Genomic DNA, 113,915 nt, shown 5'->3' with positions numbered 1-113,915 from the left:
CGCCATTGGCTGTCCGTCGGCGCCCAGCCGACCGACCGTGTCGCCCTGTTCCTGGGCCGCGCCAACATCATCGACCTGCCCAAGGTGGTCGAGAGCCCCAAGAAGTCCGCCCCCAAGGCGAAGGCCCAGGAGCGCGCCAAGCTGGCCGCCGCCGCCGCCGCCAGCGCCGAGGGCTGATCCAGGCCCTGAACCGGTTCCCCGTGTCAAACGGGCCGGGTACAGGCTGACAGGATGCGACGGGGGCGGGCGACCGCCCCCGTCGAGCTTTTCGGCCCCATGCAGTCTTCGAGAGAGTACGTTTGATGGATACCGCCACGCGCATCTGCGTCGGGCAGTTCGTGGGCAGCCACGGGGTGCGCGGCCGCGTCAAGGTGAAGAGCTACACGGCCGTGCCGGAGTCGCTGTTCGCCTATGGCGCGCTGACCGACGAGTCGGGTGCCCGCACCTTCGCCCTGACCATGACCGGCATGGGCAAGGATCATTTCCTGGCGGAATTGCAGGGGGTACGCGACCGCGACGCCGCCGACGCCCTGAAGGGCACGCGGCTGTTCATCAATCGCGACCAGTTGCCGGCGACCGATGACGCGGATGAGTTCTACCATGCCGATCTGATCGGCCTGGTGGCGACCACCGCCGACGGCGAGCCCTTCGGCGAGATCAAGGCCATCTATGATTTTGGTGGCGGCGACATGCTGGAGATCGCGCACGCGGGCAGCGGCAAGGCCGTCACCATCCCCTTCAGCCGTGCCGCCGTTCCGGTGGTTGACGTGAAGGCCGGGTTGGTGACCGTCGAACCGCCGGCCGGCCTGTTTGACAAGGTGAAGCCGACGCCCGAGGAACTGGCCGAGATGGAAGGCGGCCCCGCCGCCGACGAGGCAGTCGCCACGGATGAAGACGCGCCCGAGGCCGAGGGCCCCGAAACCGAAGGGCCCAAGGGCGACGAGGCCTGATTCCATGACGTCCGGATGGCATGTGACGGTGCTGACCCTGTTCCCGGAAATGTTTCCGGGGCCGCTGGGCATGAGCCTTGCGGGGAAAGCGCTTGAAAATGGCACCTGGTCTCTGGAATCAGTGGACATCCGGTCGTTCGCGAGCGATAAGCATCGCTCCGTGGACGACACCCCGTTCGGCGGCGGACCAGGCATGGTCATGCGGCCCGACGTTCTGGATACAGCGCTGACCGCCAGCCGGTCGCGCTTGAGCCAGGACCAGCGGGAACGGGGCCGGGCGATCTACCTCTCGCCGCGTGGACGTGTGCTGGACCAGGCGTTGGTACGGGAATTCGTATCGGCGCCCAGCCTCACCATCCTGTGCGGCCGGTACGAGGGGGTGGATGAGCGGGTCCTGGAAGCGCAGGGCCTCGAGGAAGTGAGCCTCGGGGATTTCGTGCTTTCCGGGGGTGAGCCCGCGGCGCTGTGCCTGATCGACGCCTGTGTCCGGCTGCTGCCGGGCGTCATGGGCAACGTCGAGACGGCGGGTGAAGAGAGTTTCGAGCGGGGACTGCTGGAATATCCCCACTATACGCGGCCCGCCGTCTGGCAGGACCGCGCGGTGCCCGAGGTTCTACTCTCCGGGCACCACGAGAAGGTGAAAGCCTGGCGGTTGGCCGAGGCGGAGCGCATCACCAGGGACCGGCGACCGGACCTGTGGCGGCGCTACGAGGAGAGCCGGCCCAAGGTCGAGAGCAAGAACCGCCGCCGGCGCCGCCGGAGCGGTTCGACCGTAGAGGATGGTGTTTCCCCCCTGGACCCCATGGTGGAGACGGCGCCTGTGTCGAACGTGGATTGACCGCCGTGAGGCTGGCCATTGTCATCATTTGGAGTGTTGAGTCATGAACATCATTCAGAAGCTCGAACAAGAGCAGATCGAAAAGCTGACCGCCGTCCGTGCGGTGCCGGAATTCTCCCCGGGCGACACCGTGAAGGTGAACGTGAAGGTCATCGAAGGCTCGCGTGAACGCGTGCAGGCCTACGAGGGCGTGGTCATCGCCCGCCGCAACGCCGGCGTGAGCTCCAGCTTCACCGTCCGCAAGATCAGCTACGGCGAAGGCGTGGAACGCGTGTTCCCGCTGTACAGCCCCCGCATCGACAGCATCGAGCTGATCCGCAAGGGCGACGTCCGCCGCGCCAAGCTGTACTACCTGCGCGATCGCCGCGGCAAGTCGGCCCGCATCACCGAGCGCACCACCGGTCGCGGTATGAACAAGGAAGCCAAGTAAGGCTTTCTTGGGGACGCGACTGGCGCCCGCGCCGTCGCTTGCCCCCGATTGCAAATGCCAGACGCCTGCCGAACACCCCGTTCGGCGGGCGTTTTGCATTGGGCTTTCATGCCGTCATCGGCGCATCCGCATCCCGCCCAGAAAACGCCACGCTTCCGCCCCACGGCCGCCGCCGTGGGCACGCATCCCTCGATCGCGATGGGAACGCGTATAAGCTGCGGAAGGGGGCGCCATGGCACAGCGATGGTGGTGGATGGCGGTATTGACGATGGGGCTGTCGGCCTGCGCCGAGCCGGGGCTGATCCCGCCGCCCCTCTCGCCCCTGACGCCCCCGCCCCTGACGCCGCAAACTTTCGCGGGCGAGGCCGGCAGCGTGCGGGGCAACTACCCCGGCTTCCAGATCGACGAGACCTATACCCCGCACCCGCCCCTCACCGGCCCCTGCGCCGTGTTCGTCTGGGACAGGCCCCTGCCGGGCGGCTGGGCCCTGCGCGCCAAGTCCGCCTCCTGCCCCGTGCCGGGCCTGTCCGGCTTCCAGATGCCGGTGGACCTGGGCCAGGGTTATATCCCCATGGCCGACAGCACATTGGCCCACGGATGGGACATGCCGCCGGAACCCGACCGGCCACCCACCGCCCCCAACGCCCGCCGACCGACGGTCGACACGGGGCGATAGGCGATTACGGCACCACGTCCAGGAAACGGCTGGGGATGACGTCCAGGGGATTGGGGGTCCAGCCAATGACACGGGGCGACACCAGCCGCCGCATGGTCTTGTGGAACAGCGGAATGACCGGCGTGTCGTCCATCATCAGCCGTTCGGCGCGGCGCAACAGGCCGGCGCGGCGGTCGGCGTCAGCCTCGCCGTTCGCCTCCTCCATCAGGGCGTCGAACAGCGGGTTGCGATAGCTGGCGTAGTTTTCCTGACCCGCATCGCTGCGCATCAGGGCCAGGAAGCTGTTGGCGTCCGCGTAGTCGCCGATCCAGGACGCGAAGACGATGTCCTTGAACCTCTTCTCGTTCGCCTGGGTGGACACGGCGCTGAAATCCTGGCCGTCGAGCCGCACATCCACGCCCAACGTGGCCTTCCATCGCGCCGCAACGGCCGCCGCCGCCGCCTGCCAGTTCCCGCCCAGCGGATACAGCAGGGAGATGGAGGGCACAGGGGCACCCGGGCCGTAGCCCGCCTCGGCCAGCAGGGCTTTCGCCCGCCGGTCACGGTCCGCCTGGGTCAGCGTCCGCCAAGCGGGCCAGCCCGGCTCATAGCCGGCCGCCCCCACGCCGGCGGCTTGCGGGGGCACATAGCTGTAGGCAGGCTGCTCCCCCTGTAGGACCTGGGAAGCCAGCCCCTCGCGATCCACCGCCAGGCTCAACGCCTCACGCAGCTTGGGCTGCGACTTCCAGGGCTCGTTGCGCAGGTTGAAGCTGAGGAAATAGGTGTCATAGGCGTCCGACCGGACGAAAGCCTCCTTCAGCGCAGACCGCGCCCAGGCCACCTGGTCGATGGGCAGCTCATAGGTGGTCATCAGTCCGCCCCCCTGGAACAGTCGCGTCTCCACATCGCGCTCCTCCAGCGGCAGGTCCCGCACGGTGTCGATGCGGACTTTCGCCTGATCGTAATAGGCCGGGTTGCGCACCAGCGTCAGGTGATCCCGCGGCACGTTCTCCGCCAGCACATAGGCGCCACTGGAAACATAATGGCCGGGCTGGGTGAACGCGTCGCCATAGGCCTCGACGCTGGCTCTTTGCACGGCGAACAGGGCCTGATGCTGAAGCATGGCCAGGAAATAGGCCGTGGGACGCACGAGCTCGACCTGGAAGGTGCGGGCATCCAAGGCCATGACGCCCAGACGGGCGACGTCCTTGATGGCACCCTTGGCGATGGCCTCGCCGTTCACCACGACCCACATGTAAAAGGCGAAGGGCGCGACCGTCCGGGGATCGGCCAGACGCCGCCAGGAGAAGACGAAATCATCGGCTGTGATCGGTGTGCCGTCCGACCATTTGGCGTCCGGCCGCAGCTTGAAGGTGTAGATGCGGCCATCGGGGGAGATGGTCCAGCTTTCAGCCAAGGCCGGGCGGGCGCCTCCCTTGCCGTCGGGCGCCAGCAGCCCTTCCAGCAGGTCATTGATCACCCCGCTTTCCGAGGCCAAGTCGGCGTGCTGGGGATCCAGCGTAACGGGCACACCACCGATGGCCCGCACCAGGGTCTTGCCCGGCGCCTGACCCCGGGGGGCGGGGTCCGCCGCCGCCGCAGCGGGCTGGGCGAAACCGGCAAGCCAGGCCAGCAGCACCAGGCAGGGCGCCCATGCCCGGCAACGCGACGTTTCCCCCATGCGCACGGCCCCCAAGCCCAGTGTCCCGCCCCTTGCCTGCCCCCCCTGCCCTGCCGGCGCGGGTTGCCAGGACCACGCCACGGTAGTGGGGCGGCCGTGCGGGAGCAAGCGTCAGCTGGCGGGGGAAGGTTGGGCGGGGGAGGCTGGCGGTTGAGGTGCCACCTTGGGCAGACGCAGGAAGAAGCGGGTGCCACGGCCGGGCGTGCTGTCCACCTCGATGCGGCCGCCCAGGGTGCGGGTCACCAGATTGAAGACGATATTGAGGCCCAGGCCCGTGCTGCCCGCCCCACGCCGGGTGGTGAAGAAGGGGTCGAAGATGCGGGGCAAGGCCTCTGGCGCGATACCCTTGCCGTCGTCGGCGAACAGGATCTCCACATGTTCCGCCGCCGGCCGCCCCGTCCCCCCGCCCGCCGCCAGCGGCAGCGGCGACGCCGTGATGGTCAGCCGCCCGGCTTGCCCGGGGGCGTAGCCGTGCAGCGTGGCGTTGACGATCAAGTTGGTCAGGACCTGGCTCAAGGCCCCCGGATACGTGTCCAGGACCAGCCCCGTCGGGCAATCGATCGTCAGCGTGTGCCCCGGACGCTTCCACTGCGGGCTCAGGCTGATGGCGATCTCCTCCAGATAGGACTTCAACGACAACAGGCGCCGCTCATCGTTGGTCTGATCCACGGCGATGTTCTTGAAGCTCTGCACCAGGCGGGCCGCCCGGCCGGCATTGACGGTCATCAGGTCCGCCGTTTCCCCCACCAAATCCAGGAACTCCATCATGGTGGCGCGCCGGGGCGTCCGCTCCAGCTCAACCCTGAATTCACGCAGGCGGTCGCTGAGGAAGGTGGCGGCGGTGTAGCTGATGCCGACGGGGGTGTTCAACTCATGCGCCACACCGGCCACCAGCTCCCCCAGCGACGCCAGTTTCTCCGCCTGGACCAGGCTTTCCTGGGTGTCGCGCAGTTCCTGCAGGGCGCGGGCGGTCTCGGCATGGGCGCGCGCCGTCTCCTCCTCGCGGCGGTAGCGCTCGGTCACGTCGTTGTAGATCGACACCCAGCCCAGACCGGGCATCCGACTCCGGCGGAATTCCACGATGCGGCCGTCGTCGCCACCGATATGGATGGTGCCGCTGCCCTCCGCCCGTTCGCCATCGGGCCGGCCCTCGGGGCGGTAGCGCAGCAGCTGCCACTGGACCAGCAGTTCCCGCTCCTCATCCGTGGGGATGAGTTGGGGGGGACGGGCGGCCTGCAAGGCAAGCAATCGGCCCAACCAGGGAATGGAGGCGATGGTTTCGGTATCGAATTGATTTGCCTCCAGGCGAATGGCGTCATAGTCGCCGCGACGCGACTGCCAGCGGGCGAGATCGGGCATGTTGGGGTAGGCCCGGACGATCTCATCCGTCGCCCCGCCGATGGCGGGCCAGTTGCGGCTCCACACCACGAAATTGAACCGCTCGTCCATCACCATGAAGCCGCCCGGGACCGCCTCCATGGCGGCGCTGAGGATGGCGGACTTGCGCCGCAGCTCCTCCTCCGCCACCCGGCGGTCGGTGATGTCGTGGTAGCTCAGCACGATGCCGCCGCCGGGGATGCGTTCCTCCACCGCGCGGTACCAGCGATCGCCGATCATTCCCTCGCGCGCGATCCCCCGCTGCGCCATGCGTCGGGCGATGTAGGCCTCGGGGTCCCCGTCCGCCTGCGGAACCTGCCCCGCGGCGATGGATTGGCGCAACAGGTCCTCGAAGCTCCAGCCCAGGATGGCGCCGGGCGCCGGGGACCGGGGGAACATCTCATGGTAGCGGTCGTTGGCGAACACCACCCGGTCGTCGGGACCGAAGACGACGATGGCTTGGGAAAACAGCTGCAGCACCCCATACAGCTGGGCCGCCATGTCCGGGGTCGGCCTTGGTTGGGCATCCGTCGCCGTGGGGCCGTTCTTGCCGTCCGCTATCATCCCGTCCCGTCGCCCTTCTTGTTGGCCGCCCTCATGCCGCCGTGATCGTGGAGGTAGACTATCTGCTATTTTCGGGTGTTTGCAACATGACTTGCCCCTTTTGCGTGTATATGCCCGCCAACGCGGCGCCGTCGGCGCGGCATTGCGCATTCAACGCTGTTGCGCGGGCCCCGCGCATGTTTTACCTCTCCCGCTGTCATCCGGCCCGCTATCCGGACGACGTAGGTTTTGCCGATGGTCGCGGGCGCTATACCCCTGGACGATATCGGGCTATACGTGCCCGGTGCCGCCGCTGGAATGCAGGCCGCCCCGGAGGGGGCGCCCCGGGGCCCCGGGTTTTTAAGGAGAGTGCGAGCAATGCCGTATGTCGTGACCGAGCAATGCATCAAGTGCAAGTACACCGACTGCGTGGAAGTCTGCCCCGTGGACTGCTTCTACGAGGGTGACAACATGCTGGTCATCCATCCCGACGAGTGCATCGACTGCGGCGTCTGCGAACCGGAGTGCCCGGCGGAGGCCATCCTGCCGGACACCGACGGCCGCGCCGAGGAATGGCTGGAAATGAACCGCCAGTACGCCGCCGCTTGGCCGAACCTGAACCGAAAGAAGCCGGCGCCGGCCGACGCCGACGCCTTCAAGGGCGTGCCGGACAAGTTCAAGACCTATTTCAGCGACAAAGCCGGCAGCGGCAACTGAGACGGGTGCAGGCGCCGCCATCCACCGGGATGAGCGGCGCTTTTCTTATCTTTCGGCTGGCCTGCCCAAATCTTTGGCGGCCATTGCCCAAGACATGCGCGATTCGCATGTCCGACATCCTGGCCCACACCAGGAACTTAAGTCGAACACGGTCTTGTCGACCTGTCATCGCACGGTCATATCGGATATAGTCCTGGACGCGAGGATCGGCACGCCGTTCGCGAACGCCTAGTGCGTGCCCTGTTCCCCCAGCGCCTTCGTGCTGTTGTCCCTTGTCGCGGCCCCTATGGGGCCGACAGCGACGTTCGCATGCCGTTCCCGGCGCCCAGCCCCGCCCTCTGGCGGGACTTCAAAGCCGAATTGTGAGAGCCGATCCAAATGACCGATAAGCTCGATTTCGTCACTGGTGATTACGTCGTTTACCCAGCCCATGGGGTTGGGCAAATCGTGGCGATCGAAAAGCACGCCATCGCCGATATGGAGGTGGTGCTGTACGCCATCACCTTCGAGAAGGAGCGGATGACGCTGAAGGTCCCGGTGACCAAGGCCCGGAACGCCGGCCTGCGCCGCCTGTCGACCAAGGACCGGATCAAGGACGCGATGGAGACCCTGCAAGGTCCGTCCAAGATCAAGCGCATCATGTGGAGCCGCCGGGCCCAGGAGTATGAGGCCAAGATCAACTCCGGCGACCCCGTGTCCATCGCCGAGGTGGTGCGCGACCTGCATCGCGGCACCGACCAGTCGGACCAGTCCTACAGCGAGCGGCAGATTTATCATGCCGCGCTGGAGCGTTTGGCCCGTGAGCTGGCCGCCGTCGAGAAGATCGATGAGCGCAAGGCCACCGAGCGGCTGGAAGCGGTGCTGGCCAAGGCCGCCTGACCACTGCCGCCAGGACGCCTTCCGTATCCGCCCATTGGGGGTACGGTTCGGCCGCATCACTATACTTAGTGCAAAAAGGGGTGGTCGGGCTCGATCGCCCCTTTTTTCATGCGCCGGTGGCGCATACACTGTCCGACATCTTCTTCTGCCGGTCTGACCCAACGCATGAACGAACAAGAGCGCTTTGTCGTGCTGGGCCGTCCACGGCGCATCTGGGCCGTGGGTGCCATCCATGGTGACGTGGATCGGCTGGCGGCCCTGCACGATGACATCGGCGCCCGGTTCCAAGCGGGTGACCGGCTGATCTATCTGGGCAACCTGATCGGCCGCGGCCCCCGGGTGCGCGATACGATGGACGAGCTGCTGTCCTTCCGCCGGGCGATCCTGTCGGTGCGCGGCGTCATTGTCAGCGATCTTGTCTATCTGCGCGGCGGGCAGGAGGAGATGTGGCAGAAACTGCTGCAGCTGCAGTTCGCCCCCAACCCCATCGAAGTCCTGCAGTGGATGATGACCCAGGGGGTCGACGCCACCCTGGCCGCCTATGGCGGCAGCGCCTACCAGGGCGTGGCCGCCGCCCGAGACGGCGCCGTCTCACTGGCGCGTTGGACCGGACAGTTGCGCACCGCCCAGCGGGCGTCCCCCGGCCATGACACCCTGTTCGCGGCCTTGCGCCGCGCCGCCTATACGGAACGACGGCAGGAGGGCCTGCCCGAACTGCTGTTCGTCAACGCCGGCATCGACACCTCACGTCCCTTGGCGGCCCAGGGCGACAGTTTTTGGTGGGGGGGGACGGCCTTCCCCCGTATCGACACCCCTTATGCCGGTTTTGGCCGGGTGGTGCGGGGCTATGACCCGGCCCACGGCGGGCTGGCGGGCACCGCCCACGCCGTGACGCTGGACGGGGGCTGTGGCTTCAACGGCGCGCTGGCCTGCGGCTGCTTCGGCACCGATGGTGAGCTTCTGGAAGTGGTCGAGGTCTGACGGCACCGGGGGCCCCGGGCTGTTGACGGCTGGCGTCCGCCCCCTCACTTAAAGCGCAGCATTGCCACAGGGAACACAGCCCCATGTCCCGCATCGACGAAACCCGCCCCTTCCTGCCCGTGCAGATCGCCGTGATGACGGTGTCCGACACCCGCGACCCCACCACCGACAAGTCTGGTGACACGCTGGTGGAACGGCTGACCGCCGCCGGCCATGTCCTGGCGGGCCGCGCCATCGTGAAGGATGACCAGACGGCCATCTCCGACCAGTTGCGCGCCTGGATCGCCGACCCCGCGGTGGACGTGGTCATCTCCACCGGCGGCACCGGACTGACCGGGCGGGACGTGACGCCCGAAGCCTTCGACAGCGTCTATGAGAAGCGAATCGACGGCTTCGGCGAAATGTTCCGCACCCTGTCCTATGAGAAGATCGGCACGTCGGCCCTGCAAAGCCGGGCCACGGCCGGCGTGGCCGGGGGCACCTATCTGTTCGCCCTGCCCGGCAGCCCCAGCGCCTGCCGCGACGGCTGGGATCTGATCCTGCGGTACCAGTTGGACAACCGTTTCCGCCCCTGCAATCTGGTCGAGATCATGCCCCGCCTGCGGGAGCATCACCCCTGATGGCGGAGGCCCACGGGCGACCTCCGCGCGATTTCGGTTAAGGGCGGCCCCCGCAGTTGAAGCGCGGGGGGAAAACCTGTATCGATTCAAGGCCCGGCTGGACGCGCCGTTTCATGATGTCCAGCCCGTGGCCAGACGCGTTCCGGGGCTTCAGTCCCCGAGGGGTTTCGCCGCGCGGCGGCGGACGGGAATGCGGGTGGCCCGGAAAGGGGCGGCCGGGGACGCCGGCACCAAGAATGCGGGACCAGGAGAACGACCCCATGACGCGAACCTATATCTCGATGGCCAAGACCGGCGGCCAGGGCAAGACGCTGGTGGCCCAGATGCTGGTCCTGCAGCACGAGCAGAAGGGTGCGCCGGTGAAGCTGGCCGCCGCCGACAGCGACCCGCTGAACCACCGGTCCAAGTTCGGCCGCCTGTTCGCGGGCGTGAAGGAACTGGGCATCGGCGAGCAGCTGACCAACATCAAGACCTCGACCGACCCCAACCTGGCCATCAAGTACTGGGACGAGTTCGGCCGCACCCTGCTGGAGGGTGGCTATGTGGTGGACGTGGGCGCCAATGTGGCCGCCGACCTGTTCGCCTGGGCCGAGGCGCGCAACGCCGGTGCCCTGCTGCGCCGCCGCAACAGCAACCCCATCGACCTGATCGTCACCACCAAGGCCGAGGCCCAGGCCATCGAGGACGCGCGCGCCCTGATCCAATACTCCTTCGACAAGAACGAGTGGCTGCCCTTCGGCCGCCGTTTCATCGTGTTGAACGAAGTGGCCGGCGGCTTCGCCCCCTATGAGAACGACCAGTCCTTCCGCCGCCTGAGGAGCTTCCAGAGCCAGGGCGTCGGTGTGATCACCATCAAGCGCTGCGAAAGCGACATCTGGAAGCTGTTGGAGAAGGAGTTCATCTCCGTCCGCGACGCGCTGAAGATGACCGACGCCGACCTGGAGAAGCGCTACGGCATTGACGTGTGGACCGGCCACAGCGGCCTGACCGATCTGCGCGCCTGGGCGCAGGAAACCCTGACGGCGTTCGAGAAGGCGGGCCTGTTCCCCACCACCGAGCGCGCGGGCGGCGAGGCGGCCACGGCCGAATAAGCCCCCGTCGCAGATTCCGGACCGGGCCCGGTTCCCCATGCCCCTACGGGCGGCCGGGCCGGGCCCGTTCCATTTTCGCCCCCTCTATTTCCGCGCCACTCCCTTTCCGCCCCCTCCCCTTCCGCCAGGACGAGACTCCCGTGGTTCGTTTCGAAAATGTCGGCCTCCGCTACGGCACCGGTCCGGAGGTGCTGCGCGACATAAGCTTCGAACTGGCGCCGGGGTCCTTCCACTTCCTCACCGGCCCCACCGGCGCTGGCAAGTCCAGCCTGCTGAAGCTGCTGTATCTGGCGGAACGGCCGTCGCGTGGCCTGATCACCCTGCTGGGCCATCCCCTGTCCAAAACCCCGCGCAAGGCCCTGCCGGCCATCCGCCGCCAAATCGGGGTGGTGTTCCAGGACTTCCGCCTGATGAACCACCTGACCGTGTTCGACAACGTGGCCCTGCCCCTGCGCCTGGCCGGCCAGGACGAGGCCCACGTGCGGGAGAGCGTCACGGAACTGCTGTCCTGGGTGGGGCTGAAGGCCAAGCTGGATGAGCGGCCCCTGCGCCTGTCGGGTGGGCAGAAGCAGTTGGTGGCCATTGCCCGCGCCGTCGTCACCCGGCCCAAGCTGATCATCGCCGACGAGCCCACGGGTAACATCGACCGGGAGATGAGCCTGCGCATCATGCGGCTGTTCATCGAGCTGAACAAACTGGGGACCACCTGCCTGGTGGCGACCCATGACATGGTGCTGGTCGACCGGCTGCAGAAGCCGGTGATGGAGCTGTATGAGGGGAAGCTGGCCGATTCCGGCTGGTGGATGGACGGCGGCGCCAGCGGCGCCGTGGGCGTCAACCGGCCCGTCGCGTCCGCGCCCGAGGACCTCTCGCCGGATTTTTGACCCAACACAATTCGCGGTTCCACCGGTCGGTGTTAAGCTGCCCTTCAGGGTTATCCCTTTACCCTGGGAAACAGGACCAACGCCTCAAACACGGAGTCGGCTTCGATGCCGATTCCTGCTATCCAGACGCCATAGAAATCACCCCTACCGGCCCCCGCCGCCGGCCCCTGACGGAGTGCACACCCCGGTGACCAACCCCGCCCGCGACACCGCCCCCACGCAAAGCGCCCAAGGCACGGCGAAAGACTATCTGGACGATATCCAGGCCGCCGGCGCCATTCCGTTCATCATCGTGCACCTGGTCTGCCTGGCGGCCATCTGGACCGGCGTCTACTGGCAGGATGTGGCGTTGGCGGTGGGGCTGTATGGCCTGCGCATGTTCGGCATCACCGGCGGCTATCACCGCTATTTCTCACACCGCGCCTACAAGACCAGCCGCTGGTTCCAGTTCGTGCTGGCCTTCATCGCCCAGACATCGGCGCAGCGCGGCATCCTGTGGTGGGCGGCCAAGCACCGCCACCATCATCGCTATTCCGACACGCCGGCGGACGTGCACTCCCCGCTGCAACGCGGCTTCTGGTACGCGCACATGGGCTGGATCTTCACAGCCCGCCATGACAAGACCGAACTGACGGCCGTGCCGGATCTGGCCAAGTTCCCCGAGCTGCGCTTCCTCGACCGGTTCCACTACCTGCCGGCCTTCCTGCTGGCCGTGGGCGTCTGGGCCGTGGCCGGCTGGTCCGGCCTGGTGGTGGGCTTTTTCTGGAGCACGGTGGCGACCTACCACGGCACCTTCTGCATCAACTCCCTGGCCCATGTGTACGGCCGCCGCCGCTATCTGACCGGCGACGATAGCCGCAACAACTGGTGGTTCGCCCTGCTGACCATGGGCGAGGGCTGGCACAACAACCACCACGCCTATCAGAGCGCCGCCTGCCAGGGCTTCCGCTGGTGGGAGGTGGACACCACCTACTACATCCTGAAGGCGCTCTCCTGGGTGGGGATCACCTGGGACCTGCACCGCCCGCCCGTCGCCGTGGTGCGCGGCGAGCAGCGCCTGGGCAAGGCCATCATCGAAAAGGCGGCGGGCCAGTTGGCCGCGACCTTCCATGTCGAGCAGATCGCCGCCCGCCTGCAGGCCACCCTGGCCGACAGCCCGTCGCTGGCCGATGTGAAGGCCGAGTTGCAGCACAAGCTGCAGACCGCGCGCGCCCAGGCGGAGGCCATGCTGGCCTCGCTGCACATGCCGGACCTGCACATGCCCAGCCTGCCCTCCATGCCGACCATGCCCCCCCTGCCCACGCGCGAGGACCTGAGGGAACGCGCGGCCGCGATGTTCGTGCGCACGCCCTCCATGGATGACATCGTCGACCGCGCCCGCCAGATGCTGATCGAGGCCGTCTGCGCCCGGCTGGCGGTCTCCGCCGCCTGATCGGTGCCAATCACACGACGATGAAAAAGTGGGCCGCCCCCAACGGGGCGGCCCTTTTTCATGGCCTACTCAGGTCATGTTCTTGTTGTGTTCTCATTTGTCCGGATCTACGCTCTCCCCTCGCCGCTGCTGAGGAGGGGTGCCATGGTCGATGTTCTGGACGATCGCCCGTTGAAGGGGCGGGGAACCGCCTCCAACCGCGTGGGCCGCTTCGAGACGCATACGCGCCTGCGCACCGATGACGGCTGGGCCCGGCCAGGGCAGGACGGGTGGGATGAGGAGGCCGACCTGGGCGTCCCGCCCGCCACCCAGATCCGGCTGGACACCTCGCGCAGCGTGATCAGCTACAACGACAGCCCGGACGTGAATTTCGACCGCTCCATCAATCCCTACCGGGGGTGTGAGCATGGCTGCGTCTATTGTTTCGCCCGGCCCAGCCACGCCTACCTGGGCCATTCCCCAGGGCTGGATTTCGAAACCATCCTCTACGCCAAGCGCGACGCGCCCGCCTTGCTGGCCAAGGAATTGCGCGCCCGGGGCTATGCCCCCAAGCCCATCGCGCTGGGCGCCAACACCGATCCCTACCAGCCCATCGAGCGAACGGAGCGCATCACCCGCGGCGTGCTGGAGGTGCTGCGCGATTTCCGTCATCCGGTGGGCATCATCACCAAGTCGCCGCTGGTGCTGCGGGACATGGACATCCTGGCGCCCATGGCGGCGGCGGGGCTGGCCCGGGTCTCCATCTCCATCACCACCCTGGATCGCGATCTGGCCCGGCGGCTGGAGCCACGCGCCGGCACGCCGCAGCGGCGCCTGGACGCGATACGCCAGCTGGCGGACGCGGGCATTCCCGTCAGCGTCCTGGCGTCGCCCATGATCCCGGCGCTGAACGACGCCGAGCTGGAGAGCATCCTGGCCGCCGCGAAGGAGGCCGGCGCCTCCCAGGGCCACTACATCCTGTTGCGGCTGCCGCGCGAGCTGGCCGACCTGATGGAGGAATGGCTGCGCCACCATGTGCCGGACCGGGCCGACCACGTGCTGAGCCTGATCCGCCAGTGCCGGGATGGTGGCCGCAACCATGCCCAGTTCGGCACCCGTATGCGCGGCACCGGCGTCTATGCCGAGTTGCTGGCCGCGCGCTACAAACTGGCGGCCCGGCGCCTGGGGCTGGATCAGCGGCGGTGGAGCATGCGCTGCGACCTGTTCCAGCCCCCGCCCAAGGCGGGGGATCAGTTGGCGCTGCTCTGAGCCCGCAAACGACGAAGGCCGGCCCCTTCAGGGACCGGCCTTCGCCATTTCCGTACCGGCGCCGAGGCGCCGCAACGATCACGCGAACGGGTTGACGCCCGCCTGGATCAGGTAAAGACGGGCGACGTCGGCGGTGCCGTCGGTGCCCTTGATGCTCTTCGCGATTTCCAGGGCCTTGGGCTTCTGGCCGGCGGCCAGGTAAGCCTGGACCAGCCGCAGCTTGGCCTCTTCCGGATACTTCAGCTGGTCCTTCTTGATGCCAGCCTGAATGATGTCGATCGCCTTGGCGGTGTTGCCCAGGGCCAGGTACTGCGTGCCGATGCGAACCAGCTGCTTGCCGTCCGGCTGGGCGGCCGCTTCCTTCTCGTCATCCGGCAGCTTGCGCTGATCGTCCTCGACCTGCTTGCCGGCCATGTCGGCCAGGCGCTTCTCACGGTCGCCCTGGGCCTTGCCCAGGATGCCGGCCTTGAAGCCCTTGTCCATGGCGGCCTTGGCCTCGGCGCCCAGACCATCGCTCATCGCCAGCTGCGAGAATTCCAGGTAAGGGCCGGCTTCCTTGGCGACACCGGTGGCGATCTGCAGGCGCAACACGTCGATCTGCAGGCGGTTGGAGTTGAAGCCAGGCAGCTTCTGCACGGCCCGGATCACGCCATCCCAGCTGTCCGCGTCGGGGTAGTAGACCAGCAGACGTTCCATCGCCTCGGTGAAGGCCGGCTTGTGGTCCATATTATATTCGGCGTTGGCCACCGTCTGCAGCAGCGTCTTGGACGGCTTGCCGCCCTGGGCCTGGATCATGGCGCGCGCGGCCTTGGCGGCGTTCGCGTAGTCCTTCTGATCCATGTAGATCTGGACCGAGAGCTCTTTCAGCTTCTGGTCGGTCCCGCCGTCCTTGTAGTACTTGTCGGCGGCGGCGGAGAACTTCGGATAGTTCTTCGCGGTGAAGTAGGATTCGGCGATCATCTGATCGCGCTTCACCACTTCGCCGTCCGGCAGCTGGCAGCTGGAGAGGGTCGCTTCCAAAGCCTTGGCCAAGTTGCCCGAATCCCGCAGGCCGCTGTAGGCGGAACCACGCAGGGTCTCGATGGTGCAGGTCTCAAAGGCGGACTTGCCGCTCTTCTTCTCCGCCTCGTCGATCTTGTCCAGGGCGTCCTTGTACTTGCCGGCCTTCAGCGCCTCTTGGGCCGCCTTCAGCGCGTTGCCGACTTCCGGGCTGAACTTCTTGGCTTCGGCGGCGTTGGCCGGCGTGGGCGCGCTGACAACAACGGCGCCGCCCATGGTGAGCGCCGAGGCGAGGAGTGCGGCACGAAGGAAGTGCTTGGCGATCATTCCGAGGACTCTACCTGCTTTGTGGAAGGGGCTGGACCGACGAGCGGCCCCTCGTTTGAAGACGTCTAACCGGCGTTTGGGGTGAAATCGGGACAGGCGCCCCGAACAGACCCTCCGTCCCCAAAAGATCACGGGAGGGTCTCTGAAAACAGAAGCGGCGGCCCCGCTTCCCAAGACCAGCTTGGTGACGAGGCCGCCGCGTGCACGGACTTAATCCATGAACTGTTCCGCACCCACCAGGCCCAGCTTGGTCACACCCAGGCGCTGAGCCTCGGCCATGACCATCGCGACGGTGTCATATTTGGCCAGCTTGTTCGGCCACAGATGAACCTCGGGCTGGGGAACCTTGGCCGCGGCATCGCGCAGATGCAGCTCCAGGGTCTGGCGGTCAGGGATCGTAACGCCGTTCCACTGAACGGTGTTATCGAAGTCCACCATAATGTTGATCACCTCAGGCGGCGGGCCGTTCGGCGGCGGGGGATTTCCCACCGGCATGTCCAGCTTCACCGCGTGGGTCTGGATCGGAATGGTGATGATCAGCATGATGATCAGCACCAACATCACGTCGATAAGCGGCGTGGTGTTGATGTCCATCATGGCTTCGTCTTCACCACCTCCGCCAACGTTCATAGCCATGGCTCTAACTCCTTACCGGCGGACCGTCATTGCGCGGCGGCGACGCCCGCCGGCGGCTCGGTGATGAAGCCGATCTTCACGATGCCGGCACGCTGGGCCGCGACGACCACCCGGCCCACATATTCGTAGCGGGCGTTACGGTCGCCACGGATGTGGACTTCCGGCTGGGGCTGTTCCACGGCGCGCGTCTTGAGCTTTTCAAGCAGCGCGGTGTAGTCCGGCATCTTGGCCTCGTTCCAGAAAATGTCGCCATCCCGATTGACCGCGATGATGATGTTTTCCGGCTTCGTCTTCGTGGGCTGATTCTTCTCCCTCGGCAGATCCACCGGCACCGTGTGGGTGACGACGGGAACCGTGATCAGGAAGATGATCAGCAACACCAGCATGATGTCGACGAGGGGGGTCGTATTGATCGCCGATACGACCTCGCCATCATCATCACCGTCGCCGGCAGGCCCGACGTTCATCCCCATGGCTTAGGCGCTCCGAGCGGACTTGCCGGCGCCGAGACGACCACCGCTGACCAGCAGGGCGTGCAGGTCGGCGGAGAAGTTGCGGACGCGATCCATGGCGGTCTTGTTGCGGCTCAGCAGCCAGTTGTAACCCAGCACGGCGGGAACGGCGACCATCAGACCGATGGCGGTCATGATCAGGGCTTCACCGACGGGGCCGGCGACCTTGTCGATCGAGGCCTGACCGGCGATGCCGATGGCGGTCAGGGCGTGATAGATACCCCACACCGTACCGAACAGACCGACGAACGGACCGGTCGAGCCCACGGTGGCCAGGAAGGCCAGGCCGGACTTCATACGGTTGCTGATGCTGTCAACCGAGCGCTGCAGCTGCATGGTCACCCAGGTGTGCAGGTCGATCTGGTCGACCAGGGTGCCTTCATGGTGCTCGGTGGCGCGCAGGCCGTCTTCGACCAGCATGCGGAACACGCTGCTCTTGTTCAGCTTGGAGGCGCCATCGGCCAGCGACGGGGCGGTCCAGAAGGACTTGTCGGCCTGGCTGGCGGAGCGCAGCAGCAGGCTCTGCTCGATCAGCTTGGTGATGATGATGTACCAGGTGCCGGTCATCATGATGGCCATGATGATCAGGACGCCACGGGCGACGAAGTCACCACCCTTCCACAGGGCGCTCAGGCCGTAGGGGTTCTCGACGGTCTCGGTGGCGGCAACCGGAGCGGCGACTTCGCTGCCGGCAGCCGGGGCCGGGGCGGCCGTGTCAGCGGCCGGGGCGGCGGCGGCCGGAGCGGCGCTGTCGGTGGACGGGGTCGTGGTCTGGGCGACCGCGACCGAGGCGAAGGTACCGACGACCAGGGCAACCATGGCGAAACGCACCATGGAACCGGCGGTCGACTTGAAACGCTCCCTAATGCTCATGACAATTCCAACACATTTGGGTTGATGGGATGAGGAACCCTCGCGCAGCAGCGTCTAAGAGGCCCCGGTTTTCTTAAACTCTATTAACGCGCGTCCTTGAGCTGGAACCGGTAGGCCATCTTGGTGGACGACCAGGTCGCCAGGGCCTTGCCGTCCTGCGTCTCGGCGGTGCACTTCCACACGCCACGCTGGGCCTGACGAACCACAGCCTCGTCGAGGCGATCATGACCGCTGCCCTCGACAACCTTGGCATCGGTGACCTTGCCGTTGGAGTCGCAGTAGACCACGAACACGACACGACCCTCTTCACCCAGGCGCGACGACGCCGACGGGTATTCCGGCTGATAGCGGCTGAAACTGGCCGGGTCGAGCTTCACCGGGCTGGACGCCGGGGCGGGCGGGGCCTGCGGGGCAACCGGAGCGGTCGGGGGGATCACCACCGGCGGCTTCGTGGACGTCGTCTGGGCGACCACGGGCGGCGGCGGATTCTCGATGTTGATTTCCACCGGCGGCACAAAGGGCGGCGGCTGGATATCAACATGCGGCGGCGGCGGCGGCGGCGGCGGCGGCGGCGTGTCCGGCTTGATCTCTTCGATGATCTTGGTCTCCACAGGACCCTTGACCACCTCCACGACCTTGTTCGCAAGGCCGGTGAAGAGCGCGTAGACGATACCGGCCTGGATCAGGACCGTGGCGGCCAGCCCGATCAACCGGCTGTTTGACGATTGTTTTGCGGTGTAAGGCATTTTCCTGCGGTCACATCACGAAGGAAGACACCGCATCGGAAAACGCCTGGGCGTATCCGAGCGGAAGGGATTTACGGGAGACGGCGCGGGGGCAATCCACGACATCCGGAACCTGAGGTTCGCCTGGACATCGCTCAGCAACCCTGGGGTCGCGTAACATCGACCTTCCCACATCTGCCTCCAATTTCATGTGCGAAGCAGTATCCGGCGCCCGTGGCATCCATTCGGTTATTTCATAACCTGATGGACACCGCCCCCAAGCACCGCAGCCCGTTTTTTTGACGGACCTGAACACCGCTCGCGATCATTGTCGACCTACACAGTCGAGCCTTGTTGGTTTTCGTATGCCCGATTTCTAAGACGCACGCAAGCGGCAGCTATGCAGGAAATGACTCTCTCGGTCACTGCCTGTCATAAACCGGCCGGCCTTCGTAATTTCATGCAACTTTCGCGGGGCACTATCGCCATTTTGCTGCGCTGCAGCAGCGGCGTGGGGCTTTCCTCCGTTAACCAGGGGGACTGTTTTTTTTCAGTCTTCTAAGGCCGTTTGTGAAAGCAGGCAGGAAACAGCGGGCGTTTCGCGGGCGCGTCAAACCGCCCCATCTTGAAAACTTCTGAAAAAAATCTACACGGCATAGCTGTGGCGCCCGGAGCCCGGATCGAAATAGGCATCGAACAGAACCGCGACACTACGGACCAGGGGCCGGGCCTCCTCCCGCACCTCGACCCTGGTTTTGTCACAGATGATCATATCATCACTGGACAGCGCGGCCAAGGCGCGCTCCGTCGCAGGGGTCAGGATTTCAGCCAGCGGACGGCCATGCCGGCGGCAGGTTTCTTCAAGATCAACGGAGAAGCAGCACATCAGTTGCTCGATGATGTCGGCGCGCAACCTGTCGTCGTCGGACAGCGCCAGGCCCTTGGCCACGGCCCACCCCTCCCCGCCATCTTCCCAGGCCTTGAGATAGGCGGGGACGGCCACCTGGTTCTGGATATAGCCGCCGCGGGTGCGCCCGATGGCCGAGGCCCCGAAGCCCAGCAGCGCCGTGGCCGTGTCCACGGTGTAGCCCTGGAAATTGCGTTTCAGCCGGCCGGCGTTGTAGGCCAGCGCCATGACGTCGTCGGCCCGGGCGTAATGATCCAGCCCGATGGCGACATAGCCCGCCGCCTCCAGCGCCGCCGCCATGGCGGCGGCCTGCTCGGTCCGTTCGGCGGCGCCGGGCAGCGCGGCGGCCTCGATACGACCCTGGTGGGCCTTCAGCGACGGCATGTGGGCATAGCCGAAGACGCTGAGCCGGTCCGGGGCCAGTTGCAGCGCCTGGGTCACGGATTGAACACAGCTGTCGACCGTCTGGTGGGGCAGGCCGTAGATCAGGTCCAGGTTGATGCCGCCGATGCCGGATTGGCGTAGACGGGCGACCGCCTCGGCCGTGGCGGCATAGGGCTGGACCCGGTTGATGGCGCGCTGCACCCGGTCGTCAAAGCTTTGCACGCCCAGGCTGGCGCGGGTGACGCCGCCCTGACCGAGAGCGGCGGCCATGGCCGGGGTCAGCGTGCGCGGGTCGATCTCCACCGCGATCTCGGCCGTGGCGGCCGGCCGGCCGAAGCGGCGGGCCAGACGGTCCATCAACGAGAGGAAGGCGTCGGGTGGCAACAGGGTGGGCGTGCCGCCCCCGAAATGGATATGGGTGACGGGGGGCAGGCCGCCGCCCCTAGACAGCGTAGAGTCCGGAACCAGCGCGCCGGCCACCGCGTCGATCTCCGCCTCCAGCGCCGCCTGGTAGCGGCGGATGGGGGCCTCATGCGTCACCACGGTGGTGTGGCAGCCGCAGTACCAGCACATGCTGCGACAGAAGGGGACGTGCAGATACAGGGACAGGGTGTCGGCGGCCGTCAGTTGCCCCAGCCAGCGGCGATAGTCCCCGGCGGTCACCGCGGCGCTGAACTGCGGTGAGGGTGGATAGCTGGTGTAGCGGGGGACGCGCTGGTTGCGGTACTTGGCGACAAGATCGGGACGCATGGGACGGGCCTGCCGGGCGGGTGATGAGACGGACGCATGCTGCGCCCGATGCGTCGGTGGCAAAATGATCTGCCTCAAGCGATGTCCTCCTGCCCACCCCCGATCTTGCGGCGCGAGGGGACGATCGCCATCATGGCCCCCTTCCCCCCATGTAAGCTGTGACCGATGCCGCGCCCTCGTAAGTCCGTTCCCGGAATCTCCGCCTCCAACATCAATCTTCGCCTGGGGCCGCCGACGCTGCGACCGGAACTGGACGCCGGCCACGGGCACGACAGCCTGGTGTGTGGCGTGGACGAGGCGGGCCGCGGCCCGCTGGCCGGCCCGGTCGTGGCCGCCGCCGTCATCCTGCCCGTTTGCCAGGAGCCGCCGCCCTGGTGCGGGGGCATCAATGACAGCAAGAAGCTGACGCCCGCCGCCCGCGAGGCCCTGTTCGACGCCATTCGCGCCCATGCGCGGGTGGGGGTCGGCATCAGCGACGTGGAGGAGATCGACACCGTCAACATCCTGCAGGCGACCTTCCTGGCCATGAGCCGGGCGGTGGCCGCCCTGACCGCCGACGGCGGCCCCGCGCCGGCGACGGCCCTGGTGGACGGCAACCAACGACCGGCGGGCCTGTCCTGCCGCATCACCACTCTGGTCAGCGGTGACGCGCTGAGCCTTTCCATCGCCGCCGCGTCGATCATCGCCAAGGTCACCCGCGACCGTCTGATGGCCGATTTGGCCCTCTCGCACCCCGGTTACGGGTGGGAGCGCAACGCCGGTTACGGAACGGCTGAACATCGTGACGCAATCAAGATGTTGGGGGTCACGCCCGTCCACCGCCGTACATTTGCTCCAATTTCAGAACAACTCGCCCTAAACCTTTGACTCTACTGACTCTTGACAAAAAATATACATTGACGGCGACTCGGGGCCGACTCATTGTCGGCCGAAATCACCAACCGATTCGGCGAAATACTCCCCATGTTGAAGACCCCGGAAACCCGTACTGACTCCAAGACCAAATCCAAGGTGCGCGAGGCCGCGCCCGCCAACCGGATACTTGTGGGCGACTGCGTTTCCCTGATGCGGGATCTGCCGGCCGGATCGGTCGACATGGTGTTCGCCGACCCGCCCTATAACCTGCAGCTGTCGGGCGACCTGATGCGCCCCAACCACACCCGCGTCGACGGGGTGGATGAGGAATGGGACCGCTTCGCCGACTTCGCCACCTACGACCGCTTCACCCGCGACTGGCTGGGTGCCGCCCGCCACGCGCTGAAGGATGACGGCACGCTGTGGGTCATCGGCAGCTATCACAACATCTTCCGTGTGGGCGCCATCCTGCAGGACCTGGGCTACTGGATCCTGAACGACATCATCTGGCGCAAGACCAACCCCATGCCCAACTTCCGGGGCAAGCGCTTCACCAACGCGCACGAGACCATGATCTGGGCGGCCAAGTCGCAGGACGCCAAGTACTTCTTCGCCTATGAGGCAATGAAGAACCTGAATGAGGAGCTGCAGATGCGCAGCGACTGGCTGTTCCCGCTGTGCACGGGATCGGAGCGGCTGCGCGACGCCGACGGCAACAAGGCCCACCCGACCCAGAAGCCGGAGGCCCTGCTGTACCGCGTGCTGTCCAGCTCCACCCGCGTGGGCGACACCGTGCTGGACCCGTTCTTCGGCACCGGGACCACCGGCGCGGTGGCCAAGCGCCTGCGCCGCAACTGGATCGGCATCGAGCGGGAGAAGACCTACGCCGAGGTGGCCCTGTCACGCATCGGCCAGGTCGAGCCCGCGGCCGAGGCCGAATTGCTGGAGCCGCCGACCAAGCGCAGCCAGCCGCGCGTGCCCTTCGGCTGGCTGGTGGAGCGCGGCCTGCTGCAGCCCGGCACCACCCTGTACGACACCCGCCGCCGCCACAGCGCCCGCATCAAGGCCGACGGCACCCTGGTGGGCGCCAACCATCTGGGGGAACACAACGGCTCCATCCATAAGGTGGGTGCCGCCATGCAGGGCCTGCCGGCCTGCAACGGCTGGACCTTCTGGCACTATGTCGAGGGCGGACAGCTCGCCCCCATCGACATGCTGCGCCAGCGCGTCATCGCCGAGATGCACTGAGGGCCCCTTCCCGGCGGCGGGCCGGGATGGTAGAGGAGCCGCCCATGAACAAGCTCTTCTCCCAAGTGACCGGGATGCACGGCATGGGAACGGCCGCCAAGGCCGCGCCCGTTCAGACCGTTGCCCCGGCCCTGGCCCGCATCTTCGTGCGCGACCTCGTGGTCATGGCCACCATCGGCATCTATGACCATGAGAAGCGCCAGGCCCAGCGCCTGCGCGTCAACCTGGACATGATGGTGGCGGATCGATTGGGATCGCGCCGCGATGACATCGCCGACGTGGTGTCCTACGAGGACGGCGTGACCATCGTCCGCGAACTGGCCGCCCAGGGCCATCTGAACCTGGTGGAAACCTTCGCCGAAACGGTGGCCCAGCGCCTGCTGGCCGACGCCCGGGTGCACAGCGTCACCGTGCGGGTGGAAAAGCTGGACGTCTTCCCCGACGCCGGGTCCGCCGGCATCGAGATCACCCGCCAGCGGCGGTGACTTTTCGCCCCCCATCACCGGCTGGACACGTTTAGTCCCCGTTCAGCGACTTGACCTGGAATCCGTTACCCCGAAGCGCCTCCACCACCCGGCCGGCATGGTTGGCGGAGCGGCATTCGACGGTGATGTCGATGTCGGTGGCCTTGACGTTGGCGGTGCTGAACAGGCGCTGGTGCACGGCCTCGATGATGTTGCCGCCGGCCTCGCCGATCAGGGTGGTGATGCGGCCGAGCGCGCCCGGCCGGTCGGGGATGACCACGCGCAGGGTGACGATGCGGCCTTCGCGCACCAGCTGGCGCAGGATGACGCTGGCCAGCACGCGGCTGTCGATGTTGCCGCCCGACAGCACCAGCCCGACCTTGCGCCCGGCGAAGCGCTCCGGATGCTTCAGGGCGGCGGCCAGTCCCGCCGCGCCAGCGCCTTCGGACACCGTCTTCTCGATGTTGAGGAACAGGGCGACCGCCCGCTCCACCTCCCAATCCTCCACGAGGATGATGTCGTCGACGTGTCGGCGGACGATCTCCAGCGTGGTGACGCCCACGTTCTTGACGGCGATGCCCTCGGCGATGGTGTCACCGCCCACGCTGAGCGGCAGGCCCTTCAGCGCCTGGTACATGGGCGGGTAGGCCGTGACCTCCACACCGATGACCTCGATATCGGGCTTGCGCGCCTTGGCCGCCACCGCCATGCCGGAGATGAGGCCACCGCCGCCCACCGGTATCAGCAGCACGTCCAGGTCGGGTGCGGCGTTCAGCATCTCCAGCGCCACGGTGCCCTGGCCGGCGATGACCAGCGGATCATCATAGGGATGGACGAAGACGTAGCCGTGTTCCCGCTGCAGCCGCTCGGCCTCCGCCGCCGCTTCCGCCAGAACCGCCCCCTTCAGCACCACCTTTGCGCCGAAATTCTCCGTATGCTCGACCTTGATGAAGGGGGTGCCCTCGGGCATCACGATGGTGGCGGGGATGCCCAGCCGCCCGGCGTGAAAGGCCACACCCTGGGCGTGGTTGCCGGCCGACATGGCGATGACGCCGCGTCGCCGCTCCTCCTCCGTCAGGGACAGGAGGCGGTTCAACGCGCCGCGCTCCTTGAAACTGGCGGTGAACTGCAGGTTCTCGAACTTCACCCAGATTTCACAGCCGGCGATGCGCGACAGGGTGCGTGACGGAATGCAGGGGGTGTCGATCACCTGGCCGCTGATCGCCAGGGCCGCCGCCCGCACATCATTCAGGGTGACCGCTTCCGCGCCGACCTTGCTGTCCATCACATCCTCTGTCCGTGATAAAGGCGCCCCTGACAACGGCGGCCTTGAGAAAGGCGCCAACCATAGACCCCGAGCGGCGGCCCGCGACAGGGATTTGTCGCGGGCCGCCGTTTCGCCTACTCCGCCGCCAGCGGGGAGGAACGCCCCGGTGCGCCGGGGGTCCGCCAGTCGCGCAGCCGGGCCTCTTCCTTGGCCTTCACCTCGGCATAGGCGCGGTCCTTGACGTGGCCGTAGCCGCGGATTTTCTGCGGCAGCTCCGCGATCTCCACCGCCAACGCGTGCTTATCCTCGGTCAGGCCGGCCAGCAGTTCGTCCACCGTGGCGCGGAAATCATTGATCAGCTGGCGTTCCAGGCGCCGCTCGGCCGTGCGGCCGAAGATGTCGAAGGCCGTGCCGCGCAGGCCCTTCAGCCGCGCCAGGACGCGGAAGGCGGTCAGCATCCACGGCCCGAAGGCGCGCTTGCGCATCTCCCCCGTGGCGGGGTCGGTGTGGGCCGTGGTGGGCGGGGCCAGGTGGAAGACCAGCTTGTAGTCGCCCTGGAACTGCTGGCGCACCTGGTCGAGGAAGCCGCTCTGGGTATAGAGGCGCGCCACCTCATACTCATCCTTGTAGGCCATCAGCTTGAACAGGGTGCGGGCCACCGCCTCGGTCAGTTGCTCGGCACCGGGAACCTTGGCGGCCTCGACGCTCCGCACCCGCGCCACCACCTGGCGGTAGGTGTCGGCATAGGCCGCGTCCTGATAGCCGGTGAGGAAGGTGACACGGCGCGCGATCACCTCGTCCAGCGTCTCCGACAGGCGGCGGTGCGGGGCCTCGGCGGCTGGACCCTTGGGCGTGGCGATCTTTTCCACCGCCGCCTGGTCCAGGGCGGCGCGGCGGCCCCAGCGGAAGGCGTCGGTGTTCATCTTGACCGCCGCGCCGTTCATCTCGATGGCCTTCTCGATGGCCTCGCCGCTGACCGGCACCAGGCCCAGCTGATAGGCGTAGCCCAGCATGAACAGGTTGGTGGCGATGCTGTCGCCCAGCAGGCCCGTGGCGATGCGGGTGGCATCGACGGCGTTCACCGCCTCCGCGCCGCAGGCCTTGGCCACCGTCGCCACCATGGACGCCCCATGCATCTGGAAATCCGGGTTGGTTACGAAGGCGGCGGTGACCGCCTCATGGGTGTTCAGGATGGCGCGGGTGCGGCCCTTCGCCATCTTGGTCAGGGCGTCGGCGTTGGCCGCCACCACGATGTCGCAGCCCAGCACCACGTCGGCGCCGCCGGCGGCGATGCGGGTGGCGTGGATGTCCTCCGGCCGCTCGGCGATGCGCAGATGGCTGGTGACCGCCCCGCCCTTCTGCGCCAGGCCCGCCATGTCCAGCACGGTGCAGCCTCGGCTTTCCAGGTGGGCCGCCATGGCGACCAGGGCGCCGATGGTGACGACACCGGTGCCGCCCACGCCGGTCACCAGGATGTTCCAGGGACGGTCCAGCGTGCGGCGTGCCGGTTCCGGCAGCGCCTCCATGCCCTCGGCCTTGCCACCGGCCGGCCCCGTGGCCCGTTGGGGCTTGCGCAGGCTACCACCCTCCACCGTCACGAAGCTGGGGCAGAATCCCTTGAGGCAGGAGAAATCCTTGTTGCAGCTGGACTGGTCGATCTGGCGCTTGCGGCCGAACTCCGTCTCCACCGGCACCACCGACAGGCAGGAGGACTTGGCGGAGCAATCGCCGCAGCCTTCGCACACCAGCTCGTTCACCACCACCCGCTTGGCCGGGTCGGGAAAGGTGCCGCGCTTGCGGCGGCGGCGCTTCTCGGCGGCGCAGGTCTGTTCATAGATCAGGACGCTGACGCCCTTGATCTCCCGCAGCTCGCGCTGCACCCGGTCCAAATCGTCGCGGTGCTCGATGGTGGTGAAGGGCGGCAGGCCCTGGCCCAGCCCATAATTCTCCGGCGTGTCGCTGACCACCACGATGCGCTCGACGCCTTCGGCCTCCAGCTGGCGGGCGATCTGGTGCACGGACAGGCTGCCGTCCACCTTCTGTCCGCCGGTCATGGCGACGGCGTCGTTGTAGAGGATCTTGTAGGTGATGTTGACCTTGGCGGCCACGGAGGCGCGCACCGCCAGGATGCCGGAATGGAAGTAGGTGCCGTCGCCCAAATTGGCGAAGACATGCTCCTCCCCCGCGAACGGCGCCTGGCCGATCCAGTGCACGCCCTCGCCGCCCATCTGGCTAAAGACGTCGGTATTGCGGCCCATCCAAGTCACCATGTAGTGGCAGCCGATGCCGGCCAGGCCACGGCTGCCCTCGGGCAGATGGGTGGAGGTGTTGTGCGGGCAGCCGGAGCAATAGAAGGGCGCCCGCACCACCGTGCTGGCCGAGGCCGACGGCCGCAGCTGGGCCTCCAGCGCCCGCACCCGTTCCGCCACCCGGTCGACCATCAGGCCCAGCTTGGCCATGCGGCCGGCCAGCGCCAGGGCGATGGTGGTGGGCGACAGCTCCGCCTTTTCCGACAGCAGGGGCCGGCCATCCTCGTCACTCTTGCCCAGGATGCGGGGACGGCGGTCCCAATTGTACAGCTGCTCCTTCAGCTGCGCCTCGATCAGCGAGCGCTTCTCCTCCACCACCAGCAGCTCTTCAGCACGCTCGGCGAAGGCGCGGATGCCGTGGGGCTCCAACGGCCAGGTCATGGCGACCTTGAAGACGGCGATCCCCAGGTCGGCCGCCATCTCGGCGCTGATGCCCAGCTCGTCCAGGGCCTGGCGCACGTCCAGATAGGACTTGCCCACGGTGACGATGCCCAGGCGGGGCTTGTCGGCGCCCAGGATCACCTTGTCCAGGCGGTTGGCCCGGGCGAAGGCGCGCGCCGCGTCCAGCTTCCACTGGATCATGCGGTCTTCCTGGATCAGCGGCGTGTCGTGCAGGCGGATGTTCAGCCGGCCCGGCGGCATCTCGAAATCGGTGGGCAGCACCACGTCGCTGACAACGGACGGCACGCGCACGATGGCGGAGGTGTCGATGGTGTCGGCCAGGGCGGTGAACCCAACCCAGCAGCCGGAATAGCGCGACATCTCCCAGCCGACCAGGCCGTAATCCAGGAACTCCTGCACGCCGGCTGGGCTCATCACCGGCATGAAGGCATGGATGAAGGCATGGTCGGACTGGTGCGGCAGGGTGGAGGATTTGGAGGCGTGGTCGTCGCCGGCGATGGCCAGCACGCCGCCATGGCGGCTGGTCCCGGCGAAGTTGGCGTGCTTCAGCGCATCCAGCGAGCGGTCGACGCCCGGGCCCTTGCCGTACCAGATGCCGAACACGCCATCGACCTTGGCGCCCTTGAACAGGTTGACCTGCTGGCTGCCCCAGACGGCGGTGGCGCCCAGTTCCTCATTCACACCCGGCTGGAAATGGATGTCGTGACGGGCCAGATGCTTGCGCGCCTGCCACAGCGCCTGGTCGTACGCGCCCAGGGGGGAGCCGCGATAGCCCGAGATGAAGCCGGCGGTGTTCAGGCCCGCCGCGCGGTCGCGGTCACGCATCAGCATGGGCAGGCGCACCAGCGCCTGGGTGCCGGTCATATAGACCCGGCCGTCCCGCAGGACGTACTTGTCATCAAGGGTAACGGCGGCCAGCGACATAACGCATCCTCCCACGCGGTGGAACCTGCCCCAGTCAACGCCCTTCCCGCACATCCTACGCGAAGGGAACGGAGCCGTCCGGAATAGGGTTCCGACGGGCCCGGCGCCGATGTTTCCCGGCTTGCCCGACCATCTAACCCGAGGAAGCGTAGTCGCGGAAATAGGTCATGTATACTGACATATTTCCTGTCGGAAGCACCGCAGCAATCGCACCGACTCGTTCGCGCGCGCCCTCCGCCGCGACCGTTCCTTGCGTTCGCCCCCCTGGGTCGAATCGTTGGACGAGGACAGGGGCCGAAAGCCGATTTTTCACGGTCGCGACTCGGGCACGGCGCTGGCGCCCGCGCGGACCTGCGTTTAGGCTGCCGCCGATCTTCCCCGCTGACGAGCCCGGCCCCCATGTCCCCCAAACCCGTCGACCCCACCACCCTGCCCTATCGCCCCTGCGTCGGCATCTGCCTGCTGAACGCCCAGGGCCTGGTCTTCGTCGGCCAGCGGCAGGACACGCCCGGCGCCTGGCAGATGCCCCAGGGCGGCATCGACAAGGGGGAGACCCCGGCGGAGGCGGGCCTGCGCGAACTGATGGAGGAGATTGGCACCAACAAGGCCACCCTGCTGGAGGAAACGACGGAGTGGCTGCGCTATGACCTGCCGCCGGAACTGCTGGGCAAGGTATGGAAGGGCAGGTACCGGGGCCAGAAGCAGAAATGGCTGGCCTGCCGCTATACCGGCCAGGATAGCGACATCAACCTGGAGACCGAGCACCCGGAGTTCGACGCCTGGCAGTGGGTGCCGCTGGAGCGCACGGTGGACCTGATCGTCCCCTTCAAGCGGGATATCTACGCGCAGGTGGTGGCGGCCTTCCGGCATCTTGTTTGATTTTTCCCTCAGGCGCCGGGCGCGGCCATCCGGCCGCTTGGCTGTCCTCCCTTTCCAGTCCACTTCGTTCCCCGGAAAGGTCCGGCGGATGCGGTCGCATCCTACAGCGGCACGAGATCCCGCTGCTTCAATTCAAAAAACAAAACACCGCCCTGGACAACCGGGGCGGCGTTCTTGCTTGCGATTGTGCGAGACGTCAGGCTGGTAGCGGCTCGCCGGCCTTCTTTTTCATGCGCTTGTAGGCGTAGCGGGCGGCGAAGTCGTGCAGCCAGCCCTGGGGCTTCAGCCCACTGGCCTTCAACACCATGGCGACCATGCGGTCCAGATGGTGGGGCCGGTAATAGCTGTAGGCCCGGCGCACGTAATTCTCGAACGCCGTCTCGCGGTGATAGGGGGCGTCGCCGTTGTTGGCGGCGTGGTAGGCGAAGGACAGCTCATCATCCTCCGTCTCGTTGATGCGCGACAGCGAGACACGCAGGCGGCCGAATTTGCCCAGCCGTTCCTTCACCAGGTACTCGCCCAGATAGTCGTAGAACAGCTTGTAGTGCCGGAACTCGTCGGCCGCGATATGGCGGCAGATCTGCTTCAGCACCGGCTCTTCCGTGGCGTCGGCCAGGGCGGTGTAATAGCTGCTGGTGCCGGTCTCGACGATGCAGCGGGCCACCAGCTCGCCAGCGCGGGAACCGCGCACCGACTGGCTGACGTCGATGTTGATCTTGTAGCCTTCGCGGAAGCGGGCCACCGCCGCCTGGAAGTTCCAGCTGGGGTCGACGCGTTCCGCCCAGGCGCCAAGCGCCTCGCCGTGCTGCACCTCCTCCACCGCCCACTGGCGCGCGGTCTGGCAGAATTCGGCATTGTCGGCGAACACATTGCACAGATAGTCGGCGTAGCTGTCGCCGTTGTACTCGACCAGGGCGGCGGCCTTGATGAGCTTCAGAATGTCGGGATTGACCTTGGCCGGGTCCAGCTTGTCCCAGGGCAAGCCTGCAACCGTCCAGTGACCAGTCCGAGAGTCCGTACCGTTGACGTCTGCCATGCGCGTTCCGTTCTTAATGCCCCAGGGCCGGCACCGTCCGATGGGCGCGCCGGCGTCCGATGACCATTATACGAACCCAACGCCGCCGCCGTGCCCCACCGCGGTGATTGGGTCCCCTCAAGATCCCGCCCAAACAAAAAAGCCGGCGGGCCTTCCATGATGCCCCACCGGCCGGTATGCCACAAATCCGTAACACCCGCCAAGCCCGGCACCAAGGCCAAAGCTAGCACGATGCCGCCGACCGGCAAAATCCCCGCCCGTTAAGTGGCGGAAACTATTGTGCTAAATCAAGGAATTGGCTTTTAGGCGCGGGGGCCGCGCCGAAGGTTAAAGGGGGCTAGGCACGATGTCCTAACCCCCTTTTCTTCCTTGCGATTCGCTCTCAGCTGGTCTTAGTGCGCGGCCGCGCCGGCGCCCAGCGCCTCCAGCTTGGCCTGGGCCACCAGCAGCTTGGCCTCGACGGCGCGCTTGTCCGCGTCGCCAGCGGCGTCCGCCAGATCCTCGGCCAGGTCCTTCACCTGCTGCTCGACCGCCGCGCGGTCCAGGGCCGACAGCTCAATCGCCTCTTCCGCCAGCACGGTGCAGCGGGTCTCCGTCACCTCGGCGAAGCCGCCGGCGACGAAGATGCGGTTGCTGATGGTGGTGATGCCGTCGAGGTAGATGTCGATGACGCCCGGCTTCAGCGTGGTGATCAGGGGGGCGTGGCCCGGCAGGGCGCCCAGGTAACCTTCGGTGCCCGGGACGACCACCATGTCCACCGGCTGGGAAACCAGCAGCTTTTCCGGCGACACCAGCTCGAATTCAACCTTATCGGCCATGATGGGGCTTCCGTTCGGCGACTTGTTTGGTCGTGTGTTTCACGGCCAGGTGGCCGGTCACACTCCTACGATAAAGGACGGAAGGGGGATCACCCCTTCCGTCCCGGTACTACTCAGGCGATCAGGCGGCCTCGGCGGCCATCTTGCGGGCCTTCTCGACGGCTTCCTCGATGGTGCCGACCATGTAGAAGGCCGCTTCCGGCAGGTGGTCGTACTGGCCGGCCACGATACCCTTGAACGCGCGGATGGTGTCTTCCAGGCTGACCAGCACGCCGGGCGTGCCGGTGAACACTTCGGCCACATGGAAGGGCTGGGACAGGAAGCGCTGGATCTTGCGGGCCCGGGCGACCGTCAGCTTGTCCTCTTCCGACAGTTCGTCCATGCCCAGGATGGCGATGATGTCCTGCAGCGACTTGTAGGTCTGCAGCACCTTCTGCACCGAGCGGGCCGTCTGGTAGTGCTCTTCACCCACCACGCGCGGGTCGAGCGCGCGGGAGGTGCTGTCCAGCGGGTCCACGGCCGGGAAGATGGCCTGTTCGGCGATGGCGCGGCTCAGCACCGTCGTGGCGTCCAGATGGGCGAACGAGGTGGCGGGGGCCGGGTCGGTCAGGTCGTCGGCGGGCACGTACACGGCCTGCACCGAGGTGATCGAGCCCTTCTTGGTCGAGGTGATGCGCTCCTGCAGGGCGCCCATGTCGGTGGCCAGCGTCGGCTGGTAACCCACCGCGGAGGGGATGCGGCCCAGCAGCGCCGACACTTCGGCACCGGCCTGGGTGAAGCGGAAGATGTTGTCGATGAACAGCAGCACGTCCTGGCCTTCCTCGTCGCGGAAGTATTCCGCGATGGTCAGGCCGGACAGGGCGACGCGGGCGCGGGCCCCCGGCGGCTCGTTCATCTGACCGTACACCAGCGCCACCTTGGAGCCGGGGCCGTCGAGCTTGATGACGCCCGACTCGATCATCTCGTGGTACAGGTCGTTACCCTCGCGGGTACGCTCGCCCACACCGGCGAAGACCGACACACCACCGTGCGCCTTGGCGACGTTGTTGATCAGCTCCATGATGGTGACGGTCTTGCCCACGCCGGCGCCGCCGAACAGGCCGATCTTGCCACCCTTCAGGTACGGGGCCAGCAGGTCGATGACCTTAATGCCCGTGACCAGGATCTGCGCGTCGGTCGCCTGTTCCTCGAAGGTCGGGGCGGAGCGATGGATGGGGTAGGTCTTCTCGGAAGCGACATCGCCGCGCTCGTCGATCGGCTCGCCGATGACGTTCAGGATGCGGCCCAGGGTGTTGGCGCCGACCGGCATCTGGATGGGCGCGCCGGTATCGGTCACGGCGGTGCCGCGCACCAGGCCGTCCGTGCTGTCCATGGCGATGCAGCGCACGGTGTTCTCACCCAGGTGCTGGGCCACTTCGAACACAAGGGCCTTGCCCTCGTTCTGCGCGTGCAGGGCGTTCAGGATGGCGGGCAGTTCGGCGTCGAACTGCACGTCCACCACGGCACCCAGCACCTGCGTGATACGGCCGACGGCGTTGGTCGCCTGATTAGTCGTAGCCATGGGGTAAGCTCCCTCGGACCCTTGCGAATGTTGTCGTGGCGCTATCAGACCGCTTCAGCACCGGAGATGATCTCGATCAGCTCCTTGGTGATGAAAGCCTGGCGCGTGCGGTTGTAGTTAAGCGTCAGCTTCTTGATCGTGTCGCCGGCGTTGCGCGTGGCGTTGTCCATGGCGGTCATCTGCGCGCCGAAGAACGAGGCCGAGCTTTCCAGCAGCGAGGTGTAGACCTGGATGGAAACGTTGCGCGGCAGCAGATCGTTGAGGATGTCCTCCTCCGACGGCTCGAACTCGTAGATGGCCTTGGGCTCGGACGAGGCCGGGGCCTCCTCCGTCACGGCCGTCACGGCGAACGGGACGATCTGCTGGACGGTGACGATCTGAGTCATCGCCGACTTGAACTTGTTGAAGATGATGGACGCGACGTCGAACTCGCCGGCATCGAACAGCTCCAGCACCTTGTTGGCAACCTGGGCCGCGTCGGCGAAGCCCAGGCGCTTGCCGCCCAGGTTCTCGTAGCTGTGCACCATCAGGCCGCTGAACTCGCGGCGCAGCAGGTCGCGGCCCTTGCGGCCCACGGTCAGCAGCTTCACCGTCTTGCCCTCGCCCTGCAGGCGGGCGATCTGGCGCTTGGCCTCGCGGACGATGGTGGCGTTGAAGCCGCCGCACAGGCCACGGTCACCCGTCAGCACCACCAGCAGGTGCACCTGGTCGGAACCGGTGCCGGCCATCAGCTTCGGCCCCTGCGCGCCCGCCGGCACGTTGGCGGCGAGGGAGGAGAGCATGCGGCCCATGCGCTCGGCATAGGGACGCCCGGCTTCGGCCTGTTCCTGGGCGCGGCGCAGCTTGCTGGCCGCGACCATCTTCAGGGCCGAGGTGATCTTTTGCGTCGACTTGACGCTGTCGATCCGGATCTTGAGGTCCTTAAGGCTGGGCATGCCGTGCCTTCACTTCCTAGGGAAACTGGGGCGGACGGCCCCGGATGGGACCGTCCGCCATTTGACGGATCAGGCGAAGACCTTGGAGAAGCTCTCCAGGAAAGCCTTCAGCTTTTCCTCAGTGTCCTTGCTGATCTGCTTGTCGGTGCGGATCGCGGTCAGGATGTCCTGGCCCTTGCTGCGGATCTCGTCCAGGAAGCGCGCCTCGAAGCGGTTCACGTCCTCGACCTTCACCTTGTCCAGGAAGCCACGGACGCCGGCGAAGATCGACACCACCTGCTCTTCCACCGGCAGCGGGCTGTACTGCGGCTGCTTCAGCAGTTCGGTCAGGCGGGCGCCACGGTTCAGCAGGCGCTGGGTCGAGGCGTCCAGGTCGGAGGCGAACTGGGCGAAGGCGGCCATTTCGCGGTACTGGGCCAGTTCCAGCTTAATGGTGCCGGCGACCTGCTTCATCGCCTTGATCTGGGCGGCGGAACCGACGCGGCTGACCGACAGGCCGACGTTAATGGCCGGGCGGATACCGCGGTAGAACAGGCCCGTTTCCAGGAAGATCTGGCCGTCGGTGATGGAGATGACGTTCGTCGGGATGTAGGCCGACACGTCACCCGCCTGGGTTTCGATGATGGGCAGGGCCGTCAGCGAGCCGGCGCCGTAGGCGTCCGACATCTTGCAGGCGCGTTCCAGCAGGCGGCTGTGCAGGTAGAACACGTCGCCGGGGTAGGCTTCGCGGCCCGGCGGACGGCGCAGCAGCAGGGACATCTGGCGGTAGGCGACGGCCTGCTTGGACAGGTCGTCGTACACGATCAGGGCATGCATGCCGTTGTCGCGGAAGAACTCGCCCATGGCGCAGCCGGTGTAGGGCGCCAGGTACTGCAGGGGCGCCGGCTCGGACGCGGTGGCGGCCACGACGATGGAGTATTCCATCGCGCCGGCTTCCTCCAGCGTCTTCACGATCTGGGCGACCGTGGAGCGCTTCTGGCCGATGGCCACGTAGATGCAATAGAGCTTCTTGGACTCGTCGCCGGAGGCGTTGACGCCCTTCTGGTTGATGAAGGCGTCGATGGCGACGGCGGTCTTGCCGGTCTGACGGTCGCCGATGATCAGCTCACGCTGGCCACGGCCGACGGGCACCAGGGCGTCCACGGCCTTCAGGCCGGTCTGCATGGGCTCGTGCACCGACTTGCGCGGGATGATGCCGGGGGCCTTGACCTCGACGCGCTTGCGCTCGACGTCGACCAGGGGGCCCTTGCCATCGATGGGGTTGCCCAGGCCATCCACGACGCGGCCCAGCAGGCCACGGCCCACCGGAACCTCGACGATGGCGCCCGTGCGCTTCACCGTGTCGCCTTCCTTGATGGCGCGGTCGTCACCGAAGATCACGGCGCCGACATTGTCGGCTTCCAGGTTCAGGGCCAGGCCCTTGATCCCGCCCGGGAACTCGATCATCTCACCGGCCTGGACCTTGTCCAGACCATGGATGCGGGCGACACCGTCGCCGACCGAGAGCACCTGGCCCACTTCAGCAACGTCGGCCTCAGTGCCGAAATTCGCGATCTGCTGTTTCAGGATCGCGGAAATCTCTGCGGCGCGGATTTCCATCAGCCCACCCCTTTCATGGCGATTTTCAGCTTGGTCAGTTTTGTGCGCACGGAACTGTCGATCATGCGCGATCCGACCTTAACGATCATGCCGCCCAGCAGCGTCGGGTCGACGCTGGCGGCGACGGAAACTTTGGAGCCCAGGGCCTTCTTCAGCGCGTCGGTCACGGCCGAGAGCTGATCATCCGTCAGCGGACGGGCCGAGATGACGGTCGCCGTCTCCTCGCCGCGGCGCGTGGCCAATTCGGCAAGGAAGGCGACGATCATGCCGTCGAGGGCGAAGAGCCGACGGTTCTGGGCCACCAGACCAATAAACTTGCGCACAAGCTCGGACGTGCCCGCCTGTGACAGCACCGCCTCCATGGCGCGGGCCTGATCGGCACGCGACAGGACGGGGCTGCGCACAACGCGACGCAGATCCGCGCTTTCGGCGAGAATCTGCTTGAGCGACGTCAGGTCCTGCGCGGTCTGGTCCAGCGCCTTCTGCTCGTCGGCAAGGTCGAACAGCGCCGCCGCATAGCGGGCCGCCAGTCCGGATACGACTGTCCCTTGGGATGCCACCTGGAAACCTCGGTTAATCCGCAGACCTGAAGGATTTCAGGGCCTTAGCAATGTGGGTCCGAACCAGGTGTAAACCACCCCGGCGTCGGGCGTCGTGCACTTAACACAGGATGCCGCAGGGCGCAACTGCATCACTCTATCGAAGGCATACTATCCCACGGGTGAGCGTCCCCCTTTAAGGCGCCATTAACAGTTGGAGCCGCATAGTCCCCTCAACGCGCCAAAGCCACCCGGCGCAGCGAAAGAAAAAGTCCGGAACCGTCCGGACCCCTCCGATCCAGGGTGGCAGAGTGCTGGTGAGTCATGACCGTCGTCCCCTTCTCCTCCGCCCGTTTCACCCCCTTCGATCTGACCGAGTGGAACAGTGTCGCCCTGCCCAAGCTGGAGCGTGGCCTGTGGGAAACGGTCAGCCGCCATACCGCGCCGGATCATGACCAGCTGATCGTGCGCTTCCCCAATCTGGACCGCCCGGTCTTCCGTTTCGAGCGTGACCGCCGCGGCACCTACCGTCTGTTCTTCAACGACCGCCGCGGCTGGTACTGCATCGGTACCGGCGAAAGCGCCGAGGAATGCCTGTCCGTCTGGCGGGGCCGCGTGCCGCGCGCCTCGACCGAGGCCGGCGCCCAGGCGGGTCGCTGATACTAAAGAACGAGGGGGCTTCCCTGCACGGGGGGCCCCATCGGAGGGCGCGTTGCCTGGTTAGGACCTGATTTATAGGTGGCCTTCGGTTTATCGAGCCTTGGTGTTGTCTTGAGTCGCGGACCAGTTCAGTCGCGTTGCCTTGCCTGAAGCAGCATTGCCTGGAGTTAACGTCCGGGGACGGGTTCCGCCCCCGACGACAGTCGGGACACGGAGCGGAGCGGCGGCGCCAGCACACGGAACGGCGCCGCCGTTTCCATATCCACCGGCAGGCGGGCGATGGTATCGCCGTCCCCCTGCACCGGATCGCCCACCGGCCCCTCGATATGAACCCGCACCGCCGGCACCACGCGGTAGCCCAATCCGCTTGGGCCATTCCCCCGCTTGTCCTGCCATCGGGCCAGCCGCCCCGTGACCAGGGCCGCGCCGTACCCCAGCGCCGCCAGCCGCCCGCCCTCCTGGAACAAGCAGACCTGGAACCCGCCCTCATCCAGCCGGGCCTGGGGGGCGCAGACGAAGCGCCCGCCGTAGAAATGGCCCTTGGCCACGATGCAGGACGCCGCCTCGTGCTCGTCACGCCGGCCCGCCGCATCCTCCGTCACCACGCGAAAGCGGGGGCTGGGCCAGCGGGCGATCTGCGCCAGGCTTTCCAGGACATAGGCGCCCTTGCCCAGGCGGCGCTTCACCGCCGGGTCCACACCCTCCACCACATGGGCGTCCAAGCCCACCCCGGCCATCATGGTGAACAGCCGGCCGTTGGCGCGGCCGGCATGGATGGTCAGGGGTGCTGCGCCGGCCAGCGTGCGGGCCAAATCGGCCACACCGCAGGGCAGGTCCAGCTCCGCCGCCAGCACGTTGGCCGTGCCCAGGGGAATGAGGCCCAGGGCCGGGGGATGGGAGGTGGGCGCGCTCAGCAAGCCGTTCACCACCTCGTTGATGGTTCCGTCGCCCCCGGCCGCCACCACGGCGTCGGGGATGCGCCCGTCCGTCAGGGCGCCGGTGGCGGCCAGCGTCGCCAACCGTTCGGCATCCCGCGGGCCGGTGGTTTCCACCACCGCCACCTCGGCCCCGCCCAGGCGCAGGGCATCGACCACCCGGCCCATCAACCCCCGGCGACGGCGCCCCGCCACCGGATTGTGGATGACCAGAAGTCGACGGGCGGGCGCGGCAACAGAATCCATGACAGCCAAGTGAAAGGCGGAAGACATATTTATGAATGCCCCGTGAATATATGGTGAAGTCCTTCACCACGCCGTCATCACCATTTGTCTTGCCCTACATGCTGCGGTATAGCCCTGTCAACATTACTATTGATTGTCTGTGTAGATCATCTCGGGGGCGTAGGATGGAGACGGACATGGATACGGAACACGAGGCCCCGCGGCGCTATCGCAGCATCTGGCTCTCCGACCTGCATTTGGGCACCCGTGGCTGCCAAGCCGACATGCTGTTGGATTTCCTGAAGCATACCGAGTCGGAGTATCTGTACCTGGTGGGCGACATCGTCGACGGCTGGCGCCTGAAAAAGGGTTGGTACTGGCCCCAGGCGCACAACGACGTGGTGCAGAAGGTGCTGCGCCGGGTGCGCAAGGGCGCCAAGGTCTTCATGATCCCCGGCAACCATGACGAGGTCTTCCGCGACTTCATCGGGCTGCAGTTCGGCGGCGTCACCATCCTGGAAGACACGGTGCACACCACGGCTGATGGCCGCCGCTTCCTGATCCTGCACGGCGACCAGTTCGACGCCGTGGTGAAGTACGCCAAGTGGCTGGCCTATGTCGGGGACAGCGCCTACACGGTGCTGCTGACCCTGAACACCTGGCTGAACGCCGCCCGCCGCCGCTTCGGCTTCCAATACTGGTCCCTGTCCGCCTACCTGAAGAACCGCACCAAGAAAGCGGTGGAATTCATCGGCAACTATGAGCAGGCGCTGGCCGACGAGGCCAAGCGCCGCCAAGTGGACGGCATCATCTGCGGCCACATCCACCACGCGGAGATGCGTGACATGGACGGCATCCTCTACTGCAACGATGGGGACTGGGTGGAATCATGCACCGCCTTGGTCGAACACGCCGACGGCACCCTGGAGATCATTCATTGGGCGGACGAAGTGCGAAAGCGCGCCGCGGCGCGGGCGCCTGGACAATCGGGCGGACAGCCGGGGACGACACAGAAGGCTGCAGCGTGAAAATCCTCATCGTCACGGACGCCTGGCACCCCCAGGTCAACGGCGTGGTCCGCACCCTGACCACGACGCGGGACGAATTGCGCCAGCTGGGCCATGAGGTCGAGGTCATCGCCCCCGACCGCTTCCGCACCGTGCCCATGCCGACATATCCGGAAATCCGGCTGGCGTTGAGGCCCGGCGCCCGGCTGCGCCGCATGATCGACGAGATCCAGCCCGACGCCATCCACATCGCGACCGAAGGCCCCCTGGGGCTGGCCGCCCGGCGCTATTGCCTGCGCCGGCAGATCCCGTTCACCACCGCCTACCACACCCGGTTCCCGGAATACGTCCGCGACCGCATTCCCATTCCGCTGCGCCTCAGCTACGCCCTGGTGCGCCGCTTCCACGCGCCGGCCTCGGCCGTCATGGTGGCGACGCCGTCCATCGAGAACGACCTGAAGGGGCGGGGCTTCCGCAACATCAAGCGTTGGTCGCGGGGCGTGGACACGGACCTGTTCCGGCCCCGCGACAAGGACTTCCTGTCCTTCCCCCGCCCCATCTTCATGTATGTCGGCCGGGTGGCGGTGGAGAAGAACATCGAGGCCTTCCTGTCGCTGGACCTGCCGGGCACCAAGGTGGTGGTCGGCGGCGGGCCCCAGCTGGACGACCTGAAAGCGAAATACCCGGCCACCCAGTTCGTCGGCCCCAAGCATGGCGAGGATTTGGCCAAGCATTACGCCGCCGGCGACGTCTTCGTCTTCCCCTCGCGCACCGATACCTTCGGCCTGGTCCTGCTGGAGGCGCTGGCCTCGGGCGTGCCGGTGGCCGCCTACCCGGTGCCGGGGCCGCTGGACGTGCTGGCAGGCTCCGACGTGGCCGTTCTGGACGAGGATTTGCGGAAGGCGGCGATGGCCGCGCTGGAAATCCCCGGCGACGCGTGCCGCCGTCACGCGCTGACCTTCTCCTGGTCGGCGTCGGCGGCGCAATTCCTGAACAACCTGCGCCCCTTCCGGGGGCATCCCGTCCTGGACCCACCGCCGGTGGAAGAGACCAAGCAAGCCAGCTGACAGGCGTATCCAAGGGACGGGCATACGTTGAAGAGGGAACGGGCCCGGTGCTAGGGTGGCGGCGACCGCGGCCGGGCCCGTCCCGCCGCCCCTTCCGTTCCCTGACACTATCGGCATGCTGGAAGCGCTTTATCGCGGGTTGACCGCCCTGGCCGGCCCCGCCGTCCGCCATCTGCTGGACCGCCGCCTGGCCGTCGGCAAGGAAGACCCCAACCGGCTGCCCGAGCGCCTGGGCCATGCCGGCCTGGCCCGTCCGGACGGCCGGCTGATTTGGCTGCACGCCGCCAGCGTGGGCGAATCGCTGGCCGTCCTGCCCCTGATCGACCGGCTGCTGACCCTGGCGCCCCGGCCGACAGTGCTGGTCACCACCGGCACCGTCACCTCCGCCACGCTGATGGCCCAGCGCCTGCCGCCGGGCGCCCTTCACCAGTTCGTGCCGGTTGACCTGCCCGCCGCCGTGGCGCGCTTCGTCGACCATTGGCGGCCGGACGCCGCCCTGTGGATCGAATCGGAGTTCTGGCCCAACCTGCTGCGCGCCTTGCGCAAGGACGGGGTGCCGGCGGCCCTGGTCAACGCCCGGCTGTCGGCCGGCAGCCACCGCAACTGGCGCCGGGCGCCGCGCACCGCCCGCCGCCTGCTGTCCACCTTCCGCCTGGCGCTGGCCCAAACGGCGACGGAGGCGCAACGCCTGCGCGATTTGGGCCTGGCCGACGTGCGGTGCGTCGGCAACCTGAAATACTCCACCACGCCCCTGCCGGCGGAGGCCGACGCCTTGGCGACGCTGCGGAACGCCATCGGCGACCGGCCGGCCTGGGTCTTCGCCAGCACCCATCCGGGGGAGGATAATCTGGCGGCCCAGGTCCATCGGCAACTGGCCCCCCGCATCCCCGGTCTGCTGACCCTGGTCGTGCCTCGGCATCCGGCACGGGGGGCAGAGATCGCCGCCGGGTTCGAGGCCCAGGGACTGGCCGTCAGCCGGCGCACCACCGGCGCGGTACCTGCCGCGACGGACGCCCTGCATGTGGCCGACACGCTGGGCGAACTGGGCCTGTTCTTCCGACTGGCCCCGGTGGCGGTCATCGGCGGGTCCTTCGTGCCGGTGGGCGGACACAACCCCATCGAGCCGGCACAGCTGGGCGCCGCCATCGTCTACGGCCCCCATATGCACAACTTCGCGGAAATCGCCGCCACGCTGGAGGCGGCGGGCGGCGCGGCGCGGGTGTCCGATCCCGACGGCTTGGCCAACGCCGTATACACGCTGCTGACCAACGTGGCCGCGCGCGACGCCCAGGCGGCGGCGGCCAAGGCGGTGGCCGAGGACAACCGTCACGCCGTCGACCGGGTGATGACGGCGCTGTCGCCCCTGCTGGCCGAGGCGGGCATGCGCCTGCCGGGGGCTGGCCGGTGAAGGCGCCCGGCTTCTGGTACCGGCAGGCGGGGTGGGCGGCGGCGCTGTTGGGCCCCCTGGGCGCGCTCTATGCGGCGGGGGCCCGCCATCGGCAGGTGGGGGCCACGCCCCAGCCGGCCGGCATTCCCGTCATCTGCGTCGGCAACCTGGTGGCCGGCGGGGCTGGCAAGACGCCGCTGGCCGAGGCGGTGATGCGCCGCCTGCGCGCCCGGGGGATCGACGCCCAGTACCTGTCGCGCGGCTATGGCGGGCGCTTGCGCGGCCCCCTGCGGGTCGATCCCGCCCAGCACCGCGCCGCCGACGTGGGCGATGAGCCGCTGCTGCTGTCGGCCTCCGCCCCCGCCTGGATATCGGCCGACCGCCTGGCCGGCGCCCGCGCCGCCCGTGACGGCGGCGCCCAGGCGGTGGTCATGGACGACGGTTTCCAGAACCCGGCCCTGGCCAAGGATTTGTCGCTGCTGGTCGTGGACGGGGGGGCCGGCTTCGGCAACGGCCGCGTGATCCCCGCCGGTCCCCTGCGCGAGGACCTGGCCGACGGCCTGCGGCGGGCCCATGGGGTGGTGATCGTCGGCGCCGACCGCCTGGACGCCCGGCGGACCGTCGCCACCCTGGCCCCGGCGCTGCCCGTCCTGACCGCCCGCCTGGTGCCGGACCCGGCGGTCGCCGCCCGCCTGTCGGGCCACCCGGTGCTGGCCTTCGCCGGCATCGGCCGACCCCAGAAGTTCTTCGATACCTGCCTTGAATTGGGCCTGTCCGTCGCCGAAAGGGTTTTTTTCCCGGACCACCATCCCTATACCCGGGAAGAGATCGCCCGTCTGCTGGACCGGGCGGCGGCCATCGGCGCCACGCCGCTGACCACGCAGAAGGACTGGGTGCGCCTGCCGGCCGAGGCCCAGGCCCGCGTCACCGCGCTGCCGGTGGTCCTGCGATTTGACAACGACGGCGCCCTGGATGGGCTGCTGGATAGCGTGACACGAGACCGCCCATGGCCAACCACAGCCCCCTGCGCCGCACCCTGACCCGCACCGTCGGGTATCCGTTGGAAGCGCTGGCCGTGCGTACGCTGTTCCGCCTGCTGGGGTGGCTGCCGGCCGATACCGCGTCGGACCTGGGCGGCTGGGTGGGGCGCACCCTGGGACCCCGCCTTGGCGGCAACAGCACGGTGCTGCGCAACCTGCGACGCGCCCTGCCCGGCCTGGACGCCGCCGCCCATCGGCGACTGGCCCGGGACTGCTGGGACAATCTGGGCCGGACCCTGGCGGAATACCCGCACCTGAAAACCATCCGGGCGGAGTGGGGCCAACGGGTGGAGCTCAGCGGGACCGAACACATCCTGGGGCTGGAGACGGACGGCATGCCGGGCGTCATCCTGACCGGCCACTTCGCCAATTGGGAACTGGTGGCCATGACGGTGCACAAGTGCGGCCTCAGGATGACCGCCATCTACCGGGCGCCCAACAACCCTTCGGTCGACAAACTGCTGGCCGAGGCGCGGGGCGACCTGGGCACCGACCTGGTGCCCAAGGGTCGGACCTCGGCCAAGGGCATCCTGGCCACCATGCGGGCCCGTGGCATCCTGGGCATCCTGGCCGATCAGAAGCTGAACGAGGGGATCGCCGTGCCCTTCATGGGGCATGACGCCATGACCGGCACCATCGCCGGCGACGTGGTGGTGCGCCATGGCGCCGTCGTCGTGCCGGTGAAGGTCACCCGCCAGCCTGGAGGCGCCCGCTTCAGGATCCAGGCCTTCCCGCCCCTGGACCTCCCCGCCCTGACCGGCGACCGCCCCGCCGACATCCGCGCCGTCACCGTGGCCGTGAACGAGCTGTTGGAAAAGTGGGTGCGGGAAAGCCCCAGCCAATGGCTGTGGACCCACCGCCGCTGGCCGGACTGATACGCACGGCATTTGATCGTGATCGCTCAAATGCTTCCTCAATCGCCGGGCGTCGCCATCCGGCGACTTGGCTTCCTCGCTCCGTTCCTTCGGTACTCGCTCCGGCGGACGCGGTCGCGTCCTACAGCGGCATGAGTCAACATCTCATCCCGCTGGCACGAGTTCTTTTTTGGGGGTATGGGCGACTTGCGTTGACGACGCGCTGGTTGGACCGATCCGCGCCGTGTTAGACCGCATGACACTAGAGCAGATCGTCCAAAGGCGGAATCGCCTTTGGACGTGAAGCTGCTCGCGGACAGACTCACTCTATAGCCGGCTGTGGTTCTGATTGAACGCAGCCGGCTATAGACTCCCTGTATGGGTCCCATGGCCACCAATAGCCCCCTGCGCGCCGCCCTGTCCCGAAATGTGCGGTACCCGCTGGAGGCGCTTGCCATCCGTGGGCTCTTCGGCTTCCTGTCGCTGCTGCCCGCGGACAGCGCGTCCGACCTGGGCGGTTGGGTGGGCCGGACCCTGGGCCCGCGGCTGAAGGCCAACCGCCGGGTACAGCGCAACCTGGAACAGGCCATGCCCGAGCTGGACGCCGCCGGGCGGGCGCGGGTGGGCCGGGAAAGCTGGGACACCCTGGGCCGCATCATGGCCGAATACGCCCATTTCAAAACCATCTCGGCCGAATGGGAAGACCGGGTGGACTTCGTGGGGGCGGAGCACCTGGCCGGCCTGCGCGACGACGGCAAGCCCGGCATCGTCCTGACCGGCCATTTCGGCAATTGGGAAATGGCGGGCCTGGCCAGCCACAAGATGGATTTGCTGATCACCATCATCTACCGGGCGCCCAACAACCCCTGGGTCGACCGCCTGCTGCTGCGCGCCCGCAGCGACCTGGGCAACAGCCTGGTGCCCAAGGGCCGGTCGGCCGCCAAGACCATCCTCGCCACCGTACGCGGCGGCGGCCACCTGGGCGTGCTGGCCGACCAGAAGCTGAACGAGGGCATCCCCGTGCCCTTCCTGGGCCGTGACGCCATGACCGGCACCATCACCGCCGACATGGTGCTGCGCCACGGCGCCGTCGTCGTGCCGGTGAAGGTCACCCGCCCGGGCAAGGGCGCCCGCTTCCGCATCGAGGCCATGCCGCCGCTGACGTTCGCCCCCACCGGCGACCGCGCCGCCGACATCTACGCCATCACCCTGCAGATCAACCAGGTGTTCGAAACCTGGGTGCGGGAGGACCCCGGCCAGTGGCTGTGGACCCACCGCCGCTGGCCGAAGTAGCGCCGCCTCAGAACAGGCTGCCTTGCCCCCCGGGGCGACCCGGCGCGCGAACCTTGGGGGTCGGTGACGTCGATGCCGGCCGCACGGCTTCCGCTGGGGCCCCACCCTCACCATCCAGCGTGGCGCCCACCGCGCCGTCGATGAATTCCACCCGCACCCGGCCACCGGCCGGCGCATCGGCCGCCCTGGTCACGGGATGGCCCTCGGCGCTGGTGACCAGGGCGAACCCCCGGGCCAGCACGCCGCGATAGGACAGGGTCTCCAGCAACTTGGCCTGGCCTTCCAGCCGCCGGGCGCCATCGGCCACGGCGCGGCCGAAGCTGGCGTCCAGCCGGCGGCCCAGGTCGGCCAGGCGCAGACCGCCCTCCTCCACCCGGCGGGCCAGGGGTTGGGGCGTCAGGCGCGGGGCCAGGGCCTGGACGCGCGAGGTCCGGTCGGCCACCAGGCGGGTGACACCGCCGGAGAGCCCCCGGCCGGCGATGTCCAGCCGGGCATAGGCCAGGCCCAGCACCTGGGCCGGGTGCCGCAGCCCGGCGCCCAGCTTCGCCACTTCCGTCCGATGGCGGCGGATCAGGCCGGTCATCGACAGCGCCAGGCGTTCCCCCCGGTCGTCCAGGCGCTGGGCACAGCCTTCCAGCAAGGCGCGGGGATCACCCAGGCCCCGGGCCAGCCCCTCCACCCGCGAGCGGCGCTCGACCAGCAGGCGGTTGGCCGTGCCCTCCAGCCGGCGGCCGCATTCCATCACCTGGGCCAGCAGCTCGGCCCGCACCGGCACAGCCATTTCGGCGGCGGCGGTGGGCGTGGGCGCGCGACGGTCGGACGCGAAGTCGATCAGGGTGGTGTCGGTCTCATGCCCCACGGCGGAGATCAGGGGGATCTGGCTGGCCGCCGCCGCCCGCACCACGATCTCCTCATTGAAGGGCATCAAATCTTCCAGGCTGCCGCCGCCACGCGCCACGATCAGCAGGTCGGGCCGGGGCACGGGGCCGCCGGGGACGATGGCGTTGAAGCCCTGGATGGCGCGGGCGATCTGCGCCGCCGCCGCCTCACCCTGCACCGCTACCGGCCACAGCAGCACATGGCGGGGAAAGCGGTCGGCCAGGCGGTGCAGGATGTCGCGGATGACGGCGCCGGTGGGGGAGGTCACCACGCCGATGACCCGGGGCAGGAAGGGCAGCGGCCGCTTGCGCTGCGCGTCGAACAACCCCTCGGCCGCCAGGCGGCGCTTGCGCTCCTCCAGCATCTTGAGCAGCGCGCCCTCGCCCGCCAGCTCCATGGTCTCGATAATCAGCTGGTATTGGGAGCGGCCGGGGTAGGTCGTCAGGCGGCCGGTGCAGACCACCTCCATCCCGTCCTCCGGCTTCACCGCCAGGCGCATCACCGTGCCTTTCCAGCACACGGCCTCGATCACCGCCTGGTCGTCCTTCAGGCGCAGATAGAGGTGGCCGGAGGAAACGCGCTTGGGCTGGCTGACCTCGCCGCGCACGCGGACATAGCCGTAGGTCTCCTCCACCGTGCGCTTCAGCGCGCGCGACAGGTCGGAAACGGACAGCTCCGGCAGGTTGCCGCCGGCCACCGGCGCGGCGCCGGCATAGCCCAGATCGGCGTTGGGAACGGGGGGGGAGTCGGGGAAGTCTTGAGTCATGGCGCGGGCATGATACAACCCCCCGCTCAACAGATGGAATCCTGATCGGGAGTAGAGGCGATGAAGATCCTGGTGGTCGGATCCGGCGGGCGGGAGCATGCGCTGTGCTGGGCCATCTCCGCCTCCCCCCTGTGCGGCACCTTGTGGTGCGCGCCGGGCAATGCCGGCATCCGCGACGTGGCCCAGTGCCTGGACATCAAGGCCGACGATGTCGACGGCCTGGTGGCCTTCGCCACGGCCAACGCCGTGGACCTGGTGGTGGTGGGCCCGGAACAGCCGCTGGTGCTGGGCCTGGTGGACCGGCTGAACGCGGCCGGCATCAAGGCCTTCGGCCCCAGCCAGGAGGCCGCCGCCCTGGAAGGGTCCAAAGGCTTCATGAAGGACATCTGCGCCAAGTACGGTGTGCCGACCGCCGCCTACCGGCGCTTCACCGATGCCGCCGCCGCCAAGGCCTACGTGACCGAGCAGGGCGCGCCCATCGTGGTGAAGGCCGACGGCCTGGCCGCCGGCAAGGGTGTCGTCATCGCCATGACCCTGGACGAGGCCCACGCCGCCATCGACGACGCCATGCTGCACGGCCGCTTCGGCAGCGCCGGCGCGGAAGTGGTGGTGGAAGAGTTCATGGATGGGGAGGAGGCCAGCTTCTTCGCCCTGTGCGATGGCGTCCACGCCCTGCCCCTGGTGGGCGCGCAGGACCACAAGCGGGTGTTCGACCATGACCAGGGCCCCAACACCGGCGGCATGGGCGCCTATTCCCCCGCCCCGGTCCTGACGCCCGAGTTGCAGGACCGGGTGATGCGCGAGATCGTGGAGCCCACGGTCAGGGGCATGGCGGCGGAGGGCAAGCCGTTCAAGGGCGTGCTGTTCGCCGGGCTGATGATCGTTGCGACCCCGGAAGGACCGAAGCCGCGCCTGATCGAATTCAACGCCCGCTTCGGTGATCCGGAATGCCAGGTGCTGATGCGCCGCCTGAAGTCCGACATCGTGCCCCTGCTGCTGGCCACCTGCGACGGGCAGTTGGACCATGTGGACGTGCGCTGGCACGACGACCCCGCCCTGTGCGTGGTTATGGCGGCCGAGGGCTATCCGGGTGATTATGTGAAGAACACCGCCATCGGGGGGCTGGACGATGCGGGCAAGGTCGACGGGGTCACCGTCTTCCATGCCGGCACCAAGGTGGCCAAGACACCCGAAGGGGATGATCGCGTGCTGGCCAACGGCGGCCGGGTGCTGGGCGTGACGGCGACGGCCAAGACGGTGGCGGAGGCCCAAGCGCTGGCCTACCAGGCGGTGGACCGCATCCGCTGGCCGGAAGGGTTCTGCCGCCGGGACATCGGCTGGCGCGCGGTGGAGCGGGAACAGAAGCAGGGTTGAGGCCGGCGCCCGGGAAACGGGCCCCGCCGCATTTTCAGGGACAAGGGACCAGATGAATCGCCAGGACCGCCGCCGCCGCATCGCGGAAATCTCCAAGGACGCCAATGCCGGCGCGCCTTTCGTCAACGACATGCGCGTAGCCGCCGACCTGCACCGCCAGGGCCGCCTGAAGGAGGCGGAGAACGCCTACCGCGCCATCATCCGCATCTACGCCTCCGTCCCCGACATCCGCGTCGCGTGGTCCAACCTGGGCGCCGTGCTGCAGGGCCTGGGCAAGCTGGAGGAGGCGGTGACCTGCCTGAAGAAGGCGCGGTCGCTGAACCCCAACCACCCGCCGCCCCACCAGAACCTGGGCATGGCCCTGCTGGGCCAAGGCAAGGTGGATGAGGCCATCGAGAGCTTCCGCCGCGCCGTGGAACTGAACCCCAGTTTCACCGAAGCCTGGCACGCCCTGGGCGTGGCGTCGGGCCAGAAGAACGACTTGGCCGGGGCGGAGGACGCCTGGCGCCGGACGCTGGAGTTGGACCCCAACCGGGCCGAGACCCGCTTCAACCTGGGCATGGTGCTGCGCAGCACCGGCCGGCTGGACGCCGCCGCCGCCGAGTTCCACGCCTGCGCCACCCTGGACCCGTCCCAAGGCGACGCCCGCCTGGCCCTGGCCGACACCCTGATCGCCATGGGCCGCGCCGAAGAGGCCGCCCAGATCATCTGGGTGCTGATCCAGACCACGCCCGCGCACCCCGTGCCGCAGCAGTTCTACGCCCGCGCCCTGACGGTGATGGCACAGAGCGGCAACGGCATCGCCGCCGCCGACCGCGCCGACCAGTGGGCCGCCGCGTATCCGGACAGCGAATCCGCGCGCTCGGTCAAGATCGCCTTCGACGCCTATCGCGCCGAACGGGCGGCGGCCGAGGCCCAGACCGACACGCCGCAGACGGACACGCCAACAGCCGATACGCCGAAGGCCGAGGAAGCCACCGCCAAAGAAAAGCCTGAAGCCTAAGACCCGGTCCGGTCCCGCCGCTGTTCGCGTGACGCCGCCACCCGCAGGGCCGGGGGGTGGCTCGGCGGCCGGCGGCGGGAGCCGGCCCAGCCCAGCCAGCACTGCCGCACCGCCCAGCCGAAGCAGGCCAGCAGGATCAGCGCCAAAACCAGGCCGGCCGCCTTTTCCGCCCAGTCGGCCCGGCCAAGCATCACCGCCACCTCGGCCCGGGCGGACGCGGGCAGCACCAGCACCATCCCCAGGATATAAAGAACCGGCCCCACGACGAACAGCAGGGGCGCCAGCACCAGGCTCAGGGGCTGGGCCGGCACCAGGCGCACCGGATGGCGTAGCGTGGCGCTCTCGCATGACAGGGGCACGAGCACCGACTGGGTCATCATCGCCAGCAGGAAGGCCGGCATCAGGATGCTGGACGCCAGCGCCATGGGCCAGCCGTCGGGGATGACCACCAGCCCGGTGATCAGCGCCACCGCCAGGGCGCCCAGGCCCACCGCCTGCAGGGCCAACAGCCCCAGGACCCCGCGCAGCGTCCAGAGCAGCCGTCGCTCCTGCCCCGGCCGCACCCGCAGCATCCGGGTGCCCGCATCCTTGTGGAAGGGTGTGTCGCGCACCACCTCGCCCGTCACATCGCCGCGCAAGGACCAGTACAAGGCGCCATAATCGTCCCGGTAGAGCGGCATACGGTTCCTTTCCTGGGTTCAGCGCTAACGGCGTTCCTTGAAGAAATCCCGCAACAGGGCGCCCGCCCGCCGTTCCTGCAAACCGCCGTAGGTTTCAGGCGCGTGATGGCAGGTGGGCTGGCTGAAGAAGCGGGGGCCGTGTTCCACCGCCCCACCCTTGGGATCGTAGGCCCCGAAATAGACCCGCCGCAGCCGGGCGAAACTGATGGCGGCGGCGCAGAGCGCGCACGGTTCCAATGTCACGTACAAATCCAGGCCCGGCAGGCGCGGCTGGCCCACGGTCGCGCAAGCCGCGCGGATGGCCAGCACCTCGGCATGGGCGGTGGGGTCGGCCAATTCCTCCGTGCGGTTGGAGGCGGCGGCCAGGATGGCCCCGGTGGCCGGATCGACGATGACGGCGCCCACCGGCACCTCCCCCCGCGCTGCGGCGGACGCCGCCTCGGCGAAGGCGCGCTCCATGGGGGACGAGTCGATCAGCGGTTCAGGACGGGGCGACAACATGGCCCCAGCCTGGGGCACCGCCCGCCGCACCGTCAAGCGGGCGGGCGACGCATCCGTCATCCGGCGAAAAAGTCCAGCAGCAGGGCGGCCAGTTCCGCCGGCATTTCCTCCGGGATGTAGTGGCCGCAGTCCAGGACATGGCCGCGGACGTTGGCGCCATGTCCCAGCAAGGTGTCGGCCAGCACCGTACCCACGCCCGCCCTGGCCCCCACCGCCAGGATGGGCAGGGTGAGACCCCGGTCCGCCCGGGCGCGGGCCTGGGCCAGCGACGCGGCGCCGAAGGCCACGCGGTAGTGGGCGAAGGTGGCGCGCAGCGCGCCGGGGGCGGACAGCACCCGCACATATTCGTCCAGATCCGCCGGCCCGATGGCCCAGCGGTTCACCGCCTTGGCATGGAACAGGTGGCTGAGATAGGCGCGCTCCCGCCCCGCGATCAGCAATTCCGGCAGGTCGTCCAGGCGGTTGAAGGCGAAATGCCAGGTGCGGGCGTTGGCCTCATCTGACGGGATGCCGGGCGGCGGCGGGGGCGTGATGCCGGGTAGCGCCGCGTCCAGCAGCGCCAATCGGCGGATGTCGGTCGGCCAGTCAGCGGCATAGGCGTGGCCGATCCAGGTGCCCACGTCATGGCCCACGACGTCCAGGCGGCCGCCGTCCAGCACGCCCAGGGCCCCGGCCAAGCCGTGCATGTCAGCCGCCACAGTGGCCAGGTCATAGCCGCCAACCGGCCGGTCGGAATCGCCGAAGCCGCGCGGGTCCACGGCGATGACCCGCCGGCCGCCATCGGCCAGCAACGGCATGACATGCCGCCACGCGTACCAGCTTTGCGGCCAGCCGGGGATGAGCAGCAGCGGCGCGCCCTGCCCGCCCTCGACATAGTGCAGGCGCACACCGTTCACTGTCGCCTGGCCATGACGGAAACGGGTCCAGAAGCGGGCGGGGTCGAAGGATGTCATGGTTTCAGTCTCCATTTTGGGAATGATCATTTCCTAATTTGGCGCCCTAATTTGCCGCAAGGCGATGAAAGGCGGGGGCGCCAGGGGTCAGTCCAGCAGCTTCAGGGCGCCATCGGCCACCGCCGCCATCTCCGTCGCGTGCCGTCCGGTCTTGCCGATGAGGCGCATGCCCTGCAGCACGCACAGCAGCAGCCGGGCGGTGACGGCGGCGTCGAGATGGGGGGCGACGGTGCCATCGGCCTGGCCCAGCGCCACCAGGGCGGCCAGGCGGCCCTCATTCACGTCCAGCGCGCCGGCGACGCGCGCGGCGACCGCCGCGTCGGCGGTGGCGAGGTCCACGGCGCTGGCCACCACCAGGCAGCCCCGGCGCCCATCGGGGCCGTGACTGCTGTCGGCGTAGAAGTCCAGCACCGCCCGGATCTTGGCCCGGCCGGTGGACGCCGCGTCCAGCGCCGCCCGCAGCCCTTCGGCCCGCAGCGCCACATAACGGTCGAAGGTGGCCAGGAACAACCCGCGCTTGTCGGTGAAGGCCTTGTAGAGGCTGCCGGCGGTCAGGCCCAGCGCTTGGGTCAGGTCACTGATGGCCGTGCCATGATAGCCGCGTTCGCTGAACACGGCGATGGCGCGGTCCAGCGCCAGGTCGGTGTCGAACTCGCGGGGGCGGCCCGGGCCACGTTGGCGGGAAGGGAGGGATGCGGGGGGCGTCATGCGCCCCTTATAGGAAATGATCGTTTCCCAATCAAGTGGTGATTGTCGCCAGCCATGCCCGGCGCGGGGGGCCCATAGGCTGGCGCCGCCGCCGCCGGACGCTTGGCAAGCCGGGCAGCGACGCATACAGTCCGCCGCATGTCCGATACAAAATCCCCCGAAAAGTCCGGCGAGCGCATCGCCAAACGGCTGGCGCGCGCCGGCCTCTGTTCCCGCCGCGACGCCGAGCGCTGGATCGCCGACGGCCGCGTGGCCGTGAACGGCCAGGTGCTGACCTCGCCCGGCGTGAATGTGCAGCCCGGCGACCGCATCGTCGTCGACGGCCAGGTCCTGCCGGAGCAGGAGCCGACGCGCGTCTGGCGCTATCACAAGCCCGCCGGCCTGGTGACCAGCGCCCGGGACGAACTGGCGCGCGCCACCGTGTTCGACCGCCTGCCCGAGGGCATGCCCCGCGTCATTTCCATCGGCCGGCTGGACCTCAACACCGAGGGCCTGCTGCTGCTGACCAACGACGGCGAACTGGCCCGCCACCTGGAACTGCCGTCGACCGCCTGGCCCCGCCGTTATCGCGTGCGCGTGCACGGGACGCCGGACACCGCCAAGCTGGCCAAGCTGGCGGAAGGCATCTTCGTCGACGGCATCGAGTATGGGCCGATCGAGGCCGTGCTGGACCGGGAGAAGGGCAGCAACGCCTGGCTGACCATGACCCTGCGCGAAGGCAAGAACCGCGAAATCCGCAAGGTGCTGGAGCATCTGGGCCTGACGGTGAACCGGCTGATCCGCGTCTCCTACGGCCCCTTCCAACTGGGCAAGCTGGAACGCGGCGAGGTGGAAGAGGTGCCGCGCCGCGTGCTGCGCGACCAGTTGCCCCAGTTCTTCCCCAAGGAAAACACCCAGGACCGCAAGGAGGCCCGCGCGCGCAACGCCGAGAAGGCGGCCGAGATGCCGGCCCTGCGTTTCGACAAGGCGCCCAAGGCCAAGCCGCCCGCCGCGAGGGCCGCTGCTGAAAAGGCGCCGGCCAAGGCCACCCCCCGGCCCCGCCGCGAAGAGACGACGGAGGCCCCGCGCGCCGCCCGCGTGGCGACCCGCACGTCCACAGTCCGTTCCTCCGTCGCCCACCCGTCGGCCACCCGCCCCTCCGCCCAGGCCGACGCCACCGTGCGCGCCAAGCGGCCGCCCCAGGCACCTGGCAACAAGCCGACCGGCGACAGCGCCGCCGACAAGGCGCGCGCCCTGGCCCTGGCCCTGGACAGGGCGCTGGACGGCACGCCCGATGACGACGCGGACGGCGCACCCAGCCGCCGCCCGCGCAAGGGCGCGGTGAAACCGGCGGCCAAGACCGCCCCTAGCCTGGGCGAACGCGTCGAGTCGCGCGGTCCCCAAAAGCGGGACGGAGCCAAGCGAGAGGGCGCCCAGCGGGACGCCCCTACGCGGGACGCCCCTAAGCGGGAAGACGGCAAGCGCCCCAGCGCCCGGCGTGAGGATGCCAAAGCGGCGCCGGCCCGCAAGGCCGCCCCGACCGAGAAGGCCCCGCGCGCCGGCAAGACCGCCCCGGGTGGCAAACCCACGCGCACGGCACCCAAGGCCACCGGCAAGGGCGGTCCCCGTAAGGGGGCTCCCAGTCAGGGGGTTCCGAGTAAGGGCGGCCGGGGCTGATGCGCATCGTCGGCGGGCAGCATCGCGGGCGGGTCCTGGTGCCCCCCTCGGGCCGGGACGTGCGGCCCACCAGCGACCGCACGCGCCAAGCCCTGTTCAACATCCTGGAGCATGGCGACTTCTTCACCGACGACGCGCCGACGGTGGCGGGCCGGGTGGTGCTGGACGCCTTCTGCGGCACCGGCGCCCTGGGGCTGGAGGCGCTGTCGCGCGGGGCGGAGGCGGCCTTGTTCCTGGACATCAGCCGCCCGTCCCTGGATCTGGCCCGTGCCAACGCCGCCACGCTGAAGGAAACCGGCCGCTGCCAGTTCATCCAGGGCGACGCCGCCAAGCCACCGCTGGCACGGCAGGCGGCCAGCCTGGTGTTCCTGGACCCGCCCTACGGCCAGGGCCTGGCGCCCCGGGCACTGGAATCCCTGTCGGCCGCCGGCTGGCTGGCGCCCGAGACGCTGTGCGTCGTGGAGGTTGGCGGCAACGATCCCTTCGATGCGCCGCCCGGGTTCGAGCCCTTGGACGACCGCCGCTATGGCGATACCCGGGTGCTGATCATCAAGCGGGGCTGAGGATCAAGGGGTGGTGTCCCCCACCACCCGCTCCACCAGCCCTTCCAGGTTGCGGTCGCGGATGCCCAATTCCTCCAGATGGCGGACGGTGTTGACCAGATAGTCGACATTGCGTCCGCTCTCCCCCACGCCCTGGCGGATCAGCCCGGCCAGATCGTCGGGCGGCAGGCGGCCGCAATACTGCTCATGCCCCCGCACGACGGTGAAGGCCACGGTGGGGACCCGCGGCCCGTGTTCCAGGGCCGCCGTCAGCAGCCGCGGCTCGTAGACCGCGTTCTGCATCTCGCGCTCCCAGAGATAGTCCAGCACGCCAGGCGCCTCGGCGGCGGCCACGCGGTAGGCGATGCCCCGGCAGGTGCCGCCACGATCCAGGCCCAGCACCGCGCCCGGACAGGCGCGGGTGCCGCGATGGCGGAAGGAATAGACGCTGAACCCCCGGTGCCAGCCGCGCACCGTGGCCCGGCGCCGCTCGACATAAGGGAAACCGGGATTCCACATCAGGGAGCCATAGCCGAAAACCCAGACGTCGGCGTCGGCGGCGACACCGATGGCACGATAGGGGGCGGCGATCTCAATGGAGGGAACGGGGGTGATTGAAGACAAGGCCGGGCGCCCAGTAAGGGATGGCAAGGGAAGGGATATCGTCCCCGAACCCTGGACGGAGTGCCCCCCGCCGTCAACCGCTGGTGTCCGCTTGGAAGGGTGGGGATGATCCGTGGGAATAAGCGCTGGCATTCCGGGTGGCCGATACCGACCTATGACTGAAGACGGGCGCACCGGCGGCGCCCTTGCCAAGCCCACCCGGCCCGTGGCCTGATCCGCCCCCGTGCCCCCGGCGTACGCCACGGCCGCCAGCCTGGCGCCGCCGACGCCCGTGACCAACCAGGAAACCCCATGCGTGTCCGTCCTATCACCCTCGTCCTCTTCCTGGTGCTGGTCCTGGTCACCGGCTATGCCGTGTGGTGGCACCGCATGGCCACGCGCCTGCTGACCCTGCTGGACCACAACACCGATTTGGCCCGGGCGGCAGGCGCCACCATCACCTATCAGCCGCCCACCCTCGGCGGCTTCCCCCTGGGCATCGCCATCACCGCCAACCAGGTGAAGGTGGAAAAGCCCAACGGGCTCAGCTGGACGGCCGACACCGTCAAGGCCTCCGCGCCCGTCTGGCGGTTGGATGACGTGGTCCTGACCCTGGCCAAGGGTGGCCATGCCACCCTGCCGCATGAGGGCGCCCGCCCCGGCCTGGACGCCACCGCCGCCATCGCCGGGGCCCGCGTCGCCCTGGACCTGGCCACCGGCATCCTCCGGTCGATGCGGGTGGACCTCAGCCATGCCGTCCTGACGGTCGCGGCACTGCCGGTGCCGGAGGGGACGGCCGAGGGCGCGCCGCCACCCGCCAGCCTGATGCCGGCCGGGGCCTATCCACTGGAGAGCTTTTCGATAACGGTGGAACGGCCGGCGACGCCGCCCACCGACCACACCGGCACCGGGCTGATCCTGCACCTGGATGTGGCGGGCATGACCGTGCCGCCGGTGCGCAGCCTGGGCCCGACGCTGCAGCGCCTGGTCCTGGCCGCCCGGGTGCAGGGCCCCCTGCCCGCGGCCCCCACGGTGGACGCGGTGACCCCATGGTCCAAGGACGGCGGCACGGTTGAGGTGGACAGTCTGAAGCTGGATTGGGGCGATCTGCACCTGGTGGCCAACGCCACCCTGGCGCTGGACGACAATCTGCAGCCCCAGGGCTCCGGCTCCGCCGAGCTGTCAGGCCTGGACAGCTTGGTGGACGCGCTGAAGGATGGCGGCACCCTGCACCCCAACCAGGCCGCCCTGGTGCGCGCCGGCCTGGCCCTGCTGGCCAAGCCCAGCGCCAACGGCGGCGCCCCCAGCCTGAAGCTGCCCATCACCATGCAGAACCACAAGCTGCAGATCGGCCCGCTGGCCGTGGGCCACTACCCGGACATTGTTTGGCACTAATGCCGCCCCGCAAACGCCGGGCGCGACCATCCGGTCGCTTGGCTACAGCGGCACGGGTCAGAATCTCGTGCCGCTGGCATTAAGATAAGGGCTGGGAATCGCGCGCGGACATCGATGGGGCCGCGTTCCCGCTGAGGAGCAACTCCCCCAGGAGCCTGTTGGGGAAGCGGCGCTTCTGGACGATGGCATAGAAGCTCTCGGTGACCTCCGCGATGCGGCAGTGTTCGACCAGGATCCCGGCCTCCAGCTCATCGCGCACGACGATGGGCGGCACCAATGTCACGCCCTCCCGCTCCCGGGCGAGAAGGCGCAGCATCGCCATGTCGTCAACCTCGGCAAGGATGGTCGGCCTGATTCCGGCCAGTTCCAGCACCCGGTCGAACGCCACCCGGATATCGCTGTCGAGGCTGGGAAGAAGCAGGGGCTCGCTCCGCAAGTCATCCGGGAAACGGAACGGCCGCTGATCCGGCCGGGGACGCCCGACCAGACTGACCGGTTGCTCATTGAGCAGGTGGTTGCGCAGCGATGAGCGCGCATCCCGCGGCGCCGCGCTGTTCGCCAGAACGACATCGATGGCGTGCGCCTCCAACTGCGCCAGCAGATCCCGGATGTTCCCCGACCGCACGATCAATTCCACGTCCGACCGGCCGACGAGCGGCCGCAGGAATTCCAGCTGGAAGTTCCGCGACAGCGTCGTCAGCGCCCCGACCCTGAGGACCTGACGGCTGGCCAGGGGGCGGCCCCGCATCGTGCTCATCAGCTCGTCGCCCGCCTTGAACACCGTGTCGGCATAGTCGAGCGCGATCTGGCCCGCCTCCGTCAGCACCAGCTTCTTGCCGACACGCTCGAAGAGCGGGTGGCCCATCTGATGCTCAAGCTTCTGGATCTGAACCGATAGCGCCGATTGGGACAGGTTCATGCGCTCGGCCGCCCGGGTCAGGCTGCCCTCATGCGCGACCGCCCAGAAATAGCGCAGGTGATTGTAGTTCAGGTCCCTCATATCGTTCTATTAAAACGAACGATATTGCCGAAACAATGAATTTTTATCAGAGCGCGCGCTCGGGTACCCCTGTCCCCGCATCGAATTTCGCATCGAAGGGGACCCTCCGTGCCCATCCATCTGTTGCTCTTGCTGGCGCCCGTTCCCCTGCTGATGGGCGCGGCCATCGGCTTCATCAACCCGGGACGCAGACCCAAGCGTGTCCCCGAAGTGGCCGAGGCGGCCACGCTTACGGCGCTGGGCTTCGCCTTGGTCTCGGCTGCGGGGTTGATCCTTTCCGGGGGCGGCGTCCGCCCCCTGATCGGGCCTGGGGACTTCGGACCGTCGGTCCGCCTGGACGCCGTCAGTGCCACGATGCTGCTGCTGGTGACGTTCATCGGCTGGGTCGTCGTCCGCTATGCCGGCACCTATCTGGATGGCGAGGCCCGGCAAGGTCCTTTCACCGGCTGGCTGTGCATGACGCTCGCCGCGGTGGTGGCGCTCGTCACCGCCGGCACCCTCTTCCAGCTGGTGCCCGCCTGGATCGCCACCAGCCTGTTCCTGCACCGGCTTCTGCTGTTCTATCCCGGGCGGGTGGCGGCGCGGCGGGCGGCGCGCAAGAAGTTCATCACCGCCCGCCTGGGGAATGCCGCGCTGATCGGGGCGGCGGCGCTGCTCGCGGCGGCCTACGGCACGGCCGACATCGGGGCGATCCTTCAGGCCGCCCGCGCCGGGGAAGGCGGCAGCCTCGCGACCGGCGCGGCCGCCCTCCTGGCGCTGGCGGCGATGCTCAAGTCCGCCCAGTTTCCCACCCATGGCTGGCTGACCGAGGTCATGGAGACGCCCACACCGGTTTCGGCGACCCTGCATGCGGGCGTCATCAATGCCGGCGGCTTCCTATTGATCCGCTTCGCCGACGTCATGCTTCTGGCGCCGACCGTGCTCGCCCTTCTTGTCATCATCGGGGGTCTCACGGCGCTGTTCGGCAGCCTGGTCATGCTGACCCAGCCGGCGGTGAAGACCTCGCTGGCCTGGTCGACCGTGGCCCAGATGGGGTTCATGATCTTCGAGTGCGGGTTGTCGCTCTTCCCCCTGGCCTTGCTGCACATCGTGGCGCACTCGCTCTACAAGGCCCACTCCTTCCTGGCCTCCGGCGGTGCGGTGGAGCGGGTCGCCGCGATCCGGCGGCCCGGTCCGGTCGCCATCCCCGATGCGGGCGCGGTCGGCCGCGCGTTCGCCTGGGCGCTGGCCCTCTATGTCGTCGTGGGGCTCGCCTTCGGACTGACCCACAAATCGCCCCAGGCCATCGCGCTGGGCGCCATCCTGATCTTCGGCGTGGCCTACATGCTGGCCCAGGGCTTCGCCGATGCCGCCCCCCGGGCGCTGACCCGGCGCACGGCCGTCTACGCCGGGGCGACCTCGGTCGGCTATTTCGCGCTGCAGAAGGCGGCGACCTCGCTCACCGCAGGCCTCCTGCCCCCCGCGCCGCCGCCCGGCCCGCTGGAATGGGCGCTGATGGCGCTGGCGGTTGGCAGCTTCGGTCTGGTGGCCGTCGTGCAGGCCATGTTCCCGCTGTGGGCCCACCACCCCGCCGCCGGCGGGCTGCGCGTCCACCTCTCGAACGGCTTTTACGTCAACGCCGTGTTCGACCGCATCGTCGGCGGCTGGTCCAGCCGCCGCCCCTCCTGATCAGTCCCGTACGGAGCTTTCATGATGTCCCATCCCTCCCCCTCGGCGCTGATTGATATGACGGTGGTCGAGATTGCGGCCGATCGCGCGGCGCGGGCCATACCCCCCGTCTGGCCGCTGGCCTCCAGCGTCGCCGTCAATCCCTTCCTTGGACAGACGGGCGAGAACCTGGCGGCGGCCGGCGCACGCCTCGCGCGGGTCGCGGGCGTGGCCGTCACCATGCCCCGACGCTGGTACCAGGAGAAGATCGCCATCGGCGCGATTTCCGACGAGGACTTGGCCGACGCCTGGATGAACGCGCCCGCCGACCTGCGGCCGGCCGACCTGGCCGCGCTGAAGGCCGCCGCCGCCGCGACCCCGGCCAAGCCGGCCGCCTTGCCAACGATCGCGGACCTCGCGGCCCAGATCTCGGGCGTCGACTGGCCGGGCCTGATCGCCGAACGCCTGGGCGCCTGGGCGGCCGGATATTTCGATGAGGGTCAGGCGCTCTGGGCGGCGCCGCGCGGCAGGAGCGCGTACGCCGCCTGGCGGTTCGTGGCCACGCATGACCTGACGCCGGAAATCGCGGGGCTGCCGGGCTTCCCGCTGCACGTCTCGGAGGCGCCGGAGGGTGCCATCGCCGCCATCGCCCGTGTCGCCGACCGCCTCGGCCTCGATCAACCGGCCCTGGACACCTACTTCCACCAGATGCTCATGACGCTGGGGGGTTGGGCGCAGTATGCCCGCCACAAGGCATGGGTGGCGGAGCTTGCCGGCAGCACGGATCGGACGGTCACGGACCTCCTGGCGATCCGCCTGATCTGGGAGGAGGCCCTATTCCTGCGGTATGGCGAGCGACTCGCGGACCTGTGGGCGGGCGTGCGCTCGGCGCACGCGGCGCCGGTCACGCCGACCCCCGACCTGGTCACCGACGCCATCCTGCAGGAGGCGGCGGAGCGGGCGGCCCAGCGGGCCCTGGCAGCCACACTCGCGGCGAGCGTCCCGCATCCCGCCCCCGGTCGCCCCTTGCTCCAGGCCGCCTTTTGCATCGACGTCCGTTCGGAGGTGTTCAGGCGCGCGCTGGAGAGCACGAGCCCGCATATCCAGACGCTCGGCTTCGCCGGCTTCTTCGGCCTCTCCACGGCGCATCGCCGCTTTGGCTCCGATGTCGAGGAAGCGCGGCTGCCCGTGCTGCTCAATCCCGCGCTCAAATCCCGCTGCGGCGGGCCCGACGTCGCGGCGGCCGAGGGGGCCGCACGGGTGAAGGCGCGGGCGAAGCGTGCCTGGGGCCGGTTCAAGCTCGCCGCCGTTTCCTCCTTCGCCTTCGTCGAGGCGACAGGTCCGATCTATGTCGGCAAGCTTCTGAGCGACGCCTTGGGATGGCGGGGCGGGGCGTCGGACGCCACCCCCGCGCCGCGCCTGGACCCCGCTCTCGATCTCGCCACCCGGGTCAAGGCCGCCGGGACGGTGTTGCGGGCCATGTCGCTGACCACGGGCTTCGCGCGGCTGGTCCTGCTGGCGGGGCATGGCGCGAACGTCGTCAACAACCCCCACGCCAGCGGGCTGCATTGCGGCGCCTGTGGCGGCTATTCGGGGGAGGTCAACGCGCGCCTGCTGGCGGCACTTCTGAACGATCCGGAGGTCAGGGCGGGATTGGCGCCGGACGGCATCGAAATCCCGCCGGACACGCTGTTCGTGGCGGCGCTGCACGACACGACGACGGATCGGGTGACGCTCTATGCCCAGGACCATCCGTCCGACGCGCATCAGGCGGATATCAGCCGGGCCCAAACCTGGCTGGCCACGGCGGGCGACCTCACCCGGGGAGAGCGCGCGCTGCGGTTGCCCCGCGCGGGCCATGAGGCCGCCATCCCCAAACGCAGCCGTGACTGGGCCGAGACACGGCCCGAATGGGCGCTCGCCGGGTGCAAGGCGTTCATCGCCGCCCCCCGGACGCGCACCAATGGCAAGACCCTGGACGGACGCGCCTTCCTGCACGATTACGACTGGAGGCGGGATGGGAACTTCGGCGTGCTCGACCTGATCCTGACCGCCCCTGTCGTGGTGGCGAGCTGGATAAGCCTGCAATACTACGGCTCAACCGTGGCGCCCGACGTGTTCGGGGGCGGCAACAAGCTGCTGCACAACGTGACGGGCGGCATTGGCGTCGTCGAGGGCAACGGGGGGCTGCTGCGGCCCGGCCTGCCCTGGCAATCGGTTCATGACGGCGAAGGCTATGCCCACGAACCGCTACGCCTGTCGGTCTGCGTCGAGGCGCCGCGCCAGGCGATAGCGGACGTCCTGCGGCGGCACGACACCGTCCGGGCGCTTTTCGACAATGGCTGGCTGCACCTCTTCGCCCTTGATGAGGCGGGGCGCATGGCTTGGCGTTACACCGGCGACCTGCAATGGACCGCCATGCGTGAAGCCGACGCCGAGCGGCAGGCCCGGCTCCAGGTCGCGGTCTGACAAAAAGCGGCGTCAGGCCTGCTTGGCGTCGATGATGGAGCGGCGGATGGCGCGGGTGCGGGTGAAGAGATCCAGCAGCTTGTCGCCCTCCCCCCAGCGGATGGCGCGTTGCAGCGCCGTCAAATCCTCGGTGAAGCGCTGGATCATCTCCAGCACCGCCTCGCGGTTGTTGAGGAAGATGTCGCGCCACATGACCGGATCGGAGGCGGCGATGCGGGTGAAGTCGCGGAAGCCGGAGGCGGAGAAGCGGATGACTTCCGACTTCGTCGTCTCCTCCAGGTCCGTCGCCGTGCCGACGATGGTGTAGGCGATCAGGTGCGGCAGGTGGGAGGTGATGGCCAGCACCTGGTCATGATGGCTGGGGTCCATGACCTCGATCTGCGAGCCACAGGCGGCCCACAGGCGCCCCAGCCGGTCCACAGCACCCGCGTCAGTCCCGGGGGGCGGCGTCAGGATCAGCCAGCGGCCGCGGAACAACTCCTTGAAGCCGGCATCGGGGCCGGAATGCTCCGTCCCCGCCAGGGGGTGCCCCGGCACGAAGTGCACGCCGTCCGGCACATGGGGGGAAACATCGCGCACCACCGCCTGCTTGACGGAGCCGACATCGCTGAGCGTGCTGCCCGGCGCCAGGTGGGGGCCGATTAGGGCCGCCACGTCGGCGTAGGCGCCCACCGGGGTGCACAGCACCACCAGATCGGCGCCGGCCACGGCCAGGGTGGCGTCAGCCTCAACCCGGTCAGCGATGCCCAGCTCGGCCACGCGGGCGCGCACCGCATCGGACCGGTCGCAGGCCACCACCTCGGCGGCCAGGCCGCGATCATTCATCAGGCAGCGCAACAGCGACGAACCGATGAGGCCCAGGCCGATGACGCAGACCCGGTTGTACAAGGTGGCAGCCGGTGGGGCGTTCATTTCCGCAGCGCTCATTTGCCGGCCACCCAGTCGGCAAGGCCGGCGACCACGGCGCGCATCTCATCCTCCAGCCCGATGGTGACGCGCAGGCAGTGCGGCAGACCGTAGGAGCCCATCTGCCGCACCAGGATGCCGCGCGACTTCAGCAATTGCCGGGCGCCTTCGGCGTCGGCGCGGTCACCCGGCTGCTCGGCGAAGGAGATCAGGACGAAGTTGGCGACGGAGGGGTGGACCACCAGGCCCAGGTCGCGGACCTGGCCCACGAACCATTCACGCCACTGGGCGTTGTGCCGGCGGCTCCGCTCCAGGAATTCGGTATCCTCCAGGGCCGCCAGGCCGGCGGCCTGGGCGCTGGACGCCACGTTGAAGGGGCCGCGCACCCGGTTCAGCACATCGGCCACGGCGGCCGGGCAGTAGGCCCAGCCCAGGCGCAAACCGCCCAGGGCGAAAATCTTGGAGAAGGTGCGGGTCATGACGACGTTGCTGAATTCGTCGACCAGATCCGATCCGTCGGTGTAATCCGCCGCGTCGACATACTCGGCATAGGCCGCGTCGATGACCAGCAACACGTTCTCCGGCAGGCCGGCGTGCAGGCGCCGCAGTTCGGCCTTGTCCAGGTAGCTGCCGGTGGGGTTGTTGGGGTTGGCGATGAAGACCACCCGGGTGCGGGGCGTGACGCGGGCCAGCATGGCGTCCACGTCGGTCTTCAGGCCACACTCCGGTGCCGCCACCGGCGTGGCGCCGGCGAAGCGGGCGCTGATGGGGTAGATGGCGAAACCGTGGACACTGTGCAGCACCTCATCCCCCGTGCCGGCATAGGCGCGGGTCAGCAACTGCAGCACGTCGTCGGAGCCATTGCCGCAGACGATGCGCCCCGCATCCAGGCCGAAGCGGCGGCCAAGGCCGGCGCGCAAGGCGCTGGACCCGCCATCGGGATAGCGGTGGATCTGCTCCGCCACGGCCTTGTAGGCGGCGATGGCCTTCGGGCTGGGGCCCAGCGCGCCCTCGTTGGACGCCAGACGGATCAGCCGCGACGCCCCGGGCGCATGCGCCTCGCCCCCGACATAGGCATGGATATCAAGAATGCCGGGATTCGGAACGGGAGCGGACATGGCGGCAAGCAACCTTCTTCTGGCAGGCGGTGGCGGTCTTCTTCCCAGCGCCCATCCCCAGCGGGTGGGATGACGCCGAACAGGCGGGCCCGGGACCAAACCCGCCTGCAAGTAAGGATAGCCGTGAGTCTTATCAAAGCCTTATGCGAATCGGGGGCGCATGCCCTGCGCGGTGGGCCGCGACTCGGGGAACGGTGGCTCAGCCCTTCCTGGCGTCCAGGGTGATGGGCAGGGCGTAGGCCCCCACCGGCAGGACCCGCACCAGGACGTCGCCCAGCTTGTCCGCCAGGGCGCGCAAGCGCTGATCATCGCCATCGACGAAATCCGCCACCTCGATCAGGTGGACGGACCCGCCGCCGCCCGGCAGATGGAAGATGCGGAACCAGCCCACGGACAGGTTCACCGCCTCCATCATGTCCTTCAGGCGACCACGGCTCATGTCCTGCGCCAGTTCCACGCCCAACAGGGTGTGGTCCTGGCCCGTCGCCTCCAGCGGCACCGCGCCCAGGATCAGGGCGTCGCCGCCCTCCTTCTGGCCGGGGCGGCTGCAGAACGGCAGCCGGCCGATGATCTTGGGCGTCTTGGTGTCGTCGCTGATGAGGAAACGCCACCAGGGGTCGGTCTCCTCCTCCTCCGGCACGGGCACAACGCCAACGGTGGCGCTGCCCTCCGCCAGGGCGCGCAGCACGGCCTGGGCCGTGTTGGCGGGAGTCAGCGGGGTGACGGTGCCATAATGGTCCCGGGCGATGTCCCACAGGCGGCGGTCGTCGCCCGGCGCGTAGACCGCCACGGCGAACGGCCCCTGGATCAGGGTCATGGCGGCGATCATCTCACGCCAGATGCGCACGATGGCGGCCACCGGCACGGCGCCCTGGTGGCGGGCCACCAGGCGGCGCAGGATGCCGGCCTCCCGTCCCGGACGGATGAAGACCTTGGAGCCCGCCTTGGAGTGGGCGATACGCTCCACCACCCGGGCACGCCGCATGATGAGGTCATGGATCGCCACATCGATTTCATCGATTTCACGGCGCAAGGCGTCGACGGAGGGGCTGACAGGGGGCATGGATGGGTTCGGACTTTTAGGACCTGAAACCAGTGAGTCTTAGAGCCTGCCCCCCGCAAAATCAAAGAAAACGTTGACTTGGCCCCCGCCACCTTCCTAGTCATTCAGGCTGAATTCAAAGGTCCCCCTATCGCGATGATCACCCCGCCCGCCCCCTTGGACAGCTCCGGCGCCCCCTCTTCCGCCCTGCCCGGGCGGCGGATGGTGCTGGGCGCCGACCGGCCCATGCCGCTGGACGGCGGCGGGCAACTGGGCCCTTTCACCCTGGCCTACCAGACCTACGGCACGCTCAACGCCGACAAATCCAACGCCATCCTGGTGTGCCACGCCCTGACCGGCGACCAGTACGTGGCCGACAGGCACCCCATCACCGGCAAGCCCGGCTGGTGGGAGATGCTGGTGGGGCCGGGCCGTCCGGTGGACACCGATCGCTTCTTCGTCATCTGCAGCAACGTCATCGGCGGCTGCATGGGCTCCACCGGCCCGCATGATGTGAACCCGGCGACGGGCCAACCCTACGCCATCGACTTCCCCGTCATCACCATCGGCGACATGGTGCGGGCCCAGGCGCTGCTGATCGACGCGCTGGGTATCGACCAGCTGTTCTGCGTCATCGGTGGCTCCATGGGCGGGATGCAGGTGCTGCAATGGGCGGTGGCCTATCCGGAGCGGGTGTTCGCCGCCGTACCGATCGCCACCGCCGCCCGCCATTCGGCACAGAACATCGCCTTCCACGAGGTGGGGCGCCAGGCGATCATGGCCGACCCGGAATGGCGCGACGGCGCCTATCAGCATGCGGGCGCCAACCCGGCGCGCGGCTTGGCCGTGGCCCGCATGGCGGCGCACATCACCTACCTGTCCGAGGCGGCGTTGCACCGCAAGTTCGGCCGCAACCTGCAAAGCCGCCAGGCCATCACCTTCGGCTTCGACGCCGATTTCCAGGTGGAAAGCTATCTGCGCTACCAGGGGGCCAGCTTCGTCGACCGCTTCGACGCCAACAGCTACCTCTACATCACCCGCGCCATGGACTATTTCGACTTGGCGGCGGAGCATGGCGGCCAGCTGGCCCAGGCCTTCCGCGTGGGGGCCAAGGGCACGCCGGTGCGCTTCTGCCTGGCCAGCTTCTCCAGCGACTGGCTGTTCCCCACCTCCGAGTCGCGGGCGGTGGTGCACGCCCTGAACGCCGTGGCCGCCAACGTCAGCTTCGTGGAGATCGAGACGGACAAGGGCCACGACGCCTTCCTGCTGGATGAGCCGGAATTCCACCAGGTCATCCGCGGCTTCATCAGCGGCTGCGCCGACCATCGCGGCCTGAAACGGCGGGTATGATGGACGCCACGGTCATTCCCCCCCGCACCGATATCCGCAGCGACCTGCGGCGCATCGCCGACATGGTCAGCGACGGCGCCCGCGTGCTGGACGTGGGCTGCGGCGACGGCGATCTGCTGGACCTGCTGACCCGGGTGAAAGGCGTGGACGGGCGCGGCATGGAGCTGGGCATGGACGGCGTGCGCGCCTGCGTGTCGCGCGGCCTGTCCGTCATCCAGGGCGACGCCGACACCGACCTGAAGGAGTATCCCAGCGACGCATTCGACTACGTGATCCTATCGCAGACGCTGCAGGCCACCCGCGACCCGCGCGGCGTGTTGCTGCAGATGCTGCGCATCGGCCGGCGGGTCATCGTCTCCTTCCCCAATTTCGGCTATTGGCGGGTGCGCCTGGCCCTGCTGCTGACGGGGCGCATGCCGGTGACCGACCGACTGGGCTTCCAGTGGTGGGAAACGCCCAACATCCATTTCTGCACCATCGCCGACTTCACCGCGCTGTGCGACGACCTGGGCGGCGTGAGGGTGGAGCGCAGCGCCATCCTGGACCATGACGGCCGCCAGCTGACCAGCAACGCCGCCAGCTGGTGGGCCAACTGGTCGGGCGAACAGGGGATTTTCCTGCTGCGCCGGGATTAACCTTCAAAGGCGATGGTGTCGACCAGCCGGGCGAAAGTGCCGTCGGACAGCTGGAACCGCACCCAGCGGAAGCGGCTGGGACGGATGGGCAGATCGGTGGAATGGTTGGCGCGGGTGGTCAGCTCCAGGGCGGGCGCCGCCGGCTCGAACCATCCCAGATCGGGTAACCTCGCCTCCGCCGCCACGATGTCCTCGCTGGCGTAAGGCCAGAGCGAGGTGCCGATGAGGTCGGCCCGCGGCCGGCCGAAATCCCGTTCCCGCGCCGGCGACAGGGCCAGCAGCGTGTGCGTCAGGTCGCACACCAGATGGACGGCGCCGCTGGACTGGCTGACCAGCCGGGCCAGTTCGCGGTCGGCGGCGCTGTCCAGGCCGGCGCGCATCAACCGGCGAACGGCGGTCTGCTCATCGGCGTCCGGCGCCAACGCGCCCGATTCCCAGCGCGATACCGTGGCCTGGGAGACGCCCAGCAGCTCCGCCACGTGCATCTGCTTCATGCGGCGCAGCGTGCGCCACATCCGGAGCGACGGCCCCAGATGCGGCACGGGGCCGATGAGTGCGGCGATGCTGTTGCCCATGGGGGATGGTCCGATCCGGGGGGAACAGGCGGCGTTGCCATCGCGACCCGCCGCTGTCCACGCATATCTTATTCACGGCGTTCCGGCCCCGGCCATGCCAAAAATGTCGCCCCGTCCGCCGGGTCATACGCTTTCGAGGGCATCATGGACAGAAGCTGGGTCAAGATCGTCTGGTTCTACGGCGTCGGTGTCATCGCCGCCGCCCAGTTGGGCAAGATGTCGGCCCTGATCCCCCTGATCGCCCGCGACCTGGGCCTCAGCCTCACAGTGGCGGCGCTGGTGATCTCCTTGCTGGAGATCGGCGGCGCCGGTTTCGGCCGCATCGCCGGTGGCCTGATCCAGCGGGCGGGCCGGCGCCCGGCCTTACTGGCCGGCACCGCCTGCCTGGCGCTGGGCGGGGTGGGTGAAAGCCTGGCGCAGGGCCCCACCGCCCTGATCGCCTGGCGCGTGCTGGAAAGCGCCGGGTACCTCACCACCGTCATCGCCGCCCCCATGCTGATCCTGGAGACCGCAACGCCGCGCCAGCGGGGCGTCGCCCTGGCGCTGTGGAGCAGCTTCGTGCCCGTGGGCCTGGCGCTGGGCGCCATCCTGTCTGGCTGGGCGGCGGAGCTGTGGTCGTGGCGGGGCGCCCTATTCGGCGGCGGCATGGTGGCGGCGGGCGCCTTGGCCCTGTCCCTGCCCATGACCTCCGGTGTCGGCGCGCGGGTGCGCGGCGCCGCGGCCGGCGGCACGGCCCCCACCCGCCGGGCCTGGGCCCTGGCCGTGGGCTTCGGCTGCTACACCACCTTCGAGGTCGGGCTGCTGGGCATGCTGCCCACCTTCCTCGTGGACAAGGCCGGCGCCAACGCCGACACGGCTGGCCTGATCACTGGCGTCGCCTCCTTCGCCACGGTGGCCGGCAGCGCGCTGGCCGGGTGGTGGAACCACCGCAATCATGGGCGTGACCTGGCGCGGGGATCCTCCTTCGCCCTGATGGCATTCAGCATCGTGGCGCCGGCCCTGCTGCTGTTCGGGGTGTTCGGGCCCCGCCCCGACCTCGCCACCGTCGCCATCGTGGTCATCGCGCTCAACGCCCTGTCCGGCGTCTATCCCGGCCTGGCCTTCGCCATGCTGCCGGCCGTGGCGGGATCGGACCGGGGATTGCCGGCGGCCAACGGCCTGCTGACCCAGTTCGGCGCCAGCGGCTCCCTCATCGGGCCGCCCCTGTTCGCCGCATGCGCCGGGCATTGGGGGTGGACCAGCGCCGCCGCCTGCGGCCTGGCCGCATCCCTGCTCTGCCTGGCCTTGATGCGGGCGGCGGGGGTATCGTCATCCACCGCCGCCGCTGATCAAGCGGCCTGAGTTCCTCTGGAGTTTCCACGACCATGCCTGGCACCGGTTCGCCCGCCTCCTTGCCACCCCGGGTGATCGCTTTGGACGGCGACGACACGCTCTGGCACAACGAGGTCATGTTCTCGACCTCGTACGCCGAGTTCCGCGACCTGCTGCTGCGGCACAGCGACCTGGACCAGGCCAGCATCGACACCCGCCTGCTGGCCATCGAGCGGCGCAACCTGGTCACCTACGGCTACGGCATCAAGGGCTTCACCCTGTCGATGATCGAAACGGCGCTGGAACTGACGGAGGGCCGCATCCCCGGTATCGCCATCGAGACCCTGGTGCAACGCGGCCGCGCCATGCTGGCCCACCCCGTGGAACTGATCGACGGTGCGGTGGAGGTGATCGAAACCCTGCGGGAGCGCGACCACGAGGTGTGGCTGATCACCAAGGGCGACCTGTTCGACCAGGAAAGCAAGATCGCCCGCTCCGGCCTGGCCGACCTGTTCCACCGCATCGAGATCGTGTCGGAAAAGGACAATGGCACCTATCGCCGTCTGCTGGACCGCGCCGGCGTGCACCCCACGGAATTCGCCATGGCCGGCAACTCGCTGAAGTCCGACGTCCTGCCGGTGGTGGCCTTGGGCGGCCGGGGCTTCCACGTGCCCTACCACACCACCTGGGCCCACGAAATGGTGTCCGGCCCGATTCCCCACCCCTATATCGAGCTTGCATCCTTACGTGAATTGCCGAGCGCGTTAGGGTCCAGGTAAGGAATCGACTCGGGATGCGGGATGGTCGGGATCAATAGTGCAGCCGGCACTGGGCGATCTGGACCTCCTGCTCCTCCCCTTTGCCACGCACCCGATAGACCAGGCGATGTTCCTGGGTGATACGGCGGGACCACCAGCCGGCAAGGTCACCTTTCAGCGCCTCGGGCTGGCCCACGCCCCGGAAGGGATCACGGCGGATATCCTTGATCAGGCCATTGATCTTGCGCAGCACGTCCATGTCCTGGGACTGCCAATACAGGTAGTCGTCCCAGGCTTGCGCCGTGAACCTCAGTTGCATCAGCGAAGGTCGTCAGGCACGTCCGCCGTGACGAACTCACCGGCGTCGGCGGCGGCGATGGAGGCCAACAGGCGCTCGGCATTCCGGGGGCTGCGCAGCAGGTGCAGCGTCTCCATCATGCCGTTGAACTCATCCTCGGCGATGACAACCACCGACCGGCCGCCCTGCCGCGTCACCACCAGCGGCGCCCGGCTGTCGCAGGCCGCGTCCAGGTGCGCCTTCATGTTCTGGCGGAACTCAGTGAAGCTGACGTGGGACATGAGGAAGACCCTTTCACAAGTCCATGTACATATATCTGTACAGGATGACGGTTACAAGGTCCCCTGGGTAATTATTGCCAATCCTGTTGACGAGGGGCTGTCCTCACCCCAGCGCCAGGTCGTCCCGGTGGATCATCTCGTCGCGGCCGCGCCAGCCCAGGTTGGTTTCGATCTCGGCGCTGCGGCGGCCCTGGATGCGGCGGGCGTCGTCCGCGGAATAGGCGACCAGGCCGCGAGCGATGACGCGGCCGGCCTGGGTGCGCACGGCCACCAGGTCGCCGCGCTGGAAATCGCCCTCGACCTCGCGCACGCCGGCGGGCAGCAGGCTGCCCCCGCGCGCCAGCGCCTGGGCGGCGCCATCGTCCACCACCAGCACGCCGGCGGGCTTCAGCGAGCCGGCGATCCAGCGCTTGCGCGCCGTCTGCGGCCCAGCAGAGGGCAAGAACCAGGTGCAGAGCGCCCCGCCCTGGTCGGCCGCGCGTTCCAGCGCCGCCAGCGGGCTGGCGCGCTTGCCCGACACGATGGCCATGCGGCAGCCGGCGGCGACGGCGATGCGGGCGGCGGCGATCTTGGTCACCATGCCGCCGCTGCTGTAGCCGGCGGGCGGCTCCCCCGCCATGGCCTCGATCTCCGCCGTCACCTCGGTCACCACGGGCAGATGGCGGGCATCGGGGTCTTTGCGCGGGTCGGCAGTGTAGAGGCCGTCGATGTCGGACATGAGGATCAGGGTGTCGGCGCTGATCATCTGCGCCACACGGGCCGCCAGCCGGTCATTGTCGCCGAAGCGGATCTCGGCGGTGGCCACGGTGTCGTTCTCGTTGATCACGGGAACGGCGCCCAGCTTCAGCAGGGTCTCGATGGTGGCGCGGCCGTTCAGGTGGCGGCGGCGGTCCTCGGTATCGTCCAGGGTCAGCAGCACCTGGGCCACGGTGATGTCGTGGCGGGCCAGCGTTTCCTGATAGGCGTGGGCCAGGCGGATCTGGCCGGTGGCGGCGGCGGCCTGCTTTTCCTCAAGCTTCAGCGGGCGGCCCACCAGGCCCAGATGTTCCCGCCCCACGGCGACCGCGCCGGAGGAGACGATGACCACGTCCACACCCCGGCGGCGCAAGGCGGCCACGTCGTCGCAGACGCTGTCCAGCCAGTCGCGGCGGATTTGGTGCGTCTCGCCATCCACCAGCAGGGCGGAGCCGATCTTGACGATCAGGCGCTTGGCTTGGCTCAGCGGCGGGACATCAAGTAACGCCGCCGCACCGGTTGGGGAAACATCCGTGCGGGCGGCGGCGTCGGTCATTTTCTAACGTGTCCCTTTATCGGCCTGGGAGATGTCATCCAGGGGATTGTACCGCGCCTTGTATGCCTTGCTGCGCGATTCCTCGCCATCCGCCAGACGCGCAGCCTTGATCTGCTCCAAAAGCGCATACAGCACGTCGGGCACATGCTCGCCGGTGGCGCCGGACAGCACCATCACCGGTTTCTTGGCGGAGCGGCGCAGCTTCAGCTTCTTTTCCGCCAGCTCTTCCTCGGTCAGGGCATCGACCTTGTTCAGGGCCACGATCTCCGGCTTTTCCGCCAGACCGCCGCCATAGGCGCGCAGCTCGCGGCGGATGGTGCGGTAGGCCTTCTGCACATCCTCCTGCGTGCCGTCCACCAGGTGCAGCAGCACGCGGGTGCGTTCCACATGACCCAGGAAGCGGTCGCCCAGGCCGTGGCCCTCATGCGCACCCTCGATCAGGCCGGGGATGTCGGCCACCACGAACTCCTCCTCACCCGCCCGCACCACGCCCAGGTTGGGCACCAGGGTGGTGAAGGGGTAGTCGGCGATCTTGGGCCGGGCGCGGGAGACGGCGGCCAGGAAGGTGGACTTGCCGGCGTTGGGCAGACCGACCAGGCCGACGTCGGCGATCAGCTTCAGCCGCAGCCACACCCAGCGTTCCTCCCCCGGCCAGCCGGGACCGGCCTTGGTGGGCGCGCGGTTGGTGGAGGTCTTGTAATGGGCGTTGCCGAAGCCGCCGTCGCCGCCCTTCAGCAGCACGATGCGCTGGCCCACCTCCATCATGTCGGCCAGCACCGTCTCCTGGTCCTCGTCCAGGACCTGGGTTCCGACGGGGACCTTCAGCACCATCTGTTCGCCGGCGGCGCCGGAGCGGTCGCGGCCCATGCCGTGGCCGCCGCGCTGGGCCTTGAAGTGCTGCTTGTAGCGATAGTCGATCAGCGTGTTGAGGCCGTCCACCGCCTCGATCACGATGTCGCCACCACGCCCGCCGTTGCCGCCGTCCGGCCCGCCGAACTCAATGAACTTCTCCCGGCGGAAGCCGACGCAGCCGGGGCCGCCGTCACCGCTTTTCAGGTAGATCTTGCACTGGTCCAGGAACTTCATGATGGGCGGGCCTTTTAAAACGGTCTTCGATCCTAAGGGATCAAAGACCCCTCAATCGCCGGGCGCCGGCATCCGCCGGCTTAGCTTCCTCGCTGCGCCCTTCGGTGCTCGCTCCGGCGGACGCGGTCGCGTCCTAGGAAAAGGGAGCGATGGCGGCCGAAGCGTCGGGCGACGCGCGGCAAATGCAAATCGGGGGGACGGTCACCCGTCCCCCCGATCAGACTCGAAACACCTGATGCCGAAGCGGCAGGTTACTCGGCGGCGACGGCCACCGGCTCCTGAGCCAGCTCCACGGACACGTAGGTGCGGCCCTGACGGCCGGTGTGGAACTTCACGGCGCCATCGGCGACCGCGAAAATGGTGTGGTCCTTGCCCAGGCCGACATTGGCGCCCGGGTGGAACTTCGTGCCGCGCTGGCGGACGATGATGTTGCCGGAAACGACGGCTTCACCGCCGAAGGCCTTCACGCCCAGACGACGACCGGCGCTGTCACGACCGTTGCGGGAGCTACCGCCTGCCTTTTTATGTGCCATCTCGAAAACTCCTTAAATCGAGGGGGGCGGGCTGCCGATTAGGCGCCGGCCTGGATGTCGGTGATGCGCAGGATCGTCAGGTCCTGACGATGGCCATTCTTGCGGCGGTAGTTCTGCCGGCGCTTCTTCTTGAAGATGATGATGTGCGGCGCATGAGCCTGGGCCACCACGGTGGCCGTCACGGCGGCGCCAGCCACCAGCGGGGTGCCGACGGTGGTGCTGCCGGCATCGCTGACCAGCAGGACTTCGTCCAGCTTCAGGGAGGCGCCGGCTTCACCCGCCAGCTTCTCGACCTTAATGACGTCGCCGGCCGCGACCTTGTACTGCTTACCGCCGGTGCGGATGACTGCGAACATTCTAGCCCACCACTGATCTGGCCGGGGCTGGCCGTGATGGCCAGCGCCCACGCAAAACGGAACGACGGGACCTAGCACAGGACCCGTTTCTAAGAGAGCGCGCACTATACAGGCGACCTGGGCCCTGTCAAGCACCCCCAATACGAGTCCGCGCGAAATCGGCGCGCCCGGCACCGTTGCGGGAATCTCAGGGCTTGGGCTCGGGCTCCACCAGGCGGGGCAGCATCCGCCGCTCCGCCGCCAGGCCGGAGAAGGCCGGCTGGGCCACGGAGGGCGCCATGCGGCGGCGCGGCTCCAGCACCCGGGTGGAGGTGGTGGCGTAGATCTGCTTGCTGGCTTCCACGATCTGGATGCCGGCGAAGGCCTTGAACCAGCGCGCGCCCAGGTTTTCCACCGCCCCAGCCGACGCCATGAAGAAGCGCGAGGTGACGGGCGGCATGAACAGGGCCGACGTCTCCCGCTCCGGCACGAACAGGTTGGCGCGCAGCACGCGGCGCAATTGCCCGCTGGAGAAGGGGGAGCCGTGGCCGAAGGGCGTGCGGTCGGTGCGGGCCCAGATGCCGCGGCGGTTGGGCACGATGGCGATCAGCCGGCCGCCGCCGGCCAGCACGCGCCAAATCTCCTGCATCATGGGCTTCAGGTGTTCGGTGAACTCCAGCCCATGGACCAGCAGCACGCGGTCGACCGACATGTTGGGGAAAGGCAGTTCCGATTCTTCGCCCAGCGTCACCAGGCCCGGCCCCTCGGGCGGCCAGAACACCACACCCTGCCCCGCCGGCATGACCGCCGCCACCCGTTCGGCCTCATTGAGGAAGGGGCGCAGGAAGGGGGTGGCGTAGCCGATGCCCAGCACGCGCTGGCCGGTGACGTCGGGCCACAGCTCACGCAGGCGGCGGCGCACCAGCCGCCGGACCACCTGGCCCAGGCTGCTCTCGTAGAACTCTCTGAGGTCGACGACATCGTTATACATCAGCGCCATCGTACCATGGCCGGGGGGCTTCGCCTACCCGCAGGCGCCTGCGGCGTTCGGTCTCCTAAACCGCCGTGGCTTGTGGCACCGCCATGGCTTGTGGCGCCGCGAATCGGGGCCTACCCTCAGGACAACCGCCGTGGGAGACCCCAGCCATGTCACGCACCGCTCATTACCCGATCCTTATCGCCACCTTGGCCACCGGCCTGCTGGCCGGTTGCGCCGCCGACCCGTCCCCCAGTCAGCCCGGCTCTCCACCACAGACGGCGAAGGCCGAACCGGCGGACCGGGGCCTGATGTGCATCCCCGTGCGCGGCATGCGCAACACCACGGTCATCGATGACCGCACCATCCTGGTGGAGATGCAGGACCGCACCAAGTTCACCCGCATCGACCTGGCCAACCGCTGCATCGGCCTGGGCACCTACGGCTTCGGCTACGTCTCGCACAATGACGAGCTATGCCGCACCGATCCGCTGACCCTGGTGGGCCTGCCGGTACCGCCCGTCTGCCTGATCGACAGCATGATCCCCATCGACAAGGCGGCGGCCGATGCCCTGAAGGCCCAGAGGGACGCCAAGAAGCGCGGGGACGCCGCCCCGGCCGCCCAAGGTGCTGTGGATTAGTTACCCCGTCACGCCCACCGCGGTGGGCAGCGCCCAGTGGCGCCAGACGCTGATCATGCGCAGGGCGAAGCAGGCGCCGCCGCCGGCCAGCGCGGCGTAGCGCGGCTGGATGCCCAGGCGGATGGCGCCCGTCATGACGGTGGCCCCCAGCAGGGCGGCGGTGGCGTAGACGTCAACCCGCAGGATGGCCGGCACCTGGGCCAGCAGGATGTCGCGCAACGTGCCGCCGCCCACGCCGGTGATGGTGCCCATCAACACGGCGCTGAAAGGCGGGATGTGGCGGTTCAGCGCCTTTTCCGTGCCGGCCACGGCGAACAGGGACAAGCCGGCCGCGTCCAGCGTGGTCATCACGCCCATGGGCACCTGGTCCATGGGATTCTGGCCCACCATGACCTGGACGGCGAAGGTGGCCCCACCGGCGGCGAAGGCCATGGCGGGATAGCGCCAGTCGCGCAGGGCCGTGGGCGGCCCCGCCCCGATCAGCACGTCGCGCAACACGCCACCGCCCAGCGCCGTGGCGAAGGACAGCACCAGCACGCCGAAGAGGTCCAGTCCGCCTTTCAGCGCGGCCATCGCCCCCTCCACCGCGAACAGCACGGTGCCGGCCATGTCGGCCACGGCCAGCACCATATCCGTCTTCCTACCCATCGCCCTCTCGCCCCGGCGCCATCCTCGCCTAAGCAGGTTCCTCCGGATCGGGCCACACATGGCCCGGCCTGGAGTAACCTGCCGACTCTATGGTTCAGCAGATTTCCGAGCCCGCCCATGGGGGGGCTCGGAAAGTCTGCTTAGCGATACACGCGCCTGGTGACGGAAGGCTAGAGAGCACCGCCCCGTCGTATCTGCCGGCGGACCAGCAAGACGGCCAGCAGGCCGCCCACCGCGACCAGCGGCAGGATGCTGAACAGCACCTGGGCCGCCGACTGCCCGGCCCCCACCAGGACACCGCCCAGCAGGGGCCCGACGACGGAACCCAGGCGACCGGCGGCCACCGCCCCCCCAACGCCGGTGCCGCGCATGGACGTGGGATAGCACAGGGGTGCCGCGGCATAGAGCGTCGCCTGGGTGGTGATGATGGTCGCGCCGATACCGGCCCCCACGGCCAGTGCTACCGTCAGATCGGCGGGCATGACGCTGAGCAGCACCAGGAAGACCGCCAGGCCCACGAACACGGTGACCGTGTAGGACAGCCGCCGGGGACCATCCAGGAAGGGCCCGGTGACGGCGCCGATGAAGGCGCCGGCCAGGTTCAGCACCCCCTGGACCAGGGCCGCGTCCGGCTTGCTGAAGCCCCGTCCGATCATCAGCGTGGGCAGCCAGTTGAGCAGCAGGTACAGCACCAGCAGGGTGGCGAAAAAGGCGATCCACAACAGGAGCGTCTCCGCCGCCCGACCGCCGCCGAACAGCACGGTGGGGATGCCCGGCCGGGCGCTGGCCACCGCCGCCTCCGCCGGCGCCTTGAACTGCCGCGAATCGGGCAAAGCCCAGATCAACAGCGGCAGCACCAGCAACGGTGCGGCACCGGCGCCATAGAAGATCACGCGCCAACTGTCCGGCCCGCCCGCCACGCCGCCAAAGTAGGCCACGGCGCTGACCACCGCCCCGCCCAGGGGCATGCCGCAATACATCAGGGACACCGAGCCGCTGCCCCGGCCGGGCGGGCTGTTCTCCGCCGCCAGGGCCACCAGGTTGGGCAGGGTGCCCCCCAATCCCAGGCCGGTGAACAGGCGCATCAGGAACAGCGTCTCCGCCCCCTGGGACAGGGCCGTGCCCACGGTGAACAGGCCGAACAGCGCGACCGAGATCACCAGCACCACCTTGCGCCCGAAGCGGTCGGCCAGCCGGCCGCCCACCAGGGCGCCCATGAACAGGCCCATGGTGCCGGCGCTGAAAAACCAGCTCAATTCCTGCGGGGTCAGTTTCAGGGCCGGCGCCAGCTTGGGCGCCGCCACGCCAGCGGCCTGCAGGTCCAACCCTTCCAGGATGGCCACCAGCAGGCACAACAGCGTGGTGCGGTTGATCAGGCCGACGGGCCTGGACGCCGCCGTCGCCGCCCCAGACGATACGCCAGCCGCCGTGTCAGGATTGAACACGTTTCCTCTCCCACTTGTTCTTATCGGCGCCCGCCGCCGGGTGGGCACCGTCGGCATAAAGTGCGCCGATGAACAGTGGATGTCCAGGACAGTTGCTTCTTATAACTATTGATGGCGACGCTTGCCCGCGACCAGCCCCCCTAGGCAGAACAGCGCCACCCCCACCATCAGGCCGACATCGGCCACGTTGAAGATGCCGGTGCGCAGGGAGCCCAGACCGACGTTCAGGAAATCGAACACCACGCCGTCTTGCGCCAGGCGATCCACCAAATTGCCCAGGCCCCCGCCCAGGAAACTGCCGGCGCCCACCAGTTCCCAGCGGCCGAGCGACCGGGCGCGCAGGCTCCACACCAGCAGCGCCACCAGCACGGCGGCCACGCCCACGGTGAAGACCAGGCCGCGGGCATGGTCGTCCAGCCCGGCGCCCAGGCTGAGGAAGGCGCCGGGGTTGTAGACCGGCGTCACCACCACAGCACCATTCAGCGCCACCAGGTCAACCCCGGGGGTCAGGGCCTGCTTCAGCCAGGCCTTGCTCGCCTGGTCGGCGATGAGCCAGGCCAGGGCCGCCGGGACCAGCCAGCGCAGACGGTCCATCGTGCTCATTCCTTGTTCTTTCCGGTGATGGCCAAGTCCTCTCCGGCGACGGCGCAGGCCTCGCGATAGCGGGACGGCGACTGGCCGATGACCCGTTTGAAATCCTGGGTGAAGTGGGCATGATCGAAGTAGCCCAGATCCTGGGCCAGGGTGGTCAGGTCCACGGCCTGGCCCTGACCCAATTGGTAGGCCGCCTCATGCAGGCGGGCGCGGCGGATGACCCATTTGGGCGCCATGCCGACCAGGTCGGCGAACAGGCGCTGCAGGGCGCGGACGCCCAGGCCGCACCGGGACACCAAATCGTCCACGCGCAGGATGTCGCGGTCGGTCTCGATCATCGCCACCAGGCGGTTGACCTCCCCGGCCATGGCCGGCGCTTCCTTCATGGCGTCGCGCAGCAGGGGCTCGGCCACGGCCACCATGCCGGCATCGCCCTCCGCCGACAGCACCGCGTCCTCCGCCCCGTCCCCCGCCGCGCCGAACACCGGCGCCAGCGGCAAGGACCGGTCCACCAGGGTGGTCAGCGGCGCCCCCAGCAGCGCGCGGAATCCCGCCGGTCGGAAACGGATGCCCAGCACGCGCCCCGCCCCCGTCAGTTCGTAGGCGAAAATGCCGTGCATGGGGCCGAAGATGGCGGTACGGCCCCGATCGAACACCAGGTTCACGGCGGGATAGGGCAGCGTGCGCTGGACATAGGGTGGCTGCCCCGTCAGATCCCAGGCCACCACCCAGTAATGTTCCACCACCGGCGCCAAATCCGCCGCCGGCAGGTAGCGGCCCAGGCGGAAGCGCTGGGCCGCGGCACCAGGCACCAGCACGCCCTTGGGCGCCGCCGTCACCGGGCGCATGCGGGGGCCCAGCGGGCCGTCGCGATCAGGCCGTCGCGTTTTTCCAAGCGGGGCGCGCGGCCACAGCCTATCGTTGCCATTGACCGGACCGACAGTCGCCGCCGGCCCCCCCTTTGGCCCCCCATCCCCGTCGAGAACCGCCATGAAACTCTATTCCCTCGCCCTGTCGCCCTTCGCCGCGCGCGCCCGCGCCGCCATCCATGCCAAGGGCCTGGCCGTCGACATCCTACCCCCGCCGGAGGACTGGCGCACCTCCGCCGCTTTCCGCGCGCTGAACCCCATGGTGCGCGTGCCCGTGCTGGTGCTGGACGATGGCCGCGCCATCCCGGAATCGGGCGTGATCGTGGAGTATCTGGAGGACGCCTTCCCCGAGACGCCACTGCGCCCCGCCGATCCGGTGGACCATGCCCGCGTCCGCCTGCTGACCGCCGTGGCCGACCAGTATGTGATGCGCGAGACCTTCCCCCTGTTCGGCCTGTTCGACACCAAGACACCGGATGAGGACGCCATCCAGGCGCAGTTGGCCAAGCTGGACTCGGGCCTCGCCCACCTGGAGGGCCTGCTGGCCCAGGACACGGGGCGCGGCGCCTTCGCCTTCGGCGGACGGGTCAGCACCGCCGACGTCTGGCTGACCCCGGTGCGCTACACGCTGGAAGGCCTGATGCGCTTCTCCGGCCGCGCCCACCTGCTGGACCGCCACCCATCCGTGGCCGGCTATGCCCAGGGCCTGCGGGAAAGCCCGGCCCTGGCCCGGGTGTGGGACGAGATGGAGGAGGGCCTGCGCGCCTTCCTGACCCAGCGCGCGGCCAGCGCATAAATTATCCAAATCACCCCGACTGACGGGGAAAGGCGCGGAAAGGCGGCGGGCCTTGTGGTAGGAGGGATGGCAGCGCGCCGGCCGGGAACAAGGCCGGCCTTGAACCTCCGGGAAAGCTTCAGCCATGGTTTCGCGCCGCCTTTTCCTCACCGCCGCCGTGGCCGCCCCCGTGGCCGCCACCGCCGCCTCGGCCCTGCCCCTGAGCGCCAGCGCCACCTCCCCCGCCGGCGACCTGGCGGCCCTCCGGTCCCTGACCACGGGCGCCAAGCCCATCACGGTGGAGGAGCGCCGGGCCCGCATCGCCAAGCTGCAGGATCTGATGGGCCGCCAGGGCATCGGCGCCTTCCTGGTCGAATCGGGCAGCAGCCTGGACTATTTCACCGGCATCCGCTGGCACCGCTCGGAACGCACCACCGCCGCCGTGATCCCCGCCAAGGGCGAGGTGGTGGTGGTCACCCCGGCGTTCGAGGAACCGTCGGTGCGCGAGACGTTGCAGGTCGGCGGTGACGTCCGGCCGTGGGACGAGCATGAAAGCCCCTTCCAGCGCCTGGCGCAGGCGCTGAAGGATGGCGGCGTGGCCAAGGGCAAGGTCGCGGTGGAGCCCACCACCCGCTTCTTCATCATCGACGGCATCCGCCAGTTGACCCAGGATTACGATCTGGTGTCCGGCGATGGCCTGGTGCGGGCCTGCCGCATGCACAAGTCGCCGGCGGAGCTGGCCCTGATGCAACTGGCCAACGAGGTCACCCTGGCGGCCCTGCGCTACGCCCACGCGCATGTGCAACCGGGGATGCGGGCCGCCGACATCGGCGCGCTGGTGGACAGCGCCACCGCCGCCCTGGGCGGCAGGCCCGACTTCTCCCTGGTGCTGCTGAACGAGGCCAGCGCCTACCCGCACGGCTCCCTGCTGCCGGAGGTGGTGAAGGAGGGGTCAACCGTGCTGCTGGACTGCGGCTGCGGCGTCCATGGCTATCAGTCCGACATCTCCCGGACCTGGGTCTTCGGCACCCCCAGCGCCAAGCAGCGCAAGGTGTGGCAGACGGTGAAGCGCGGGCAGGAGATCGCCCTGGAAACGGCCAAGCCGGGCATCCCGGTGGGCGATATCGATCGGGCCGTGCGCCGCCATTACGAGGCGGAAGGCTGGGGCCCCGGCTATCATCTGCCGGGCCTGTCCCACCGCACCGGCCACGGCATCGGCCTGGACGGGCACGAATCCCCCTACCTGGTCCTGAGCGACACCACCCCGCTGGAAGCCGGCATGTGCTTCTCCGACGAGCCCGGGCTGTACATCCCTGGCGAGTTCGGCATCCGGCTGGAGGATTGCTGGCACATGACGGACACGGGGCCGACGCTGTTCACGCCGCTGGCCGCGTCCATCGACCAGCCGGTGTGAAGACGCGCTGGTGTCAGGCCGCTTGAGGGCGTTATCGAACCTCTTCGTCAAACACATGTTCCTCCAGCAGGAACTTCAGGCCCCGGTCCCAGGACTCGTCCGTGTTGCCGCGGATGTCGACACTGCCACCCTTCAGCACCCTCCCGGTAGCGACGTCGCGGATGCTGACATTCAGGTTCAGGATCAAATTGCTGACCTTCTGCACCCAGGCGATGACGGCCACCGTGGCCCCCGCCTGGGTCGCCGTCTCCAGGGCGCAGGGCGGGCAGTCGCGCGGCACCGGCTGGGCGGCCAGCTTGGCCGCCCAGGGGCGCATATCCACCAGCCGGTAGCGCCCTGATTTCACCAACGCCGCCCGCAGCGCCCCACCCAGCCGCGCCACCCGCGCCGCCTCCTCCGGCGTCGTCTCCGCCAACGAGCTGTTGACGAGCTGCACGTCGAACACGGCGGTGGGCGGCGGCCCCTCCGCCCGCAATGGCGCCGCCGTCAGCGTCATCGCCAGGACCATCCAGCACCAGACCTTGCCCATGCGGCACCTCCGTTGTTGACCGCAGCATGGCGCGGATGGAAGCGGAACGCAGGATGGCCTTTGGATGCAGACGGATTTGGACAGGAACGTGTACTGGCGACACCTTCAATCCCAGAACGCATTTCTCGAGGCTGAAAGGACACGCAAAGCGGGAATTTTTCTTGACGCTTTGTTCGCACAATGTTCTCATTTCGTCTGGTCAATATCGGACGGGGCTTCATGTTCGCCGGCATGGGCCAGGAAGCCGAACGGGGAAAGCCGATGACAAATAAGAAAAGGGCCATTCTCGGTGGCATGGCGGCCGCCTTGGCGGTCGTCGCCATCTTGTGCACACAGATAACGATCTTCGTAATCCAGCCCATCGGGTCAATCCCTGATGGGAAGACTTTGGTGATCTCCCGGCTGAACAAGATGGAGTTCATCGACAGCGCGGACGCCATGTGCGACCGCATCCAAGATGGTGTCAGCATTTTATGCCGGGGCATGCTGCTGGGCACCGTCGCCAAGAACGCGACCATCTATCTTCGCCTGCCCTACAGCAAATGGCTGTACAGCGTTTCCACCGGTGGCAAAGAATTCGATAGGTAGTAAATCAAATGCTGACGATCTTGATGCTGAGCGCCCTTTTGGGCATCCTCCCCGCCTTCATCGCGCACAATAAAGGCCGGTCGTTTTTTCTTTGGTGGATATACGGTGCCGCGATCTTCATTGTCGCACTCATCCATGCGCTGCTGATCTCACCGGACAAGGCGGAGGTGGAGAAGCGACAGGTGGAAAGCGGCCTGAAGAAATGCCCGCACTGCGCCGAGATGATCCAGGCGGACGCGAATGTCTGCCGGTATTGCGGGCGCGACCAGCAAGCCGGAGCCCGGGACGCCCAGCCCGCTTGAGCGGGGCTGGCCGTCTGATCCCAGGCACACCGATGGTGACACAAGGTTCCCGTCGATGTGCCGAGGGCAATCACTAGCGCCCATCGAGCGCCTGGTTGACCACCCATGCCAGCCGCACGCCGGCCATCTCCAGCCGCATGCGGACCAGCGGCCAGGTGGTGGTCTCATAGCCCTGGGCCAAGCCGATCACCCCATCCGATTCCGGGGCCGGCAACTGGCCGTAGGTCACGTCGCGGGCCAAGCCGTGGCTTTCCTCGCCCCAGGCCAGCACCGCCTGGTCCAGCCCTTTCAGGCCGGTCTTGGCGGGCCCCTTGGGCAGCCACGCCTTGCCGTCATAGGCGGTGATGTTTGGTTCCAGGATCGCGGCGGCCGCCTTGGCCTTGGCCAGGTCGATGGAATAGTCCTTGTTCACCGCCAGGCCCAGCTCGCGGTCGACGATGGAGCCGTCCCAGACGGAGTGCAGGTTCAGGTGGCCGTTACGGTCGTCGCCGAAGTAGCGGACCTTGACGTCGTTGCCGCCCTTGTCGTGGTCGCGCTCGGCCGCGTGGAGCGGCTGGTGCAGGTCGCCCACCAGATGGACCACCCACTTCAGGGCGGCCAGGCGGGCCTCCGGCGCCGCCTTGACGTCCGCCATCAGGCGGACCTGTTCCGGCAGCCGGGCGATGACGCAATTGTCGCCGGCGCAGTCGCGCGCCGCGTCATAAGCGGGCGCCTGCGTCGGCACGTCGACATAATGCCAGAGCAGCGTGTCCGGCAGGCCGCCCTTGTCCGCCGGCAGATGGCCGACCGTGTCCGGCCAGCTGGCCACCTCATCCAGGGTATGGTGCCCCTCCAGCGACAGCAGCCGGTCCACGGCGGCCTTGGCCTTGGGCGTCAGGCGGTCCTGGGCGATATCGCCGACGATGGCGTGCCCGTTCGGCCCCCAGGCGAGCGCCGGTCCGGCGGTCAGCGCCAGGACGGTGGTGGAAAGGAGGGCGGCGACGGCGGTGCGGCGAAAGGCGGTCATGCGGGTTCCCGTTTGGCTGAAGGCGGCCAAGGTAACCGGCGGACGTTGCGCTGTCATGTCATGACGCCGCCGCACCCTGCGGGCGCCAAGGCGCGGTCACCGCCTGGGAGCGGTGGCTGGTAAGAGGCGACCCAACCCGCGCCGCTCACCACGGAACGGCGCGGCCCTCGCGATCCAGATATTGGAGACCGGGCTTGCCCCGTTGCGCGAGAAGCATGGTCACGATCTGGGGCACGGTCTCTTCCATGCTGAACGGCGCGTCGGGGCCGCCCAGTTCCGTCCGGATCCAGCCGGGCGCCACGAGAACCAGGGCGCGCCGGCCGCCCGCCTGCCGGGCGGCATAGCTTCGCATATATTGGTTCAGCGCGGCCTTGCTGCCACGATAGACCTCGCGGCCGCCCTTGGTGTTGTTGCCGATGCTGCCTTGCCCCGAGGACATGACCCCGATCATACCGGTCGGGGACACGAGAGCCTGCAGGCCCTCGATCACACGCATCGGGCTCAAGGCGTTGGTGACCATGACATGGATGAACTCCTCTGTGGCCACCTCCGCGATGGTTTCGTCCGGATTGGCATTGGCCGTGCCCGCGTTCACGAAAAGGATATCGATGCCGCGGCCCGCCAGACGCGCCCGCAGAGGGCCGATCTGCTCGGGTTGGTTGACGTCGAGCTGCTCGATCCCGACGCGGCCGGGATGGGCGTCCGCCAGATCGTGCAACGCGGTGCGATGCGCGCCGCGCACTGTTCCGATGACCGTCCAGCCCCTGTTCAGAAACTCCGCCGCCATGGCATGGCCGAGGCCGCGCGACGCGCCGATGAGCAGGATCGTGCCTGCCGCGTCCTGTGACACGCTTGAGATCATGGGTGATGCCTTTCAACTGCCGCTGTCCGCCGCGACTATGATTTCCGGGGAAGGCAGGCGCCAGACGCAGGGAAAGCAAGGTATTGTTGCATCAAACGGTATGTCCGGCCGACCGGCCGATGTAGTGTTCGGCCATGGACGCTCCCGATCTGAATTTGCTGCCCGCCCTTGACGCGCTGCTGGCCGAAGGTAGCGTGACGGGCGCGGCGCGGCGGCTCGGTCTGAGTTCGTCCGCCATGAGCCGGACCCTCGCGCGACTGCGGGCCGCGATTGGCGACCCGCTGCTGGTGCGCGCCGGTTCCAGGCTGGTTCCGACGCCGTACGCCATCGCGTTGCGTGACCGGGTGCACACGCTGGCCCGCGAAGTGCGGGACGTCCTCAGCCCGCAGGACAGTCCCTTGGACCTGGCGACGCTCGATCGGACTTTCACCATCCGCGCCAATGAAGGCTTCGTCGGCTTGTTCTCCGCCCCCCTGGTGGCCGCCGTCCTCGCGGCGGCGCCGCGCGTGCGCCTGCGCTTCGCCCCCAAGCCCGCCAAGGACGCCGGGCCGCTCCGGGATGGCGCGGTCGACCTCGACATCGGCGTGCTCGGCGCCTTCGCGCCGGAGGTGCGTACCCATTTGCTTTTCCGGGACAGGTTCGTCGGTGTCGTGCGGACAGGACATCCGCTGTTGTCCGCGCCCGTGACCCCGCCGCGCTACGCCGCCGCCCGGCACGTCGTGGTCTCCCGCAAGGGCGGCTTCAAGGGCCCCGTTGACGAGGCGTTGGCAATGCTGGGCCTCCAGCGCGAAATCGTCGCCGTCGTGCCGGGCTTTCCGGACGCCCTGCGGATCGCGCGGCAATCCGATCTGGTCGCGCTGGTCCCGCGATCCTGCGTCGGCGACGCTTCGTTCCCACACGATCTGCTCAGCTTCGAGCTTCCAGTCGCGACACCGGAAATCGCCGTCTCGGCCATGTGGCACCCTCGCCTGGACGCCGACCTCGCGCACCGGTGGCTGCGCGACACCGTCATGGCGGTGTGCCGCGCGGCGACGCGTGATCTTCGGGAGCGACCCGGCTGGCCTGGTATGGCAAGTCAGGCATCTTCAGCGGGCGAGGGGTAGGGAACTGGGCGGCTTCCGGCCGCGGTCGCTTCAAATGGAAATGGCGGAGAGGGTGGGAGAAGTTCCCATTTTCCGTCATCCCCCGGAAACCCTAGGGTTTGCGCGCTGGCGTTGTCCGGAACCGGGTGGGTTCTGTACCAAAATTCTGTACCACGAGATAGGCCGGGGAGTGCAATCAATTGCAATGCCTTGCCTGACCCAAGACAGCGAGAACCGTGTGATCAAATCTTTGTGGCCAACAAACGGCCAACTCAGCGGAACTCGCCAAATTTCAAAACATAAATGATGGCATTCGCCCCGACATGCACATGGAATATTCTGTATTCCTATTATTAAACACAACCTATCCCGGAACCCTCACAGTAATACGCGGCTTAATATTTATATTCGCACGCACCTCGTTATAAACCTGTACCGCTCCGGGCATTTCAATTGTAACAGCAAGCCCAAATGGGATCGCTTCATCGATGGGCGTCCCTTGATCCTTTTCTCGCTGAATTTGAATTGGGACAGTAGAACCAGTGGGAGCATTGCCAATCCGAGCGTCACGCCACCGGCGGTGAATGATTGTCCCACTCTCAGATTGGCTATTTGTAGGTTGGCTGCTTGTCGTATTAACTCCTGCCGTCTGGCGAGAATTTTGCTCAAGAGAGTCAATCTTTAATTTTACAGCCCTGTAAGCTAAGTGGCCTGGCCGAATGGGTGTAAACCAAGCCAACGTCGCGCGTATCTCTCGAGCATCCGCGCTAGCTGCTAACGTAGCAGGTACTGGTATATCGAAGGTCAGTGACCCTTGGCCGGGAAGAGTGCCCGTGGCCCACATCGTGGCACGATCAGCAGTACATGCAATGGCGTCATCAGGGTCAACGAAGCCATATCCTAGATAGCGACAAACCTCCCGACGCCAAGTCTCATGGTGGATGGTCTCAGCTGGGTCAATAATGGACCTGATAAACTGTTCCGTGTCCCGCCATGAAGCGCTATGTACCAACAGTGCCTTAAGCAATACCGCACGCTCCGTTAGAGGCATGGGCGCTATTAGCTGCGGATAAGCGTTTTCCAACGCATCGAAAATGCGGTGAGCCGTATGCGTCGCCAGTGCCGTAGCCGCGCTGGTCCCCATCGTAAAGTGCGTGCCCACAACCCCCTCAACCGGAGGTGCAGCAACTCTCATCCCCCAATATCTACTTGGCAAAGGATGTGACCTAAGAATGAGTGATGGTGTAGCTACAGGGTCAAATCTCACAGGTTGGCGGCCGCCAGCGAATAAAGCCTCTGGCTTTGTTGCGCGCCGCAGGCCAGAACCCAGCCGCGACGACACGTTTGGCATTTCGTGATCCGCATACGGCGAAAATGGTGAAGTTCCAGGGAAAGTCTCCTGGCAAGCATCTCGATGCCAAGACCCTATCGTCAGCGCATTCACACTGTCAGCAGGTGCCAGAAGCCGACGTTCCGCCTTTACAGCATTCAGCGCCCTAAATACCGCACCGGCCCTTTCAAAGGAATTTGCTTCATGGAACGCTGATTGATCTGCATAATCCACAATAGTTAAACTATCACCCGCATTTCCGGCACTGACCAGGAACAATATTCCATATCTAAAAGCCAGATAGTCAATTGCACGAGCCCACGTAGATATTTTTCCAGAGAATGGCTTTGTTTTATCTCCAAGAGATAAATTAACCACCACAACCTGCGCCCCAACATTCGAGCGCATGCGTAAAACCGCTTCCACGATTACATCAATTATTAGTCTATCATTGTCAAAAATCTCATCGCCGAAAGCCGGCGCATACATTACTGGATAAAAATAGACCCGACGGCTTATAGGAGAAGACGGGCTATTTAAGTCCCCATGCACCGCAAGGGAAGCCATAGCCGTCCCATGGATACGCTGACCCACTGCTCGGGCCTCAAGATCGGTTGGGTCATCCAGCAACAACCTTCCAGTAAGGAGAGGGTGCGCTTGCATTGGCACAGCATCGAAGACGGCAGCAATAGGCGGCGAATCTCCCGGTAAGACAGGCGCCGCACCAACATCCAAACTATCCGTAGCTGCAATATGAGTTCCCACACTTTGGGGGACGATCGCCGAAATCCGATCTGCTCCAGCCAATGAATTGCGATCGAGATTTGCAATACGCCGTATCTCCGCCGCAGGTACGTCAGCCAAAACAGCGTGATAGGCAAATGCCTGCTGACGGGATCGGCTGATGACATGTCCACCACTTTCCACCACCATTGTGGAAATTTCATTTTCTGCCAACCGAGACGCCTCAGGTCCCGGACGAAAGACAAGTTCTATTTCAATTCTAACCGGCTCATTATCCGGCGCACCATCGGTGATACTAAGAAAATACTCTCTGTTTTGTGGCGTTATCCGGTCAGCTGGTCCCCATGGCCTGACTTTGCGTAATTGCAAGAAGAGATCGCGCCAGGGCGCATAGCCCCTGGGCAAATCCTCTCCACGTTCCCACCGTTCCCAAAGCGATACAATTTGCTTTAGCGCACCAAGCTGGGGGACAAGTAGATAGAATTCCGGACTTTCATCGAGGTCATCTCCAGCAATTTCCTCTTCGCCCGCAAATTCCAATCCCATTATTTTAGAAACGGCACTCACGAAATTCTGTACGGAGCCGGTAACCTCGAAGACCAATAAGCGCTCAGGTGCTAACGAGCTAGGATCTGCGCGTAGCTGGAGCGCAGCATCTTGCCGATCCAAGACACTTCTTAATTGGCGGAAGACTGGTCCATGCGCACCAGATTGCGTAGCTGTAGAAAACTGCCGCGTTTGACTGCCGCCTCCACCTGACGGCCTCCGCGCAGTATGTTTAGGACTGTTCAGTCGAAGAAGCGGTTTTTCCAGGTCGTGGGCCATAAGTCTCTTCAGGCGCGGTTCTGGTAGACCAAAGCTCTACCTGCTCCCTTAGAATATCCCTTAATGACATATTTGCGAGAGACAGAATGTGGCGCCGCCGCACGGTCTGGCAGAACTCACGCGCCTCAGCAAAACTGATATGACCCAACTTTGTGGCCAACGCCGTTGCGCTCATACCGGCCTTCTCTGGCCATGCCTCAAGCTGACGGTCCAAAAACGCTGCGAGGACGTCACGCGATGGCTGAGGGAGAGCAAGGCGCAACTGAAACCGCCGCCAAACAGCGCGGTCCAGCAACTCCGCATGGTTTGTAGCAGCGACCGTAACTACGTAGCTTGGCAATTGGTCAATCTGCATCAGCAAGAAAGAAACGACCCTCTTAATCTCACCGGTTTCGTGGCTATCGCCCCGCTCCTTGCCGATCGCGTCGAACTCATCAAAAAACAAGACGCATGGAACTGTTCGAGCATAGTCAAAAAGGCGAGCGAGCCGCGTATTTGTTTCACCAAGAAAGGACCCAACTAGGGCGTCATAGCGGACAGTGAAAAACTGAACGGAAAGCGCCTCAGCTATTGCTTCAGCCACAGAGGTCTTACCATTACCTGGCGGCCCGGATAAAAGAACCCTGTGGCGCGGTTGCATACCATGGGCCCTTAGCAGGTCCGCCCTATGCTGTTCCTCAACCAGCTGCCGAATCTGCTGAGCAACCGGCATCGGCAAAATTAAATCTTCCAGTCGCTGACGCGGCTGCGACTCAAGGATCGTATCCTTACCAACCTGGGAAACGTGCGTCGACGAGGTCGGAGGCGTGACGGCTACCGCGTTCAGTGCCCGCTGCAATCGATCGGCTAGAATGTGATGATTCTTTGCCCTCTCATCGGCCATGAGCGCTTCGGTGGTCGATTTCAACATCTCCCTATCGCCAGTAGCTCCGGCGCGAACGAGGGAAATGAGAAGATCACTGCGGGCCATGGCTTTCCGAACTGTCGAAGGTTTTGCGCCCTTGACGGGCTCTCTTCGATTCTAACGGCAAACGATCATCGTGTCGCCAAAAATGGACGAGAGGTCCCTCAGCGCTTCGGACTATCAAGCGCGTTAGCGGAATCACTGATTGGCATTTATTTGTTGCCTCAAATGACATATCTGGCCATTTCCCGAGGGAAAATCCCGAAATGCCCCCGCCCCCCCTCTCTACCTTAGTTTCAGTGGAAACCATCAGTGCCCGCTACTTCCATGTCAGGTCACCTACCTCGAACCGCCAGGACCGGTTTCCATCCTGGTACATGGGCAACTCGATCAAGACACTCTTTGACCGGCTCAGTTCCTTCAGGAACTTCGGGTACTCCCCAATGAAAACCATCTCCGTTGTGCCATCGCTTGGCCGCCGTGCCGAAAACGACATGGCTGGTCGGTTATCAAAACGGACTTCGATGTAGCAGTCTTCGTAGCTGAGGCAGAGGATCTGCCCCTTATCAAGGGTAATGTAGGCGTTTTTCCCGAAGCGCGGATGTTTGCTCAAGGTCAGGACGGCTCCAACATTTGGCCCATACGGCCAATGGAGATCCTCCACATTGGCACTTACCGTCTTCGCCAACGCCACATCCTTGCTCGTCATTTCGTCTTTGTAGAAGGAATAGGACCAACCTAGAGCAGGGCGAGGAGGAGACTGGGGGTGCTTCAGCGCCTCAACAGTTCGAAATGCGGCCTGAAGAGCTTCATCTTGGACCGTGTCCGATTGGGAGTGGCGTGGGCCCCAGCGAAGCCCAATGAGACCGATGATCAGAAGCAGAATAATGGAACCGCCAACAGCCGAAACCATCGGTCCTGACCCGCTCCCCATCTTTGCCCCACAGCTCGGACATAGCGGTACCTCGCCCTTGGCCACGTGCCCGCATTCACGACAAGTTACAGAACGCATTGCCTTTCTCCCCCGCATCCAGATCAACACCCGGCGTGCAATCAATTGCAATTTCAGTGGCGCAGCAGTTCCGTCCTGATCCGGTTCAGGTCCTGGAGATTCTCCCCAACCACGTTGATCGCCGGATCGGCGGCGCTCATGTCCACGCCTTGGGACTCGAAATCAGCCTCCCGGCCCAGGTGCTCGGGATTGATCGCGTTGCACCAAAGCCGGCGCTTGGCGACCTGGCTACCCTCCGCGAAGAAGACGCCCAGGCCGGTGGCGGCCTCCCATCTCCGATCTGGCACGAAACGCTCCAGCACCGTCCGCACCGCATTGTTCTGCCGCACGAAGCGGGCGATGGCGGCCTTCCCCAATCGGGTGAATTGGTCATAGGCATGGAGGGGCAAGCCGTTGACGCAGGTCTCCTGCGGTACGCTCCGCGCCTCCCAACGGTGAGGCTCGCCGTTGGTGACGGCGGACAGCATGGCGGGAACGAGAACGACGGGGTGCCCCACTCTGCGGATACCAATCCGGGTCGCGGCGACAATGCCGGGTGCGGCCCCGGCAGACTCAAAGGCGTCCATGAGCCCATCCAGGTCACCGGCGCCCACACGCCGTTCCGGGTACCATTCCACACCGGAGGCGAACCAAGCGGCGGTGATCCGGTCCCCGATGGGGAGGGAGGCGTCCTCGACCATGCGGAGGCGGTCCGTAAGAGACCTGTTGCCAGCAGCCTCCCGCGCGTCCTCCCAGGCAGGATGGCTTCGCGCGGCACAGATCAGATGATCCGCAGATCGGTCCTTGACCCCTTCCGCCAGAAGCTTGCAAAGCGTGACGGCCACCCGCGCGTCACCGCCCATCTCCGCTCTCCAAGCTGAATGCTCGACAGCGGCCGCGCACATGGCAACGGCGTTTTCGTCGCCAATACCGACATCCTCGAAAGCGATGGTCAGAAGGCGGCGCCAGAGCCCGGAGCGGTCCAACGGCAGCAACGCCAGGGCGGCACCGGCCGCCTTGGCGGTATCCCCTCGCCTAATGGCTTTCTGCAGAACGCTGAGCCCAATCCATTTATCCGGCAGCGCCAGCGGTTCCATGATCTCATCCAGCGAAACCAAGAAAGAAGAAAGAGAGTTACGATACAAATCAAGCATTTAATCCCCCTGATATTGTGAAGTAAGGGGATCGTATTATTGTCCGTGGAACTATCAATTATTATTTTTATGAGGTGACATAGACTTTATTTCGACGAAGTATCGCCGAATTAAGGGGGTTAGTGCCTCTGTCATTTTCGCCACTTCGTCAAAAGTGCGGCCAACAGCATCCTGGTCGCCCATGGCTGGCTGGGGCACGGTGGCCGTGATCAACGTGTTCGGTGTCACGCTGGATGACTTGGCCATCACCCCCTTGAACACCCCACTCCACTCTGCCTGATGAGCGATGAGGAACTCAGGCAGGCCAGGGGCGGCGTCCGTTCGGAAATGCAGACGAAGGGAGACAACGCCCGCCTTGTGCACATCCACCCGAAAATGGAAGTCCCCAAACGGAAGCGGCCAGGATGTTTCCGCGAAGGGGAGCGACATCTGGTTAACCTTACTGCGCAGGCTCCACCCCTTCTGTTCCGCCAGTTCCGTCAGTTTCCGGGCGAGGTTGGAAAAGAGCCACGCGTTATAGCCATTTCCCGCGCCTGGGAGGGCCGTAGAGTCCTGTGATGCGGTTGGGATGGGGGTAGGTAGCCCTGCAGATGAGATCGCGCTGGACGGCGCTTGGGCGGGAATGTCGCCCAACAAAGTCGCCGTCTCCAACACCTCGGCATTTCCCACGCGGAAGTAGGTGAACGTCATCAACGCCAAGGGCATACCCGTGTTGATGAGCAAGACCGCGCTTTCGAATACCCGCGCGTCGAAACTTTCAGCGGCTATGACCAGCCTGAAAGTCGGCTTGCTGGCCTTTGACAACGGGCGGCCAAAAAAGGAACCAAACGCCTGCTCAGCCGGCCGGCCATGAACCTTGTGGGAAAGCTGGTCAACGGCATCCCATTCCAGTCCGCTGATGAAGCTGGCGTACTCCAGGATTTGGGCAATCACTTCGCGGGGAGCCCGCCCCCGTTTCATCTCCACCGCCACCAGCGCGCCGTTACCGTCGAGGAAGAGGTTGTCAATGGACAGCCCGTGCTTGGTCGGGATTTCCATGCCCAGCGGCAACATGGGAGAGCCAGCGTTGATCATGGCCGGGCATTGGTTCACCCAAACCTGAACATCCCGTTCCAAGTGGGCGTCACTGAACGCCACCCGGGCCAACGGCGCCGCCGTTTCCCCACCAACGATGAACAACCCCACGCCGCCCTCCCTGGCACTGTGGAGTCCGTTTTATCGGCTTCGGCCGAAAGTCGCTACCATATTACGTGTAATTGATTTCAAACGTATTTTGGCATCATGGTCGATATCCCGACCCGACTCGATAATCCGGGTCGTATGATGAACTTGAAAATGCACATCGGTCTGAGAGTCAAAACTGCGCGTCAACGGGCAGGCCTTACGCAGGAGGCACTTGCCGAGGCCGTTGGTAAGGCTACGGAGACCATCTCCAACATCGAGCGCGGTTTCGCTTTGACCGGCCTCGATACCCTGCAGCGCATCAGTGATGCCGTTGGGTCGCCAATGATCTTCTTCTTCGAGGACATTCAGGACAGTCGGGAAGTCAGCCGACGGCGGTTAGAAAAAGAGCTTCATATCCTGATGCTAATACGAAGCCTTTCCGATAAGGACCTACAGGTAATGTCAACTCTAGCCGAAACCTTGACTCAGCAGCGCCGTTTCTAACGACACCGCCTTCCTGATCAACGATCAGTCGCCCGGAACGGAATCTGTGATGCGGCAATCTTGCTCACAAGCGCATCCCGCTTAAGGGCTTTTAGCATGCCTGCAAACCCCTTAATTGCTAGGGGCGTAGCCTGACTTGGGCCCAGGAGAATCCGATCAACCACATCCTCAAAACTCCAATCATAGGTCGTACCATCAGGCAGGTTTATTGGCTTAAGAGGATGCCGCAACCTGGGCTCGACGCCCCCTTTGCCGACAATGTATGTCAGGTATTCAGAAAGCCGATCAGGTGTATCTCGCTCCGGAAGGTAGATAACTCGCCACTCACGTTCCTCGGAAAACCCATGATGCTTTGACGTCAGGGCAAAGAGCCTGAGGATGTGGAAAGTCTCATACGCAAGAACATAAAGCTGATCATCTGGAATAAGGCTCCCAGCTACTTGTTCTTTGGCAAGGGTGACGATGGACCTAATTCTATCCAAGCGAGCTTCATCTGTTCCATAGCTAACTCGGCAAATTAGGAAGGGGGAAGCCATGTTCAGATTCACGAAATCCGTGCGAAAGACAATGGCCGCACCGCTGCCATTTCCACCATAGCCCCTCCACATCGATAACCGTCCATCTGGACTATCGCGGTCAAACTCGCTCAAGCAGAAAATAAACAAATTGAATAGGCGATTCTCATCGTAATCTTTGAAATAGTGCATAAACGCATTCAAGAAAATTGGGACTCTTCGCCTGGCATCATCAGACACCTGCGCCAAGGCCATCAACTCCCTGTCAACTAAGTTGCGACCTTCAATAAATCCAAATCGAACTTCCTGAAAGTCATTCATGAATAGTGGATTTGCAAACCAAATCTCATTGCTTTTCAATATGCACTCGATCGCAGAAAGCGATGTGTAATGGGCCAAAAGTGAGGGGCGCGCTTCCATTGCCGCTAAATTCGCGATAGAATCATAGTGCTCATAAAACAATTTCTGTATTTCATATTTTTCCATAATGCTGTCCAATCAGCCAGGATTACACTTAAAAATAATAGCGTCAGACTCTGCTTCTGATATGGCGATGCCTCTCGCTACCAGCCGTGCACAACACTGGCGCTATATAGCGCAGACTACGCATATTAACACGATATCGTCCTTGAGGCGAGGCGCTCGCGGGAGACCACTTGCCAAATGGGCCGGCTCTCCCATTTACAACGCAGATGCAGCGGTCTAGCCACGTAGAAGCCGCCGCACTTGAGTGGCTGACCAAGAGCCTCCTCGCGGCGCTCTTACTGCTCGGTCGTTTAGCGCTCGGGCGATTTGCCGGAGACTGCACCCCCCGGCGGCGTCAATCTCTTGAATAACAGGTTTAAGATCAGCCGCCCGCTGTTGCGCCGCGTTGGTTTTTTTTTGGTTCCCTGCACGACTGCCCGCCAAGCGATTGGCCAAATTGTCCGGACTCCCCAATTTCACCCCCCGCGCCTTCGCCGCTGCAAGCGCAGCCTTGGTGCGCGCGCTGATCATCTCCCGCTCATGCTCCGCCACCGCCGCAAGGACATGGATGGTCAGCCGGTTGGCCGCCGGCATGTCGCAGGCGACGAACTCAATCCCTGCCTCCATCAGGTTGGCTATGAAGGCCACGTTTCGGGCCAAACGATCCAGCTTGGCGATCAGGAGAGTGGCCCCGTGGACACGGCATAGGGCCAATGCCTCCAGAAGGCGGGGGCGGTCATTCTTCCGTCCGCTCTCCACCTCCTGGACCTCAGCAACAAGCTTTCCCCCCAACCGGCCTATAAACTGGCCGACGGCCATCCGCTGCGCCTCCAGCCCGAGCCCTGACGCTCCCTGCCTTGCGGTGGAGACGCGGAGATAGGCGACATAGCGTGTCATTCGGGGCTGCCCCTCGGCGTTACATTGGGTTGAAGGGTGGTTTAAGGGAATGAAACGGTAACACTGGAGCGGTCGAGTGCAATTGATTGCAAACTGAGCCGGGCGGTTTGTCGCCCCCCCGGTGGCATCCTTCACCAGACTCCCCAAGGGTTATCACTTATGGGCGGTGGCCTTCGGGGATCGGCGCCATAGATTGAGTCGCGTGGCGGGCCTACGCGCCCGCCGTGCAACTGATGACGGCCAACATCATGCCCACGCCATTTCCCGCTGACACAGCCCAAGAGGCCAACGCTCTCCTGTCCCGGCTCAATCGGCCGGACGGCACCGGCTGGGCGGATCATCCCGAGCTGTTCAACAAGATGGCTGACGCCAACGGCAACCCCTCCCTGCCGATAGCCGCATGCCCTACCCACGGTATCTTGGATCAGGTCTCCAAGGGCTTCCTCAGCTTCCCGCAGGGATGGGCGGGCGGCCTCATCCAGATCACCATGTTGGCCGGCACCTTTGGCGAAGTGCAGAAGCGCCATGCAGTGCTGCGCAACCACGTCCTGCACTCGGTCATATCGATGGCCCTTCAGGACCTGGAACGAACGGGACGCGTCCTGAAATGGATAGCCATCAACGTACTCCCCAAGGACGCCGCTTTCATCGCGGCCCGATTCGGGGGAGCGGCATTCACCGCCTACGCCCTGCGCCTGCGAAAGCTGAACGACACGGCGAGGTATGGTGGCCTGGGCCTAAATTTCATCCTGGCCAGTTATGGCTCCGCCATCCTGGGTATCGCCAAGGGGGACCGGCAACTGCACGCCATCGCATACTCTATTCTGAGCGGCCGCTATGATGGGCTGTGCGTGCCGGTCGATAAGATGGAGCGCGAGTTGAAGGACATGGACATCAAAGACACGGGCCCGATGGTGGATGCGCTGAAAGGCATCCTGAACTTCGCGCAGGACGCCGAAACCCAGGGCACAGAGAAGCATTGATGGCTCTCCTTCCTCCTCGCGCGTGCCCGTCCTGCAGCAACCGGACGATCCCCTCTGGCAAGTCGCGCGATCTGCGCCGCTCCCATCCGTTCATCTGTCCATCCTGCGGCGCCCAGGTTTATATGAAGTGGCGCCCTGCCCATGAGCTATGGGCTGGCCTGGTCATCTATCTCATGCCGCTTGTTGCCCTCTATGCCTTCGTGTTCACGGATAGCGGCTGGGTGGGCGGTGGAGCAGCCCTGGCCCTCCTGGTGTTCGGGATGGCCGTGGACCTATTCCTGTGGCCCCTGGGCGTCCTGAAGCTCGGTGCGGACAACACGGGGACTGCGGTCAATCATCAGGCTGTGGGGGAGTGAAGCGTTTCGGCTTTAATCGCGATCCGCTTCCATGTCGGGCTGCCACTACGAGCATGCAATCAATTGCACGCTGATCGCCCTGAAAATCGGGGTTTTTTATCACCTACAGTTAACCTATCCCCGGCCAGATAAAATCTGGGATGCAGGACATTGTAATATCGATACGAACTCAAGATTATCGCTCCAGAACTTACTTGTGACTTTACCCCCCCAAGGTATCGATCTTGGCGGTAGGTCATCCATTAGGGAGGTAAGACATTCCCGGAGACATATCGATTTGTCCCCCGAGGCATAGGGCCGTATGTCAGCAACACCGTTCTGATTCACTGGTCCTTCAGGCCCTGAATCAGCTGCGCTGAAATATCTGCCCAACTACCCCATAGCTTACCTGCGTCCCAAAAAGCACCAGCCTCCATTAGGCACTGAGAAAAACTTTGCCGGATCACTTCATCCTGGATCAGCGCCAATGCGTTTTGAGGGCCACGCATTCGGCAACTATCCAAGAACAGAGGCCAAACATCCCCATGGAGGTTCGGGGGATAAAGGCCTGCCAGATAAACGGAAACCTCACCAAACGGGTTTTCCATTTTAGAAATATTCTTTAGGTGCATCTTGGGGTCTTTCCGCTTCTCAATGCGGAGACAATCAACATCATGATAATGATATGACTTTTTCTTCTCAGTCGCCTGCAGCTTCTTGTTATATGCACACCAATTTCCAGAGCCATTTTTTGTGAAAATTGCATATATCGTCTGAACGGCGCCAGAAGGAGCCATGTACAGGATCTTCTTTTTGAGAGTCTTCTGCGCCTTAATAGGGTGGACAAGGGCGTCCTTGATGTCCACACCTAATATATCGACCGTAATATCCAACCTTGAGACACGTGCATTGTCGATAGCTTCGGACAAAGCTTGGGGAGCATTAAGAAACATCACCAAGAACATTTCCCGCAAGACTTTCAGCCCTGCATCCGATGCTTTCTGCGGGTTCATTTCCACCCTGATGAAGCTCTTTATCTTGCTCGCATCTTTGGGCTTCACCTCCACAATGATCTTGTGCCGGCTTCCTGGGATTTTGGCAAAAAGCCGGACTTGATACCGGCTCTTTGCATTGCTCACCCACTGGAAACCGGCGCCCGACTGACAGAGGATCTTAGCCCCTTCCACCACCTCATCCTGCAAGGCAAGGGGGACATCAATCAACAAGGTCATCTTATCTATAAACGGCTTGAGTACCCTAAACGTCCCCCCGGTGGGAAGCGTTCCTGAATACGCGATCTTACTGAGTGAAAGGGTCAGGGGCTTATTAGAGGGACTCAGCTTGGAGTCCACGATCGTCACCGGCATTTCAGTGCTTTCCCCTCATCACAGAGGGGGAATGAGGTGGACAAGATCGACATCAAACTTAATCTTCTCCATCGCTTCCGCAAGCGCTTTTATTGATGGCCTTGAGCCATAAGAGCCATGGACGCTGTTGTCTACATGCCCCACCAGAGCAAAGCCAATTTTTGCTGGAATGGCCGCTTCCTCAAGGGCATCAATGAAATTATGCCGAAAAGAATGAAACGCCGTTTTCTTCTTTTTAAATCCGACCTGCGTGGAATATCGCCCATACCATTTGCTGAATGCATCCGAATAGTTCTTACCATTTCCAAGATTTATATCCGGAAATAGAGGAATCTTGGGATTCTTGTGGCGAAGCGCGTTTACGTATCCCATAAAACCAAGCTCCACCAAACCGGGATGAATTGGTATTTCCCGCTTGCTGGCTTTGGTTTTCAAATGCTGGTTTTTCTCGTCGTCCTCGGTCAGGTCAAAGAAGGAGCAACCGTCCCTCTCCTTTACGTCCGACAGAAGCAATTGGATAATCTCCCCAAGACGCGCGCCCGTGAACAAGCCGACCAGGGGGATCCAATACCTGCCATCGCGCACGATCAAACTTCCTGGAGTAGATCGGCGCCCCAGCGACTTGCTGCCCGTGTAGACGGGAGAAGAAAAAATCTTCTGCAGTTGTTCCGGGCTATATGGATATCGGGCGTCGGAAGCAGATGGGAGCGTAGGCAGCTTCAGCTTCTCCCCCGGCACCTTCTGCAGATAGTCCTCGGCCACGCACCAATGAAAGAAGGTTCGCTGCATCCCGAAATACTTATCCACCGTTTTCAGGGAGAGCGTCTTTTGCCCCGCAGGCAGCGCCACCAGTTCCTTAAGGCTCTTCCCCTTCAAAGCGGCCATTTTGGCATAGTTGGCCGGGAGCTTCAGAAGCATGTCCCGGAAATCCCTAATGTGAGGGGTCGTAACCTTGTCGACCGGGCAGTCCGGGCCGATGACCTCCAACAGCAAGCGCAGAACGCGCTCATAGTCCTTGCGCGTACCCTCCTCCCACTCGCCCTTGCTCTTCAGAGCCACGAACTCCTGCTGAACCTCGCTTAGCGTCTTCCCCTTTGGGGCGGAAACAGCTTCAGGCGGCTCTTGGCCGGGCAATAGAGGGAGCGGTGGATAACTCTCGACGCCCAGTCCCTGGAACAGCGGATCACCGGGGCTGGTATTCCAGGGCCGCCCTTCCAGCCTGGCCACCTGTATCCGTAACGACTCGATCTCAGCTCGCAGCACCCCCTCATACAGGTCCGCAAGACCAGAGGATGATACGGCCTTGGGTTCGACCTCCGCGCCGGCGAGGATGTCCATCGCCGCGCCCTTGATAACCTGGCGGAATTGCCGGCTCGCCAGTTCCTTCCTCAGGGCCTCCAGATCCCGCTGGGTAAGAGCCGTCTCCTGCTCAAAGTCAGCCATCGCGTCGTCCCGCATACAGGCGATGGTTTCCTTGCCCTTATCGACCAATCCCTGGAAGTAGCCGCGTACCAGGGCCTGTAGCTTCTCGTGGCTCAATTCTTCCATGTGGCGTAGCCGTGCAATTAATTGCTCAAAGTCGCCGCTCAGCCGGCGTGCTAGGAGTTTAGCAACGGCAGGGTCCCGCGTCCGCAACGATCCCTTGAATTCCAAGAAGCCGGTTCGGCGGGAAATATCCTTGGGAACGGCCATGCGGAACCAGAACGTGGTGTTCCGGATGACCAGATGGGGGACATGGGAATAAGCCATGGCAGCGTCCGTGCTGTACCACGGTTCTGTACCACTGGCGCGACTCAGGGATTTTCGGGAAGCGTAAGCCTTTGTTTAAGAAGGCTTGAGCTCAGGAAATGGCGGAGAGGGTGGGATTCGAACCCACGGATCCATCGCTGGATCAACGGTTTTCGAGACCGCCCCGTTCGACCGCTCCGGCACCTCTCCGTATTCATTTCCGTGTCCGGCCCCCGTTTTGCTGTCGAACGGGAAAGGGGCCGGCTGGCGAAGCGGCGCGGACCCTAGCCGAAGCGCATCGCTTGCGCAAGCGCTATGTGTGACGGAATTATAAGCCCTCTGCCGCGCCCCTGCGGGCGTTCCAACTGGCGATGACGGCGCCGGCGATGATCAGGGCGCAGGCGGCGGCCACCACCCAACTGGGCTGGGCCCGGCCCGCCAGGATCAGCAGCAGGGTGGACATCAGCGGCGTGGCGTAGCTGAGCGCGCCCAGAGTGTGGATGTCGCCCTTCTTCATACCGATGTCCCAGACGAAGAAGGCGGCCCCCACCGGCCCCAGGCCCATGAGCCCCAGCAGCGCCGCCTGCCCCGCGTCCGGCACCACCGTCACCTCCAAGGCGGCGTGGCACAGGGCCGACAGGGCGGCCGTGGCCAGGCAGAAGAAGGCCACGGCGTCGGTGGGCACCGCCCCCAGGAGGCGCGACAGGGCGGAATAGGCGCCCCAGGTGATGGCGGCGCCGGCGGCGGCCAGGAAGCCCGGCAGATAGGCGGGGTCGACGTGGACGCCCTGGCCCCGGGTCACCAGCAGCACGGTGCCGGCCAAGCCCACCAGCGCCCCCAGCACCTGACGCCGGCCCAGCCGCTCACCCGGCAGCAGGCCGGCGAACAGCACGATCAGCAAGGGCCAGAGATAGTTGATGAGGTTGGCCTCCGCCGCCGGGGCGGACTTCAGCGCCAGGAAAAAAAGGAAGTGATAGCCGAACAGGCCGCCGACGCCCAAGATCCAGGCGGCCGGCGGCTGGCGCAGCGCGGCAAGGGGGGAGCGACCGCGCGCCGTCATCCAGACGATGCCGGTGAGGCCGCCCACGGCGAAGGCCACCGCCTCCGTCTCGAAGGGCGGGATGGGGCCGGTCAGGGTGGTCAGCAGGGCCAGGGTCGACCACAGCAGAAGGGCGCCGGCGCCGATGGCGGTGGCCCGCCGCGCGCTGACGCCCGCCATCATCCCGGCCTTGCCCTCAACCATGTCGACCATCGCTCACCCCTTCGCCGCCTGGTTCCGGCGCGTCGCCCAGCCCAGGTCCACCACCGCCTTGATGGACGGCCAGGTCACCAGGCGCTCACACGCCGCCTGATCGGCCCACAAGGCCTCGGCCGCGTCGTCGCCGGCGACGGGCACGCCCCCGGCATAGTCGGCCATGATCTCCACGATGGTGAAATGGAAACGCACACGCGGCTCCCCCTCCGGCCCGGCGCCCGGGGGGCGTGGATCGCGGGTGATGCCGTCCACGACCGTCAGCACGGTGGTGGGCCGGCAGGAGACGGCCGTTTCCTCCCGCACCTCGCGGGCCGCCGTCTGGAACAGGGTCTCCCCCAGTTCCTGGCTGCCGCCCGGCAGGCACCATTCGCCGGCCAGCGGCGCCTTGGCCCGGCGGATCAGCAGCAGCTGGTCCTCCTTCCATACCAGCACGCCCACACCCACGCGGGGGTGGTCGGGATAGAGATGGGGGGAGGAGGATGGCTGATCGGACATGGCACCGCACCCATGACAAAGGGCGGGCCCGTCACCGGACCCGCCCCTGTCATACCTCATGGCCTACAGGCCAAGCTATATGAGCACTGCCTCAAGCGGCATGAGAGACCTCTCATGCCGTAGGCCGCGACCGCGGCCGCCGCAGCGAGCACCACAGCGCGCAGCGAGGATGAGCCAAGGCCACGGATGTGGCCGCCCGGCGCCTGAGGGCCCCCTAATGCCGAGGCAACCCTTAATACATGTGCTGGCCACCGTTGATGGACAGCGTGGAGCCGGTGACGAAGCCGGCATCGTCCGCCACCAGGAACAGAACACCGCGGGCGATCTCTTCCGCCTTGCCCAGACGCCCGACGGGAATCTTGGCCACGATCTTTTCCAGCACCGCCGGCGGCACCGCCCGCACCATGTCGGTGTCGATGTAGCCGGGGGCGATGGCGTTGACCGTCACACCCTTGCCGGCCCCTTCCTGCGCCATGGCCTTGGTGAAGCCATGGATGCCGGACTTGGCGGCGGCGTAGTTCACCTGGCCGTACTGGCCGGCCTGGCCGTTGATGGAACCGATGTTGACGATGCGGCCGAAACCACGCGCGCGCATGCCGTCGATGGCCACGCGGCAGGTGTTGAAGCAGGAAGCCAGATTGGTCTGTATGACGGCGTTCCACTGCTCGAACGTCATGCGATGCAGCACGCTGTCGCGGGTGATGCCGGCGTTGTTGACGATGATCTCGATGGGGCCCAGATCGGCTTCGATCTTGGCCATGCCGGCCTGGACTTCCTCGAAATTGGCCACGTCGAACTTGTAGGCCGGAATGCCGGTCCGTTCGGTGAACTCGCGGGCCGCGGCCTCGTTGCCGCCGAAGTTGGCCGCGACCTTGTAGCCGGCGTTCTTCAACGCCACCGAGATCGCCTCGCCGATGCCACGGGTACCACCCGTCACCAATGCAACACGCCCTGTCATCCTAGTCCTCCCCTTGTCTGGTCAGAAAACCGGGTCTAATCAGAAAACCGGTCGGGAAATATCCCTGGTGTTTCATACGGGACCGGCGCCACGCGACCCATCGGCGGCCCCCATCCGGCGGGGGGACGGGGACGACGTTGCATCCCCACCACCCGCCGGGCGCTTGACTGGTTTCGCAGCCGGAACAATCAGTCCCGGGCCACACACAGGGCGATGCCCATGCCGCCGCCGATGCACAGCGTGACCAGACCCTTCTTGGCGTCGCGCTTCTGCATCTCATGCAGCAGGGTCACCAGCACGCGGGCGCCCGAGGCGCCGATCGGGTGGCCCAGGGCGATGGCGCCGCCGTTGACATTCACCTTCTCCGCCGGCCAGCCCATGTCCTTGTTCACGGCGCAGGCCTGGGCGGCGAACGCCTCGTTGGCCTCCACCAAGTCCAGGTCGGCCACGGTCCAGCCGGCGCGCTGCAGCGCCAGCTTGCTGGCCGGAATGGGACCGGTGCCCATGATGGACGGGTCGACGCCGGCGGTGGCCCAGGAAACGATGCGGGCCAGCGGCGTCACCCCACGCTTGGCGGCGTTCTCCGCCGTCATCAGCACCACGGCGGCGGCGCCGTCGTTGATGCCCGAGGCGTTGCCGGCGGTGACCGTGCCGTCCTTGGCGAAGGCCGGGCGCAGCTTGGCCAGGGTTTCGGTCGTGGTGCCGGCCTTGGGGTATTCGTCGGCCTCGACCACCACGTCGCCCTTGCGGCCAGGCACGGTGACGGGGACGATCTCATCCTTGAAACGACCGGCCTTCTGCGCGGCCTCGGCCTTCTGCTGGCTGGATGCCGCGAAGGCGTCCTGTTCGTCGCGGGAGATTTCCCACTTCCTGGCCACGTTCTCGGCCGTCGTGCCCATGTGGTAGTTGTTGAAGGCGTCCCACAGGCCGTCCTTGATCATGGTGTCCACCATGCTGGCATCACCCATCTTGGTGCCGTTGCGCAGGTGGATGGCGTGGGGGGCCTGGCTCATGCTTTCCATGCCGCCGGCCACGACCACGTCGGCCTCGCCCAGGCGGATGGCCTGGAAGCCCTGGGCCACGGCGCGCAGGCCGGAGCCACAGACCTGATCCAGCGTGTAGGCGGTGCGTTCCACCGGCACGCCGGCGGCGACGGACACCTGGCGGGCGCTGTTCTGGCCGGTGGCGGCCTTCAGCACATGACCCAGCACCACTTCGGACACCTCGGCGGCGTCGACATGGGCGCGGCGCAAGGCCTCGGTGACGGCCACGGTGCCCAGGGCAACGGCCGACAGGCTGCTGAGCGCCCCGTTGAAGCTGCCGATGGGCGTGCGCGCGGCGCTGGCGATGACCACTTCGACCATGATGTTTCCTCTCTTCCCGAACGATTTCATGCCCCGTCTTCCTGCGGGGCGCCCTGTCCCGCCGACGCCCCTTTCAGGTTGGGGCGGCGACGGGAAAGGGCGGTGGAAATTCCGGTGGGGATCGGCGATGGCCCTCCCCGGCCCCTAGTCTTGGCCATTTACCATTCCGGGCGCAAGCACGCTCGGCGGCCATCGCACCACCAAAGCGCGAAACACCCTTGCGCATAGGGTTTCTTCTTGCGTCAAAAATTAACTTGCCGCAGCGACCCTCGCCCTGATTCGGATCAATAGGGCCGATTTGAAAACGGAAAAGAACGCGGCACGAGGTCGCTATTGGGATGTGCGGGGGGATATGGAGCGGATCGCGCGAAGGCGGAATCGCCTTTGCGGGTGAATCCGCTAACGAACAGACCCAGCGAGAGCCGGCTGTGGTTCCGATTTATCGCGGCCAGCTCCAGCCCCTCGCCGCCCGCTGGAACGCTCGGGCGGAAGGCCCAATAGAAAACCCCGCCCACCGGTGAGGGGGGACGGGGTTTCGCTACTCAATCCGGCGGGAAGGACGGCGATCAGCCGGCTTCGGCCTGCTTCTGGGCGCGCTTGCGGTCGGTCGGGTCCAGCAGGCGCTTGCGCAGGCGGATGGACTTCGGCGTCACCTCCACCAGCTCCTCGTCCTCGATGTAGGCCAGGGCCTTCTCCAGGGACATGTCCATGGGCGTGGTCAGGCGCACGGCCTCATCCTTGCCGGCGGCGCGGATGTTGGTCAGCTGCTTGCCCTTCAGCACGTTCACTTCCAGGTCGTTGCCCCGGCTGTGCTCGCCGATGATCATGCCCTGGTACACCTTGGCGCCCGGCTCGATCATCATCGGACCGCGATCTTCCAGGTTCCACAGGGCGTAGGCCACGGCCTCACCCTCGCCGTTGGAGATCAGCACGCCGTTGCGACGGCCCTGGATGGGGCCCTTGTACGGGGCGTAGCCATGGTACAGGCGGTTCATCAGGCCGGTGCCGCGGGTGTCCGTCAGGAACTCGCTCTGATAACCGATCAGGCCGCGCGACGGCACGTGGAACACCAGGCGCACCTTGCCACCGCCCGAGGGCTTCATCTCCAGCATGTCGCCCTTGCGCTCGGAGATTTTCTGGACGACGACGCCCGAGAACTCCTCGTCCACGTCGACCACCACTTCCTCGATCGGCTCCATGCGCTGGCCGTTCTCGTCCGTCTTCAGCAGCACGCGGGGGCGGGAGATCGACAGCTCATAGCCTTCGCGGCGCATGTTTTCGATCAGGATGCCCAGCTGCAGTTCACCACGGCCGGCGACCTCGAACGCGTCGGCGTTCTGGGTCTCGCGGACGCGCAGGGCGACGTTGCCCTCCGCCTCGCGCATCAGGCGGTCGCGGATCATGCGGCTGGTGACCTTGTCACCTTCGCGACCGGCCAGCGGGCTGTCGTTGACGCTGAAGGTCATGGCCAGGGTCGGCGGGTCGATGGGCTGGGCGGCCAGGGGCTCGGTCACCGCCGGCTCACAGATGGTGTCGGCGACGGTGGTCTTGGTCAATCCTGCGATGGCGACGATGTCACCCGCCTGCGCCTCTTCCACGCCCACGCGCTCCAGCCCGCGGAAGGCCAGCAGCTTGGAGATGCGGCCCTGCTCGATCAGCTTGCCGTCGGCGCTCATCGACTTGATGGCCATGTTGGCGCGGGCGGTGCCGGTCTGGATGCGGCCGGTCAGCAGGCGGCCCAGGTAGGGATTGGCCTCCAGCGTGGTGGCCAGCATGGTGAAGGGGGCGTCGACGTCGACCTTGGGGGCGGGCACGTGGCGCCGCACCAGCTCGAACAGCGGGCGCATGTCCTCACGCGGGGCGTCCAGGCTTTCCGCCGCCCAGCCGTTGCGGCCCGAGGCGAACAGCGTGGGGAAGTCCAGCTGCTCGTCGGTGGCGTCCAGCGCCGCGAACAGGTCGAACACCTCGCTGTGCACCTCGTCCGGGCGGGCGTCGGAGCGGTCGACCTTGTTGATGACGACGATGGGCTTCAGGCCCAGCTTCAACGACTTGCCCAGCACGAACTTGGTCTGGGGCAGCGGGCCCTCGGCCGCGTCGCACAGCAGGATGACGCCGTCGACCATGCTCAGGATACGCTCCACCTCGCCACCGAAGTCGGCGTGGCCGGGGGTGTCGACGATGTTGATGCGGGTGCCTTCCCACAGAACGCTGGTGCACTTCGCCAGAATGGTGATGCCGCGTTCCCGTTCCAGGTCGTTGCTGTCCATGGCGCGTTCGGCAACCTGCTGGTTGTCACGGAACGAGCCGGACTGACGCAACAGGACGTCCACGAGCGTGGTCTTGCCGTGGTCGACGTGCGCGATGATGGCGATGTTACGCATATCCATTGGACGCTAATCCCGCGATGCTTGAGGTCAGGACCCGGTCCAAAAACGCGAAATGCGCCTGGCTATGGCCCAAAAACAAAAGCCCGCCCCCTGGCGCACGAACGCCGGGACCGGGTTTTCTCGGAACGGAATATAGCTATTGGCGGGCCCGGGAGAAAGGCCCGCCAATGGGGGTTGGACGCAAGAGGGGGTTACGAGTACCGCAAGGCAGACTATAAATTCGCCACTATCTTGTTGGCTAATCATGGTTACGGCACCCTGTTTGCCCCGCGGTGGGGGTTGGGGCGCCCTGGCCGTCATAAAGACTTAACACCGCCGGCCGGCCGGAAGGCCGGAGAAAGCCGGCAAACCACAAGGCCTGAGAAACACCGCAAGGCCAGGGAAGCGAGGAGGCAACAGTACCGTCCGGGCGAGGCAGCCCATGGTTCACCCGTCCGCCACCGCTCACCGCTTGGCCCCAAGCACGACCACCACCGCAGCCGTTGGAGCCCGCGTCGCCCTTGCCCCGTTTTCGACCCCACGCGCCAGCCCGCCCGGCAGCCCTGGCGTTGCTCTCCGCCCTGACCCTGGCCTGCGGGCCGGCGCCGGGCCACGCCCGAGGTGCGCCCGCGGCACAGCCGGCGGCGCCCGCCGCGAAAGCGACGCCCGATACCGCCCCGGGTGGCGGCCCCCAGGATACGGCCCAGACCGGCGCCGACACCGCGACGGACGGCGACGACACGCCGGGAAGCGTGCTGGCGCGCAAGGCCGAGCAGCAGGAAGGACCGGGCGGCGCCGCCGACCAGCCCGACGCCGAGCCGCCGCCCGCGACCTACACCGTGGATTTCCACCCGGCCAAGGGGGTGGAGGTCGATGACGACCTCATGGACGTGCTGCGCAGCGCATCGTCCTTGCTGACCTTGCAGAACGACCCACCGTCGTCGCTGCTGGGCCTGGAGAAACGCATCGACAACGACTACGACAAGCTGGCGGCCGCCCTGCGCTCCGAGGGGTATTTCGACGGCAGCGTCACGGTCAAGGTGGATGGCGACGCCAAGCCGGTGGCCGTGGCCATCGCGGTGACCCCTGGCCCGCGCTACACCATTTCCAAAGTCTCCCTGGCCCTGGCGGACGGAGGGCCACCGCCGGGCGGGCCCCTGGATCTGGCCAAGCTGAAGCTGAAGCCGGGCGACGCCGCCCGTGGCCCGGCCGTGCGCGACGCCGAGGCGGCGGTGGCGCCGCTGATGGCCACGCGTGGCTATGCCCGCGCCACGGTCAGCCAGCGGGACCTGGCGGTGGACGTGCAGGCCCACACCATGGCCGTGGCCTTCACGCTGGACCCCGGTCCTCTGGTCCGTTTCGGTCCCACCACCTTCACCGGCCTGGGGCGCCTGGATCCGGAGGTCGCCTACGGACGCCTGCCCTGGAAGCCGGGCGACGTCTACGACCCGGCCAAGGTGGACAAGGCCCGCAACAAGCTGACCAACCTGGGCGTCTTCTCACAGGTGCGCGTCACCCTGGACGACGTGCCCGGCGAGGCCCAGCCCGATGGATCGCGCGTGGTGCCCATGCTGGGCCAGATGGAGGAGCGGGATCGCCACTTCGTCAACACCGGGCTGACCTACGGCACGACCGATGGCGCCGCCGCCACCGCCACCTGGGGCGACCGCAACTTCCTCAGCGGGGCCGAGGCGCTGACCGTCACCGGGTCCATCGGCGGCATCGGCCGCAAGAAGTTCCGCGACTCCGATGGGCTGGACTACAGCCTGGGCAGCACGCTGAAAAAACCGGACTTCCTGGAAACCGACACCACGCTGAGCCTGTCGGCCCAGGCCATCTCGGAACATCCCGAGGCCTACTCCCGCGACGCCCTCACCCTGGGGGCCATCGTCCAGCACCCCTTGCTGGAACATCTGGTGGGCAGCGCCGGCGTCACGCTGGAACAGTCGTCCATCAAGCAGGACCTGACCGGCGACGGCGTGCTGACCACCACCGACAACACCCTGGTGGGCCTGCCGGTGACGTTGAATTTCGACAGCACCGACAACCTGCTGAACCCCACCACCGGTTATCGCTGGAACGCCGGTCTGACGCCTTATGTCAGTCCCCTGGGCGACAGCGGCACCTTTGTCATCAGCAGGGCCGGCGCCAGCGGCTACTGGTCCCTGGACCAGGCCAAGAGCTACGTCTTCGCCGCCCGCCTCAACCTGGGCGCCGTGTTCGGCGGCGGCCTGTCGACGGTACCGGCGGACAAGCGCTTCTTCGCCGGCGGCGGCGGATCGGTGCGCGGCTACGCCTATCAGAAGGTGGGCCCGCTGGACTCCAGCAACGACCCGACCGGCGGCCGTTCGCTGATCGAAACCAGCGCCGAGTTGCGCATCCGCCTGACCGACACCATCGGTCTGGTGCCCTTCATCGATGGCGGCAACGTCTTTGAAAGCGCCTACCCCGACCTGAGCCAGGGCATGCGCTGGGGCGCGGGGCTGGGTGTGCGCTATTTCACCTCCTTCGGTCCCTTGCGCCTTGACGTCGGCGTGCCCTTGGATCGCCGCAGCGGCGACAGCATGTGGCAGCTGTACGTCAGCATCGGCCAATCCTTCTGACGGAACCCGGCATGTCCGACACGCCCCCAACGCCCGGTCCCGCCCCCCACCCGCCCCGCTCGCCGTGGCGGCGCGTGCTGTCGGTGGGGCATGTCGCGGTCTTCGCCCTGCTGGGCATCATCGCCGGGCTGGGTGCCGCATTGGGCATCGGCCTGTGGTGGATGGACACCGGCTCCGGCCGCGCCTTCGCCACCCGCCAGGCGGAGGCCAACGTGCCCGGCCTATCCGTGGAGGGGTTGTCTGGCCTGCCCTTCCACCCCCGGGTGGCGCGCGCCACCCTGGTCAACATCATCACGGGCAAGCCCTGGCTGGTGGTGGAAGAGGCGGCGCTGGACTGGCGGCTGCTGCCCCTGGCCCATCGGGAATTGGCGGTCGACATGTTCAGCGCCAAGCGCATCTGGGTGGACCAGCCGGCGCCATCGCTGGAACCGCCGCCGGACGGCACCGTCCCCGAGGGCACCATCAAGGACGACGCCCCCTTCACCCTGCCCTTCAGCGTGACGCTGGAGCGCCTGGACCTACCGCGCGTCGAGCTGGCACCGGGCCTCGCGGGGGGCAAGGGGGCGGCGCTCGCCACCCACGGCACGGTGCGCCTGGGGCCCAGCCTGGATGGCGACAGCCGCCTGACCCTGACCCAGTTGGACGGGGGGGCCGCCCATGGCGACCTGACCGCCCGGTTCACCGCGCCCGGCCTCACCAGTCCCGGCAGCCTGACGCTGGACCTGCAAGGGCAGGAGGAGGCCGGCGGCCTGGTGGCCCGCCTGGCCGGCCATCCCGAACTGGGGCGGCTCACCCTGGCGCTGAAAGGCGACGGGCCGCTGGACAAATTCCAGGCGCACCTGGAGCTGACGGAGACGCCGGAGCCCGAGACGCATGGGGACGGCACGCCGCTGCCCCGCGCCCTGTCGCTGGTGGCGGACGTGGGCCTGGCCCGGCCGGCGGGCAAGGCCAAGCGCCTGACCTTGGCCCTGAAGGCGGCACCCGGCCGCCTGCTGGCCGACGATCTGGCCTCGATGGCGGGAGAGGCCGCCACCCTGCGGACCGCGGTGGCCCTCGATGACGGTACCCTCACCCTGGAAAGCCTGGACCTGGACGCCGCCGCCGGCCACCTGACGGCCAACGGCACGTTGAAGGAGAGGGTGGGCGACCTGACCTTGCGGCTGGTGCCGGCCTCGCCCGGGGCACTGGCCCCGGTGGCGCCGGGGCTGGCGCTTGGCAGGCTGGACGCCGTGCTGCACACCACCGATCCGACGGCGGGCCGGGCCGGCGCCAAGAGGGCGCGCACGGTGACCGCCGACCTGACGATGGCGGAGGTCGGGTACAACGACGCCCACATCCGCCACCTGACCGCCACCGCCAAACTGCAGGAGGACGGCACCCGCCTGCTGCTGGATCTCGGATCCAAGCTGCAGGGCTTGAGCGCCCCGGGACTGCCGCCGGCCCTGACCGACCATGCCGACCTGGCATTGACCGGCGCCCTCGACCGCGCCAGCGGCGATATCCAGGTGGACACGCTGGATCTCACCGGCGGAATCGGCCACCTCACGGGCAACGGCAGCGCCCGGGCCTGGGGACGGCAGGCCAAGGGCGCCCTGCACCTGGCCGATGGTGAGCTGGCCACCCTGATGGCCCTTGCCGGAATGGACAAGGAAACGGCCAACACCCCGCCAGCCCCTGACCCGATCACGGGCAAGGTCGCGGCGACGGTGGAGGGCACGGTGGCCGATGGCGTGGCCGACGGCGTTCTGACGGTGCAGGCCACCGACCTGCGCACCGGCCAACCGACGGAAGAGGCGCTGCTGGCCGGTCGGGCGGAAATCCATGGCAGGCTCCGCGCCAGCCTGGATGGCAAGGACGTCACGCTCGACCCCCTGACCGTGCGGACCGGCGCCGTCGACCTGACCGGCACCGTGGCCCTGAAGGACAACACCCTGACCGCCGACCTGAAGGGCAACGGCCAAGTGGTGGGCAACCCCGCCAGCGTGGCCGCCCATCTGGTCAAGACCGGGCAGCGCCTGACGGTGCGCGACCTGGCCGCAGCGCTGGGCCCCAACAAGCTGCAAGGCGCGTTGGAGGCGGACCTGGACCGTCGGGTGGCGACTGGCAAGCTGACCGCCACCTTCCCCGATCTGTCCAGCCTGGGCGCCCTGGCGGGCGCGCGTCTGGCCGGCCAGGCCAAGGCCGACATCGTCCTGAGCGCCGCCGCCGCCCCGACGCCGGCGCCGGCGGCCCGAGCCAAGGCCCGCAAGGGACAATCCGCCCCGCCATCCCCGCCACCGGCCAAAGCCGGATCAGCCCCCAGGCGCGACCAGCAGAGCATCGACGTGAAGGTCACGCTGGATGAGCTGGTGGTGGACGACCAGCGCATCCACCAGGCCAGCCTGACCGGCCGGATCGACGATGTGCTGGGCAGTCCCCGGCCCAACATCAGCCTGGCCGCCGATGGCATCGAAGCGGGCCAGGTGCTGGTGAACACGGTGACGGCCGCCTGGCGCGGCACCCTGGGCGAGGGCGACCTGACCCTGGCCCTGGAGGGCACCACCGGCGTGGGCGGCGTGGGCCGCCACCGCGCCTTCCGGGTGGACAGCGCCGGGCACCTGGTCCAGGCAAGGGACGCCAGGGCGCCCACCGTCGTGCGGCTGGACCAGCTGGACGGACGCCTGGACCAGACCACCCTGAAGCTGGCGGCGCCCGCCACCCTGACCTTCGCCAAGGGCAGCGTCGCGGTGAAGGACCTGGACCTGGCCCTGGGCACCGGCCGCATCCGCGCCGACCTGTCGCTGGATGGCAAGGCCGTGACGGCGCAAGTGGAGGCGACAGCCCTGCCCCTGGCCCTCGCGGCCCTGGTGGATCCCGCCCTGACGCTGGCCGGCACGCTGGACGCCAAGGTCACGGCCAGCGGCACCGCCGCCAACCCCACGGCTGACGCCACCGTCAGCATCCACGGCCTGTCCATGCAGCAGCTGGCCGTGACCTTGGACAGCGCGGCGACCCAACCGCCGGGTGCCGCGCCCGAAGCCGCCGCCCCCGCCCGGACGTCGGTGACCAACAACCCGGCCAACGCCACCGGCGCCGACACCACCCCGGTGAAGAAAAAGACGCTGGAGGTGAAGAACAGCGCCGACCGGCGGCTGAACGCCGACGCCACCCTGACCGCCGCCTGGCGCCAGGGAAGGGTGCATAGCACCCTGGCGGCCCGGACGGCCGATGGGGCCGTGGACCTGAACGCCGACGCCGACACGCCGCTGACCCTGAACCCGGAGACGCTGGCGCCCATCCTGGTGGGGCCGGTCAGCGCCAAGATCACCGGCCGGACGGAACTGTCGCGCTACAATGACTTCCTGGCTGCCTCCGCCCAGCGCATCGGCGGCAAGGTCACGGTCGACCTGGCCATCGCCGGCACGGTCGCCGACCCGAAGGTGACGGGTGCCGTCGACCTGGTGGATGCCAAATATGAGAACGGCGGCAGCGGCACCCAGATCTTCGGCCTGAACGCCCATCTGGTGGGCGATGCCCGCGGCTTGGCGGTGGAGAGGTTCCAGGGCAGCACCGCCGATGGCGGCAGCGTGGCCCTTTCCGGCCGCATCAACCTGGGCGACCCCAATGCCCAGGAGAAGGCGCCGGTGGTGGACCTGCATGTCATCACCAAGAACGCGCGCCTGCTGCGCACCGACCCCATCACCGCCTGGGTGGACAGCGACCTGACGCTGAAAGGGTTCATGAACAAGCCGGATCTGGCCGGCATGGTACGCCTGCGCGAGACCTGGGTGGGCCTGCCGGACAAGCCACCGGCCGACGTGGCCGACCTGCCGGTGCGCTACGTCAACGGCCGGCCGCGCCAGCCGCAGGGCCAGATGACCGCCGGCAGCACCCTGGTCATCCGCCTGAACGTGGACATCAAGGCGGCCAACCGCATCTATGTCCAGGGCCGGGGCCTGACGGCGGAGTTCGCCGCCGACATGCAGGCCCGGGGCACCAGCGCCGACCCGCACCTGACGGGCCGCGTCACCCTGGTGAAGGGCGATTTCAGCGCCCAGGGCCAGACCTTCACCCTGACCAAGAGCGACATCAGCTTCACCGGCGACAGCGACCCCGTGCTGGACGTCTCCGCCTCGTCCACCAAGGCCGACTTCACGGCCATCCTCAACATCACCGGCCGGCTGTCCAAGCCGACCGTGGCCCTGACCTCCGACCCGGTGCGGCCACAGGACGAGGTGCTGTCCCGCCTGCTGTTCGACCGGCCCATCAGCCAGATCAGCGCGCTGGAAGCCCTGCAACTGGCCCAGGGCGTGGCGCAACTGTCGGGCGTCCTGGGCAGCGGCCCGGGCATTCTGGATAATGTGAAACACAGCCTGGGGGTGGACCGGCTGGAATTCTCCAGCGCCGCCGTCGGCTCCAGCGCCTTCGGCACGGTCAGCGCCGGCCGCTACATCAACAGTCGCACCTATATCGGCGTCAGCCAGTCCGTCGGTGGCACCGGCACCAACGTCACCCTGGAATACGCCCTGACCCCCCGACTGCGCCTGAATGGCGCGGTGGGCAGCACCGACGACACCGTGGGCCTGAAGTATCAGTGGGATTATTAGTGTTGGTGTTCCTCAAGCGCCGGCGGCGCCTGCGGAACATGAGCAAGATCCACCACCTGAGGGCTATTTGCTAATAAACGCCCCGACCAAATCCTGCAGGTTCTCCGGCACCAGCGAGAAGAAGCTGAGCAGGGCCATCAGCCCCACCACGCCGAGCACCACGCCGGTGCCGCGGTTGATCCACTGCACCAGGCGGGGCGTGAAATGGTGGCGGATGAGGAAGGTGCCACCGCAGAGGATGGACCACCAGGTCAGTGAACCGAGGAAGACGCCCAGCGTCATGGTGCCGGCCTTGGCATGGTCCAGGGCGCCACCGAAGCCCACCACCACGGTGATGATGCCCATGATGGTGATGGGATTGGTGACGGTCAGGAACAGACCGGTGCCGACGGCGCCGATCAGGTTGGTGGCGTCGGGTGGGGAGTTCTTGCGCTCGTGCGGTTCCTTCAGCAGGGAATGGACGGCGGCACCCAGCAGGAAGATGCCGCCGATCAGGCGCAGTTCCTTCACGTGACCCAGCAGGGCGTCCAGGATGGCGTTCACGCCGAAGGCCGCCACGCCGCCGAAGAATCCGTCAGCCAGGGCCGAGCCGATACCGGTGGCGAGCCCGGCCATGATGCCCCGCTCCACCGTCCGCCGGATGCACAGCAGGCCGATGGGGCCGACCGGCGCCGCAATGGCCAATCCCAGGACGATGCCCCGGATCAACACGCCGAAATCGTCGAACAATGCGGACTTTCCCTGAGAGGTAAGGCAAGCGGCCCCCGGATGGCTCCAGCGAGGACGCCGCGCTGACACGGGGGCCGCCCCCGTGATGCAACATCGGCGCACCGCGCGCAACGCCTAAGGCGCCAGAGCCCCCGTCAAGATGGGCGCGGGGCAAGGAAAGGTAGGGCGCGACTGCCGGGCGTCCAGCCCCGGCGACGCCCACCTGGATGGGGAAACGGTGGGGTCAGACCCCACCGAACAGGTCGCGGACGCCCAGTTCATCGCCGCGCCGCCGCTCCAGCTCCTGCGAATACCGGCGCAGCGCGTAGGCCTCGGTCAGGTAGCCGATGACGCGGCGGGTTGTCACCCCCTCGACCACCGGCAGGCTGTCGGCGTCCCAATCGGCGAAGCGCTGCAAGGCCATGCGCACCGACTGGTCGGGCAACAGGAAATGCTCGCGGTCGCGCGCCTGGTCCGCCGCCCGCTGGTCGGCCGGCAGTTCATGCTGCGGGTCGTGCACGGCGTTCATATCCACACGGCCGGCGAAGCCGCCGCCGGGCTCCACGGCGAACACCGTCTTGGCGCTGCCCGGCGGGTAGTGGCCACGCAAGGCGCCCAGGGTGATGTCCGCCGGCACCGTCTTGGGATCGCCCCGCATCAGTCGGCCCACCGTCATGTCCTTGACCCAGCCGATATCGTGCCCGCCCCGGATTTGCACCCCGCGCTGATGGAAGCGCCAGGTGGCGAAGGAGTAACCGAAGGTCTCGCGCACCAGCAGTGTGGAGGCGATGACGCCCATGAGCACGCCGGCCGACGCCCGCAGGTCACCCGTCAGTTCCAGCACCAGCAGCACCATGGTGACCGGGGCGCCGACCACCGCGGCGGCCAGCGAACCCATGCCGACCAGCATGACGGCGGAGCGCTGGGCCACCAGTCCCAGGGGCAGCATCGTCCCGATGTCCGCGACCATGCTGCCGAACAGGCTGCCCAGCAGCAGCGAGGCGCTGAACAGGCCGCCGCGGAAGCCGGCGCCCAGACACAGGGCGGACGCCACGATCTTGGCCATCAGCATCACAAACGCCAAGCCCAGGCCATAGCCGTGGTCGAAACCGTACTGCAAGGCCCCCTGGCCCCCGCCCAGCACGCCGGGCAGCGTCAGCGCCATGGGGCCCAGCAGCAGGCCACCCAGGATCGGATGAAGGGCGCGCGGCACCGGCAGCTGGCGGAACAGCCGTTCCGCGTAGGTGACGGACTGCATGGTGACGATGGCCAGGGCGCCGGCGGCCAATCCCACAAGCAGGAAGGTGGCGAAGTCGCCGCCACGAATGATCGGAGGCTCCGCCAGGATGAACAAGGCCGGGCGGTTCAGCACCGCCTGCGCCACCTGGTTGGCGACCACGGCGGCCACGCAGACCGGCGCCAGGGTGGCCAAGGTGTAGGTGCCGATCACCAGTTCAAACGCATAGAAGGCCCCGGCCAGGGGGGCGGAGAAGGCGGCGGAGATGGCGGCGGCGGCACCGCACCCCACCAGCGTGCGCAAATCGTTGCGGCGCAGGTTCAGCCGCCGCCCGAAGTTGGAGGCGAGGCCGGCGCCCGTCTGGGTGAACGCGGCCTCCATCCCCACCGAGCCACCGGCGCCATGCGACACGACGATGGACAGCGTCAGGCGCAGACTGTCGCGCAAGGACATGCGCCCGCCATAGAGCGCGTTGGCCTCGATGGGGTCGACGGTGTCGCGGGCGCGGCGGAACAGCAGGCCCAGCCCCGCCAGCAGGGCGCCGCCCACCACCGGGGCGGCCAGCGTCAGGGTGGCGGGGATGAACAGCGCGCTGCTGATGTGTTCGCCGAAGGGAACCCTGAAAGCCAGGGTGTGCAGCGCCAGCACGAGCGCGTGCAGCCCCGCCACCACCAGGCCCACGCCGATACCCACCGGCAGGCTGAGCAAGGCCAGCGACAGCTCGGAGGAGCGCAGCCCCTTGGGCGTCAGCGCATGGGTCAACGCCCGCCAGGCGACAGGCAGCCGGCGACCGCTGCCCCGGCGGCGCGGCTGGGACGCGGAACCCGGCGCGGCCGGCGGATCAACCACCGGCGGCTCCGCCTCCGGGCCGGACTCCGGGCCAGGGGCGGCGGCCGGCGTCGGGGAAGAAGGCGGGTGGATATCCATGGTACAGCGGGAAATGAGGCCCCTGATCGGCCTGGACAAGGGTGCGGGCGGATGATGTCGGCGGTATGACCGAGAAAAGCGGCGCTTCTATGGAAAAAGGGCGGCCACCCCGTCACAGGGTGCCGCCCTTTGTTTGCTGTCCCTCAGGCGCCGGGCGCGGCCGTCCGGCCGCTTGGCTTCCTCAGTTTCCAGTCCACTTCGTTCCCCGGAAACTTCCGGCGCCCGCGGTCGCGGGCTTTTGAAGCCCCTCAGGCGCCGGGCGCGGCCGTCCGGCCGCTTGGCTTCCTCAGTTTCCAGTCCACTTCGTTCCCCGGAAACTTCCGGCGCCCGCGGTCGCGGGG

Annotated in this window: 104 protein-coding genes and 1 tRNA gene (1 of these 105 only partly in view); 46 read left to right on the top strand and 59 right to left on the bottom strand. The window is 67.0% G+C overall.

The window, feature by feature from the left end:
- From rpsP to FHS74_RS00695, 5 genes are all read left to right on the top strand, one after another.
- A protein-coding gene (gene rpsP / locus FHS74_RS00715; RefSeq protein WP_184796502.1) for a 30S ribosomal protein S16 crosses the window boundary here: on the top strand, positions 1–177 show its final stretch. Its footprint begins 177 nt before the window's first position; only the last 177 of its 354 coding nucleotides appear in the window; the start codon falls outside the window, past its left edge; it ends in the stop codon at positions 175–177.
- Between the two features lie 125 nt (positions 178–302).
- Positions 303–950, top strand: a complete 648-nt coding sequence (gene rimM / locus FHS74_RS00710) for a ribosome maturation factor RimM (RefSeq protein WP_184796499.1) — start codon at positions 303–305, stop codon at positions 948–950.
- Between the two features lie 4 nt (positions 951–954).
- Positions 955–1,788: a tRNA (guanosine(37)-N1)-methyltransferase TrmD gene (trmD, locus tag FHS74_RS00705; protein WP_184796497.1), complete on the top strand. Its 834-nt coding sequence runs from the start codon at positions 955–957 to the stop codon at positions 1,786–1,788.
- A 43-nt stretch (positions 1,789–1,831) separates the two neighbouring features.
- Positions 1,832–2,218, top strand: coding sequence for a 50S ribosomal protein L19 (rplS, locus tag FHS74_RS00700; RefSeq protein WP_184796495.1), 387 nt, complete (start codon positions 1,832–1,834; stop codon positions 2,216–2,218).
- A gap of 232 nt (positions 2,219–2,450) precedes the next feature.
- Entirely contained in the window at positions 2,451–2,894 is a 444-nt protein-coding gene (locus FHS74_RS00695) for a hypothetical protein (protein WP_184796493.1), read from the top strand.
- Positions 2,895–2,898: 4 nt separating this feature from the next.
- Here FHS74_RS00695 and FHS74_RS00690 read toward each other — a convergent pair whose 3' ends face one another.
- Both FHS74_RS00690 and FHS74_RS00685 read right to left on the bottom strand, forming a co-directional pair.
- Positions 2,899–4,554 carry a peptide ABC transporter substrate-binding protein gene (locus FHS74_RS00690; protein WP_184796491.1) on the bottom strand — a complete coding sequence of 552 codons (1,656 nt, stop codon included), beginning with the start codon at positions 4,552–4,554 and terminating at the stop codon, positions 2,899–2,901.
- 111 nt (positions 4,555–4,665) lie between these two features.
- Positions 4,666–6,432: a sensor histidine kinase gene (locus tag FHS74_RS00685; protein WP_184796489.1), complete on the bottom strand. Its 1,767-nt coding sequence runs from the start codon at positions 6,430–6,432 to the stop codon at positions 4,666–4,668.
- 420 nt (positions 6,433–6,852) lie between these two features.
- On the opposite strand from FHS74_RS00685, the gene fdxA reads away from it, so the two are divergent.
- The 8 genes from fdxA to FHS74_RS00645 all read left to right on the top strand — a co-directional run bounded on the left by fdxA (position 6,853) and on the right by FHS74_RS00645 (position 14,326).
- Positions 6,853–7,191, top strand: a complete 339-nt coding sequence (gene fdxA / locus FHS74_RS00680; protein ID WP_184796487.1) for a ferredoxin FdxA — start codon at positions 6,853–6,855, stop codon at positions 7,189–7,191.
- A gap of 378 nt (positions 7,192–7,569) precedes the next feature.
- Positions 7,570–8,070 carry a CarD family transcriptional regulator gene (locus FHS74_RS00675; RefSeq protein ID WP_184796485.1) on the top strand — a complete coding sequence of 167 codons (501 nt, stop codon included), beginning with the start codon at positions 7,570–7,572 and terminating at the stop codon, positions 8,068–8,070.
- A 165-nt stretch (positions 8,071–8,235) separates the two neighbouring features.
- Positions 8,236–9,051, top strand: coding sequence for a metallophosphoesterase family protein (locus FHS74_RS00670; RefSeq protein WP_184796483.1), 816 nt, complete (start codon positions 8,236–8,238; stop codon positions 9,049–9,051).
- A gap of 83 nt (positions 9,052–9,134) precedes the next feature.
- Positions 9,135–9,671, top strand: a complete 537-nt coding sequence (gene moaB / locus FHS74_RS00665) for a molybdenum cofactor biosynthesis protein B (protein ID WP_184796481.1) — start codon at positions 9,135–9,137, stop codon at positions 9,669–9,671.
- A gap of 260 nt (positions 9,672–9,931) precedes the next feature.
- Positions 9,932–10,762: a hypothetical protein gene (locus tag FHS74_RS00660; RefSeq protein ID WP_246462840.1), complete on the top strand. Its 831-nt coding sequence runs from the start codon at positions 9,932–9,934 to the stop codon at positions 10,760–10,762.
- A 140-nt stretch (positions 10,763–10,902) separates the two neighbouring features.
- Positions 10,903–11,646, top strand: a complete 744-nt coding sequence (gene ftsE / locus FHS74_RS00655) for a cell division ATP-binding protein FtsE (protein ID WP_184796477.1) — start codon at positions 10,903–10,905, stop codon at positions 11,644–11,646.
- Between the two features lie 187 nt (positions 11,647–11,833).
- Positions 11,834–13,078 carry an acyl-CoA desaturase gene (locus FHS74_RS00650; RefSeq protein WP_343066820.1) on the top strand — a complete coding sequence of 415 codons (1,245 nt, stop codon included), beginning with the start codon at positions 11,834–11,836 and terminating at the stop codon, positions 13,076–13,078.
- Between the two features lie 144 nt (positions 13,079–13,222).
- Entirely contained in the window at positions 13,223–14,326 is a 1,104-nt protein-coding gene (locus tag FHS74_RS00645; RefSeq protein ID WP_184796472.1) for a PA0069 family radical SAM protein, read from the top strand.
- A gap of 78 nt (positions 14,327–14,404) precedes the next feature.
- Here FHS74_RS00645 and FHS74_RS00640 read toward each other — a convergent pair whose 3' ends face one another.
- From FHS74_RS00640 to hemN, 6 genes are all read right to left on the bottom strand, one after another.
- A complete protein-coding gene (locus FHS74_RS00640) occupies positions 14,405–15,652 on the bottom strand; it encodes a hypothetical protein (RefSeq protein WP_184796470.1) in 1,248 nt (415 codons plus the stop codon).
- A gap of 210 nt (positions 15,653–15,862) precedes the next feature.
- Positions 15,863–16,246 (bottom strand): ExbD/TolR family protein, encoded by a 384-nt coding sequence (locus FHS74_RS00635; protein ID WP_425491242.1) that lies wholly within the window; start codon positions 16,244–16,246, stop codon positions 15,863–15,865.
- Between the two features lie 68 nt (positions 16,247–16,314).
- Positions 16,315–16,761 (bottom strand): ExbD/TolR family protein, encoded by a 447-nt coding sequence (locus FHS74_RS00630; RefSeq protein ID WP_184796467.1) that lies wholly within the window; start codon positions 16,759–16,761, stop codon positions 16,315–16,317.
- A gap of 3 nt (positions 16,762–16,764) precedes the next feature.
- Positions 16,765–17,673: a MotA/TolQ/ExbB proton channel family protein gene (locus tag FHS74_RS00625; protein WP_246462839.1), complete on the bottom strand. Its 909-nt coding sequence runs from the start codon at positions 17,671–17,673 to the stop codon at positions 16,765–16,767.
- A gap of 83 nt (positions 17,674–17,756) precedes the next feature.
- Positions 17,757–18,419 (bottom strand): energy transducer TonB, encoded by a 663-nt coding sequence (locus FHS74_RS00620; protein ID WP_184796465.1) that lies wholly within the window; start codon positions 18,417–18,419, stop codon positions 17,757–17,759.
- A 625-nt stretch (positions 18,420–19,044) separates the two neighbouring features.
- Entirely contained in the window at positions 19,045–20,517 is a 1,473-nt protein-coding gene (hemN, locus tag FHS74_RS00615; RefSeq protein WP_246462838.1) for an oxygen-independent coproporphyrinogen III oxidase, read from the bottom strand.
- A gap of 87 nt (positions 20,518–20,604) precedes the next feature.
- Between hemN and FHS74_RS00610 the strand changes: the two genes are divergently transcribed.
- From FHS74_RS00610 to folB, 3 genes are all read left to right on the top strand, one after another.
- Complete coding sequence (locus FHS74_RS00610) at positions 20,605–21,306, top strand: ribonuclease HII (RefSeq protein ID WP_184796462.1); 702 nt, start codon at positions 20,605–20,607, stop codon at positions 21,304–21,306.
- A 198-nt stretch (positions 21,307–21,504) separates the two neighbouring features.
- On the top strand, positions 21,505–22,542 hold the full coding sequence (locus FHS74_RS00605; RefSeq protein WP_246462871.1) for a site-specific DNA-methyltransferase: 1,038 nt from the start codon (positions 21,505–21,507) through the stop codon (positions 22,540–22,542).
- Between the two features lie 44 nt (positions 22,543–22,586).
- Positions 22,587–23,027 (top strand): dihydroneopterin aldolase, encoded by a 441-nt coding sequence (folB, locus tag FHS74_RS00600; protein WP_246462837.1) that lies wholly within the window; start codon positions 22,587–22,589, stop codon positions 23,025–23,027.
- A gap of 31 nt (positions 23,028–23,058) precedes the next feature.
- On the opposite strand, the gene FHS74_RS00595 is transcribed toward folB, so the two are convergent.
- Together FHS74_RS00595 and FHS74_RS00590 are read right to left on the bottom strand one after the other, a co-directional pair.
- Positions 23,059–24,291 (bottom strand): threonine ammonia-lyase, encoded by a 1,233-nt coding sequence (locus FHS74_RS00595; RefSeq protein WP_184796458.1) that lies wholly within the window; start codon positions 24,289–24,291, stop codon positions 23,059–23,061.
- Between the two features lie 116 nt (positions 24,292–24,407).
- Positions 24,408–27,908: an indolepyruvate ferredoxin oxidoreductase family protein gene (locus tag FHS74_RS00590; protein ID WP_184796456.1), complete on the bottom strand. Its 3,501-nt coding sequence runs from the start codon at positions 27,906–27,908 to the stop codon at positions 24,408–24,410.
- Between the two features lie 399 nt (positions 27,909–28,307).
- Here FHS74_RS00590 and FHS74_RS00585 point away from each other — a divergent pair, with 399 nt between their 5' ends.
- The gene (locus FHS74_RS00585; RefSeq protein WP_184796454.1) at positions 28,308–28,787 is read left to right on the top strand and encodes an RNA pyrophosphohydrolase; all 480 of its coding nucleotides are present in this window, start codon (positions 28,308–28,310) and stop codon (positions 28,785–28,787) included.
- Between the two features lie 196 nt (positions 28,788–28,983).
- Here the strand turns inward: FHS74_RS00585 and FHS74_RS00580 are convergent, their stop codons facing one another.
- The 6 genes from FHS74_RS00580 to FHS74_RS00555 form a co-directional block, all read right to left on the bottom strand.
- Positions 28,984–29,769 (bottom strand): acyl-ACP desaturase, encoded by a 786-nt coding sequence (locus tag FHS74_RS00580; protein WP_184796452.1) that lies wholly within the window; start codon positions 29,767–29,769, stop codon positions 28,984–28,986.
- 446 nt (positions 29,770–30,215) lie between these two features.
- Positions 30,216–30,641: a F0F1 ATP synthase subunit epsilon gene (locus FHS74_RS00575; protein ID WP_184796451.1), complete on the bottom strand. Its 426-nt coding sequence runs from the start codon at positions 30,639–30,641 to the stop codon at positions 30,216–30,218.
- 121 nt (positions 30,642–30,762) lie between these two features.
- Positions 30,763–32,202, bottom strand: a complete 1,440-nt coding sequence (gene atpD, locus FHS74_RS00570) for a F0F1 ATP synthase subunit beta (protein WP_184796449.1) — start codon at positions 32,200–32,202, stop codon at positions 30,763–30,765.
- A 44-nt stretch (positions 32,203–32,246) separates the two neighbouring features.
- Complete coding sequence (locus FHS74_RS00565) at positions 32,247–33,137, bottom strand: F0F1 ATP synthase subunit gamma (RefSeq protein WP_184796447.1); 891 nt, start codon at positions 33,135–33,137, stop codon at positions 32,247–32,249.
- A gap of 69 nt (positions 33,138–33,206) precedes the next feature.
- Positions 33,207–34,736, bottom strand: coding sequence for a F0F1 ATP synthase subunit alpha (gene atpA, locus FHS74_RS00560; protein ID WP_184796445.1), 1,530 nt, complete (start codon positions 34,734–34,736; stop codon positions 33,207–33,209).
- Entirely contained in the window at positions 34,736–35,296 is a 561-nt protein-coding gene (locus tag FHS74_RS00555; RefSeq protein WP_184796443.1) for a F0F1 ATP synthase subunit delta, read from the bottom strand. The genes atpA and FHS74_RS00555 overlap by 1 nt, the downstream gene beginning before the upstream one ends.
- Before the next feature lie 303 nt (positions 35,297–35,599).
- Here FHS74_RS00555 and FHS74_RS00550 point away from each other — a divergent pair, with 303 nt between their 5' ends.
- Positions 35,600–35,935, top strand: a complete 336-nt coding sequence (locus tag FHS74_RS00550; RefSeq protein WP_184796441.1) for a hypothetical protein — start codon at positions 35,600–35,602, stop codon at positions 35,933–35,935.
- 167 nt (positions 35,936–36,102) lie between these two features.
- Here FHS74_RS00550 and FHS74_RS00545 read toward each other — a convergent pair whose 3' ends face one another.
- Positions 36,103–37,116, bottom strand: a complete 1,014-nt coding sequence (locus FHS74_RS00545) for a diacylglycerol/lipid kinase family protein (RefSeq protein ID WP_246462836.1) — start codon at positions 37,114–37,116, stop codon at positions 36,103–36,105.
- Positions 37,117–37,292: 176 nt separating this feature from the next.
- Here FHS74_RS00545 and FHS74_RS00540 point away from each other — a divergent pair, with 176 nt between their 5' ends.
- The 6 genes from FHS74_RS00540 (at position 37,293) to FHS74_RS00515 (ending at position 43,743) form a co-directional block, all read left to right on the top strand.
- A complete protein-coding gene (locus tag FHS74_RS00540) occupies positions 37,293–38,123 on the top strand; it encodes a UDP-2,3-diacylglucosamine diphosphatase (protein ID WP_184796437.1) in 831 nt (276 codons plus the stop codon).
- Positions 38,120–39,169 carry a glycosyltransferase gene (locus FHS74_RS00535; protein ID WP_184796435.1) on the top strand — a complete coding sequence of 350 codons (1,050 nt, stop codon included), beginning with the start codon at positions 38,120–38,122 and terminating at the stop codon, positions 39,167–39,169. The genes FHS74_RS00540 and FHS74_RS00535 overlap by 4 nt, the downstream gene beginning before the upstream one ends.
- Positions 39,170–39,284: 115 nt before the next feature.
- Positions 39,285–40,577 (top strand): 3-deoxy-D-manno-octulosonic acid transferase, encoded by a 1,293-nt coding sequence (locus tag FHS74_RS00530; RefSeq protein ID WP_184796433.1) that lies wholly within the window; start codon positions 39,285–39,287, stop codon positions 40,575–40,577.
- The gene (gene lpxK, locus FHS74_RS00525; protein WP_184796431.1) at positions 40,574–41,596 is read left to right on the top strand and encodes a tetraacyldisaccharide 4'-kinase; all 1,023 of its coding nucleotides are present in this window, start codon (positions 40,574–40,576) and stop codon (positions 41,594–41,596) included. Before FHS74_RS00530 ends, lpxK begins: the two co-directional genes overlap by 4 nt.
- Positions 41,563–42,471 carry a lysophospholipid acyltransferase family protein gene (locus tag FHS74_RS00520; protein ID WP_184796429.1) on the top strand — a complete coding sequence of 303 codons (909 nt, stop codon included), beginning with the start codon at positions 41,563–41,565 and terminating at the stop codon, positions 42,469–42,471. The genes lpxK and FHS74_RS00520 overlap by 34 nt, the downstream gene beginning before the upstream one ends.
- Positions 42,472–42,837: 366 nt before the next feature.
- On the top strand, positions 42,838–43,743 hold the full coding sequence (locus tag FHS74_RS00515; RefSeq protein WP_184796427.1) for a lysophospholipid acyltransferase family protein: 906 nt from the start codon (positions 42,838–42,840) through the stop codon (positions 43,741–43,743).
- 7 nt (positions 43,744–43,750) lie between these two features.
- Here FHS74_RS00515 and xseA read toward each other — a convergent pair whose 3' ends face one another.
- On the bottom strand, positions 43,751–45,388 hold the full coding sequence (gene xseA / locus FHS74_RS00510) for an exodeoxyribonuclease VII large subunit (protein ID WP_184797261.1): 1,638 nt from the start codon (positions 45,386–45,388) through the stop codon (positions 43,751–43,753).
- Between the two features lie 60 nt (positions 45,389–45,448).
- On the opposite strand from xseA, the gene purD reads away from it, so the two are divergent.
- A complete protein-coding gene (purD, locus tag FHS74_RS00505; protein ID WP_184796425.1) occupies positions 45,449–46,762 on the top strand; it encodes a phosphoribosylamine--glycine ligase in 1,314 nt (437 codons plus the stop codon).
- A gap of 52 nt (positions 46,763–46,814) precedes the next feature.
- The gene (locus FHS74_RS00500) at positions 46,815–47,765 is read left to right on the top strand and encodes a tetratricopeptide repeat protein (protein WP_184796424.1); all 951 of its coding nucleotides are present in this window, start codon (positions 46,815–46,817) and stop codon (positions 47,763–47,765) included.
- On the opposite strand, the gene FHS74_RS00495 is transcribed toward FHS74_RS00500, so the two are convergent.
- The 4 genes from FHS74_RS00495 to FHS74_RS00480 all read right to left on the bottom strand — a co-directional run bounded on the left by FHS74_RS00495 (position 47,762) and on the right by FHS74_RS00480 (position 50,607).
- On the bottom strand, positions 47,762–48,445 hold the full coding sequence (locus tag FHS74_RS00495; protein ID WP_184796422.1) for a hypothetical protein: 684 nt from the start codon (positions 48,443–48,445) through the stop codon (positions 47,762–47,764). The genes FHS74_RS00500 and FHS74_RS00495 overlap by 4 nt on opposite strands.
- 24 nt (positions 48,446–48,469) lie before the next feature.
- Positions 48,470–48,904 (bottom strand): nucleoside deaminase, encoded by a 435-nt coding sequence (locus FHS74_RS00490; RefSeq protein WP_184797259.1) that lies wholly within the window; start codon positions 48,902–48,904, stop codon positions 48,470–48,472.
- 98 nt (positions 48,905–49,002) lie between these two features.
- The gene (locus tag FHS74_RS00485) at positions 49,003–49,899 is read right to left on the bottom strand and encodes an alpha/beta fold hydrolase (RefSeq protein ID WP_184796420.1); all 897 of its coding nucleotides are present in this window, start codon (positions 49,897–49,899) and stop codon (positions 49,003–49,005) included.
- Positions 49,900–49,986: 87 nt separating this feature from the next.
- Positions 49,987–50,607, bottom strand: a complete 621-nt coding sequence (locus tag FHS74_RS00480; protein WP_184796418.1) for a TetR/AcrR family transcriptional regulator — start codon at positions 50,605–50,607, stop codon at positions 49,987–49,989.
- Positions 50,608–50,745: 138 nt separating this feature from the next.
- Here FHS74_RS00480 and FHS74_RS31090 point away from each other — a divergent pair, with 138 nt between their 5' ends.
- Positions 50,746–52,263, top strand: a complete 1,518-nt coding sequence (locus FHS74_RS31090; RefSeq protein WP_184796416.1) for a pseudouridine synthase — start codon at positions 50,746–50,748, stop codon at positions 52,261–52,263.
- A complete protein-coding gene (rsmD, locus tag FHS74_RS00470; protein WP_184796414.1) occupies positions 52,263–52,826 on the top strand; it encodes a 16S rRNA (guanine(966)-N(2))-methyltransferase RsmD in 564 nt (187 codons plus the stop codon). Before FHS74_RS31090 ends, rsmD begins: the two co-directional genes overlap by 1 nt.
- A 3-nt stretch (positions 52,827–52,829) precedes the next feature.
- Here rsmD and FHS74_RS00465 read toward each other — a convergent pair whose 3' ends face one another.
- Positions 52,830–53,429, bottom strand: coding sequence for a gamma-glutamylcyclotransferase (locus tag FHS74_RS00465; protein WP_246462835.1), 600 nt, complete (start codon positions 53,427–53,429; stop codon positions 52,830–52,832).
- Between the two features lie 291 nt (positions 53,430–53,720).
- On the opposite strand from FHS74_RS00465, the gene FHS74_RS00460 reads away from it, so the two are divergent.
- Positions 53,721–54,803, top strand: coding sequence for a DUF2125 domain-containing protein (locus FHS74_RS00460; protein ID WP_184796410.1), 1,083 nt, complete (start codon positions 53,721–53,723; stop codon positions 54,801–54,803).
- Between the two features lie 79 nt (positions 54,804–54,882).
- Here the strand turns inward: FHS74_RS00460 and FHS74_RS00455 are convergent, their stop codons facing one another.
- A complete protein-coding gene (locus FHS74_RS00455; protein ID WP_184796408.1) occupies positions 54,883–55,803 on the bottom strand; it encodes a LysR family transcriptional regulator in 921 nt (306 codons plus the stop codon).
- Between the two features lie 108 nt (positions 55,804–55,911).
- On the opposite strand from FHS74_RS00455, the gene FHS74_RS00450 reads away from it, so the two are divergent.
- Together FHS74_RS00450 and FHS74_RS00445 are read left to right on the top strand one after the other, a co-directional pair.
- Entirely contained in the window at positions 55,912–57,471 is a 1,560-nt protein-coding gene (locus tag FHS74_RS00450) for a proton-conducting transporter transmembrane domain-containing protein (RefSeq protein ID WP_184796406.1), read from the top strand.
- Between the two features lie 21 nt (positions 57,472–57,492).
- Positions 57,493–59,919, top strand: coding sequence for a YbcC family protein (locus FHS74_RS00445; protein WP_425491241.1), 2,427 nt, complete (start codon positions 57,493–57,495; stop codon positions 59,917–59,919).
- A 12-nt stretch (positions 59,920–59,931) separates the two neighbouring features.
- Here FHS74_RS00445 and FHS74_RS00440 read toward each other — a convergent pair whose 3' ends face one another.
- The 3 genes from FHS74_RS00440 to FHS74_RS00430 all read right to left on the bottom strand — a co-directional run bounded on the left by FHS74_RS00440 (position 59,932) and on the right by FHS74_RS00430 (position 63,006).
- Positions 59,932–60,846, bottom strand: coding sequence for a prephenate/arogenate dehydrogenase family protein (locus tag FHS74_RS00440; protein WP_425491239.1), 915 nt, complete (start codon positions 60,844–60,846; stop codon positions 59,932–59,934).
- Complete coding sequence (gene hisC, locus FHS74_RS00435) at positions 60,843–61,943, bottom strand: histidinol-phosphate transaminase (RefSeq protein ID WP_184796404.1); 1,101 nt, start codon at positions 61,941–61,943, stop codon at positions 60,843–60,845. The genes FHS74_RS00440 and hisC overlap by 4 nt, the downstream gene beginning before the upstream one ends.
- A gap of 199 nt (positions 61,944–62,142) precedes the next feature.
- Positions 62,143–63,006, bottom strand: a complete 864-nt coding sequence (locus FHS74_RS00430; protein ID WP_184796403.1) for a chorismate mutase — start codon at positions 63,004–63,006, stop codon at positions 62,143–62,145.
- A 201-nt stretch (positions 63,007–63,207) separates the two neighbouring features.
- Here FHS74_RS00430 and metX point away from each other — a divergent pair, with 201 nt between their 5' ends.
- Both metX and metW read left to right on the top strand, forming a co-directional pair.
- Entirely contained in the window at positions 63,208–64,335 is a 1,128-nt protein-coding gene (gene metX, locus FHS74_RS00425) for a homoserine O-acetyltransferase MetX (protein ID WP_425491247.1), read from the top strand.
- Positions 64,335–64,970, top strand: coding sequence for a methionine biosynthesis protein MetW (metW, locus tag FHS74_RS00420; RefSeq protein ID WP_184797252.1), 636 nt, complete (start codon positions 64,335–64,337; stop codon positions 64,968–64,970). Before metX ends, metW begins: the two co-directional genes overlap by 1 nt.
- Here metW and FHS74_RS00415 read toward each other — a convergent pair.
- Positions 64,967–65,545: a helix-turn-helix domain-containing protein gene (locus FHS74_RS00415; protein WP_184796399.1), complete on the bottom strand. Its 579-nt coding sequence runs from the start codon at positions 65,543–65,545 to the stop codon at positions 64,967–64,969. The two genes, metW and FHS74_RS00415, sit on opposite strands and share 4 nt — an antisense overlap.
- A 144-nt stretch (positions 65,546–65,689) precedes the next feature.
- Here FHS74_RS00415 and FHS74_RS00410 point away from each other — a divergent pair, with 144 nt between their 5' ends.
- A complete protein-coding gene (locus FHS74_RS00410) occupies positions 65,690–66,886 on the top strand; it encodes an MFS transporter (RefSeq protein WP_184796397.1) in 1,197 nt (398 codons plus the stop codon).
- 23 nt (positions 66,887–66,909) lie between these two features.
- Positions 66,910–67,635, top strand: a complete 726-nt coding sequence (locus tag FHS74_RS00405) for an HAD family hydrolase (RefSeq protein ID WP_184796395.1) — start codon at positions 66,910–66,912, stop codon at positions 67,633–67,635.
- A gap of 31 nt (positions 67,636–67,666) precedes the next feature.
- Here the strand turns inward: FHS74_RS00405 and FHS74_RS00400 are convergent, their stop codons facing one another.
- From FHS74_RS00400 to FHS74_RS00370, 7 genes are all read right to left on the bottom strand, one after another.
- Positions 67,667–67,933 (bottom strand): Txe/YoeB family addiction module toxin, encoded by a 267-nt coding sequence (locus FHS74_RS00400; protein ID WP_184796393.1) that lies wholly within the window; start codon positions 67,931–67,933, stop codon positions 67,667–67,669.
- Positions 67,933–68,193 carry a type II toxin-antitoxin system Phd/YefM family antitoxin gene (locus tag FHS74_RS00395; RefSeq protein ID WP_184796391.1) on the bottom strand — a complete coding sequence of 87 codons (261 nt, stop codon included), beginning with the start codon at positions 68,191–68,193 and terminating at the stop codon, positions 67,933–67,935. The genes FHS74_RS00400 and FHS74_RS00395 overlap by 1 nt, the downstream gene beginning before the upstream one ends.
- Positions 68,194–68,296: 103 nt before the next feature.
- The gene (proB, locus tag FHS74_RS00390) at positions 68,297–69,484 is read right to left on the bottom strand and encodes a glutamate 5-kinase (RefSeq protein WP_184796389.1); all 1,188 of its coding nucleotides are present in this window, start codon (positions 69,482–69,484) and stop codon (positions 68,297–68,299) included.
- A gap of 3 nt (positions 69,485–69,487) precedes the next feature.
- Positions 69,488–70,570, bottom strand: a complete 1,083-nt coding sequence (gene obgE, locus FHS74_RS00385; protein ID WP_184796387.1) for a GTPase ObgE — start codon at positions 70,568–70,570, stop codon at positions 69,488–69,490.
- Between the two features lie 251 nt (positions 70,571–70,821).
- Positions 70,822–71,103: a 50S ribosomal protein L27 gene (rpmA, locus tag FHS74_RS00380; protein ID WP_145750092.1), complete on the bottom strand. Its 282-nt coding sequence runs from the start codon at positions 71,101–71,103 to the stop codon at positions 70,822–70,824.
- A gap of 38 nt (positions 71,104–71,141) precedes the next feature.
- Positions 71,142–71,459: a 50S ribosomal protein L21 gene (rplU, locus tag FHS74_RS00375; RefSeq protein WP_184796385.1), complete on the bottom strand. Its 318-nt coding sequence runs from the start codon at positions 71,457–71,459 to the stop codon at positions 71,142–71,144.
- Between the two features lie 187 nt (positions 71,460–71,646).
- A complete protein-coding gene (locus FHS74_RS00370; RefSeq protein ID WP_184796383.1) occupies positions 71,647–72,429 on the bottom strand; it encodes a class I SAM-dependent methyltransferase in 783 nt (260 codons plus the stop codon).
- A 155-nt stretch (positions 72,430–72,584) separates the two neighbouring features.
- On the opposite strand from FHS74_RS00370, the gene FHS74_RS00365 reads away from it, so the two are divergent.
- Entirely contained in the window at positions 72,585–73,055 is a 471-nt protein-coding gene (locus FHS74_RS00365; protein ID WP_184796381.1) for a DUF6491 family protein, read from the top strand.
- On the opposite strand, the gene FHS74_RS00360 is transcribed toward FHS74_RS00365, so the two are convergent.
- From FHS74_RS00360 to FHS74_RS00345, 4 genes are all read right to left on the bottom strand, one after another.
- Positions 73,056–73,703 carry a trimeric intracellular cation channel family protein gene (locus FHS74_RS00360; RefSeq protein ID WP_184796379.1) on the bottom strand — a complete coding sequence of 216 codons (648 nt, stop codon included), beginning with the start codon at positions 73,701–73,703 and terminating at the stop codon, positions 73,056–73,058. It lies immediately after the preceding gene.
- A gap of 170 nt (positions 73,704–73,873) precedes the next feature.
- On the bottom strand, positions 73,874–75,148 hold the full coding sequence (mhpT, locus tag FHS74_RS00355; RefSeq protein WP_343066819.1) for a 3-(3-hydroxy-phenyl)propionate transporter MhpT: 1,275 nt from the start codon (positions 75,146–75,148) through the stop codon (positions 73,874–73,876).
- Positions 75,149–75,253: 105 nt separating this feature from the next.
- Positions 75,254–75,751: a signal peptidase II gene (gene lspA / locus FHS74_RS00350; RefSeq protein WP_246462834.1), complete on the bottom strand. Its 498-nt coding sequence runs from the start codon at positions 75,749–75,751 to the stop codon at positions 75,254–75,256.
- The gene (locus FHS74_RS00345) at positions 75,748–76,590 is read right to left on the bottom strand and encodes a helix-turn-helix domain-containing protein (protein ID WP_184796374.1); all 843 of its coding nucleotides are present in this window, start codon (positions 76,588–76,590) and stop codon (positions 75,748–75,750) included. The genes lspA and FHS74_RS00345 overlap by 4 nt, the downstream gene beginning before the upstream one ends.
- Positions 76,591–76,732: 142 nt before the next feature.
- Between FHS74_RS00345 and FHS74_RS00340 the strand changes: the two genes are divergently transcribed.
- Together FHS74_RS00340 and FHS74_RS00335 are read left to right on the top strand one after the other, a co-directional pair.
- Entirely contained in the window at positions 76,733–77,407 is a 675-nt protein-coding gene (locus FHS74_RS00340) for a glutathione S-transferase family protein (protein ID WP_184796372.1), read from the top strand.
- Positions 77,408–77,531: 124 nt separating this feature from the next.
- A complete protein-coding gene (locus tag FHS74_RS00335) occupies positions 77,532–78,800 on the top strand; it encodes a M24 family metallopeptidase (RefSeq protein WP_184796370.1) in 1,269 nt (422 codons plus the stop codon).
- A 31-nt stretch (positions 78,801–78,831) separates the two neighbouring features.
- On the opposite strand, the gene FHS74_RS00330 is transcribed toward FHS74_RS00335, so the two are convergent.
- Complete coding sequence (locus FHS74_RS00330) at positions 78,832–79,329, bottom strand: DUF3280 domain-containing protein (protein ID WP_184796368.1); 498 nt, start codon at positions 79,327–79,329, stop codon at positions 78,832–78,834.
- Positions 79,330–79,548: 219 nt separating this feature from the next.
- Here FHS74_RS00330 and FHS74_RS00325 point away from each other — a divergent pair, with 219 nt between their 5' ends.
- Positions 79,549–79,917 carry a hypothetical protein gene (locus FHS74_RS00325; protein WP_211106019.1) on the top strand — a complete coding sequence of 123 codons (369 nt, stop codon included), beginning with the start codon at positions 79,549–79,551 and terminating at the stop codon, positions 79,915–79,917.
- Positions 79,918–79,925: 8 nt separating this feature from the next.
- On the top strand, positions 79,926–80,219 hold the full coding sequence (locus FHS74_RS00320) for a zinc ribbon domain-containing protein (RefSeq protein ID WP_211106018.1): 294 nt from the start codon (positions 79,926–79,928) through the stop codon (positions 80,217–80,219).
- Between the two features lie 73 nt (positions 80,220–80,292).
- On the opposite strand, the gene FHS74_RS00315 is transcribed toward FHS74_RS00320, so the two are convergent.
- On the bottom strand, positions 80,293–81,225 hold the full coding sequence (locus tag FHS74_RS00315) for a S1/P1 nuclease (RefSeq protein WP_184796366.1): 933 nt from the start codon (positions 81,223–81,225) through the stop codon (positions 80,293–80,295).
- A gap of 145 nt (positions 81,226–81,370) precedes the next feature.
- On the bottom strand, positions 81,371–82,087 hold the full coding sequence (locus tag FHS74_RS00310; RefSeq protein ID WP_184796364.1) for an SDR family oxidoreductase: 717 nt from the start codon (positions 82,085–82,087) through the stop codon (positions 81,371–81,373).
- Between the two features lie 134 nt (positions 82,088–82,221).
- On the opposite strand from FHS74_RS00310, the gene FHS74_RS00305 reads away from it, so the two are divergent.
- A complete protein-coding gene (locus tag FHS74_RS00305) occupies positions 82,222–83,190 on the top strand; it encodes a LysR family transcriptional regulator (RefSeq protein ID WP_184796362.1) in 969 nt (322 codons plus the stop codon).
- 343 nt (positions 83,191–83,533) lie between these two features.
- On the opposite strand, the gene FHS74_RS00300 is transcribed toward FHS74_RS00305, so the two are convergent.
- The 5 genes from FHS74_RS00300 to FHS74_RS00280 all read right to left on the bottom strand — a co-directional run bounded on the left by FHS74_RS00300 (position 83,534) and on the right by FHS74_RS00280 (position 90,302).
- Positions 83,534–86,068, bottom strand: a complete 2,535-nt coding sequence (locus FHS74_RS00300) for a S8 family peptidase (RefSeq protein ID WP_184796360.1) — start codon at positions 86,066–86,068, stop codon at positions 83,534–83,536.
- Positions 86,022–87,038 (bottom strand): AAA family ATPase, encoded by a 1,017-nt coding sequence (locus tag FHS74_RS00295; protein ID WP_184796358.1) that lies wholly within the window; start codon positions 87,036–87,038, stop codon positions 86,022–86,024. The genes FHS74_RS00300 and FHS74_RS00295 overlap by 47 nt, the downstream gene beginning before the upstream one ends.
- 253 nt (positions 87,039–87,291) lie before the next feature.
- Positions 87,292–87,885, bottom strand: a complete 594-nt coding sequence (locus FHS74_RS00290) for a hypothetical protein (protein ID WP_184796356.1) — start codon at positions 87,883–87,885, stop codon at positions 87,292–87,294.
- Between the two features lie 152 nt (positions 87,886–88,037).
- Positions 88,038–89,117: a hypothetical protein gene (locus FHS74_RS00285; protein WP_184796354.1), complete on the bottom strand. Its 1,080-nt coding sequence runs from the start codon at positions 89,115–89,117 to the stop codon at positions 88,038–88,040.
- Between the two features lie 54 nt (positions 89,118–89,171).
- Positions 89,172–90,302, bottom strand: coding sequence for a PDDEXK family nuclease (locus tag FHS74_RS00280; RefSeq protein ID WP_184796352.1), 1,131 nt, complete (start codon positions 90,300–90,302; stop codon positions 89,172–89,174).
- Positions 90,303–90,452: 150 nt separating this feature from the next.
- On the opposite strand from FHS74_RS00280, the gene FHS74_RS00275 reads away from it, so the two are divergent.
- The gene (locus FHS74_RS00275; RefSeq protein ID WP_184796350.1) at positions 90,453–90,785 is read left to right on the top strand and encodes a helix-turn-helix domain-containing protein; all 333 of its coding nucleotides are present in this window, start codon (positions 90,453–90,455) and stop codon (positions 90,783–90,785) included.
- A 17-nt stretch (positions 90,786–90,802) separates the two neighbouring features.
- Here FHS74_RS00275 and FHS74_RS00270 read toward each other — a convergent pair whose 3' ends face one another.
- Both FHS74_RS00270 and FHS74_RS00265 read right to left on the bottom strand, forming a co-directional pair.
- Positions 90,803–91,786, bottom strand: coding sequence for a DUF2971 domain-containing protein (locus FHS74_RS00270; protein WP_184796348.1), 984 nt, complete (start codon positions 91,784–91,786; stop codon positions 90,803–90,805).
- 216 nt (positions 91,787–92,002) lie between these two features.
- Positions 92,003–92,662: a recombinase family protein gene (locus FHS74_RS00265; RefSeq protein WP_184796346.1), complete on the bottom strand. Its 660-nt coding sequence runs from the start codon at positions 92,660–92,662 to the stop codon at positions 92,003–92,005.
- Positions 92,663–92,895: 233 nt separating this feature from the next.
- Between FHS74_RS00265 and FHS74_RS00260 the strand changes: the two genes are divergently transcribed.
- Both FHS74_RS00260 and FHS74_RS00255 read left to right on the top strand, forming a co-directional pair.
- Positions 92,896–93,645, top strand: a complete 750-nt coding sequence (locus FHS74_RS00260; RefSeq protein ID WP_184796344.1) for a hypothetical protein — start codon at positions 92,896–92,898, stop codon at positions 93,643–93,645.
- A gap of 122 nt (positions 93,646–93,767) precedes the next feature.
- Entirely contained in the window at positions 93,768–94,001 is a 234-nt protein-coding gene (locus FHS74_RS00255; protein ID WP_184796342.1) for a hypothetical protein, read from the top strand.
- A 323-nt stretch (positions 94,002–94,324) separates the two neighbouring features.
- On the opposite strand, the gene FHS74_RS00250 is transcribed toward FHS74_RS00255, so the two are convergent.
- The 8 genes from FHS74_RS00250 to typA all read right to left on the bottom strand — a co-directional run bounded on the left by FHS74_RS00250 (position 94,325) and on the right by typA (position 103,534).
- Positions 94,325–95,347, bottom strand: coding sequence for a hypothetical protein (locus FHS74_RS00250; protein WP_184796340.1), 1,023 nt, complete (start codon positions 95,345–95,347; stop codon positions 94,325–94,327).
- 18 nt (positions 95,348–95,365) lie between these two features.
- Positions 95,366–97,096 (bottom strand): site-specific integrase, encoded by a 1,731-nt coding sequence (locus FHS74_RS00245; RefSeq protein WP_184796338.1) that lies wholly within the window; start codon positions 97,094–97,096, stop codon positions 95,366–95,368.
- Positions 97,097–97,195: 99 nt separating this feature from the next.
- Positions 97,196–97,285 (bottom strand) — tRNA-Ser (locus FHS74_RS00240).
- A 118-nt stretch (positions 97,286–97,403) separates the two neighbouring features.
- Positions 97,404–98,327, bottom strand: coding sequence for an aromatic amino acid exporter YddG (gene yddG / locus FHS74_RS00235; protein WP_246462833.1), 924 nt, complete (start codon positions 98,325–98,327; stop codon positions 97,404–97,406).
- 3 nt (positions 98,328–98,330) lie between these two features.
- A complete protein-coding gene (locus tag FHS74_RS00230) occupies positions 98,331–98,825 on the bottom strand; it encodes an NUDIX hydrolase (protein WP_184796336.1) in 495 nt (164 codons plus the stop codon).
- A gap of 232 nt (positions 98,826–99,057) precedes the next feature.
- Positions 99,058–99,783, bottom strand: a complete 726-nt coding sequence (gene phbB / locus FHS74_RS00225; RefSeq protein ID WP_184796334.1) for an acetoacetyl-CoA reductase — start codon at positions 99,781–99,783, stop codon at positions 99,058–99,060.
- 188 nt (positions 99,784–99,971) lie between these two features.
- Complete coding sequence (locus FHS74_RS00220; protein ID WP_184796332.1) at positions 99,972–101,147, bottom strand: acetyl-CoA C-acetyltransferase; 1,176 nt, start codon at positions 101,145–101,147, stop codon at positions 99,972–99,974.
- A 566-nt stretch (positions 101,148–101,713) separates the two neighbouring features.
- Complete coding sequence (gene typA / locus FHS74_RS00215; protein ID WP_184796330.1) at positions 101,714–103,534, bottom strand: translational GTPase TypA; 1,821 nt, start codon at positions 103,532–103,534, stop codon at positions 101,714–101,716.
- Between the two features lie 500 nt (positions 103,535–104,034).
- On the opposite strand from typA, the gene FHS74_RS00210 reads away from it, so the two are divergent.
- Positions 104,035–106,116 carry an autotransporter assembly complex protein TamA gene (locus FHS74_RS00210; RefSeq protein WP_184796328.1) on the top strand — a complete coding sequence of 694 codons (2,082 nt, stop codon included), beginning with the start codon at positions 104,035–104,037 and terminating at the stop codon, positions 106,114–106,116.
- Between the two features lie 11 nt (positions 106,117–106,127).
- The gene (locus tag FHS74_RS00205) at positions 106,128–110,702 is read left to right on the top strand and encodes a translocation/assembly module TamB domain-containing protein (protein WP_184796325.1); all 4,575 of its coding nucleotides are present in this window, start codon (positions 106,128–106,130) and stop codon (positions 110,700–110,702) included.
- A gap of 63 nt (positions 110,703–110,765) precedes the next feature.
- Here FHS74_RS00205 and FHS74_RS00200 read toward each other — a convergent pair whose 3' ends face one another.
- Positions 110,766–111,431 carry a LysE/ArgO family amino acid transporter gene (locus FHS74_RS00200; RefSeq protein ID WP_184796323.1) on the bottom strand — a complete coding sequence of 222 codons (666 nt, stop codon included), beginning with the start codon at positions 111,429–111,431 and terminating at the stop codon, positions 110,766–110,768.
- 223 nt (positions 111,432–111,654) lie between these two features.
- Positions 111,655–113,496: a chloride channel protein gene (locus tag FHS74_RS00195; RefSeq protein WP_184796321.1), complete on the bottom strand. Its 1,842-nt coding sequence runs from the start codon at positions 113,494–113,496 to the stop codon at positions 111,655–111,657.
- Between the last annotated feature and the right edge of the window lie 419 nt (positions 113,497–113,915).

The sequence above is a fragment of the Nitrospirillum iridis genome (assembly GCF_014205765.1).
Taxonomy (GTDB): domain Bacteria; phylum Pseudomonadota; class Alphaproteobacteria; order Azospirillales; family Azospirillaceae; genus Nitrospirillum; species Nitrospirillum iridis.
Note: the sequence above shows the minus strand (reverse complement) of the source record. Positions and strands in the feature narration are given on the sequence as shown.

Excerpts from the sequence above, each read along its gene's own strand:
- rimM (WP_184796499.1), top strand. The coding sequence starts at position 303 with ATGGATACCGCCACGCGCATCTGCGTCGGGCAGTTCGTGGGCAGCCAC.
- trmD (WP_184796497.1), top strand. The coding sequence starts at position 955 with ATGACGTCCGGATGGCATGTGACGGTGCTGACCCTGTTCCCGGAAATG.
- rplS (WP_184796495.1), top strand. The coding sequence starts at position 1,832 with ATGAACATCATTCAGAAGCTCGAACAAGAGCAGATCGAAAAGCTGACC.
- FHS74_RS00695 (WP_184796493.1), top strand. The coding sequence starts at position 2,451 with ATGGCACAGCGATGGTGGTGGATGGCGGTATTGACGATGGGGCTGTCG.
- FHS74_RS00690 (WP_184796491.1), bottom strand. The coding sequence starts at position 4,554 with ATGGGGGAAACGTCGCGTTGCCGGGCATGGGCGCCCTGCCTGGTGCTG.
- FHS74_RS00685 (WP_184796489.1), bottom strand. The coding sequence starts at position 6,432 with ATGGCGGCCCAGCTGTATGGGGTGCTGCAGCTGTTTTCCCAAGCCATC.
- fdxA (WP_184796487.1), top strand. The coding sequence starts at position 6,853 with ATGCCGTATGTCGTGACCGAGCAATGCATCAAGTGCAAGTACACCGAC.
- FHS74_RS00675 (WP_184796485.1), top strand. The coding sequence starts at position 7,570 with ATGACCGATAAGCTCGATTTCGTCACTGGTGATTACGTCGTTTACCCA.
- FHS74_RS00670 (WP_184796483.1), top strand. The coding sequence starts at position 8,236 with ATGAACGAACAAGAGCGCTTTGTCGTGCTGGGCCGTCCACGGCGCATC.
- moaB (WP_184796481.1), top strand. The coding sequence starts at position 9,135 with ATGTCCCGCATCGACGAAACCCGCCCCTTCCTGCCCGTGCAGATCGCC.
- FHS74_RS00660 (WP_246462840.1), top strand. The coding sequence starts at position 9,932 with ATGACGCGAACCTATATCTCGATGGCCAAGACCGGCGGCCAGGGCAAG.
- FHS74_RS00645 (WP_184796472.1), top strand. The coding sequence starts at position 13,223 with ATGGTCGATGTTCTGGACGATCGCCCGTTGAAGGGGCGGGGAACCGCC.
- FHS74_RS00640 (WP_184796470.1), bottom strand. The coding sequence starts at position 15,652 with ATGATCGCCAAGCACTTCCTTCGTGCCGCACTCCTCGCCTCGGCGCTC.
- FHS74_RS00635 (WP_425491242.1), bottom strand. The coding sequence starts at position 16,246 with ATGGACATCAACACCACGCCGCTTATCGACGTGATGTTGGTGCTGATC.
- FHS74_RS00630 (WP_184796467.1), bottom strand. The coding sequence starts at position 16,761 with ATGGGGATGAACGTCGGGCCTGCCGGCGACGGTGATGATGATGGCGAG.
- FHS74_RS00625 (WP_246462839.1), bottom strand. The coding sequence starts at position 17,673 with ATGAGCATTAGGGAGCGTTTCAAGTCGACCGCCGGTTCCATGGTGCGT.
- FHS74_RS00620 (WP_184796465.1), bottom strand. The coding sequence starts at position 18,419 with ATGCCTTACACCGCAAAACAATCGTCAAACAGCCGGTTGATCGGGCTG.
- FHS74_RS00610 (WP_184796462.1), top strand. The coding sequence starts at position 20,605 with ATGCCGCGCCCTCGTAAGTCCGTTCCCGGAATCTCCGCCTCCAACATC.
- FHS74_RS00605 (WP_246462871.1), top strand. The coding sequence starts at position 21,505 with ATGCGGGATCTGCCGGCCGGATCGGTCGACATGGTGTTCGCCGACCCG.
- folB (WP_246462837.1), top strand. The coding sequence starts at position 22,587 with ATGAACAAGCTCTTCTCCCAAGTGACCGGGATGCACGGCATGGGAACG.
- FHS74_RS00595 (WP_184796458.1), bottom strand. The coding sequence starts at position 24,291 with ATGGACAGCAAGGTCGGCGCGGAAGCGGTCACCCTGAATGATGTGCGG.
- FHS74_RS00590 (WP_184796456.1), bottom strand. The coding sequence starts at position 27,908 with ATGTCGCTGGCCGCCGTTACCCTTGATGACAAGTACGTCCTGCGGGAC.
- FHS74_RS00585 (WP_184796454.1), top strand. The coding sequence starts at position 28,308 with ATGTCCCCCAAACCCGTCGACCCCACCACCCTGCCCTATCGCCCCTGC.
- FHS74_RS00575 (WP_184796451.1), bottom strand. The coding sequence starts at position 30,641 with ATGGCCGATAAGGTTGAATTCGAGCTGGTGTCGCCGGAAAAGCTGCTG.
- atpD (WP_184796449.1), bottom strand. The coding sequence starts at position 32,202 with ATGGCTACGACTAATCAGGCGACCAACGCCGTCGGCCGTATCACGCAG.
- FHS74_RS00565 (WP_184796447.1), bottom strand. The coding sequence starts at position 33,137 with ATGCCCAGCCTTAAGGACCTCAAGATCCGGATCGACAGCGTCAAGTCG.
- atpA (WP_184796445.1), bottom strand. The coding sequence starts at position 34,736 with ATGGAAATCCGCGCCGCAGAGATTTCCGCGATCCTGAAACAGCAGATC.
- FHS74_RS00550 (WP_184796441.1), top strand. The coding sequence starts at position 35,600 with ATGACCGTCGTCCCCTTCTCCTCCGCCCGTTTCACCCCCTTCGATCTG.
- FHS74_RS00545 (WP_246462836.1), bottom strand. The coding sequence starts at position 37,116 with ATGGATTCTGTTGCCGCGCCCGCCCGTCGACTTCTGGTCATCCACAAT.
- FHS74_RS00540 (WP_184796437.1), top strand. The coding sequence starts at position 37,293 with ATGGATACGGAACACGAGGCCCCGCGGCGCTATCGCAGCATCTGGCTC.
- FHS74_RS00530 (WP_184796433.1), top strand. The coding sequence starts at position 39,285 with ATGCTGGAAGCGCTTTATCGCGGGTTGACCGCCCTGGCCGGCCCCGCC.
- FHS74_RS00520 (WP_184796429.1), top strand. The coding sequence starts at position 41,563 with ATGGCCAACCACAGCCCCCTGCGCCGCACCCTGACCCGCACCGTCGGG.
- FHS74_RS00515 (WP_184796427.1), top strand. The coding sequence starts at position 42,838 with ATGGCCACCAATAGCCCCCTGCGCGCCGCCCTGTCCCGAAATGTGCGG.
- xseA (WP_184797261.1), bottom strand. The coding sequence starts at position 45,388 with ATGACTCAAGACTTCCCCGACTCCCCCCCCGTTCCCAACGCCGATCTG.
- purD (WP_184796425.1), top strand. The coding sequence starts at position 45,449 with ATGAAGATCCTGGTGGTCGGATCCGGCGGGCGGGAGCATGCGCTGTGC.
- FHS74_RS00500 (WP_184796424.1), top strand. The coding sequence starts at position 46,815 with ATGAATCGCCAGGACCGCCGCCGCCGCATCGCGGAAATCTCCAAGGAC.
- FHS74_RS00495 (WP_184796422.1), bottom strand. The coding sequence starts at position 48,445 with ATGCCGCTCTACCGGGACGATTATGGCGCCTTGTACTGGTCCTTGCGC.
- FHS74_RS00490 (WP_184797259.1), bottom strand. The coding sequence starts at position 48,904 with ATGGAGCGCGCCTTCGCCGAGGCGGCGTCCGCCGCAGCGCGGGGGGAG.
- FHS74_RS00485 (WP_184796420.1), bottom strand. The coding sequence starts at position 49,899 with ATGACATCCTTCGACCCCGCCCGCTTCTGGACCCGTTTCCGTCATGGC.
- FHS74_RS00480 (WP_184796418.1), bottom strand. The coding sequence starts at position 50,607 with ATGACGCCCCCCGCATCCCTCCCTTCCCGCCAACGTGGCCCGGGCCGC.
- FHS74_RS31090 (WP_184796416.1), top strand. The coding sequence starts at position 50,746 with ATGTCCGATACAAAATCCCCCGAAAAGTCCGGCGAGCGCATCGCCAAA.
- rsmD (WP_184796414.1), top strand. The coding sequence starts at position 52,263 with ATGCGCATCGTCGGCGGGCAGCATCGCGGGCGGGTCCTGGTGCCCCCC.
- FHS74_RS00460 (WP_184796410.1), top strand. The coding sequence starts at position 53,721 with ATGCGTGTCCGTCCTATCACCCTCGTCCTCTTCCTGGTGCTGGTCCTG.
- FHS74_RS00455 (WP_184796408.1), bottom strand. The coding sequence starts at position 55,803 with ATGAGGGACCTGAACTACAATCACCTGCGCTATTTCTGGGCGGTCGCG.
- FHS74_RS00445 (WP_425491241.1), top strand. The coding sequence starts at position 57,493 with ATGATGTCCCATCCCTCCCCCTCGGCGCTGATTGATATGACGGTGGTC.
- FHS74_RS00440 (WP_425491239.1), bottom strand. The coding sequence starts at position 60,846 with ATGAGCGCTGCGGAAATGAACGCCCCACCGGCTGCCACCTTGTACAAC.
- hisC (WP_184796404.1), bottom strand. The coding sequence starts at position 61,943 with ATGTCCGCTCCCGTTCCGAATCCCGGCATTCTTGATATCCATGCCTAT.
- FHS74_RS00430 (WP_184796403.1), bottom strand. The coding sequence starts at position 63,006 with ATGCCCCCTGTCAGCCCCTCCGTCGACGCCTTGCGCCGTGAAATCGAT.
- metX (WP_425491247.1), top strand. The coding sequence starts at position 63,208 with ATGGTGCTGGGCGCCGACCGGCCCATGCCGCTGGACGGCGGCGGGCAA.
- metW (WP_184797252.1), top strand. The coding sequence starts at position 64,335 with ATGGACGCCACGGTCATTCCCCCCCGCACCGATATCCGCAGCGACCTG.
- FHS74_RS00415 (WP_184796399.1), bottom strand. The coding sequence starts at position 65,545 with ATGGGCAACAGCATCGCCGCACTCATCGGCCCCGTGCCGCATCTGGGG.
- FHS74_RS00410 (WP_184796397.1), top strand. The coding sequence starts at position 65,690 with ATGGACAGAAGCTGGGTCAAGATCGTCTGGTTCTACGGCGTCGGTGTC.
- FHS74_RS00405 (WP_184796395.1), top strand. The coding sequence starts at position 66,910 with ATGCCTGGCACCGGTTCGCCCGCCTCCTTGCCACCCCGGGTGATCGCT.
- FHS74_RS00400 (WP_184796393.1), bottom strand. The coding sequence starts at position 67,933 with ATGCAACTGAGGTTCACGGCGCAAGCCTGGGACGACTACCTGTATTGG.
- FHS74_RS00395 (WP_184796391.1), bottom strand. The coding sequence starts at position 68,193 with ATGTCCCACGTCAGCTTCACTGAGTTCCGCCAGAACATGAAGGCGCAC.
- proB (WP_184796389.1), bottom strand. The coding sequence starts at position 69,484 with ATGACCGACGCCGCCGCCCGCACGGATGTTTCCCCAACCGGTGCGGCG.
- obgE (WP_184796387.1), bottom strand. The coding sequence starts at position 70,570 with ATGAAGTTCCTGGACCAGTGCAAGATCTACCTGAAAAGCGGTGACGGC.
- rpmA (WP_145750092.1), bottom strand. The coding sequence starts at position 71,103 with ATGGCACATAAAAAGGCAGGCGGTAGCTCCCGCAACGGTCGTGACAGC.
- rplU (WP_184796385.1), bottom strand. The coding sequence starts at position 71,459 with ATGTTCGCAGTCATCCGCACCGGCGGTAAGCAGTACAAGGTCGCGGCC.
- FHS74_RS00370 (WP_184796383.1), bottom strand. The coding sequence starts at position 72,429 with ATGTATAACGATGTCGTCGACCTCAGAGAGTTCTACGAGAGCAGCCTG.
- FHS74_RS00365 (WP_184796381.1), top strand. The coding sequence starts at position 72,585 with ATGTCACGCACCGCTCATTACCCGATCCTTATCGCCACCTTGGCCACC.
- FHS74_RS00360 (WP_184796379.1), bottom strand. The coding sequence starts at position 73,703 with ATGGGTAGGAAGACGGATATGGTGCTGGCCGTGGCCGACATGGCCGGC.
- lspA (WP_246462834.1), bottom strand. The coding sequence starts at position 75,751 with ATGAGCACGATGGACCGTCTGCGCTGGCTGGTCCCGGCGGCCCTGGCC.
- FHS74_RS00345 (WP_184796374.1), bottom strand. The coding sequence starts at position 76,590 with ATGCGCCCGGTGACGGCGGCGCCCAAGGGCGTGCTGGTGCCTGGTGCC.
- FHS74_RS00340 (WP_184796372.1), top strand. The coding sequence starts at position 76,733 with ATGAAACTCTATTCCCTCGCCCTGTCGCCCTTCGCCGCGCGCGCCCGC.
- FHS74_RS00335 (WP_184796370.1), top strand. The coding sequence starts at position 77,532 with ATGGTTTCGCGCCGCCTTTTCCTCACCGCCGCCGTGGCCGCCCCCGTG.
- FHS74_RS00330 (WP_184796368.1), bottom strand. The coding sequence starts at position 79,329 with ATGGGCAAGGTCTGGTGCTGGATGGTCCTGGCGATGACGCTGACGGCG.
- FHS74_RS00325 (WP_211106019.1), top strand. The coding sequence starts at position 79,549 with ATGTTCGCCGGCATGGGCCAGGAAGCCGAACGGGGAAAGCCGATGACA.
- FHS74_RS00320 (WP_211106018.1), top strand. The coding sequence starts at position 79,926 with ATGCTGACGATCTTGATGCTGAGCGCCCTTTTGGGCATCCTCCCCGCC.
- FHS74_RS00315 (WP_184796366.1), bottom strand. The coding sequence starts at position 81,225 with ATGACCGCCTTTCGCCGCACCGCCGTCGCCGCCCTCCTTTCCACCACC.
- FHS74_RS00310 (WP_184796364.1), bottom strand. The coding sequence starts at position 82,087 with ATGATCTCAAGCGTGTCACAGGACGCGGCAGGCACGATCCTGCTCATC.
- FHS74_RS00305 (WP_184796362.1), top strand. The coding sequence starts at position 82,222 with ATGGACGCTCCCGATCTGAATTTGCTGCCCGCCCTTGACGCGCTGCTG.
- FHS74_RS00300 (WP_184796360.1), bottom strand. The coding sequence starts at position 86,068 with ATGGCCCACGACCTGGAAAAACCGCTTCTTCGACTGAACAGTCCTAAA.
- FHS74_RS00295 (WP_184796358.1), bottom strand. The coding sequence starts at position 87,038 with ATGGCCCGCAGTGATCTTCTCATTTCCCTCGTTCGCGCCGGAGCTACT.
- FHS74_RS00290 (WP_184796356.1), bottom strand. The coding sequence starts at position 87,885 with ATGGTTTCGGCTGTTGGCGGTTCCATTATTCTGCTTCTGATCATCGGT.
- FHS74_RS00285 (WP_184796354.1), bottom strand. The coding sequence starts at position 89,117 with ATGCTTGATTTGTATCGTAACTCTCTTTCTTCTTTCTTGGTTTCGCTG.
- FHS74_RS00275 (WP_184796350.1), top strand. The coding sequence starts at position 90,453 with ATGCACATCGGTCTGAGAGTCAAAACTGCGCGTCAACGGGCAGGCCTT.
- FHS74_RS00270 (WP_184796348.1), bottom strand. The coding sequence starts at position 91,786 with ATGGAAAAATATGAAATACAGAAATTGTTTTATGAGCACTATGATTCT.
- FHS74_RS00265 (WP_184796346.1), bottom strand. The coding sequence starts at position 92,662 with ATGACACGCTATGTCGCCTATCTCCGCGTCTCCACCGCAAGGCAGGGA.
- FHS74_RS00260 (WP_184796344.1), top strand. The coding sequence starts at position 92,896 with ATGACGGCCAACATCATGCCCACGCCATTTCCCGCTGACACAGCCCAA.
- FHS74_RS00255 (WP_184796342.1), top strand. The coding sequence starts at position 93,768 with ATGAAGTGGCGCCCTGCCCATGAGCTATGGGCTGGCCTGGTCATCTAT.
- FHS74_RS00250 (WP_184796340.1), bottom strand. The coding sequence starts at position 95,347 with ATGCCGGTGACGATCGTGGACTCCAAGCTGAGTCCCTCTAATAAGCCC.
- FHS74_RS00245 (WP_184796338.1), bottom strand. The coding sequence starts at position 97,096 with ATGGCTTATTCCCATGTCCCCCATCTGGTCATCCGGAACACCACGTTC.
- yddG (WP_246462833.1), bottom strand. The coding sequence starts at position 98,327 with ATGGTCGACATGGTTGAGGGCAAGGCCGGGATGATGGCGGGCGTCAGC.
- FHS74_RS00230 (WP_184796336.1), bottom strand. The coding sequence starts at position 98,825 with ATGTCCGATCAGCCATCCTCCTCCCCCCATCTCTATCCCGACCACCCC.
- phbB (WP_184796334.1), bottom strand. The coding sequence starts at position 99,783 with ATGACAGGGCGTGTTGCATTGGTGACGGGTGGTACCCGTGGCATCGGC.
- FHS74_RS00220 (WP_184796332.1), bottom strand. The coding sequence starts at position 101,147 with ATGGTCGAAGTGGTCATCGCCAGCGCCGCGCGCACGCCCATCGGCAGC.
- typA (WP_184796330.1), bottom strand. The coding sequence starts at position 103,534 with ATGGATATGCGTAACATCGCCATCATCGCGCACGTCGACCACGGCAAG.
- FHS74_RS00205 (WP_184796325.1), top strand. The coding sequence starts at position 106,128 with ATGTCCGACACGCCCCCAACGCCCGGTCCCGCCCCCCACCCGCCCCGC.